The 115343-nt window shown below is 37.6% G+C and carries 98 protein-coding genes (2 of these 98 cut by a window edge); 60 read left to right on the forward strand and 38 right to left on the reverse strand.

From position 1 onward, the window contains the following. Nucleotides 1-487, reverse strand: the 5' end (the start) of a protein-coding gene (locus ACYT6F_RS03980) for a heavy metal translocating P-type ATPase (protein WP_472599971.1). Its footprint begins 1472 nt before the window's first position; only the first 487 of its 1959 coding nucleotides appear in the window; its start codon is at nucleotides 485-487; its stop codon lies beyond the left edge, outside the window. Nucleotides 488-532: 45 nt separating this feature from the next. Next, nucleotides 533-979: a Fur family transcriptional regulator gene (locus ACYT6F_RS03985; RefSeq protein ID WP_472599972.1), complete on the reverse strand. Its 447-nt coding sequence runs from the start codon at nucleotides 977-979 to the stop codon at nucleotides 533-535. 125 nt (nucleotides 980-1104) lie between these two features. Between ACYT6F_RS03985 and ACYT6F_RS03990 the strand changes: the two genes are divergently transcribed. Next, nucleotides 1105-1512 (forward strand): type II 3-dehydroquinate dehydratase, encoded by a 408-nt coding sequence (locus ACYT6F_RS03990; RefSeq protein WP_472599973.1) that lies wholly within the window; start codon nucleotides 1105-1107, stop codon nucleotides 1510-1512. Between the two features lie 151 nt (nucleotides 1513-1663). Here the strand turns inward: ACYT6F_RS03990 and pckA are convergent, their stop codons facing one another. The 8 genes from pckA to ACYT6F_RS04030 form a co-directional block, all read right to left on the reverse strand. Then, nucleotides 1664-3283: a phosphoenolpyruvate carboxykinase (ATP) gene (pckA, locus tag ACYT6F_RS03995; protein WP_472599974.1), complete on the reverse strand. Its 1620-nt coding sequence runs from the start codon at nucleotides 3281-3283 to the stop codon at nucleotides 1664-1666. A gap of 130 nt (nucleotides 3284-3413) precedes the next feature. Continuing rightward, nucleotides 3414-4316 (reverse strand): GYDIA family GHMP kinase, encoded by a 903-nt coding sequence (locus tag ACYT6F_RS04000; protein ID WP_472599975.1) that lies wholly within the window; start codon nucleotides 4314-4316, stop codon nucleotides 3414-3416. Between the two features lie 15 nt (nucleotides 4317-4331). Beyond that, nucleotides 4332-5207 (reverse strand): ACP S-malonyltransferase, encoded by an 876-nt coding sequence (gene fabD / locus ACYT6F_RS04005; protein WP_472599976.1) that lies wholly within the window; start codon nucleotides 5205-5207, stop codon nucleotides 4332-4334. Between the two features lie 72 nt (nucleotides 5208-5279). Further along, entirely contained in the window at nucleotides 5280-7214 is a 1935-nt protein-coding gene (locus ACYT6F_RS04010; protein WP_472599977.1) for a LysM peptidoglycan-binding domain-containing protein, read from the reverse strand. A gap of 37 nt (nucleotides 7215-7251) precedes the next feature. After that, nucleotides 7252-8838, reverse strand: a complete 1587-nt coding sequence (gene bshC, locus ACYT6F_RS04015; RefSeq protein WP_472599978.1) for a bacillithiol biosynthesis cysteine-adding enzyme BshC — start codon at nucleotides 8836-8838, stop codon at nucleotides 7252-7254. A gap of 12 nt (nucleotides 8839-8850) precedes the next feature. Beyond that, nucleotides 8851-10788 carry a putative porin gene (locus tag ACYT6F_RS04020; RefSeq protein ID WP_472599979.1) on the reverse strand — a complete coding sequence of 646 codons (1938 nt, stop codon included), beginning with the start codon at nucleotides 10786-10788 and terminating at the stop codon, nucleotides 8851-8853. 122 nt (nucleotides 10789-10910) lie between these two features. Further along, entirely contained in the window at nucleotides 10911-12371 is a 1461-nt protein-coding gene (locus tag ACYT6F_RS04025) for a RagB/SusD family nutrient uptake outer membrane protein (protein WP_472599980.1), read from the reverse strand. Nucleotides 12372-12382: 11 nt separating this feature from the next. Then, the gene (locus ACYT6F_RS04030) at nucleotides 12383-15241 is read right to left on the reverse strand and encodes a SusC/RagA family TonB-linked outer membrane protein (RefSeq protein ID WP_472599981.1); all 2859 of its coding nucleotides are present in this window, start codon (nucleotides 15239-15241) and stop codon (nucleotides 12383-12385) included. Between the two features lie 536 nt (nucleotides 15242-15777). Between ACYT6F_RS04030 and ACYT6F_RS04035 the strand changes: the two genes are divergently transcribed. Beyond that, nucleotides 15778-17691: a S8 family serine peptidase gene (locus tag ACYT6F_RS04035; RefSeq protein ID WP_472599982.1), complete on the forward strand. Its 1914-nt coding sequence runs from the start codon at nucleotides 15778-15780 to the stop codon at nucleotides 17689-17691. Between the two features lie 68 nt (nucleotides 17692-17759). On the opposite strand, the gene ACYT6F_RS04040 is transcribed toward ACYT6F_RS04035, so the two are convergent. The 5 genes from ACYT6F_RS04040 to rimP form a co-directional block, all read right to left on the reverse strand. Continuing rightward, complete coding sequence (locus ACYT6F_RS04040; protein ID WP_472599983.1) at nucleotides 17760-19319, reverse strand: RagB/SusD family nutrient uptake outer membrane protein; 1560 nt, start codon at nucleotides 19317-19319, stop codon at nucleotides 17760-17762. A 22-nt stretch (nucleotides 19320-19341) separates the two neighbouring features. Then, complete coding sequence (locus ACYT6F_RS04045; RefSeq protein WP_472599984.1) at nucleotides 19342-22257, reverse strand: SusC/RagA family TonB-linked outer membrane protein; 2916 nt, start codon at nucleotides 22255-22257, stop codon at nucleotides 19342-19344. A 306-nt stretch (nucleotides 22258-22563) separates the two neighbouring features. Further along, a complete protein-coding gene (infB, locus tag ACYT6F_RS04050) occupies nucleotides 22564-25581 on the reverse strand; it encodes a translation initiation factor IF-2 (protein WP_472599985.1) in 3018 nt (1005 codons plus the stop codon). Between the two features lie 78 nt (nucleotides 25582-25659). Further along, on the reverse strand, nucleotides 25660-26895 hold the full coding sequence (nusA, locus tag ACYT6F_RS04055) for a transcription termination factor NusA (RefSeq protein WP_472599986.1): 1236 nt from the start codon (nucleotides 26893-26895) through the stop codon (nucleotides 25660-25662). Between the two features lie 15 nt (nucleotides 26896-26910). Next, nucleotides 26911-27378 (reverse strand): ribosome assembly cofactor RimP, encoded by a 468-nt coding sequence (gene rimP / locus ACYT6F_RS04060; RefSeq protein WP_472599987.1) that lies wholly within the window; start codon nucleotides 27376-27378, stop codon nucleotides 26911-26913. A gap of 211 nt (nucleotides 27379-27589) precedes the next feature. On the opposite strand from rimP, the gene ACYT6F_RS04065 reads away from it, so the two are divergent. The 12 genes from ACYT6F_RS04065 to ACYT6F_RS04120 all read left to right on the forward strand — a co-directional run bounded on the left by ACYT6F_RS04065 (nucleotide 27590) and on the right by ACYT6F_RS04120 (nucleotide 39452). Further along, nucleotides 27590-28900: a UDP-glucose dehydrogenase family protein gene (locus ACYT6F_RS04065; RefSeq protein WP_472599988.1), complete on the forward strand. Its 1311-nt coding sequence runs from the start codon at nucleotides 27590-27592 to the stop codon at nucleotides 28898-28900. A gap of 64 nt (nucleotides 28901-28964) precedes the next feature. Beyond that, entirely contained in the window at nucleotides 28965-30044 is a 1080-nt protein-coding gene (gene rfbB, locus ACYT6F_RS04070; protein ID WP_472599989.1) for a dTDP-glucose 4,6-dehydratase, read from the forward strand. Between the two features lie 10 nt (nucleotides 30045-30054). Beyond that, a complete protein-coding gene (rfbA, locus tag ACYT6F_RS04075; protein ID WP_472599990.1) occupies nucleotides 30055-30918 on the forward strand; it encodes a glucose-1-phosphate thymidylyltransferase RfbA in 864 nt (287 codons plus the stop codon). 172 nt (nucleotides 30919-31090) lie between these two features. Next, nucleotides 31091-31939, forward strand: a complete 849-nt coding sequence (locus ACYT6F_RS04080) for an ABC transporter permease (RefSeq protein WP_472599991.1) — start codon at nucleotides 31091-31093, stop codon at nucleotides 31937-31939. Nucleotides 31940-31968: 29 nt separating this feature from the next. Beyond that, the gene (locus tag ACYT6F_RS04085) at nucleotides 31969-33219 is read left to right on the forward strand and encodes an ABC transporter ATP-binding protein (RefSeq protein ID WP_472599992.1); all 1251 of its coding nucleotides are present in this window, start codon (nucleotides 31969-31971) and stop codon (nucleotides 33217-33219) included. Nucleotides 33220-33232: 13 nt separating this feature from the next. After that, nucleotides 33233-34015: an FkbM family methyltransferase gene (locus ACYT6F_RS04090; protein ID WP_472599993.1), complete on the forward strand. Its 783-nt coding sequence runs from the start codon at nucleotides 33233-33235 to the stop codon at nucleotides 34013-34015. Next, on the forward strand, nucleotides 34012-35094 hold the full coding sequence (locus ACYT6F_RS04095; protein WP_472599994.1) for a DegT/DnrJ/EryC1/StrS family aminotransferase: 1083 nt from the start codon (nucleotides 34012-34014) through the stop codon (nucleotides 35092-35094). Before ACYT6F_RS04090 ends, ACYT6F_RS04095 begins: the two co-directional genes overlap by 4 nt. A gap of 1 nt (nucleotide 35095) precedes the next feature. Beyond that, on the forward strand, nucleotides 35096-35728 hold the full coding sequence (locus tag ACYT6F_RS04100) for an acetyltransferase (RefSeq protein WP_472599995.1): 633 nt from the start codon (nucleotides 35096-35098) through the stop codon (nucleotides 35726-35728). Then, a complete protein-coding gene (locus ACYT6F_RS04105; RefSeq protein ID WP_472599996.1) occupies nucleotides 35725-36612 on the forward strand; it encodes a glycosyltransferase family 2 protein in 888 nt (295 codons plus the stop codon). Before ACYT6F_RS04100 ends, ACYT6F_RS04105 begins: the two co-directional genes overlap by 4 nt. Continuing rightward, a complete protein-coding gene (locus ACYT6F_RS04110; RefSeq protein WP_472599997.1) occupies nucleotides 36609-37511 on the forward strand; it encodes a glycosyltransferase family 2 protein in 903 nt (300 codons plus the stop codon). The genes ACYT6F_RS04105 and ACYT6F_RS04110 overlap by 4 nt, the downstream gene beginning before the upstream one ends. Further along, nucleotides 37499-38410 (forward strand): glycosyltransferase family 2 protein, encoded by a 912-nt coding sequence (locus ACYT6F_RS04115; protein WP_472599998.1) that lies wholly within the window; start codon nucleotides 37499-37501, stop codon nucleotides 38408-38410. The genes ACYT6F_RS04110 and ACYT6F_RS04115 overlap by 13 nt, the downstream gene beginning before the upstream one ends. Before the next feature lie 103 nt (nucleotides 38411-38513). Then, on the forward strand, nucleotides 38514-39452 hold the full coding sequence (locus ACYT6F_RS04120; protein WP_472599999.1) for a glycosyltransferase family 2 protein: 939 nt from the start codon (nucleotides 38514-38516) through the stop codon (nucleotides 39450-39452). A gap of 44 nt (nucleotides 39453-39496) precedes the next feature. Here ACYT6F_RS04120 and ACYT6F_RS04125 read toward each other — a convergent pair whose 3' ends face one another. Further along, on the reverse strand, nucleotides 39497-40531 hold the full coding sequence (locus ACYT6F_RS04125) for an acyltransferase family protein (protein ID WP_472600000.1): 1035 nt from the start codon (nucleotides 40529-40531) through the stop codon (nucleotides 39497-39499). A gap of 158 nt (nucleotides 40532-40689) precedes the next feature. On the opposite strand from ACYT6F_RS04125, the gene ACYT6F_RS04130 reads away from it, so the two are divergent. Genes ACYT6F_RS04130 through ACYT6F_RS04140 form a run of 3 tightly spaced genes read left to right on the forward strand, consistent with a single transcriptional unit; the run spans nucleotide 40690 to nucleotide 43225 of the window. Beyond that, nucleotides 40690-41235, forward strand: a complete 546-nt coding sequence (locus ACYT6F_RS04130; protein WP_472600001.1) for an acyltransferase — start codon at nucleotides 40690-40692, stop codon at nucleotides 41233-41235. Continuing rightward, on the forward strand, nucleotides 41232-42071 hold the full coding sequence (locus ACYT6F_RS04135) for a glycosyltransferase family 2 protein (protein WP_472600002.1): 840 nt from the start codon (nucleotides 41232-41234) through the stop codon (nucleotides 42069-42071). The genes ACYT6F_RS04130 and ACYT6F_RS04135 overlap by 4 nt, the downstream gene beginning before the upstream one ends. Further along, nucleotides 42071-43225, forward strand: coding sequence for a glycosyltransferase (locus tag ACYT6F_RS04140; RefSeq protein WP_472600003.1), 1155 nt, complete (start codon nucleotides 42071-42073; stop codon nucleotides 43223-43225). Before ACYT6F_RS04135 ends, ACYT6F_RS04140 begins: the two co-directional genes overlap by 1 nt. Here ACYT6F_RS04140 and ACYT6F_RS04145 read toward each other — a convergent pair whose 3' ends face one another. Genes ACYT6F_RS04145 through ACYT6F_RS04155 form a run of 3 tightly spaced genes read right to left on the reverse strand, consistent with a single transcriptional unit; the run spans nucleotide 43226 to nucleotide 45217 of the window. Continuing rightward, nucleotides 43226-43984 (reverse strand): SDR family NAD(P)-dependent oxidoreductase, encoded by a 759-nt coding sequence (locus ACYT6F_RS04145; RefSeq protein ID WP_472600004.1) that lies wholly within the window; start codon nucleotides 43982-43984, stop codon nucleotides 43226-43228. After that, nucleotides 43984-44217, reverse strand: a complete 234-nt coding sequence (locus ACYT6F_RS04150) for a phosphopantetheine-binding protein (protein ID WP_169231401.1) — start codon at nucleotides 44215-44217, stop codon at nucleotides 43984-43986. Before ACYT6F_RS04150 ends, ACYT6F_RS04145 begins: the two co-directional genes overlap by 1 nt. Before the next feature lie 25 nt (nucleotides 44218-44242). After that, entirely contained in the window at nucleotides 44243-45217 is a 975-nt protein-coding gene (locus ACYT6F_RS04155) for a 3-oxoacyl-ACP synthase III family protein (RefSeq protein ID WP_472600005.1), read from the reverse strand. A 52-nt stretch (nucleotides 45218-45269) separates the two neighbouring features. On the opposite strand from ACYT6F_RS04155, the gene ACYT6F_RS04160 reads away from it, so the two are divergent. The 9 genes from ACYT6F_RS04160 to ACYT6F_RS04200 all read left to right on the forward strand — a co-directional run bounded on the left by ACYT6F_RS04160 (nucleotide 45270) and on the right by ACYT6F_RS04200 (nucleotide 53531). After that, nucleotides 45270-45839, forward strand: a complete 570-nt coding sequence (locus ACYT6F_RS04160; protein ID WP_472600006.1) for an acyltransferase — start codon at nucleotides 45270-45272, stop codon at nucleotides 45837-45839. A gap of 37 nt (nucleotides 45840-45876) precedes the next feature. Beyond that, nucleotides 45877-47025 carry a glycosyltransferase gene (locus tag ACYT6F_RS04165; protein ID WP_472600007.1) on the forward strand — a complete coding sequence of 383 codons (1149 nt, stop codon included), beginning with the start codon at nucleotides 45877-45879 and terminating at the stop codon, nucleotides 47023-47025. Nucleotides 47026-47036: 11 nt separating this feature from the next. Next, entirely contained in the window at nucleotides 47037-47591 is a 555-nt protein-coding gene (locus tag ACYT6F_RS04170; protein WP_472600008.1) for a serine O-acetyltransferase, read from the forward strand. A gap of 36 nt (nucleotides 47592-47627) precedes the next feature. Continuing rightward, nucleotides 47628-49121: a phosphoethanolamine transferase gene (locus ACYT6F_RS04175; RefSeq protein ID WP_472600009.1), complete on the forward strand. Its 1494-nt coding sequence runs from the start codon at nucleotides 47628-47630 to the stop codon at nucleotides 49119-49121. Between the two features lie 337 nt (nucleotides 49122-49458). Next, nucleotides 49459-50127, forward strand: a complete 669-nt coding sequence (locus tag ACYT6F_RS04180; RefSeq protein ID WP_472600010.1) for a carbonic anhydrase — start codon at nucleotides 49459-49461, stop codon at nucleotides 50125-50127. Nucleotides 50128-50147: 20 nt separating this feature from the next. Continuing rightward, complete coding sequence (locus tag ACYT6F_RS04185) at nucleotides 50148-50447, forward strand: hypothetical protein (protein WP_472600011.1); 300 nt, start codon at nucleotides 50148-50150, stop codon at nucleotides 50445-50447. Nucleotides 50448-50592: 145 nt separating this feature from the next. Then, nucleotides 50593-52185, forward strand: coding sequence for a SulP family inorganic anion transporter (locus ACYT6F_RS04190; protein WP_472600012.1), 1593 nt, complete (start codon nucleotides 50593-50595; stop codon nucleotides 52183-52185). A 49-nt stretch (nucleotides 52186-52234) separates the two neighbouring features. Next, nucleotides 52235-52870 (forward strand): carbonic anhydrase family protein, encoded by a 636-nt coding sequence (locus ACYT6F_RS04195; protein WP_472600013.1) that lies wholly within the window; start codon nucleotides 52235-52237, stop codon nucleotides 52868-52870. A gap of 220 nt (nucleotides 52871-53090) precedes the next feature. Further along, nucleotides 53091-53531, forward strand: coding sequence for a hypothetical protein (locus ACYT6F_RS04200; protein WP_472600014.1), 441 nt, complete (start codon nucleotides 53091-53093; stop codon nucleotides 53529-53531). Between the two features lie 6 nt (nucleotides 53532-53537). On the opposite strand, the gene pth is transcribed toward ACYT6F_RS04200, so the two are convergent. The 4 genes from pth to mfd all read right to left on the reverse strand — a co-directional run bounded on the left by pth (nucleotide 53538) and on the right by mfd (nucleotide 59589). Then, on the reverse strand, nucleotides 53538-54101 hold the full coding sequence (gene pth / locus ACYT6F_RS04205; RefSeq protein ID WP_472600015.1) for an aminoacyl-tRNA hydrolase: 564 nt from the start codon (nucleotides 54099-54101) through the stop codon (nucleotides 53538-53540). Between the two features lie 87 nt (nucleotides 54102-54188). Further along, entirely contained in the window at nucleotides 54189-55121 is a 933-nt protein-coding gene (locus ACYT6F_RS04210) for a hypothetical protein (RefSeq protein ID WP_472600016.1), read from the reverse strand. Between the two features lie 102 nt (nucleotides 55122-55223). After that, nucleotides 55224-56078, reverse strand: coding sequence for a hypothetical protein (locus tag ACYT6F_RS04215; protein WP_472600017.1), 855 nt, complete (start codon nucleotides 56076-56078; stop codon nucleotides 55224-55226). Nucleotides 56079-56220: 142 nt separating this feature from the next. Further along, the gene (mfd, locus tag ACYT6F_RS04220) at nucleotides 56221-59589 is read right to left on the reverse strand and encodes a transcription-repair coupling factor (RefSeq protein ID WP_472600018.1); all 3369 of its coding nucleotides are present in this window, start codon (nucleotides 59587-59589) and stop codon (nucleotides 56221-56223) included. Between the two features lie 241 nt (nucleotides 59590-59830). Between mfd and ACYT6F_RS04225 the strand changes: the two genes are divergently transcribed. The 19 genes from ACYT6F_RS04225 (at nucleotide 59831) to ACYT6F_RS04315 (ending at nucleotide 85629) form a co-directional block, all read left to right on the forward strand. Further along, complete coding sequence (locus ACYT6F_RS04225) at nucleotides 59831-60223, forward strand: hypothetical protein (protein ID WP_472600019.1); 393 nt, start codon at nucleotides 59831-59833, stop codon at nucleotides 60221-60223. Nucleotides 60224-60635: 412 nt separating this feature from the next. After that, nucleotides 60636-62135 (forward strand): GH3 auxin-responsive promoter family protein, encoded by a 1500-nt coding sequence (locus tag ACYT6F_RS04230; RefSeq protein ID WP_472600020.1) that lies wholly within the window; start codon nucleotides 60636-60638, stop codon nucleotides 62133-62135. 68 nt (nucleotides 62136-62203) lie between these two features. Further along, nucleotides 62204-62569, forward strand: a complete 366-nt coding sequence (locus tag ACYT6F_RS04235) for a hypothetical protein (RefSeq protein ID WP_472600021.1) — start codon at nucleotides 62204-62206, stop codon at nucleotides 62567-62569. Nucleotides 62570-62663: 94 nt separating this feature from the next. Continuing rightward, entirely contained in the window at nucleotides 62664-63899 is a 1236-nt protein-coding gene (locus ACYT6F_RS04240) for an MFS transporter (RefSeq protein WP_472600022.1), read from the forward strand. 89 nt (nucleotides 63900-63988) lie between these two features. Next, nucleotides 63989-64606: a hypothetical protein gene (locus ACYT6F_RS04245; protein WP_472600023.1), complete on the forward strand. Its 618-nt coding sequence runs from the start codon at nucleotides 63989-63991 to the stop codon at nucleotides 64604-64606. Nucleotides 64607-64638: 32 nt separating this feature from the next. After that, the gene (locus ACYT6F_RS04250; RefSeq protein ID WP_472600024.1) at nucleotides 64639-66708 is read left to right on the forward strand and encodes a T9SS type B sorting domain-containing protein; all 2070 of its coding nucleotides are present in this window, start codon (nucleotides 64639-64641) and stop codon (nucleotides 66706-66708) included. An 81-nt stretch (nucleotides 66709-66789) separates the two neighbouring features. After that, nucleotides 66790-69162 carry a T9SS type B sorting domain-containing protein gene (locus ACYT6F_RS04255; RefSeq protein WP_472600025.1) on the forward strand — a complete coding sequence of 791 codons (2373 nt, stop codon included), beginning with the start codon at nucleotides 66790-66792 and terminating at the stop codon, nucleotides 69160-69162. A gap of 166 nt (nucleotides 69163-69328) precedes the next feature. Continuing rightward, nucleotides 69329-70921, forward strand: a complete 1593-nt coding sequence (gene dnaB, locus ACYT6F_RS04260) for a replicative DNA helicase (RefSeq protein ID WP_472600026.1) — start codon at nucleotides 69329-69331, stop codon at nucleotides 70919-70921. A gap of 58 nt (nucleotides 70922-70979) precedes the next feature. Then, entirely contained in the window at nucleotides 70980-71456 is a 477-nt protein-coding gene (rnhA, locus tag ACYT6F_RS04265; protein WP_472600027.1) for a ribonuclease HI, read from the forward strand. 163 nt (nucleotides 71457-71619) lie between these two features. Continuing rightward, complete coding sequence (locus ACYT6F_RS04270) at nucleotides 71620-73869, forward strand: T9SS type B sorting domain-containing protein (protein ID WP_472600028.1); 2250 nt, start codon at nucleotides 71620-71622, stop codon at nucleotides 73867-73869. A gap of 116 nt (nucleotides 73870-73985) precedes the next feature. Next, the gene (locus ACYT6F_RS04275; RefSeq protein ID WP_472600029.1) at nucleotides 73986-76244 is read left to right on the forward strand and encodes a T9SS type B sorting domain-containing protein; all 2259 of its coding nucleotides are present in this window, start codon (nucleotides 73986-73988) and stop codon (nucleotides 76242-76244) included. Between the two features lie 194 nt (nucleotides 76245-76438). Further along, nucleotides 76439-77065 (forward strand): NAD(P)H-dependent oxidoreductase, encoded by a 627-nt coding sequence (locus ACYT6F_RS04280; RefSeq protein ID WP_472600030.1) that lies wholly within the window; start codon nucleotides 76439-76441, stop codon nucleotides 77063-77065. A gap of 34 nt (nucleotides 77066-77099) precedes the next feature. Beyond that, nucleotides 77100-78671: an L-aspartate oxidase gene (nadB, locus tag ACYT6F_RS04285; protein WP_472600031.1), complete on the forward strand. Its 1572-nt coding sequence runs from the start codon at nucleotides 77100-77102 to the stop codon at nucleotides 78669-78671. Between the two features lie 14 nt (nucleotides 78672-78685). Continuing rightward, entirely contained in the window at nucleotides 78686-79330 is a 645-nt protein-coding gene (locus ACYT6F_RS04290) for a hypothetical protein (RefSeq protein ID WP_472600032.1), read from the forward strand. A gap of 10 nt (nucleotides 79331-79340) precedes the next feature. Next, entirely contained in the window at nucleotides 79341-80201 is an 861-nt protein-coding gene (nadC, locus tag ACYT6F_RS04295) for a carboxylating nicotinate-nucleotide diphosphorylase (RefSeq protein ID WP_472600033.1), read from the forward strand. 210 nt (nucleotides 80202-80411) lie between these two features. Continuing rightward, nucleotides 80412-83015 (forward strand): TonB-dependent receptor, encoded by a 2604-nt coding sequence (locus tag ACYT6F_RS04300; protein ID WP_472600034.1) that lies wholly within the window; start codon nucleotides 80412-80414, stop codon nucleotides 83013-83015. A gap of 94 nt (nucleotides 83016-83109) precedes the next feature. Continuing rightward, nucleotides 83110-83550, forward strand: coding sequence for a hypothetical protein (locus ACYT6F_RS04305; protein ID WP_472600035.1), 441 nt, complete (start codon nucleotides 83110-83112; stop codon nucleotides 83548-83550). A gap of 33 nt (nucleotides 83551-83583) precedes the next feature. Next, nucleotides 83584-84576, forward strand: coding sequence for an aspartate-semialdehyde dehydrogenase (locus ACYT6F_RS04310; protein WP_472600036.1), 993 nt, complete (start codon nucleotides 83584-83586; stop codon nucleotides 84574-84576). Nucleotides 84577-84630: 54 nt separating this feature from the next. Beyond that, on the forward strand, nucleotides 84631-85629 hold the full coding sequence (locus ACYT6F_RS04315) for a cation diffusion facilitator family transporter (protein WP_472600037.1): 999 nt from the start codon (nucleotides 84631-84633) through the stop codon (nucleotides 85627-85629). 95 nt (nucleotides 85630-85724) lie between these two features. Here the strand turns inward: ACYT6F_RS04315 and ACYT6F_RS04320 are convergent, their stop codons facing one another. Continuing rightward, the gene (locus ACYT6F_RS04320; RefSeq protein WP_288244822.1) at nucleotides 85725-86162 is read right to left on the reverse strand and encodes an exosortase F system-associated membrane protein; all 438 of its coding nucleotides are present in this window, start codon (nucleotides 86160-86162) and stop codon (nucleotides 85725-85727) included. Next, nucleotides 86149-86679, reverse strand: coding sequence for an exosortase family protein XrtF (gene xrtF / locus ACYT6F_RS04325; RefSeq protein ID WP_472600038.1), 531 nt, complete (start codon nucleotides 86677-86679; stop codon nucleotides 86149-86151). Before xrtF ends, ACYT6F_RS04320 begins: the two co-directional genes overlap by 14 nt. 48 nt (nucleotides 86680-86727) lie before the next feature. On the opposite strand from xrtF, the gene ACYT6F_RS04330 reads away from it, so the two are divergent. From ACYT6F_RS04330 to ACYT6F_RS04355, 6 genes are all read left to right on the forward strand, one after another. After that, nucleotides 86728-87741 carry an aminoglycoside phosphotransferase family protein gene (locus ACYT6F_RS04330; protein ID WP_472600039.1) on the forward strand — a complete coding sequence of 338 codons (1014 nt, stop codon included), beginning with the start codon at nucleotides 86728-86730 and terminating at the stop codon, nucleotides 87739-87741. Nucleotides 87742-87904: 163 nt separating this feature from the next. Next, on the forward strand, nucleotides 87905-88312 hold the full coding sequence (locus ACYT6F_RS04335; protein ID WP_029298034.1) for a RapZ C-terminal domain-containing protein: 408 nt from the start codon (nucleotides 87905-87907) through the stop codon (nucleotides 88310-88312). An 81-nt stretch (nucleotides 88313-88393) separates the two neighbouring features. Then, nucleotides 88394-89107, forward strand: a complete 714-nt coding sequence (locus tag ACYT6F_RS04340; protein ID WP_472600040.1) for a nucleotidyltransferase family protein — start codon at nucleotides 88394-88396, stop codon at nucleotides 89105-89107. A gap of 6 nt (nucleotides 89108-89113) precedes the next feature. Then, entirely contained in the window at nucleotides 89114-89866 is a 753-nt protein-coding gene (locus ACYT6F_RS04345; RefSeq protein WP_051686432.1) for an LOG family protein, read from the forward strand. Nucleotides 89867-89924: 58 nt separating this feature from the next. Then, nucleotides 89925-90395, forward strand: a complete 471-nt coding sequence (locus ACYT6F_RS04350) for a DUF6702 family protein (RefSeq protein WP_029298039.1) — start codon at nucleotides 89925-89927, stop codon at nucleotides 90393-90395. Between the two features lie 279 nt (nucleotides 90396-90674). Beyond that, a complete protein-coding gene (locus ACYT6F_RS04355; RefSeq protein WP_029298041.1) occupies nucleotides 90675-91223 on the forward strand; it encodes an inclusion body family protein in 549 nt (182 codons plus the stop codon). A 93-nt stretch (nucleotides 91224-91316) separates the two neighbouring features. On the opposite strand, the gene ACYT6F_RS04360 is transcribed toward ACYT6F_RS04355, so the two are convergent. Beyond that, nucleotides 91317-92714, reverse strand: coding sequence for a M949_1556 family lipoprotein (locus tag ACYT6F_RS04360; RefSeq protein WP_472600041.1), 1398 nt, complete (start codon nucleotides 92712-92714; stop codon nucleotides 91317-91319). A 16-nt stretch (nucleotides 92715-92730) separates the two neighbouring features. Continuing rightward, nucleotides 92731-95610, reverse strand: a complete 2880-nt coding sequence (locus ACYT6F_RS04365) for a carboxypeptidase regulatory-like domain-containing protein (RefSeq protein ID WP_472600042.1) — start codon at nucleotides 95608-95610, stop codon at nucleotides 92731-92733. Between the two features lie 252 nt (nucleotides 95611-95862). Between ACYT6F_RS04365 and ACYT6F_RS04370 the strand changes: the two genes are divergently transcribed. The 3 genes from ACYT6F_RS04370 to ACYT6F_RS04380 all read left to right on the forward strand — a co-directional run bounded on the left by ACYT6F_RS04370 (nucleotide 95863) and on the right by ACYT6F_RS04380 (nucleotide 99047). Beyond that, nucleotides 95863-97053, forward strand: a complete 1191-nt coding sequence (locus ACYT6F_RS04370; RefSeq protein WP_472600043.1) for an endonuclease/exonuclease/phosphatase family protein — start codon at nucleotides 95863-95865, stop codon at nucleotides 97051-97053. A gap of 102 nt (nucleotides 97054-97155) precedes the next feature. Further along, nucleotides 97156-98493, forward strand: a complete 1338-nt coding sequence (locus ACYT6F_RS04375; RefSeq protein WP_472597713.1) for an IS1182 family transposase — start codon at nucleotides 97156-97158, stop codon at nucleotides 98491-98493. A 131-nt stretch (nucleotides 98494-98624) separates the two neighbouring features. Further along, nucleotides 98625-99047: a DUF6146 family protein gene (locus ACYT6F_RS04380; protein WP_472600044.1), complete on the forward strand. Its 423-nt coding sequence runs from the start codon at nucleotides 98625-98627 to the stop codon at nucleotides 99045-99047. 52 nt (nucleotides 99048-99099) lie between these two features. On the opposite strand, the gene ACYT6F_RS04385 is transcribed toward ACYT6F_RS04380, so the two are convergent. Beyond that, nucleotides 99100-99696 (reverse strand): superoxide dismutase, encoded by a 597-nt coding sequence (locus tag ACYT6F_RS04385; protein ID WP_472600045.1) that lies wholly within the window; start codon nucleotides 99694-99696, stop codon nucleotides 99100-99102. A gap of 315 nt (nucleotides 99697-100011) precedes the next feature. Further along, on the reverse strand, nucleotides 100012-101832 hold the full coding sequence (gene rho, locus ACYT6F_RS04390; RefSeq protein ID WP_472600046.1) for a transcription termination factor Rho: 1821 nt from the start codon (nucleotides 101830-101832) through the stop codon (nucleotides 100012-100014). 145 nt (nucleotides 101833-101977) lie between these two features. Here rho and ACYT6F_RS04395 point away from each other — a divergent pair, with 145 nt between their 5' ends. From ACYT6F_RS04395 to ACYT6F_RS04410, 4 genes are all read left to right on the forward strand, one after another. After that, nucleotides 101978-102367, forward strand: a complete 390-nt coding sequence (locus ACYT6F_RS04395) for a DUF4293 family protein (protein WP_472600047.1) — start codon at nucleotides 101978-101980, stop codon at nucleotides 102365-102367. Nucleotides 102368-102538: 171 nt separating this feature from the next. Further along, nucleotides 102539-103459, forward strand: a complete 921-nt coding sequence (locus tag ACYT6F_RS04400; protein ID WP_472600048.1) for a M28 family metallopeptidase — start codon at nucleotides 102539-102541, stop codon at nucleotides 103457-103459. 152 nt (nucleotides 103460-103611) lie between these two features. After that, nucleotides 103612-105450 carry an ABC transporter ATP-binding protein gene (locus ACYT6F_RS04405; RefSeq protein WP_472600049.1) on the forward strand — a complete coding sequence of 613 codons (1839 nt, stop codon included), beginning with the start codon at nucleotides 103612-103614 and terminating at the stop codon, nucleotides 105448-105450. Between the two features lie 15 nt (nucleotides 105451-105465). Then, the gene (locus tag ACYT6F_RS04410) at nucleotides 105466-105810 is read left to right on the forward strand and encodes a DUF1801 domain-containing protein (RefSeq protein ID WP_472600050.1); all 345 of its coding nucleotides are present in this window, start codon (nucleotides 105466-105468) and stop codon (nucleotides 105808-105810) included. A 164-nt stretch (nucleotides 105811-105974) separates the two neighbouring features. Here the strand turns inward: ACYT6F_RS04410 and ACYT6F_RS04415 are convergent, their stop codons facing one another. The 5 genes from ACYT6F_RS04415 to rsfS form a co-directional block, all read right to left on the reverse strand. Next, nucleotides 105975-106628 (reverse strand): phosphatidylserine decarboxylase family protein, encoded by a 654-nt coding sequence (locus tag ACYT6F_RS04415; protein WP_472600051.1) that lies wholly within the window; start codon nucleotides 106626-106628, stop codon nucleotides 105975-105977. A gap of 4 nt (nucleotides 106629-106632) precedes the next feature. Further along, complete coding sequence (locus tag ACYT6F_RS04420; protein ID WP_472600052.1) at nucleotides 106633-107505, reverse strand: phosphatidate cytidylyltransferase; 873 nt, start codon at nucleotides 107503-107505, stop codon at nucleotides 106633-106635. A gap of 26 nt (nucleotides 107506-107531) precedes the next feature. Further along, nucleotides 107532-108113, reverse strand: coding sequence for an LUD domain-containing protein (locus ACYT6F_RS04425; RefSeq protein WP_472600053.1), 582 nt, complete (start codon nucleotides 108111-108113; stop codon nucleotides 107532-107534). Between the two features lie 134 nt (nucleotides 108114-108247). Then, nucleotides 108248-110260, reverse strand: coding sequence for an ATP-dependent zinc metalloprotease FtsH (ftsH, locus tag ACYT6F_RS04430; RefSeq protein ID WP_472600054.1), 2013 nt, complete (start codon nucleotides 110258-110260; stop codon nucleotides 108248-108250). Nucleotides 110261-110275: 15 nt separating this feature from the next. Next, nucleotides 110276-110644, reverse strand: coding sequence for a ribosome silencing factor (rsfS, locus tag ACYT6F_RS04435; protein ID WP_029298073.1), 369 nt, complete (start codon nucleotides 110642-110644; stop codon nucleotides 110276-110278). A gap of 86 nt (nucleotides 110645-110730) precedes the next feature. Here rsfS and ACYT6F_RS04440 point away from each other — a divergent pair, with 86 nt between their 5' ends. Further along, nucleotides 110731-111447, forward strand: coding sequence for a biotin--[acetyl-CoA-carboxylase] ligase (locus ACYT6F_RS04440; RefSeq protein WP_472600055.1), 717 nt, complete (start codon nucleotides 110731-110733; stop codon nucleotides 111445-111447). Here ACYT6F_RS04440 and ACYT6F_RS04445 read toward each other — a convergent pair. The 4 genes from ACYT6F_RS04445 to ACYT6F_RS04460 form a co-directional block, all read right to left on the reverse strand. Continuing rightward, on the reverse strand, nucleotides 111441-112550 hold the full coding sequence (locus ACYT6F_RS04445; protein ID WP_472601097.1) for an LptF/LptG family permease: 1110 nt from the start codon (nucleotides 112548-112550) through the stop codon (nucleotides 111441-111443). The genes ACYT6F_RS04440 and ACYT6F_RS04445 overlap by 7 nt on opposite strands. A gap of 104 nt (nucleotides 112551-112654) precedes the next feature. After that, nucleotides 112655-113788, reverse strand: a complete 1134-nt coding sequence (gene tgt, locus ACYT6F_RS04450; RefSeq protein WP_472600057.1) for a tRNA guanosine(34) transglycosylase Tgt — start codon at nucleotides 113786-113788, stop codon at nucleotides 112655-112657. Nucleotides 113789-113795: 7 nt separating this feature from the next. Beyond that, on the reverse strand, nucleotides 113796-114173 hold the full coding sequence (locus ACYT6F_RS04455) for a DUF4296 domain-containing protein (RefSeq protein ID WP_472600058.1): 378 nt from the start codon (nucleotides 114171-114173) through the stop codon (nucleotides 113796-113798). 66 nt (nucleotides 114174-114239) lie between these two features. Next, nucleotides 114240-114956 (reverse strand): polyprenol monophosphomannose synthase, encoded by a 717-nt coding sequence (locus tag ACYT6F_RS04460; protein ID WP_472600059.1) that lies wholly within the window; start codon nucleotides 114954-114956, stop codon nucleotides 114240-114242. A 176-nt stretch (nucleotides 114957-115132) separates the two neighbouring features. On the opposite strand from ACYT6F_RS04460, the gene ACYT6F_RS04465 reads away from it, so the two are divergent. After that, nucleotides 115133-115343, forward strand: partial view of a DUF4271 domain-containing protein gene (locus tag ACYT6F_RS04465; RefSeq protein WP_472600060.1) — the beginning only. It continues 359 nt past the right edge of the window; 211 of the gene's 570 nt are visible here — the first part of the coding sequence; its start codon is at nucleotides 115133-115135; its stop codon lies beyond the right edge, outside the window.

Genomic DNA, 115343 nt, shown 5'->3' on the forward strand with positions numbered 1-115343 from the left:
TTCCTTCCTTTAAAACAGTCACCTCATCGGGACGCTGGTCGAGTAAAGATTTAATATTGCTTTTGGCCCTCGTGACGGCCATTGCCTGGAATACTTCACCAACAGAATAGAAGAGCATTACCGCAACACCTTCGGGATATTCGCCAATTCCAAAAGCCCCTACAGTTGCGATTCCCATTAGAAAGAATTCCGAGAATACATCTCCGCTTTTTATACTTTCGAAAGCTTCCTTTAAAACGGGTAATCCAACAGGAATATATGCAGCTAAATACCATATAATACGAATGATCCCTGCAAACCATTCCGGTTTTATCATATGATCTAAAGCAATTCCTATGAGTAACAGTGCGAAAGAAACGATTGCAGGAATGAACATCCTGAATACTGATTTATTTTCAGTATCATGGGAATGTTCGTGGTCGTGATCATGACCTTTATGTTCGTGTTTGTTTTCCTGCTTCGGTTTTGTACTGCAACATTCTTCCATAATTCTTCAATTTTATTCAAATGTACAGACAAAATACATGCAATACTATTGCAAACCTTCCAGACAGGTCTCGCAGATTCCTTTGGCAAAAAGTCTTATTTCGTCAATTCTGAAGTCGGATTTAATATTTTCGGGGAAAGAAATATCTTCTCTGCAGGTAGTCTGCTTACAGATCTTGCAGTAAAAGTGAAGATGCCAGTCTTTATGGGTATTTTCGTTACATCCGTCGTGGCAGAGTTTGTATCTGGTTGTTGTATTTTCCTGAATACTGTGAACAATTCCCTTTTCTTCGAATGTTTTTAAAGTACGGTAAATAGTGGTACGGTCTGCATTTTCAAAATGATTTTCGATTTCTGATAATGACAAAGCAGCCTCCTGGGAACTCAGAAAATCATACACCAAAATCCTCATACTTGTAGGCTTTGTGTTTTTATCTATTAATTTGTTTTCGATGTCTTTTTTCATAGTCGTTTTGAAGAATTGCTTTTTCAAAGTTAAAGGTTTTAAAATAGATGGAGCTGACGGTTCAAATAGCTTCTTAGAAGTTTGTAGTGTATATTTTATTAAAAATTAATCCAATCCACTACATTATAATGAAAAACCATTAATTTTATACCATGAAAATTTTAATTGTAAACGGACCCAACCTTAATCTCCTGGGAACGCGTGAACCGGAAATTTACGGAACCACTTCAATGGAAGATTATTTGGAGAATTTGGAGTCCGAATTTCCTTCCCATGAAATACAATATTATCAATCCAATATTGAAGGAGAAATCATCAACAGACTTCAGGAAGATGATTTTGATGCTTTGGTAATTAATCCGGGAGCATTTACGCACTATTCTTATGCTATTGCGGATTGCCTGAAAAATATTTCAAAACCGAAAGTGGAGGTTCACATCAGCAATATTTACAAAAGAGAAGAATTCCGGCAAAAATCTGTAACGGCGGCAAATACAGATGCGGTACTCTCCGGTTTCGGAATGGACGGATATAGACTGGCAATTTTAAGCTTAAAATGATTTAAAAAAAATAAAGATGCTTTGACAGGCTCAGCATACCAGACTCTAATACTAAATGTTTTATTTAATAGAAGTTTTAACGCAGTTATGGTGAGCAGACCTAAGCATTTTACAATAAAAAATCCTCATCGCTTGATGAGGATTTTTACATTTATTTAATTGTCTGTGCCTGCAGTTGAGGACCTGAAGCGACTAATTTTTTAGCTTCTTCAGAATTGCAGTACTGTTCAAAGTTTTTGATGTATTTTGCTGCAAGATCTTTTGCTTTTTCTTCCCACTCTTCAACATTGCTGTAAGTATCTCTCGGATCAAGGATTCCTTCAGAAACATTTGGCAGTGATGTAGGTACTTCAAGATTCATAATCGGGATTCTTGTCTTCGGAGCATTTTCTATAGATCCGTCGATAATGGCATCAATAATTGCTCTTGTATCTTTTAAAGAAATTCTTTTTCCGGTTCCGTTCCATCCTGTATTTACAAGGTATGCTTTTGCTCCGTGTTCTTTCATTTTCCCGATCAGCGTTTTAGAGTACATGGTAGGATGTAATGTTAGGAATGCTTCTCCAAATGCCGGTGAGAAAGATGGTTCAGGTTCTGTAATTCCTCTTTCTGTTCCTGCTAATTTTGAAGTGTATCCGCAAAGGAAATGGTATTGTGCCTGATCTTCATCCAAAACAGAAACCGGAGGCAATACTCCGAAAGCATCTGCGGAAAGATAGACGATTTTCTTCGCATGTCCCGCTTTTGAAGGCAATACAATCTTATTAATATGATAAATAGGATACGATACTCTGGTGTTTTCCGTGATGGAATTATCTTTATAATCGGAAATCCCGTTGTTTACTACTACGTTCTCCAGAAGAGCATCTCTTCTGATCGCTCCGAAAATATCCGGTTCTTTTTCTGCTGAAAGGTCGATTACTTTTGCATAACACCCTCCTTCATAGTTGAAAACGCCATTGTTGTCCCAGCCGTGCTCATCATCTCCGATCAGGTATCTTTTCGGATCTGCAGACAAAGTAGTTTTTCCTGTACCTGAAAGTCCGAAGAAAAGTGCAACATCACCTTCTTCTCCTACATTTGCAGAACAGTGCATAGAAGCCATTCCTTTTAACGGAAGGTAATAATTCATCATGGCAAACATTCCTTTTTTCATTTCTCCTCCATACCATGTTCCTCCAATGATCTGAAGCTTTTCGGTAAGGTTAAACATGATAAAGTTTTCAGAATGTAATCCCTGCTCTTCCCAGTTCGGGTTTGTAGTTTTAGATCCGTTGATTACTGTGAAATCCGGCTCACCAAAGTTTTCCAGTTCATAATGAGAAGGACGGATGAACATATTCGTAACGAAATGAGCCTGCCATGCTACTTCTACAATGAATCGCACTTTAAGTCTGGTATCTGCATTCGTTCCGCAAAAAGCATCCACAACATAGATTTTTTTTGAGGTCGAAAGCTGATCCAGCACAAGCTCCTTACAAGACTGGAAAATTTCCGGTGTTGTAGGCAGGTTTACTTTACCGTCCCAGAAAATCGTATCTTTCGTAACATCATCCTGAACAATATATCTGTCTTTAGGTGAACGACCTGTGAAAATTCCTGTTTTTACTGATACTGCACCAGATTCCGTAAGCTCAGCTTTTTCAAAGCCCTGATTTTCAGGAGAAACTTCAGCCTGATACAATTCTTCATAAGAAGGATTATAAACGACTTCATAGTTTCCTTTAATCCCTAATTTTTCTAAATCCTGGATGATTTTAGCGTTTTTCATTTTACTTATATTTTCTATTTCTTTTTTGGAGTTAACAAAATTAATATTAATTAATTGTTAAAAGTGGTTTAAATATAATGATATAAGTCAAAATGGCAAATAAAAAAACAACTTTATAACCTTTTGGTTATTAGTCTATTATATCCGACCATTCAAAAATAGTGTTAAAATCTTTCCCCCAAAAATAGTCCTTAAAGCCGTCAAATTTTGAGCTCATGACAAAATCTCCGCCCCATGCACCCAAACTTTTAACAAAAACAGGGCAATCTGCGAAAAAACGGGCTTTAACTGTAGGAATTTCAAGAAAATCTGCTATTTTTTGTTCATGAATCAACATTAAGTCGGAAAAATTTTCCAATTCTCTGCATAACAAAATATTTCTTGTAATATCCGAAAATTCATCAACGAGTTTTTGGGACTTATTTTTTGACTTGTATAAATTAATTCCTTCCCGACTATCCTGCTTCTGATTCAGATGGATAAAAATAAGATCATTTTTGAATGAAGGATTGAAATTTACCTTTTCATATTTTATCTCGGGTTTGCTTTGATAAAGCACTGCAGATTTCTCTTTTGCCACCGCGATATCATAACCGCTTCCGCCCAGACTTATCGTATTCAGATAAAAAGGATCAATGGCTGCCCATTCGGCAAGATTGTTCATTAGGCTAGAACTGCTTCCTAATCCATAGTCTGCAGGAAACTGAAGATTGGTCGTAAGGTAATAGGTAAAATTGCTTTTAAATTTAGTCTGTGAAAGCGCCTGAACGTTTTTTAAGGTTTTTAAAATGAATTCAGCACTTTGAGGGATATTGGTTTCTAAAATCTGCCAGTTCTGATAATCAATGACAGCTTTTAACCAAAGTTTATTCTGATGATACGCTTCCCAGAAAATAAGGGATCTTTGATCGTTTTCTTCTTTAAAAGAAAACTCTTGTCCCAGCCTGGTTGGTACCGCTAAGACAAGAGCTCCGTCCATTGCGAAATATTCTGAAGTAAGCATCAGCTTTCCCGGTGAAAATATCTCGCCCATGTTTGTATTGTTTATTTAGATTGCAGACGCTACATCAACAGAACCGTCAATTTTCTTGATCAGTCCCTGTAACGTTTTTCCTGGTCCTACTTCTACGAAGTTATTAGCACCGTCTTTAATCATATTCTGAACCGACTGCGTCCATTTTACAGGACCTGTAAGCTGTGCAATGAGGTTTTTCTTAATTTCATCAGGATCAGAAACTGCCGTTGTGGTAATATTCTGATACACAGGAATTGTTGCTTTTCTGAATTTTGTCTGCTCAATCGCTGCTGCGAGTCTCTCTTGTGCAGGCTGCATCAACGGAGAGTGAAACGCACCATTTACAGGTAATAATAAGGCTCTTTTTGCCCCTGCTTCTTTTAATTGTACACAAGCTTCTTCAACAGCTGCTGTTTCACCTGAGATCACCAATTGTCCGGGACAATTGTAGTTGGCTGGAACAACGATTCCATTGATTTGGGAACAGATTTCTTCTACCTTGGCATCTTCAAGGCCAAGGATTGCAGCCATTGAGCTTGGATTTGCATCACAAGCAGCCTGCATTGCCTTTGCTCTTTCAGAAACCAGCTTCAACCCGTCATCAAAAGATAAAACGCCATTGGCAACCAATGCCGAAAATTCTCCCAGAGAGTGTCCTGCTACCATTTCTGCTCCGAGCCCGTTCACTGCTTTCAGGGCAGCAACCGAATGTATAAAAATTGAAGGTTGGGTAACTTCGGTTTTTTTAAGATCATCATCCGTTCCGCTGAACATGATAGAAAGGATATCGAATCCTAAAATTTCGTTGGCAGATTCCATCAGATCCTTGATGTCTTTTCTAGAATCATACAATTCTTTTCCCATTCCTACGAACTGAGAACCCTGCCCAGGAAACACAAGTGCTTTCATGTATTAATTTAAAATATTTTTGCAAATATAAATATAATGTTAATAATATTCTTCAGAAGTTAATCAGATGATTTACGGAACCAGTCTGATTACCCGATAGCCCGTATTGACGTAGGCTCCGTTTGCTTTTGCTTTTACAAACTCAAATTTTGTTGCCAGCTGCGTCTGAACTTTATTTATTTGTTTAAAGATCTCTCCTTTCTTGTTTTCACGGGTAAGCATATCGTTTACTACATCAAAACCGATAATAGCATATTTTGGAGGTGTTTTACAGTATTTGCTTTTATAGGCAGCCAGAATTTCTTTTTCGAAACTTCCGTCTGTATTGATCTTTCTATCCATGAGATATACCAGGTTTGCCAAAGCAAGATCGTCCACTTTTTTCTCGAAAGCCGGAACATAATGCATGCTGAATGCTTTTACGCCCTGAACTTCTTTAGACAATGCGATCACCTTATTGGCAAAAGCTTCACCGGTTGCATCGTTATCACTTGCAAGAATCGCTATAACAGGCGCTGATTGGCCGGTCATCATATTCTGGTCAAGCTGGAGATCTGAAGCCGAATTAACAATTGTCACGTTCGGATTTTTCAAGATTTTCTCAAGACCTGCCTTGATGTAGGTGGCGTTTTCTTTTTTAGCGTCGGCAAGAATATATATTTTCTGGTCAGAATAGGCCGATTTTACTTCTTCTACAATTTTATCCGCATAGGTCTGATCGTTTGTTTCAACGATGATAAGATTGCTGTAGCTATACAATTCCGGAGAATTGGCAAAAGGCGCCACAATCGGGATTTTCTGATTTTTTGTAAAATCCAGAACGTCTACCACATTCGATTTAAAGAACGGGCCGATGATAAGATCGGTGTTATCCGGATTTATCTGTGTTAAAGAATTTCGGAAAGAAGCCTCATTTCCGGAATCAACAATTTTTATGTCTAATTTTTGTCCGTTTCTCGCATTTCTTTCAATAGCCAGCTTTGCTCCTGTAAGGAAATCAAGGGCCATTGTTCTGTACTGCGTTTCTCCTGTACTATAACCGAAAGGCAGCATTACCACTACACTTAATGCATCGCCATTTTTCTTTACATAGGCAGGATCAAGCTTTTTGATCTTTAAAACCATTCCTGCTTTTAATCCTCTGGATAATTCCGGGTTTAATGCAATTAGTTCATCAATAGAGATTCCGAATTTATTGACAATGGAAAATACGGTGTCTCCCTGCTGAACAGTGTATGTAACATAATCGTCAGCAGCGACAGCATTGCTGCTTTTAGAAGAGTTTTCGTTTCCGGAATCTACTTTTGCTTTTGAATTTTTGGTTTCTTCAAAAACATCCGCACCGGATGCATTTTCGTTTCCGGATTTCTTCACTGAAATTTTATCGCCGGGTTTTAGCCCTTTCTCTTCAAGTCCGGGATTTAAAGCGAAAAGTTCTTCCCTGGTAAGATTGAACTGTTTTGAAATTTTATAATAATTATCTTTCTGCTGAACAATATATTCTCCTTCCGAAACCGTAACAGCAGAGGTGTCTACGATCTTTTCTTCAGGTTTTACTGTTGAAACGGCAGCTTGTTGCCCGGCTCCGTATTTTTTGATGCTTTCAAGAGGCAGGGTAATTTCATCACCGATCTTCATGTGAGAGTCAAGGTCAGGATTGAGTTTTCTGAGATCAGTTTCTGAGATCCTGTATTGCTTCGTAATTCCGTAAATGGTCTGTTTCGGCTGAAGTACAATTTTACCCAACTGTGCATTCCCTACAGGTTTTGTGGAAAAAGACACTTTAGCCGCCGATCCCGCTTTATCATTTTTTACGGTTAAAACTTCCCCGATTGCCAGCTTTCCATCTTTTACGGATGGGTTAAGCTTCAGCAGTTCATCTACAGTAAGCCCATATTTTTTAGCAATATTATAAGGAGTATCGCCTTTTACAACGGTGTGCGATTTCTGAGCAGACACCCCCAAAACCATGCATAAACTGGACAGAATAAAAAACCTCTTTATCATATTGGATCATTATATTTACAAAAATACTTCTTTAAAATTAAATGGCAAGAATTATTAGTTTGGACTCGTCAATTTGCATTTCTTCTAAACAAGTCTCAAGCCATGCAGTACCATGATCTGCAAAAAAAACACTGAAATTGTATACTCTTTCCTGCCAGTTTTTGGATGGATGTACCTCCAGAAACAGATTTTCAAGTCTTTCAAGCAGTTCTTTCTGCTTAATTTTTTCGGCGTGAAGCAATCTTTTTTTGAATCTTTCAAAGGATTTCATCTGCCGCACTTCTTCTGCTTTCACCATATTTCCGAAAGATTTCTCAGTAGTTTCGGAGACTCTTTTTAATTCTGAAAACTGCTGCTGCAGGATGTTTTCTTTTTCCTCAAGCAACTGCAGAATTTCATGATTGTCCAAGATCTTATTATTGGTAATAGCTGTGAAGTTCTTAAAGAAATCTTCAATATTTAATTGCAGTTTTTCAATTTTACCTAAAGTCTTTTTGTTTAGAAACAACATTGAGTTTCTTGGAATCAGAATCGGGAAAGGTAGTTTTATTTTCGTGAAATAATCCTTCAGTTCCAGCCAGTACATTATTTCGGCGTTTCCACCAATATAGGCGAGGTTAGGCAATATCGTCTCCTGATATACGGGGCGCATCAATGCATTCGGGCTGAATTTCTCAGGGTGATTTTCCAGCTCCTGCAGAATTTCATCTTGTGTAAATTGTATGTCTTTATCAACAATTACATATTCTTTCCCGTTAAAATCAATTCGGTCTCTGGTTTCCGTGAGGTAAAAAAGATTGATTTCCCGTGGGTTTACCTGTACTTTTCCGTACTTTTCCGTTAAAAGATTTACTTTTTCTTTTGAGGTTTCATACAGGTTAAAGTTCAGAAGTTCATCTCTGAACGTCTGTTTCATTTGCGTTTTCAGCTCCTTGGAATCTCCGTCAAGAATCAGGAGGCCAAAGTCTGAAAACAGACGATTGACCAATATCTGAACAGCCTGCGTTAAAGTATTGCCCGCTTTGTAGGCTTCTTTCAGCATTAAAATCAATTCGGTGCCGAAAACAAAGTCTTTAAATTCTTTTTCGAATTCTGAAATGAAAAATGTATCACTCACAGGAATTCTTCCCACTGCTCCACCAGACTTTTCATTGATTTCGTAATAATTATTCTCTGTTTTAAAATGGTTGATTTCGGCAAAATCATGATCTTCCGACGCCATCCAATATACCGGAACAAAATTGAATTCCGGGAAGTTATCTTTTAAATAAGAACATGTTTTGATGGTCTGCAGGATTTTATAAACAAAGAAAACCGGACCGGAAAAAAGGTTCAGCTGATGACCTGTCGTGATCGTAAATGTATTTTCGAGCTTTATATCCTGTAAGTTTTGTTTTTGCTTTGCTGAAAGCATGAGATCCGAAAGCTGATCTTCCAATACTGCGGCAAGACTTTCCCTTTGCTGTCTGGTGAAGGTGTTTTGCTTTTGGTGGATTTTATTTTTAAAGTGATCTAAAGAAAAGGTATTTTCTTCGAAACCTTCAATTTTCTGATTTAAAAAATCTTTTACCAATTGAGGTATGCTGTCTATATCCTGAAAAGATATTTTATTAATTGTTTTCAACCTGTTATAATTTTAGTTGAACAAATACCATACAATCCCGATATTCAGTCTGAAGTCATAGACCGGATAACTTGGGAATGCATACGCTTTATTATGAGAAATAACGGTACCGATCTGCTGGCCTTCAATAAAGAAGAACATTTTTTTGACTTTCATATTAAAGTAAATATCAGCAATCGGCTGCCCGCCAATTGAGAAAGAATCGGCGCCCGGCAGAATGTATTCGTTAAGAATAGGGAAATATTGTCTTGATGCAAATTTTGAGAAATAGTACACTTTTATACCGGCCTGTATTTCGGCAGCATTTTTAAATGCTTTTGACTGGTAAAAGAAATTCGCACGCCCGATAAATCCCGGTAACGGCAGAAGATCTTTGTTTGTCAGCACGTTCTGAAACTGCAATCTTGTATTTAAATGGAAATTTCCATAACTGAATGTGGCATCACCCCCGATCTGCGAGATGTTCACTGAACTTTCACTTTGTTTCGGCATAGCCGCCACATCAAAATAGGTGTAATTTTCAATTCTGAAATAATTGGCAAACAATTCGGTTTTGAACCATTTAAGGTTAAGGCTTCCCCCAGCTTCCATTACCGTCTGATTCTTTGCATTCTGAAAATAGTAGTTGTAATTGTTGTAAACTGAAGTATTCAGAAGGTAATTGAATGACGGATAGGCCGTCTGAAAATTCAGTTTTGCATTAACAAAATAGTCTTTCACAGGTTCAAATTTCAGATTATTCGCCGTTCTGAGGTAACTTCCGAACTGGTTTCCGTTCGAGAATTCCAAAAATGAATTAAGCTGAAACTTGTCAAATAATCTAATCTGAAGATTTCCTACAGCTCCTATCCTGTTTTCTTTGATCTCTGTCGGGATTTCAAGCAACGGTAAAATGACCTGGCTGGACCCTAATTTAAGCATCTGATAGCGGACTCCGGCATCGAGTTTAAACTTTTCATTATCCCAAACCAGACTGACGGTGTTGCTAAAATTGTCTGAATATTTTTTTGAAGATAAAGGACCGTCCGGTACAAGCTGTTGTGGAGCTTCATACCAAAATGCTTCCGGCGCGTTTTGGGTATAGTAATATTTGTTTCCCTGATGGGAGATGGTATGTCTTATTTTAAAAGGGATCTTCTCTGAATTGAATGGAGCAAACTGATGCGTCAGATAGTATCTGCGATACGAAAACTGAGAGCTTGAAGACGACAGATTCACCTGCATATTCTGCCTGTTTCGGGAATTACTGTCTCCGTTTTGGAAGAGGCTATCTACCGCAATTCCACCGTTTTCCTGGTTATTCACATTCTGATGGAGATAGTGGGCAAATAATTCATAGTTTCCGCTTTTGGAAACGTAATGTCCGGAAAATAAGGTGTTGTTATTGGAAGCTAATGAATTTCTGTACATCCCCTGAGATCTTAATCCGCTGTACTCCAAGGCAAAGTTGAATCTCTTACCGATATTCTGGGTATACGTAGATCTAAGTGCTGCCCCATTTTTCATGGCATTATGGTAAATGAACGTGGCGGTTGGAGTCTTTACATCATAATAATGAATATCATTAACACTAAGTATACCATACGATTTATTGGTAGGCAACAGTTCCAGATTCTGTTCTGGATTTAATTCATAAGAAAGAGGGTTAAATCCTGCCCCAATATTCGCTATCTGTATTCTGCCAAAATTGTCCCTGTTATTGTATTGTGAAAAGATATACGTTTTATCAAATGTCATTACGGTATCAAATACTTTCTTTTCCGCAAATTGTGTCTGATATAAATAATCGTTGATGGTAGGCTTAAAGATTTTAAGGGAATCTTTTTTCCCGGAATCTATGACCAGGGTATCTTCATCATTCTTAGGAAGCTGATTTGAATCGGTCTTGTTTCTGACCTGAGCATTTACCGTAAGGCTGAAGAAGAGTATTATTGAAAGTATATACTTCATGTGTCGATTTTTATACAAAAATGCAAGTGCAGATTTCGTAAGGCAAAAATAAGAAATAATGGGGAATAAAAAACCCGTACTTTTAGGTACGGGGTTTTAAAAGAATAATCGGTTAATCAATCTTAGTAGCCTGGGTTTTGTTTCATATTTGGATTTAAATTTATTTCAGATTGAGGAATAGGTAGCTGCCATCTGTTATCCGAAGCTTGTAGTGTAGTAATACTTGTTGCAGGACCCGTTCCTGAACCGTCTACATTTGGCCCAAATGCAGATCTACTAACAGGTAATCCTAATCGTTTTAATGTCCAGAATCTATCATTTTCAAAAGCAAGTTCCAATCTTCTTTCTGAATAAATAGCGTTTAACAATGCTGCGCCAGACTCTGTTCCAGGTGTAAAAGGTAAATATCTTTGTTGTCTTAAGGTATTCAATAACTGTAGTGCCCGTGTATTATTTGGTGTTGAAGACTTCATATATGCTTCTGATGTATTTAGGTAAACTTCTGCAGTTCTTACAAATTTAACGTTTACAACTTGAGCTGTTGAAGAGCTTGCCCTTGTTCTATACTTTATGATATGATTATAAGGTGTACCAGCATAATTTGCTGTAAGCAGATATCCCGTCCTTCTTATATCTGAAATTCCAGTTAGAGAATATTTTAAGAATAAATCATAATTAACATTATATTCAGACCTAATACCAGATGCATTTTGGTTATAACAAACACCAACTGTAGTGTTATCTGTGTTTACGTTACCATTAAGTAAAGAAAGTAACACTCCATCTGTACTGGCATCTGTCCAGATCCCAGCAAAATTTGCCCTTGCCCCCACTGAAGGTGAGCTTGTTATAACAAATTCACCGTATGTAATAGCATTTGCATAATCTCCCATATAAAGGTACACCCTATTCAGCAAAGCTGCTACGGATGTCTTGTTAAATCTACCAATACTGCCATTAGCTGTATTGATATTATTATAGGCGAATAGCAAATCAGCAATAACTTTATTATAAGATTCCGTAACAGATGCATCTCTGCTGGGTTTTTGAAAAGGATCAAATACGGTGACGTAAGGTATTCCCATAGAAGCTGCTGCTCCTGCATCCTGGGTAGGAATTTTACTATATGCCCGTAATACTTCAAAGTGCATAGCCCCTCTTATTGCCCTTGCTTCAGCCTCTATATTTCTCATAAAAGCAGTATAGGGTAATTTATTTAAATTATCAAGGACAAAGTTTGCTCTTGAAATTGCAAAATACGAATCACTAAAGAGAACAGTTGCCCCTCCAGTTGTACCATTATAACTCCATTGATATTGACTGGTATTTGTTAATCTTCCTTGAGGATTTAAAACTAAATTATCGGCTAAAACATCGGCTAAAATTAATGCATTGCCATTATCACCATCAAAAATAGTTTTCATAGCATCATAAGCGCCATCAGTAAGTGATCTGAATGATGACTCTGACTGCGTAACAGAAGCCGGATTGTCTAAATTAGTTGGTTTTACATCAAAATGTTCTTCATTACATGATACAAACAACAAAGATGAAAGAATACCTATTTTAAATATATTTCTCATTTTATAATTTTTTAAAATTCTACATCAATTCCGAATAAAAATGTTTTTACCTGAGGATAACTATATAAAGCAAAAGCTCCACTTATGAAGGTCTGTCCGGCACCAGTTTGAGCCTCTGCAGATCCAACTGACACTTCAGGATCTCCTTCAAACTTAGTCCAGGTTGCTAGATTTTGTCCCGTAACTGACAGCCTTAATTTTTTTAGAGGATTATTTTCGCCCAAGAATTTTCTATCGAAAGTATATCCTATGGTTAAGTTTCTGAACCTGATATATGAGCCGTCCTGCAAAAATCTATCTGATGATTGAAGTCCTGTCAAACCATTAGGAGCAGCTCCCGGTTTTGGTAAATTAGCACCTGTGTTTTGCGGAGTCCAGAAATCAATTGCATCAGTTCTAAGATTACTGTTAGCTCCATTGTCTGAATCCAGCATATTCAAAGCCATATAATTATATATGTAATTTCCGTATTTGAAATTAAAATCTGCATTAATATCGAAGTTTTTATATCTGAATGTTGTTCCAAATCCTCCATATCCTTTAGGTAAAGGCGATTTTCCAGAAAGAGCAACCTGGTCGGCTGGGCTATAGTTCTCCGTTATATTCCCATTTATATCATAATATTGCTCATTTCCGTTCAAAGGATTAACTCCTGCACTTCTCACAAGGTAAAAAACAAAAGGTTCTTCTCCTTCTTTTAGCATATTGATTGTCCCTACAACTCTCTGACTTTCAAGATCACCTCTTAGCTTATTGAGTTTGTAATCCAAGAAAGAAATATTCGCGCGTAAAGACCAATTAAAGTCGGCTGTTTTAATTACATCACCATTTAATGAGAATTCCCAACCTCTGTTTCTCATATCTCCAGCATTAATAGAAGTTGCATATCCTCCACCTGTATCTCCTACATTAGGTATAGATAATATAAAATCCTTTTTATTATCTATAAAATAATCAACAGTTCCGCTTATTCTGTTTTTTAGTATTGAAAATTCAGCACCATAGTTTTGTGATTTTGTTACCTCCCACCTTAGATCCGGGTTTCCCTGTGTTGCAGATGGTGACAACGTTGTAAAATTATTTGGTGTATTTAATCCTCCGTATGCACTTCCTGCTATCAAGGGTTGGTTTATGAAAAGAGGAATATTATTATAACCTCTTGTTCCCCAAGAAGCTCTTAATTTGAAGTTATTGATATAGCTATTATCTTTTAAAAAGTTTTCCTTCGTAATATTCCAGGCAACACTTGCAGACCAAAACACATCTGACCATACATTATTTGCCCCAAACCTAGAATCAGCATCTCTTCTTGCTGAACCTGTGACAATATATTTTTTCATATAATCATAACTGGCCAATATACCATACCCGAATAATCTTCTTTCACTACTAAAACCTGTTGTTGTAAAAGGGGTTGAGGTATTTGAAACTTCTGATAAAATAGGTGATGAAAAACCTCTACCAGTTGCTAGTACCTGCTCTTGCTTAAACTTAACGTATTCCGCAAGTGCAGTAACATCTACGCTATGTTCTCCAAAAGTTTTATTAAATGTTAATAAGTTTGTAAATGTATAATTAAATGAATTCACAAACTGTTTACTTGCAGTTCCATTAATTCCTAATATTTGATCTAAAAATGATCCTCTTAAGATCCTGTAATCATATGTATATGAATTGAAAACACCAGAACCTTGTATTTTATAAGTCAGATATGGAAGTATTTTATATTGAGCAAAGATATTAGCATCAACAATAACATCAGAATTATACTCCGGGTTATTCTTCAAAGCTTCTAATATAGGAAATCCTTGAAGAGTTTCATTAAAGCTGCCATCTGCATTATACACCGGTTCATACGGGTTATAATCATACATTGCTCTAAAGGGGTTTTGAGCATTATTTCTATCCCTTGGATCCTGCGTTCTTCTGTAAGAAGCTCCAACCCCAACACCGAAGTCAAGTTTTTCATTTACCTGCCCATTATATTTAAACCTACCCGAATATCTTCTGAAAGCATTTAATTGCTCCACTATTCCGTTATCATTATCGTAAGTTAATAGTAACGAGTAATTGCTTTTATCGTCCCCCCCCCTAATACCAAGATTGTGACTTTCAATAAATGATCTTCTAAGGATATCTTTTTGCCAATCATGATCTTGACTCAGAGCTTCATTAATTTCCTGTTGATCAGGCCAATTATAATATCCGGCAACGGTTCCTAACGCCGCAACTTTTTGCTCATAAGCAATTTTTTCTGCAGCATTCATCATTGTAAAGTTTATGTCTTTGATTTTCTCTGAAAATCCGAATTGAGCAGAGTATGTAACTTTAGTTCTGCCTTTACCGTTTTTCGTAGTAACCACTATAACCCCATTCGCACCCTGGGACCCGTAGATTGCAGCAGAAGCAGCATCTTTAAGTATCGTAACATCTTCAACATCTCCCGGCGGAATGGAATTTAAAAGGAACTGTGCCGTATTATTGTTTCCAACGACATTTCCATCAATCACAATTAGTGGCGAACTTGCACCAGATGTTGTCGTTACGTTTCCCAATCCCCTAATATTAATATTAGCTCCAGCTCCCGGTTTCCCCGACAAAGCAGTAATATCAACACCTGGACTTGTACCTTGCAATATATTCGTTATTGTCGTAATTGGAGAAAATCGTTCCAACGTCTCGGACTTAACACTTGAAACAGAAGAAGTATTAACGTCCTTACTCTTCTTAGTATACCCTACAACAACAACCTCTTCAATGTCTTTAACCTGAGTTGCCGTATCGTTTCTTTGTTTAGTTTTTTGCGCTAACACTTGTCCTCCTATAAAGAACAGAACACCTGCGCTTAATACACGTAATTTCACATTCATATTAACAAATTTTAATATTTAATGGGACAAATATGTTAATAAATATTAAAATCACCAAACTAAAATATATTGCAACATATTGAAATACAGTATTTTAAATTTCATTAAAGACGGAATTTAACTAATAATATTAATCCATAATAATTTTTAAAAAAAATATTTTTTTAAAAAATTTATTATGAACGAATTATATTTGATACAATAATATTATTTAGATCTATTCTAAATTTATAAAATGCAGTTAATCAGCAAAATATAATATTTAAATTTTTCGCTAATTCTATGAATTGTGATTGTGAACTTAACTTTATTATATTTTTGATTTTCTACAAATGCCCTATCTAAAGGCAAAACTTCAAATGCTTACAAATAACAATTATTAACAGTTCATTTTAAATACAAAAAATACTTTCTCAATAGCAATAATCTACTGATATGAAATGTTAAAGAAAAATTAAGATATCAATTTTTCCATCAACATTATTTCTATAAAGTTTATGATTTTTCTATTTTTATTACTTAGCAAACACATTCACATGAAAAATAAAAAAATATTACTATTTACTGCAGTTTCATCATTTTTTATGCTACATGGCCAAAGTGCAGAAGAGCGAAAGGCAATTTCATTATATTCTAACAAATCCGCTAATATTATTTTACAAAAAAGATTATATGATGAAAAGATCCAGCGTGATATGAGATTATCCGTATTCTTAAATAAGAATACGGAATATTCCAAGAGAGTCAGCCTACCAAATTTCGGAACTAAAGAACTTATTGATGTATTGCCAAACGGGGAATTCATTTATGCACAAACTGATAATGAAGGGGCTGCTATTACAGCAAGATCCAACAGACTGTATAGCAGCGGCGGCCTAAGCTTAAACATACAGGGACAAAATATGGTAACAGGTGTTTGGGACGGCGGAAGCGCCCGAACTACCCATCAGGAGTTTATGGTAGGCGGAAGTTCTAAGCTTACCAATATGGATGGCTCACTTATGGATGATCATGCTACTCATGTAACTGGAACTATTTGCGCACAAGGAACTGTTTCCACAGTTAGAGGTATTGCTTTTAATGCATCAGCACTTAATTATGATTGGAACGATGATCTCTCTGAAATACTGTCACAAGCCAGTGCAGGATTATTAACTTCCAATCATTCATATGGCTTTGGTGCATTGAGTAGTCTTTGGTTTTTTGGCGCCTATGACTCCCGTGCACAATCATTTGACGAGATTTGTTATAATAATCCATATTATTTACCTGTTGTTTCAGCAGGAAATAGCAGAAACAACACTACAACCCCCCCAGCTTCTACCCAAATCCCGAATAAAGGTGGCTATGATCTGATATACGGCCATGCGAATGCAAAAAATGTAATGACTGTAGCTGCTGTCAATGAAGTTTTAAATTACATAGACAGATCAAGCGTAACTATGTCCTCCTTTAGCAGTTGGGGACCATCCGATGACGGCAGAATAAAGCCTGATATTTCTACGAAGGGGGTAAGTGTACGATCTACATTAAGTACGTCAAATGCTGCTACCGGTCTTTCGTCCGGAACATCTATGGCCTCCCCAGGAATTACCGGAGTAGTTTTATTATTGCAGCAATATTATAAGCAGCTATATTCCAACTATATGAGGTCAGCTACTGTAAAAGGTTTAATCTTGCATACTGCAGATGAAGCTGGCTTCTGGCAAGGACCAGATTACGAATACGGATGGGGATTAGTTAATGCAGAAAGAGCCGCTATTGCCGTACGTGATAAAAATTCTACAACGCCTTCAAGAAGCATTATTGATGAGCTTTCTTTGAACAACGGTGCTACTTACACAAAAACAATTACTGCAAGTGGGACAAGTCCTTTAAAGGTTTCAATTTCCTGGACAGATCCTCAGTCTCCATTTTTTAATTCCGGTACGGTAGACCCAACTACAAAATATCTGGTAAATGACCTGGATATAAAAATCACAAAGGACGGAGTAACTTATTATCCATGGAAAATGCAGGGCATGTCTTTACCATCTGAGAATGCAACTAACACAAGTACTAATGACGTTGATAATTTTGAAAGAATAGATATTAACAATCCATCTGGGACATATACCATAACTGTTACGCATAAAGGGATACTCTCCGGAGGCAGTCAAAATTTTTCTTTAATTGCAACCGCAGGTTCTCTCAGTACTTTGAGTGTTGGAGAAATTACTCAAAAAGAAATGCCCCAAGTTTACCCAAATCCTGCCAAAGATTATATTTATATCAATGAAACTGAAAGTAATTTAAGAGTTACAGTTTATGATATTTCCGGAAAGATGGTTTTAAAATCATCATTGACTAACAGTAGACTTGATATCAGAAGTTTAGAAAAAGGGAATTATGTTGTAAGCTATATAAGTAAAAAGGGAATAAAAAAGAATTTCAAATTTATTAAAGAATAGATATTTTTAGTCATCCCAATATAAAAAACCGCCTCAAATGAGACGGTTTTTTATCGGCTAAACTGATATTAATAACCAGGATTTTGCTTAATAACCAAGTTCGCATTTATCTCTTCAAAAGGAATTGGCAATGTGAATCGGTAATCATTAGGCGCAATTGTCTTCTCAGGCATATTTTCAGTATCTCTAATATTTCTGTCAACCTGCTCACCCGCTAGGGCACCAAGACGTTTAATATCAAGATATCTATGGCCTTCAAAAGCAAGTTCTACTCTTCTTTCTTTTAAAATATCTTTCCAAGCGGCCTGAGCATTTGCGTATACAGGTAAAGCTACTGGAGCAATATAGTTTCTGGCATCTCTTATCGCCTTAATTTGAGCTGCAGCTCCTGCTAGATCATTTGCCGCTACTCTTGCTTCAGCCTTAATTAAATACATTTCAGAAAGTCTGAACACTTTCAAGTCATTATTTAAAGGTGCACCACTTGGTTTTCCAGGATATTTATCAATACATAAAACGTCATCCATTTTATAATTTGGATTCGTAAGATAAGTTGGATCCACTTTAGTTGTTGGATCAAGGTAAGCTCTTCTTCTGATATCTCCCGGAGTGTTATCTAATATATTGAATAGATTTCTTCCCATTTCCATAAATGGACCACCTGTAAGGTTAGTTTGATTGAAATAATAAATATTTCCAATAGTTCCTTTACCAACAGATCTATCCAATGCAAAAATTACTTCTCCCTGATCAAGATCAGCCCACATTCTCCTATAAGGATTTGTTGTAGAAGATGAATAATATTGCGTATTCCATGCATTAGAACCTACGGTACCCCCTGGAATAGGAGTAGCAGGAGTTAAAACTAAGCCTGAGGTACTGATCACTTTATTAGCATATAATTCTGCATCTGCATATTTCCCTCTGTATGCATTCATTCTGGCTCTTAAAGCATTAATCATATTAACACTTATATACTTCCATTTTGATAAACTCATTGCAGGAGTACCTAAATTAGTTTCTGCGTAATCTAGGTCTGCGTTAATTTGCGCAAAAACTTCTCCTACAGAGTTTCTTGGTCTAGAATCATTTACGTCATCCGGAACGTCTGTTAACAAGATCACACCAGGTGCGCTATCATTTTTTAAGTCAGTAGCAAAAAATGATAATAACTGAAAATGACAGAATGCTCTGATTGCTCTAGCTTGAGCTAATATTGAATTATATTTAGCCTGATCCGTAACATCAGTCGGAGTAATAGACTTAGCCCCTCTTATGAGTCTATTTGCATAGTTGATAGACTGATAATGTGAAAGCCACATACTTGCAACACTACTTCCTTCTGCTGAAGTTGTAGGGTTAATGATAAATCGGTACAATCCATTGTTTTGCCCGCCATTCTGGGACCCTAATGATGTTTCGTCAGTTAAAAGACCTGTGAACTCAATTTCACCTACACCATTGATTTTATCATATGTTTCATTAAGAAATAACTGCATATCCGTTGTAGTTTTGAAAGTCGCAGCTTCCGAAAACTCACCGGCTTGTTGTATATCGTAAGCATCCTTACATGAATTAACAACGGGTAATATTGACAGTAACGATATTGTTAAGAGTATTTTTTTCATAACTTAAATAATTTTAATTTTTTTAGAATTCAGCTTCAACACCAAATGAAATAATTTTCGGAGTCGGGTATCCACCATATGTACTAGTTGAATAAGCCTCAGCATCAAAACCTCTCCATTTAGTCCAAGTATACATATTCTCAGCTGTAGCAAACACCTTCAATGATTTTATTGGGGTTGTTTTTAAGAGATCTTTAGAAACATTATAACCAACTGCAATATTTCTAAGTCTTATATACGACGCGTCTCTTAAAAATCTATCAGAAAAGTCTTCCGACTGAGTATAGTTACTAGCATCAATTGCAGGAACATCACTGTTAGTGTTTGTTGGAGACCATGCATATAGAAGATCTCTTGTAACAGGGAATGCACCTAAATTAGCCTGCGGGTTAGAAAGTCCTTGTAAATCTGCATCCACTCTCCATACATCTGCTGCAAAAGTAAATAACACATCAACATAGAAGCCTTTGTATGAAGTTTCCAGACCAAAACCTCCCTGATATTTCGGAATTGGTGATTTTCCGGTGAATCTTCTATCCAAATCTGTTGGGTTTTCTGTAGTATTTCCGAATCTGTCCAGGAATAACATATTCCCGTTTTCTTTGTTTACCCCTACATAAGGTACCATGAAATATTCATATGCCAAGTGTCCTTCCGCATAGATTACGCCGTCTGAAGGTCTTCTGTAATTCATTGTTAAGAATGGATTACCCTCACCTGTTAACATCGTGTATGGCATCTTAGTAATTTTATTGTTATTATAAGACCCATTAGCAAAAACTGTTAAGTTAAAGTCTTTTCCTCTAAATGGGCTATATCTTACTAATGCTTCAATACCATCATTCTTCATATCCCCTAAATTTCCAGTAAGGGTATACTGTCCATTGATAGCTGATATATTAATAGTATTGAACATATCTGTTGTCTTTTTTCTATAAACATCAACAGATCCGGTAATCAATGAGTTTTTATAATCAAAATCTACCCCGATATTTGCCTGAGAAATTTTCTCCCAACTGAAGTTCCTGTTTGCAATGGTAGAGACACCAATTGATGACAAACCACCGTACCCTGACTGAGAGGAGTTAAGATCCCTAACAACCTGATTACCGGTATACAGTAAATTGGCTCCTGCTGTTGAGCTACCTAGGTTGGCATTTCCTTGAGTACCGTAAGACCCTCTAAGTTTTAACAAATTAAATGATGAGTTTGCTAAAAAACTTTCTTTATTAAGATTCCATCTTGCACCCGCAGACCAGAATGTTCCCCATCGGTTGTCATCAATAAATTTATAAGAAGCATCTCTTCTGATCATACCACTCACTCCATATTTACCATCATAATCATAATCTGCTGTGGCAAAATACGAGAACAAGCCTGCATCCTGCTGTAAAGCACTTACTGTCGGACGATAAAGGTTGGGTGTTGCCGCTGACCATGGAACATATCCTGTACCAGCACCTGGAGACCATGTTCTAGGATCCAAACCACTTTGTTGCATAGCCTGAACTCTTCTGTGAGCTTTAATATATTCTGAATATACTCCTACGTCAATCGTATGTTTATCACCAATGGTCTTGTTATAGTTTACTTTAGCAACGGAATTGAATCCAAAATCCTGATCAACAGACTGCAATTCAATACCTCCAAAAGCAGCACCTGCACTAACTTGTGATGTAATAGCTAAGTAAGACCAAGGAGCTCTTGCAAAGACTCTCTTATTTTCAGTAAAATCCACACCAGAAGTTATAGATGCGCTCAATTCATCGGTGAACTGATATTTTGCTGAAGTATTTGCCAATAATTTCAACTCGTTATATCTGTTTGGAACATTCCCCGGTTTCAAATAATCCATTAGCATATAAGGAACGATCTGGAAACTTGGAGCTCCGAAATCATTAAATAACTGTTGGCCATTTTGATACAAATTAGGATCGATATAAGGTGCAGAAGTTAAAAGCCCTTGTAACGGGTTTTGTAGTACGTTACCATCGATATCAGTTCTTGTTTCCTGCTCTAATTGATTTCTTTTTGAATAATTCGCACTGATACCAACACTGTAGGTAAATTTGTTATTATCTGATCTACCATCAATATTTTGTCTAAGGGTAAATCTTTTAAAGTCTGTAGTCGGAACGATACCTTCCTGCTCTAAATAACCTACCGAAGTATAAGACGATAAATTTTTCGAACCTGCAGTAACTGCAACGTTATGCGATTGTGAAAAACCTTTTCTAAAGAAGTATTTTTCCCAGTCTGTATCAATTGCATAATTGTCAATTTCAGCATCCGTCAAAGTAGCGCCTAATCCTGTTGCCCACTCCTTTTCTAACCTTAAGGTTTCTTTAGAGTTTGCAATATTGTATCTGTGTTTCTGTAATTCAGTAAACCCGGTATTACCAGAATATCTAACACTAATTTTATTATTGAATCTTCCTTTTTTTGTGGTAATTACAATAACACCATTAGCACCTCTGTTACCGTAAATTGAAGTTGCTTGAGCATCTTTCAAAATAGAAAAACTCTCAACGTCTTCAGGATTAAGTGATCTGAAAACTGACGAATTAACAGGAATACCATCAATTACATAAAGAGGATCAGTACTTCCACTTAAAGAAGATATACCTCTGATTAATACATTAATCTTAGCAGAACCCGGAGAACCTGAATTAGCAGAAATTTGCATCCCCGGTGCAGTACCCTGTAAGGAAGTTACCATGGAAATATTAGGTCTGTTTTCAATCTGTTCCGCTAAAACTGTTGTTTGAGCTGTGGTTGTTAAAGATTTAACAATTTTGTTATTATAACCCAAAACAACTACCTCCTCAATCTTTTGTTCTTTTAACTGTTTAGTACTAGTTGTATCTTCTTGAGCAAAAACTGCCTGCCCTGTAAAAAATAATACACCAGCTGTCAGTACACGTAATTTAACATTCATATTAACAAATTTTAATATATTTTAGCGCAAATATGTTAATAAATTTTAACACACGCAAATTTTTAATATTCAATCTTTTTTAAGATTATTTTTACGTATATATCAATAATAACATCTTTATACTGTAAATTATAATAATACATAATTGATTACCAATTAAAAATAAATAAACATCATTATTATAAAATTTAACATATATCATTTAACATAATCATAATTATTTAGAATCATTACAAATTATATTTCGCATATAAAAAGGCCCGCTTTATTTAAAAGCGGGCCTTTTTTATCTCCGGTGAGTGATTTTTATTTTAGCTTCTTTTTAACAGCTACTTCCTCGTAAACTTCCAGAATATCACCAACTTCTATGTCGTTATATCCTTTCAGATTCAATCCACACTCGTAGCCTTTGGTGACTTCTTTTACGTCATCTTTGAAACGTTTCAAACTTTCAAGTTCGCCGTCGAATTTCACGATGCCGTCTCTAAGCAAACGTACTTTGGACTGTCTTGTAACTTTTCCTGTAAGAACCATACAACCTGCAATAGTTCCCACTTTAGAAATCTTGAATACTTCACGGATTTCAACATTACCAATCACCTGCTCCTGAATTTCAGGAGAAAGCATTCCTTCCATCGCTTCTTTTACCTCATCAATAGCTTTATAGATTACAGAATAGGTTCTGATTTCAATTTCTTCACGGTCTGCAAGATCTTTGGCATTTGCACCGGCTCTTACGTTAAATCCGATAATAATCGCATCAGACGCTGCCGCTAAGTTGATATCAGATTCAGTGATCTGCCCCACACCTGAGTGAAGGATTTTCACACTGATCTCTTCTGTAGATAATCTCTGTAACTGATCAGAAAGTGCTTCTACTGAACCGTCCACATCACCTTTAAGGATAATATTCAATTCTTTAAACTCTCCTAAAGCAATACGTCTACCCAATTCTTCAAGTGTTGTATGCTTTTTAGTTCTGATAGAAAGTTCTCTCTGAAGCTGTTCTCTCTTGTTGGCAATCGCTTTACCTTCACTTTCGTCAGCGTAAACTCTGAATTTATCACCTGCTGTAGGCGCTCCATCCAGACCTAAAATGGTGGCCGGAATTGAAGGACCTGCTTCAGAAAGATTTTTACCTCTTTCATCAAGCAAAGCTTTTACTTTACCATGATTTTTACCTGCTACTACGTAGTCTCCAACTCTTAAAGTTCCGGTTTGTACTAGCATTGTAGCAACGTAACCTCTACCTTTATCTAATGAAGCTTCAATAACAACACCCTGTGCACTTCTGTCCGGATTAGCTTTCAGCTCAAGCATTTCTGCCTGAAGCAATACTTTTTCCAGTAAAGTATCTACATTATTACCGAATTTCGCAGAAATTTCCTGTGCCTGAACGTTTCCACCCCATTCTTCTACCAAAATATTCATTCCGGAAAGCTGTTGTCGGATATTATCAGGATTCGCATTCGGTTTATCAACTTTATTGATGGCAATAATCATCGGTACACCTGCAGCCTGCGCGTGAGAGATTGCTTCTTTTGTTTGAGGCATTACATCATCATCGGCAGCAATTACGATAATTGCAATATCGGTAACCTGTGCACCTCTTGCTCTCATCGCCGTAAAGGCTTCGTGACCCGGTGTATCTAAGAATGTAATTCTTTGTCCGTTTTCCAGTTTAACATTATAAGCACCAATGTGCTGAGTAATACCTCCTGATTCACCGGCAATTACGTTTGTTTTTCTGATGTAATCCAGCAATGAGGTCTTACCGTGGTCTACGTGACCCATTACCGTTACAATCGGAGCTCTTGGAAGGAGATCTTCTTCGTTATCAATTTCATCTTCAGAATCTGAATCTTCAAGATCCGCATCCGAGAATTCAATTTTATACCCGAATTCATCTGCCACCAATAATAAGGTGTCCGCTTCAAGTCTCTGGTTCATTGTAACCATTACTCCTAATGAGAAACATGCAGAAATTACTTCTGTAGGAGAAACATTCATTAAACTTGCCAATTCACCAACCGTGATGAATTCAGTTACTTTTAATGTTCTGTCTGCCGCATCAATTTCCTGCTGACGCTCGTCCTGTTCTCTACGGAAGTTCCTCTTATCTTTTCTGTGTTTAGCAGATTTCGATTTACCTCCTTTATTGGTTAATTTTTCAAGGGTTTCCTTGATCTGGTTTTTAACTTGTTCATCCGTCAATTCAACAGGCATTGTTCTTTGACCAGGTCTGTTTCCGCCTTGTCCGCCTCTGTTGAATCCTCCTCTGTTTCCACCTTGACCTCCTTGTCCTTGAGGACGATTTCCTTGTCCGGCCTGGTTGTTTCCAAAACGGTTTCCGCCTTGACCTCCCTGTCCTGGAGGACGGTTACCCAGTCCACCTTGACCCTGAGGACGGTTTCCTTGTCCGCCCTGATTATTTCCAAAACGATTTCCACCCTGGCCTCCCTGTCCTTGAGGACGGTTCCCTTGTCCCTGGTTATTACCTCCTTGTTGGTTATTGTTTCCACCTTGCTGATTTCCTCCGCCCGGTTTCTCAATTCTTTTTCTTTTCTTTTTAGCTCCTGCTCCCTGTTTAGGGGCAAACTGAGTTAAATCGATTTTTTCTCCAACAATTTTAGGACCGTCAAGTTTTTGATAAACGGTTTCAATTTTTTGTGGTTCCTGAGATCCCTCCTCTGCTTTTGCAGGTTCTGCTGCTTTTTCTTCAACCGGTTTTGCAACGGGTTTTTCGGCAACAGGTTGCGGAGTCTCTTTTACAGGTTCTACAGGTTTGGTTGCAGGTTTTTCCTCTTCTTTTTTATCTTCTGTTTTCGATTTGTCTTTTTTCACGGGTCTGTTTCGGGACTCGATCTGAGACAAATCTATTTTATCCAGAACTTTGAATTCCTGTTTTTCAGGAGTTGCTTTCACTTCAGGAGCAGGTGCAACTTCCTCTTTTTTCTCTTCCGCCACAGGTTCCGGCTTCGGAGCAGGAGTTTCTTCCACTTCAGGTTTTTTAGGCTCTAAGTCTATTTTCCCTAAAATTTTAGTTTCCGGTTTATTAGCTTTAGCTCTTATTACTTCAGGGGTTTTCTTTTCTTCAATTTCCAGTTTTTCTTCCGGAACTTTTGTGATCACCACCTCATGGGAAGCTTTTCGCTGTTCGCCGTCCTTGGCAAACTCAGCCTCCAATGCAGAATATGCCGCTTCTTCTAATTGAGCGTTAGGATTGCTTTCAACCTCAATGCCCTTTGACTGTAAAAATTCTACTAATCTGGACATGGAAATGTTGAATTCCTTAACCGCTTTATTTAATCTAATTTTTGGCATCTATATTATTTACTGTTTTTTAATTCTTAAAATTAAAGTATTTCTTTTTTACTGTTTATTAAAATTTATTTATAAATCTTAATCTTCGAATTCTTCTCTCAGAATACGTTTCACATCTTCAATGGTTTCCTCTTCAAGATCTACCATGTTCAATAAACTTTCAGTTTCTTTATCCAAAACCGATTTTGCTGTGGTAAGCCCTACTTTTTTAAATTCATCCAGAATCCACTGATCGATATCGTCATTGAATTCTTTCAATTCAACGTCGTCATCTTCGCTGGCTTCTCTATGTACATCAATTTCATAACCTGTCAACCAAGAAGCAAGTCTGATATTCTGACCTTGTTTTCCGATAACTTTGGAAATCTCTTCAACGGGCGTATATACTAATGCATATTGCTGATCCTCGTTGATGTCAATTTTATTGATGGTAACATTTCCTAAAGCTCTTTTCACTAAAATTTCAGGGTTTTTAGACCACTGGATCACATCGATGTTTTCATTTCTCAGTTCTCTTACCACACCGTGAATTCTTGATCCTTTCACTCCCACACAAGCTCCTACAGGATCGATTCTGTCGTCGTAAGCATCTACTGCAATTTTCGCCTTCTCACCAGGAATTCTTACCACTTTCTTCAGCATAATCGTTCCGTCCTGGATCTCAGGAATTTCCAGCTCCAATAATTTCTCAAGGAATTTAGGTGCAGTCCTGGAAATAATAATCTGCGGTTTTGAACCTTTGAAATCTACTGTTTCTACAATAGCCCTGATATTTTCTCCTTTTTTAAAGAAATCGGATGGGATTTGATTTTCTTTAGGCAAAATAAATTCGTTTCCTTCATCATCAAGCAGAATTACATGCTTATGACGGATATGGTGAATTTCTCCTACTACGATCTCCCCGATTCTGTCTTTAAACTGCTCATATAACATGGCATTGTTGTGCTCCTGCAATTTCGTAGCCAAAATCTGCTTCAGGGTAAGAATATTTCTTCTTCCCAGCTGTGCAACAGGAATTTCCATTGTGAAATCTTCACCTACTTCAAAAGTAGGATCAATTTTTTTAGCTTCGGAAATTTCGATTTCAAGATCATCATCTTCAGACATTTCGTCTTCTACAATGGTTTTATTTAAAAAGATCTGAAAATCGCCTTTATCAGGGTTTACAATCACATCGAAATGGTCATCCGAATCATATCTCTTTCTTAAAAGAGTTTTCAGTGAATCTTCAATAATCGCCATAAGATCAATCTTACTGATCCCCTTTTCGTCTTTAAAATCACCAAAGGATTCAATCAACGCTATATTGTCCATGTATTCTTTTTTCTTTTAAAATTTAATTGTTACTAATGCTTTTTTAATCTCAGAGTACGGAATTTCTTTTTCCTCCTCCACATCTACTTTACCTTTCCCAATATCCTTCGGCTTTCGGTAACGCAGAATAAGGGTAATCTTTTCTTCATCTATTTTTGCCAGCTCACCTTCAATTTTCGAAGAGTCGTTCAGCAAAACTTCGATCTCTCTTCCGATGTTTTTAGCAAACTGTCTCGGGGTCGCCAAAGGTTCGCTTAAACCGGCAGACATTACCTGCAGGCTAAAATCATGCTCCTCACGGTCCATATTGAATTCTATAGCACGGCTTGCATCCAGGCAATCTTGTAGAGAAACCCCGTTATCACCATCTAAAATCACTGTAATATCATCTCCGGCAGAAATTTTCAGATCTATAAGAAATAAATCCTTTCTGGTTTCCAGAAAATCATTTAATAATTCTTCAATTCTTTTTCTAAACTCCATATGTTATTTAAAATGCTGATTTACCCGTACGAAAAAAGGCTTTCTTCCGAAGGCCTTCCCATGTTTTTCCGTAAATCCACTGCAAATATACGAATTTTTATCAAAAAAGCAAAATATCTTATTATCAATACAATAAGTTAATTATTATTTAAAATATAATCATGATTGTATTTTTATTACTTTTGTACTAATTTTAAAAAATACATTTACTTTGAATATTACTATTGTAGGAACAGGTTATGTAGGATTAGTCACAGGAACGACTTTAGCAGAACTTGGAAATTCAGTATACTGTGTAGATATTGATGAAAAAAAAGTTGAGGGAATGAAAAACGGCGTAGTTCCCATTTATGAGCCAAATCTTGAGGAGATGTTTTTAAGAAATATCCAGTCCGAGAGATTATTTTTCACGACCGATTTAAAAGAAGCATTAGACAAAAGCGAAGTTATTTATTTAGCCTTGCCCACTCCGCCGGGAGAAGACGGATCAGCTGACCTTTCTTATGTACTGAAGGTAGCTTCCGATATCGGGGAAATGATGACCGATTACAAAGTCATTGTCAACAAAAGTACTGTACCTGTAGGTACTGCCGATAAAGTAAGGGAAGTAATTGAATCAAAAACAACAATTCCTTTTGATGTTGTATCCAATCCGGAATTTTTGAGAGAAGGTTTTGCCGTTGAAGATTCCATGAATCCTTCAAGAGTAGTAGTGGGATCAAGCTCGGAAAAAGCAAAGGATATTATGGCAATGATCTATCAGCCTTTTACCAATACGGGAGTTCCTATTATATTTATGGATGAAAAATCATCTGAACTTACAAAATATGCTGCCAATTCATTTCTTGCCGTAAAAATTACCTTCATGAATGAAATTGCCAACTATTGTGAAAAGGTGGGAGCAGATGTAGATAAAGTTCGTCTTGGAATGGGAAGTGACGACAGAATAGGTCACAGATTCCTGTTTCCGGGAATCGGGTACGGCGGAAGCTGTTTCCCTAAAGATGTAAAAGCTTTGATAAAATCAGGAAAAAATGAAGAGTTTGATTTTCAGATTCTGGAAGCTACAGAAAAAGTGAATGCAGCACAAAAAGTAATCCTGGTTGGAGAAATTGAGAAATATTTCGGCGGGAATATCGAAGGAAAAACAATTGCAATGTGGGGACTGGCTTTTAAAGCGAATACCGATGACATCCGCGAGGCATCTTCACTTGATAATATTTCCATTTTATTGGAAAAAGGCGCAAAAATTGTTGCGTATGATTCCGTTGCAGAAAATAATGTAAAAAAACTTCTTGGGAATAAAATTCATTTTGCCAAAACCATGTATGAAGCCTTGGAAAATGCAGATGCCTTATTCATCGCAACAGAATGGCCCGAATTCAAAAATCCTAATTTTGAACTCATGGCAAAAAAAATGAAAAACAAAGCTGTTTTTGACGGAAGAAATATGTATCCATTGGAAATTCCCGAGCAAAACGGATTCTATTATAAAAGTATAGGCCGCAAAACCATCCGGTAAGACCCAAGTTAAAGTAAATCAATAATGCCAAAAGCCAAAAGCCGCGGCCAATAACACAAAAAACATGAAAAATATAATCATTACAGGTGGCGCCGGATTCATCGGCTCGCATGTTGTAAGAGAATTTGTAAAAAATAACCCGGATATTACCATTATCAATCTGGATGCCCTTACTTATGCCGGAAACCTTGAGAACCTAAAGGATATTGAGAACGAATCCAATTATGTTTTCGAGAAAGCAGACATAACAAAACCCGAAGAATTAAGACCTATTTTTGAAAAATATAACCCTGATGCCGTAGTACATTTAGCTGCAGAAAGCCATGTAGACAGAAGCATCACGGACCCGATGGCATTCATCAATACCAACGTAAACGGTACGGCGAATCTTTTAAATCTATGTAAAGAATTCTGGACGCTAAATCCCGATCATACTCATGGAAGACTCCCTGATGAAAAAAGAAAAAACCTTTTCTATCATATTTCTACCGATGAAGTCTATGGAAGCCTGGGTGAAACAGGATTTTTTTTAGAAACCACACCATACGATCCGCAGTCTCCATACTCTGCTTCAAAAGCAGCCTCTGATCACTTGGTAAGAGCTTACGGAAATACGTACGGAATGCCTTTTATCGTATCAAACTGTTCAAACAATTATGGTCCGAATCATTTCCCTGAAAAATTAATTCCACTTTGTATATCTAATATTATCAATGAGAAACCTTTGCCGATTTACGGTGATGGCAAATATACGAGAGACTGGCTTTTTGTCATTGATCACGCAAAAGCAATCCACCAGATTTTCAATGATGCTAAAACAGGGGAAACCTACAATATCGGAGGATTCAACGAATGGCAGAATATTGATCTGGTAAAAGAACTTATCCGACAAATGGATGCAAAACTGAACCAACCTGAAGGCTACTCTGAAAAACTGATTACTTTTGTAAAAGACAGACCGGGACACGACAAACGCTATGCTATTGATGCTACAAAGCTAAATAAAGATTTAGGATGGAAGCCATCGGTAACTTTTGAAGAAGGATTGGCCAAAACCATCGACTGGTATCTGGAAAATAAAGAGTGGCTGGAAAATGTAACAAGCGGAGACTATCAGAAATACTACGAAAAACAATATCACTAAGCACAATACAATGAAAGGTATTATTTTAGCCGGGGGCTCAGGGACAAGGCTCTATCCCCTTACCATTGCAGTCAGTAAACAGCTGATGCCGATTTATGACAAACCGATGATTTATTATCCGCTGTCAACTTTACTATTGGCAGGAATCAAAGATATTCTTATTATCACAACACCTCATGACCAGGAAGGTTTTATCAAGCTTTTGGGTGATGGATCACAGATTGGCTGCAATATTCAGTATGTGGTACAGCCAAGTCCCGACGGATTGGCACAGGCATTTATTCTGGGAGATGACTTTATTGGAGGTGATGCTGCAGCACTGGTTTTAGGTGATAATATTTTCTACGGTTCCGAAATGGGAACTTTACTTAAAAATAAAACTAATCCTGAAGGGGGAGTTGTTTTTGCGTATCACGTTTCAGACCCCGAAAGATATGGCGTTGTAGAGTTTGATGATGATTTCAAAGCGGTTTCCATTGAAGAAAAACCACTGAAACCGAAGTCTAATTACGCGGTTCCGGGATTATACTTTTATGATAATGAGGTCGTTGAAATTGCAAAGAATATCCAGCCCTCTGCGAGAGGAGAACTTGAGATCACGGACGTAAATAACGTTTATCTGAGCAAAGGGAAACTTGAAGTAGGCGTTCTGGACAGAGGTACTGCGTGGCTTGATACCGGAACTTTCGATTCTCTGAATGATGCTTCGGAATTTGTACGGGTGATTGAAAAAAGACAAGGATTCAAAATCGGATGTATTGAAGAAATTGCTTTCAGAAATAAATTCATTAATGAAGAAAAGCTTTTGCAAACTGCAGTAAAATATGGTAAAAGCGGCTATGGTGAATATTTAAAGCAGCTTGTTATTAAATAAATACAGGTCTTCAAATCATACCATCAAACTATTGACATAAATATCGTATTTCACAATAAATATTACTATATAAGCTATAGCTTATAATTTTTTTAACTGAATAATAATTTTTTAAGAATAAAATATACGAGATATAAGAAAATAATATAAATTTGCATTAAACTCTACACAAATGAATGAACCACAAAAAAAGTGGACCGAAATAATTGAAGCCAGGCATTCCCTGTTTGACTTAAAATTAAAAGAGGTATGGAATTATAAAGATCTCGTTTACATGTTTGTTAAACGAGACTTCATATCAAGTTTTAAGCAGACAATCTTAGGTCCCATCTGGTTTTTTATAAACCCGATCTTCACTACACTTACTTTCCTCATTGTTTTTGGCAAAATTGCCGGTTTACCCACAGCTGGCGCACCGCCTTTGTTGTTTTATCTTTCAGGGGTTACCCTCTGGAATTATTTTTCTTCGTGCCTTCTGAGCACCTCTTCCACATTTACAGGAAATGCCGGTATTTTCGGAAAGGTATATTTCCCAAGACTTGTGACACCTATTTCTATTGTCATTTCAAACCTGATGCGCTTCGGCGTGCAGTTCCTGCTATTCCTGTGCATCTGGGTATATTACCTGGCAAAAGGAGAAATTCAGCCTAATGTTTGGGTATTGGCAACGCCATTCCTTATTGTTCTTATGGCTCTCTTTGCGTTAGGAACGGGAATGATATTCTCCTCACTCACAACAAAATACAAAGACCTGAGCATGCTGATGGTTTTTGGAGTAAACTTATACATGTATGCGACTCCCGTTATTTATCCTACTTCAGCTTTACCTGGTCATTTCAGAGAGCTGGCTTTTTATAATCCGTTGACGGGAATTTTTGAGTGTTTTAAATATGCATGGCTCGGCACAGGGGATTTTTCTCCTGTAGTGCTTATGGTAAGTACATTGATCATTCTTTTACTTTTGACGGCAGGTACCCTTATATTTAATAAGGTGGAAAAAACTTTCATGGATACCGTTTAAAAATTATTAACATTCCCAATTCTACAATTATGCTGGCTTTAAAAGCAGAAAATATATCAAAGCAATACCGATTAGGACAGGTAGGCACCGGAACGCTATCCCATGACCTCAACCGTATATGGTACAGAATCAAGGGGAAAGAAGATCCTTATCTGAAGATCGGCGAAGCAAATGACAGAGCTGTAAAAGGAGCGTCTGAATATGTCTGGTCTCTGCAGGATATCAATTTCGAAATCGAGCAGGGTGATGCTGTTGGTATTATCGGCAGAAATGGCGCGGGCAAATCTACCCTTTTAAAACTATTAAGCAAGGTTACCAAACCTACTACCGGGAAAATATATACCCGGGGAAGAATTGCATCCCTATTAGAAGTCGGTACAGGTTTCCACCCTGAAATGACCGGCAGGGAAAATGTATTCCTTAATGGCGCTATTCTCGGAATGACCAGAAAAGAAATCAATAGAAAATTCGACGAAATCGTAGATTTTTCAGGAGTGGAAAGATATATTGATACGCCTGTAAAAAGATATTCTTCCGGAATGTATGTGCGTCTGGCTTTTGCCGTTGCAGCTCACTTAGAATCTGAAATCCTTATTGTTGATGAGGTTCTTGCAGTGGGCGATGCCGAGTTTCAAAAAAAATGCCTTGGCAAGATGGGAGATGTCACGAAGGGAGAAGGAAGAACTGTACTTTTTGTAAGTCACAGTATGGCTGCAGTAAAAACACTCTGTAACAATGGAATTTTACTTGAAAAAGGAATGGTAAAATATTCCGGAAATATAGATAATTGTGTAAGCTATTATCTCGGAAATTCTAAAGAAAATGAGTATATCAAATCTTTAGATATTGGGACAGACAATGTACGAATCAGAAGAATCGAAGTTAAAAATTCCGGCGCCGATGATTCTAAAAATCTTTATGAAAATCAGGGAATAGAATTAATAACAGACATTAATGTTTTAGCAGAAAATCCCAACAGGTATCATTTAACTTATGTTTTAAATAACGAACAAGGTGAACCTCTTTTTACTATTTCTCATTATGAACAATTTGGACTTCAATCCGGATCTAATACGTTAAAATGCAGCTTCCCGGCAAAATACTTTCAGTCGGGGAACTATTATTTAAGTTTATATATCATTGAAGATCGTTTGAGATCAGATTTTATCGAGCCTGATATATTTACATTCATTGTTGAAGATGCACCAAGAGAAATGGGCGACTGGACAGGACGAGAGCCAGGATATATTCGTCCGACATTTAAATGGAACTTATATTAAAAAAAATACACAGATGAAAAATTTATTACAGAAAATAGCCAAAAATGCAGGGTATACTATCATAAAAAATAAGAATTATGATGAGATTACCCGAAAAGCTAAAAATCCCGCTCCCGAAAATGAAAAAAATAATCTGTTGGGTAAGTTTTACACAACACTAAGAGCAATAAATTTCAGCCCCAATTTTATTGTTGATATAGGTGCAAATACCGGAACATGGACAAGAGAAGCCTTAAAACATTTTCCCGACTCGTCCTATCTTCTTATAGAACCACAGGAAAGACTTTCAGTACAATTTACAGACTTGTTGCAAAGTCCTAAAATAAAATATTTACCGGTAGGCGTTGGTGATAAAAATGATATATTAAAATTTACCCTCGTTGATAGGGATGATAGTTGCTCCTTTATTTACTCTGAAGAAGAAGCAGCTAAAATGGGATATGACCAAATTGAAGTTCCCATCAAAACCCTTAATTCTATTATTAAGGAAAATCACCTAAGCTATCCGGATATAGTAAAAATAGACGCCGAAGGTCTGGATCTTGAAGTAATTGACGGAGCATCAAATTTATTCGGAAAAACAGAAGTTTTTATTGTAGAAGCTGGCATTCAAAATAAACTTTACAAAAACTCTTTATTAAGACTTGTCAGCAAAATGGATGAAGCGGGATACGAACTGTATGATATTACCGATTTAAACAGGCCATTGCAGATTCCGGTTTTATGGCTTGTAGAACTTGTGTTTGTAAAAAAAGGAGGTAAGCTCACTCAATTTTCTGTAAATCTAAAGCTATGATTCCCGTAACACAACCCTTCCTGCCTCCTCAGGAAGAATATCAGAAATATTTAACCGGTATCTGGAAAAGAAACTGGCTCACCAACATGGGGCCTTTAGCCAGTCAGCTGGAAATGGAGTTAAAAGAATATCTCAGAATTAATCATTTATTATTTGTCACCAACGGAACTGTTGCCATACAAATGGCAATTAAAGCTTTAGGTATACAGGGAGAAATCATTACAACCCCATTCTCTTTTGTTGCAACAACCTCTTCTATAGTATGGGAAAACTGCACTCCGGTTTTTGTGGACATTGATCCTAAATCTTTGAATATAGACGTTCATAAAATAGAAGCGGCAATCACAGGAAAAACCTCCGCTATTCTGGCAACCCACGTTTACGGAAACCCTTGTGACGTTGAAGCTATAGAAAAAATTGCAAAAAAACATGATCTAAAAGTAATATATGATGCTGCACATGCTTTTGGTGTGGAAATCAATGGAAAATCTGTCTTTGAATATGGTGATATCTCAACATGTTCTTTACATGCGACTAAATTATATCACTCCATAGAAGGAGGTTTGCTGGTGACAAAAAATCCTGATTTACTAAAGAAACTAGCAGTAATGCGGAATTTTGGGATTTCGGGATTTGACAGCTTTTCGGACCTGGGAATCAATGGAAAGAACTCGGAATTTCATGCGGCTATGGGATTGGCTAATCTAAAATATATCCATAAGATACATGAAAAAAGGAAAGCTCTCTCCTCATTGTATGATAAAAAACTAGCCGGTTTAAGAGCTGAAAAACCTGTATGGCATCCACAGTCTGAAAATAATTTTGCTTACTATCCTATTATTTTAGAAAGTGAAGAATTACTTCTGAAGCTCAAGCAGCATATGGATCGCTTTGAGGTTTTTACAAGAAGATATTTTTACCCGAGTTTAGCGTCGTCGCTGCCGTATTTACCAAAAGTAAAAATGCCAATTACTGATGATATTGCCCGAAGAGTAATGTGTCTGCCTTTTTATTATGATTTAACATTCGAAGAGGTGGAATTAATTACAAGGTTAATGCTGAGAATTCAAAATAACTAATATGCTTATCGTTGGGGCTAGAGGTTTTGCAAAAGAGGTGCTTGAAATTTGCCATCAAAAAAAAGAGCTGGGAAATCTCGTATTTTATGATGATGTAAATGAATGTCCTGATCTGCTTTATGAAAGATTTCCTATTCTTAAAAATACAGATTGTGCAAAAGAATATTTCAGAAGTACTGATCACAGATTCACGTTAGGGCTTGGAAATCCGAGTCTGAGAAAAATACTGGCAGATAAGTTTCTAAATATTGGCGGACATCTTGTGTCAACAATAAGTCCGAATGCAGATATTGGATCTTACGGAGTGGAAATTGGAGACGGCTCCAATATATTGGCCGGGGTAAAAATTTCTAATGATGTTATTACTGGCATGGCTTCGCTTATCTATTATGATTCAATTATAACCCATGATGTAACCATAGGAGATTTTACTGAAATATCTCCTGGTGTAAAGATATTAGGAAGAGCAACTATTGGATCTTTTTGCCAATTGGGTACGGGTACTATTATTCTTCCCGATATTAAAATAGGAAACCATGTTATTACCGGTGCCGGAACAATCGTCACAAAAAACCTTCCTGATAACTGTACCGCTGTAGGTATTCCTGCAAAAATTATAAAACACAATAAATGATCAATCCATTAGTAAGTGTAGTAATGACCACCTATGGTCAGGAAAGTTATATCGAAGAAAGCATTAAAGGGGTTTTGTCTCAGTTTTTTAATAGAGACATCGAACTCATTATTTCTGATGACTGCTCTCCCGATAATACTGAAGCAATTGTTCAGAAAATTATTCACACACATCCGAATGGATCATGGATAAAATATATAAGACATGCTGAAAATAAAGGCGCTATTCCCAACTTTGCATGGTCAATATCTCAGGCAAAAGGAAAATACATTGCCATTTGTGAAGGAGACGATTACTGGACAGACCCTCTAAAACTTCAAAAACAGATTGATTTTTTAGAAAACAATAAAGACTACAGCATTATATATCATAAAGTAAAAGAAATAAATACATCATGCAATCAGGCAGATACGATTCTTACCAGCCCGGATAAAGAACAGACCTACGAATTGAAACACTTGGCCGCCAAAAACTTCATACATACTCCATCAGTAGTATTCAGAAAAAATTTTAATGAATTACCACCTTGGATTGCATATTCACCGCTAGGTGACTATCCGTTACATATACTCAATGCACAATATGGCCTTATAAAATATCTGCCGGAAGAGATGGCCGTGTATCGTGTTGGAAACGGAATCTGGAGCAGCCAAAGCCGAATTCATCAGATTGTTAATACGATGTTTACCGTTAAACTTTTAACCTTACATTTTCAGGATAACAAAGAAATTTCCCATCTTCTGTCTAATCAATATAAACTGTTACTTAAAAGCTTAACAAATTACCAGAATAACTATTTATCTCCGGAAACAGCTGCTTACAATCTGCCTATTAAGAAATTACTTATCATTCTCATCAGAAAAATCAAACACATAATATTGTGAACAATCAATTGGTATCTATATGCATTCCCACCTATAATGGCGAAAAGTTCTTACAGGAAAGTTTAGACTCTGTAAATGCTCAGTCCTATAAAAATATTGAAATCATTATATCAGACGATGGTTCCACGGACAAAACATTGAACCTTTGTAAAAAGTTTAAAGAAAACACTCAATTTCCTGTTAATATTTACACGCATCAGCCTCAGGGCATAGGTGCAAACTGGAATCATTGTATTGAAAAAGCAAATGGTACATACATTAAATTTTTATTTCAGGATGATATTTTGTACGATACCTGCATTGAAGAAATGGTTGAGATGTATGTAAAGTATCCTGATATTGGGTTGGTTGCATCTAAAAGAGACTTTATTATCGATACCGGCATGAAGTCGGAACAGATAGAAAAGTGGATTGAAAAATATAAAAATCTACAAATAGATTATGAATTATTTAATGACTCCATTTACTATTTAACTCACCGTATTTTTAGCGAGAAATCATTTTTAGCTTCTCCTCTAAATAAAATAGGTGAACCAAGCTGTGTGATGTTCCGAAAGGATATTATCAAAAAAACAGGGCTATTTGATGTACAGCTTAAGCAAATCTTAGATTATGAATACTGGTATAGAATTCTGAAAAATTATCCGGTTATCGTTATCGATAAATCTTTAGTAGCATTCAGAATTCATGAAAATCAGGCTACTAATGTCAATAGAAAAACGGAAATTAATGACTATAACATATACCATAAAATATTATATACAGAGTACTATGATTATTTACATGATTCACTAAAAAAATCATTGGATCATGAATTTTCTAAAAAAAATATTCTAAAGAAATATATTATAGGAAAATATAAATCTCTTAAATCAATGATTAAAAAATGGTTAAGATAATTATTGTAAACTATAACTCTGAAAAATGGATTGATCGCTGTTTATCATCTATTGATCAGGCGGGATTAATAGAACACACTATTATTGTTGATAATGCTTCTACCGATAATAGTATTCTTATTATTGAGCAAAAATTTCCATTGGCAGAGCTTATTAAACTTCCTGTCAATTCAGGTTTTGGACAGGCAAATAACATAGGTATTAAAAAAGCAGATGAGCAAGGCGCAGATTATATTTTTTTAATGAATCAGGATGTCTATATAGAACCCAATACTATTGATTGTTTGATTTCATCGGCACAATTAAATCCTGATTTCGGTATAGTAAGTCCGATGCACCTCAACGGAAATGGTTCTGAACTGGATTTCGGCTTTTCAAATTATATCGCTCCTTCACAATGTAGAAAATTATATTCGGATATATTTTTACAAAAATTAGCCTCTCTCTATGAATTGCCTTTTGTAAACGCTGCAGCCTGGTTAGTGACTAGAAAATGTATTGAAAAAATAGGAGGATTCAATCCTTCATTTTACCATTATGGAGAAGATAATAATTATTGTCAAAGGGTATTGTACCACGGTCTGAAAATAGGTGTTGCTCCGGAAGCTGTAATATATCACGACAGGGGAAACAGAACTGAAAACCAATACTTTGACAACAAGCTTTTGCTTTATAAAAGAAGACTGATGATGATCTCTTCAGATCCGTTCAATAGTAAACAATCCTCAAGACAAATAGTGATAAGTTCTTATAAAATGATGATAAAATCCTTACTTACATTAAGATTAAAGTCTTTTAAAGAACACTACAGTAAAATCAGGATCTATCATTCGCTGGATTGGAAAATGATTTTCCACAACAAAAATCAATCTCTCAGGCAAGGAAAAAATTTTTTGTGACAATCAGCTCTAAAAATAACCGTAATACGTAGGCTGACATAGTTAAATAATATTAACAACCAGGTTTTTATCATCATATTTAAATTTTAAAACACACTCCCAGATGAAAATTTCAGTTATAATCCCCGTTTACAATGCCGAAAAATATGTTTCCCAGGCAGTAGAATCAGCACTTCAGTTTGAAGAAGTGTATGAAGTCATATTGGTAGAAGACAATTCTCCCGATAACGCTCTTCAGGTCTGCCGGCGGCTCACAGAAAAATACAGCAGGGTAAAACTTTATCAGCATTACGACAAAGGAAATCATGGCGCAGGAGCTACAAGAAACTTAGGAATAGCAATGGCAGACGGCGAATTTATTGCCTTTCTCGATGCCGATGATTACTATCTTTCCAATCGTTTTGATGCCGAAAAAGAGTTGTTTAAAGATCCAAAAGTAGAAGGTGTTTACGGAGCTTTAGGTACCCGTTATTATTCTGAAAAAGCAAGAAGCGATTACTTTAAATTATTTGCAGACCGGCTAAGTACTGTACACGACAAGCATCATCCTAAAGATGTATTTGCCGGACAGCTTGGCATGAAAGGCAGCTTCGGCCTTATGCACCTTGATACTCTTACGATCAGAAAAGATGCTTTACAAAAAGTAGGATCATTTTTTAAAAAAGAATTAAGGCTGCATCAGGATACGGAATTTTTGTTCCGGCTTTCCTTTTATGCTGATCTTTATCCCGGGATAATAGATAGAGCCATTGCCATTAGGGGTATTCATGAGAATAACCGGATTACGCAAGTAGACAGCAGAAAAATAAATCCTGCAACAACCAGGGTTTTGCTGTGGAAAGAAATAAATGACTGGGCACAGAATGAAAATACTATTCCCCAGGAAATGAAACTACACATCAGAAGAATGCACAGAAGCTACGAAATAGCTCTCGCACCAACATTAAAAAAATGGGCAATGATCACAAAATATCTCTTTACAGATTACAGAAGCATTCGTTCAGGTCTATATAATATTAACTTTAGGAAAGACCTTTTCTGAAATTATCTTAACTAAAATATAAACTAAATGTATCGGTATACATTTCATCGTCTCGAAAAGCTGATTTTTTTGATGTAATCCCGCATCGGTTTTTCAATAAAGTGGTAAAAAATTGCTGAAATAGCCATCAGAACCAAAATGTAAATCCAAAATACCGTATTGCTGTGGAAAACCTGGAAGTAATCCCACAAGACCGATCTCAGAATGTACAGTAAAGGAATATGAATAATATAGATTGCATAACTAATTTCTCCAAGAAACTCCAGCGGTTTTAGTGAAAATATTTTGGTCAGAAATCCCGTATTACAGGAAATAAAATAAATTACCGGAACAAACAGAACAGCCATTAAGCCATTATGGAAATTCAGCGGAATAAAAATCAAAGACAGCATTATTCCCGCAAAAAGTAAAATAACGGCAAGATCATAGTTTTTTTCTGTATGCTTTTTTACAAAAAATAGCCCTGCAAGGTTTCCTATTAAAAACTCATTAATGTGCCAAAGCGGAAAATAATGAATGAATTCATGACTGTCTGTATGCGGTCCTTTATAGGAAAGCGAATTGATATACAAATTGGAGAAAACCTGGGTCCCGATCCAGATCAGAACCGCTATAATCCAGATGCTTTTGTTTCCTCTTGAATATAGATAATTGTACAGCAAAGGAAACACAAGATAAAACAGAAACTCGACGGAAATAGACCAGCCGGGAAAATTAAGAATAAGGGCTTTTCCCGGTATCCAGCTCTGAACACCGGAAAGATATAAAAAGGCGTTGTAGAAAGTGAAATCAGAATATCGTGTTACAAGATAAAGCAGCAGCCCCATCACATATAGAGGATAGATTCTGGCGACCCGGTTTCGGTAAAAATCCAGATAGCCTATGGTAGCCTTTTTATGATATGCAACAATCATGATAAAACCGGAAAGAATAAAGAAATAGCTTACCCCTACGTTAGCCCTGAGCAAAATATCCGAAACAAAACTGATCTTATATAAAAATAAATCTTTATTAAAATGGGAAATAACAATCGCCATCGCAGCGACAAAACGGGTAAATGTAATCTGACTAATTTTCACAGAATCGCAACATGCTTTACTCTATCAATCCAATACTCCGGCTCCGGAGATTTTTTGATATAAAGTATTAATTTTAAGGCACAAAAATAAGATTTATTCTTAATTATTACATAAAAACCAATTATATTTGTAGATACAAATGAGAAAAAAAAATTATTATGCTTTATGAAATTTTAGCAAAGCTCCAGCGAAGAAATCAGATTTCTCTTCTGAAAAGACACCCCAATGTTTCTTTCAAAGAAATCAGGCTTGGCATCAGTAACGAACTTGTACTGCATAAACATGCGAAGAAAATAACGATAGGAAATGCTGCCAGCTTCAGAAATTATGTCCATATTCTTGTTGAAAAGGATGCCACGTTAGAAATCGGAGAACATTTTTTCATGAATAATTTCTGTTCCATTAACTGCCTGGAAAGTATTTTTATCGGTGATCATACATTATTCGGAGAGAATGTAAAGCTGTACGACCACAACCATGCCTACAGCACCCAGCCGGATTTTCAACTGTCTCATTCGGAATTTACCAAAGCTCCAATCAGAATTGGCAGCAACTGCTGGCTTGGCAGTAATGTTACCGTATTGAAAGGTGTCACGATCGGCGACAACTGTATCATCGGTGCCGGATGCGTCATTTTCAAAGATATTCCCGCCAATACAACCGTAGTCAATCGTCAGGATCTAATGCTAAAAGAACAGTCATGAAGTTTTCCATCCTCATTGCGCATTACAACAATGCCCGCTTCTTCCGGGATTGTTACGAAAGTATTCTGCAGCAGACGTATACAGACTGGGAAGCAATTGTATTGGATGATGCTTCCGCTGAATCCGAAAAGAATAAAATTAGGGAACTGATTGCAGGTGATCAAAGATTTAAATTTTTTCAAAACAACAGAAATTCCGGTGTTGGCGTTACCAAAAGCCGGCTGATAGAACTGGCCGAAGGAGAAATCTGCGGTTTCGTAGATCCTGACGATGCCATAACTCCCACCGCTATCCAAAGATGCGTGGAAGTATTTACCTCGAAAAAAAATACCGTCCTTACCTACTCCAGATTTATGACATGTGATCATAATCTTGTTCCTATTGCGCCATTCAGGTCTGCCAGGCAGGTTCCTAACGGAAATCCTTATTTTTTTAACTTCCCCATACAGATTGCTCATTTTGTAGCATTTAGAAAAGATATTTATGAGAAAACAGAAAAAATAAACCCGGAATTTAAAATCGGTGAAGATCAGGATCTCTACCTTAAAATGTATGAAAAAGGAAAAGTAAGATTTATCAATGAAGTCAACTATCTGTACAGGACACATGCGGGAGGTATTTCACAGAATGAAAACAAAAAAAGATCTTATGAATATTTTGCGCAGGTAATTTTTAATACCATGAAACGAAGAGGCCTCAAGGAGATCAACGGGGAAAAGATTCCTGACCGTTATACCGATGCCAATGAGATATTTGATCTTCTTCAATACCAGCATCAAATGTCTTTTCGCCTCAGAAAAAAAATGCAGATTACCTTACAATCAATTTTTGGATAATGTTAGAAAAAAAAATAAAAATTTTGTTCAGGCACCGGTCCATGGAAATGGGAGGTGTAGAAAAAGTACTGCTGAGCTTACTCAACAACCTTAGTCCTGATAAATTTGAAATGACCATTTGCCTTACTCTCAACCAGGGAGAACTTCGTGATGAAATCCCCCGGCATGTAAGGAAAATATACCTTACCGACGGAAAAGAAGATTTTTCCGGCAATCCTTTACTGAAGAAAATCCAACTCGCAGGAAGAAGATTAAAACTGAAAAGATTTAAGAACAATCCTGCCATCGCCGATCGTCTCATCAATGACGTTTTCGATGTGGAAATCGCTATGGATTACAGAGATTATGATGCCATTCTTAATTCTACCAACAAAAATTCAAAAAAAATAGGATGGTTTCATTCTGAAATCAATGTCCCGAAATTCCAGCCTTTGGTACCCGCAATTTTAAAAAGTTTCCCACGGTTTGATCATATGGTGTACTGCTCCCATAAGATCAAAGACATGATGCACCATTATTATCCGGACCTTCATTATCCGGAAGAAAGTGTCATTATCAACCCTATTCCGGTTGATGAAATCAAAAAAAAGGCACAGAAAGAACCTGACTACTTTCCGGAAGGACCCGTTTTCGTTTCCATCGGAAGACTTCACTCAAGAAAAGGCTACCATAAGCTTATTGAAGCTCATAAAAGACTCATGGATGAAGGATTTTACCACAGCATTATCATTATTGGTGACGGCGATGAAATGAAGAATCTGGCTTCTCAATCCGAAAAATACAAAGTAGGAAATACTTTTATTTTAAAAGGAAATCAGATGAATCCTTATCCTTACCTCAGAAAAGCAGATTACTTTATTCTTCCTTCAGAATCTGAAGCATGGCCTCTGGTAATTGCAGAAGCTTTACTTCTTCAAAAGCCCATCATTGCTACCGATGTAGGAGATGTGGGACTCATGATCGAAGACCGTAAAACCGGTTACCTCATTAGCTATGAAGTTGATGAAATGTATTCGGCAATGAAGACTTTTCTTACCAATCACTTACTTCTTGCTCACATCAGGGGAAATCTTAAAGATATTGAAAGTCAGTTTGATAATCAAAAAATATTTAACCGTATTGAAGAAATGATTATAGCAGCCTGCAAAAAATAATTATTGTGCAGAGTATCCTCCGTCAATCACCAGATTGGTTCCGGTTACCCATCTTGAAGCATCGGAAAGCAGGAAGATACAGGCATTGGCAACATCTTCAGGATTTCCTATTCCCAACGGGTGTTTCCTGATAATTTCAGATGAGGCCTCTTCGCCAATATCTTCAAACATCTTCTCTAAAATAGGGGTATTTACCATCGCCGGGCTTATACTGTTTACGCGGACATTGCTTCTGGCGAGCTCCATCGCCAAAGTTCTTGCTCCGGAAATGACAGCTCCTTTACTTGCAGAGTAGGCCGTTTTCCCGGGCTCTCCGACCATTCCTGCAACGGAAGAAATAAATACAAAGCTGGACGTTTCATCTTTATATTTCTTTAAGGATAAAATTTTGGCAATTTCAAATCCGGCTATAACATTTACAGCAAATATATCGCGATAGAGTGCGGGACTATGCTTTTTTAACGGCAGTGTTTTTTCGATTCCTGCACAATGTATAAAGCCTGATATTTTACCTAATACCAGAACTTTGTCTGCTATAATACTTTCCAGATTTTCATTTTGTGTAATATCCTCTGCAATGACTTCAACTTTACTTTCGGGATTTAGCAGGGATACGGTTTTCATCAGTTCATCACGGTTTCTTCCTACAAGAATGAGATCGGCACCTCTTTTACTACACTCTACACAACAGCTTCTTCCAATCCCGGAAGAAGCTCCTGTAATGAGAATAACCTTATTTTGCAGGGAAAAAGAATCCATTACTCTTCAAAATTTTCTTTCCCGATCACATTCATAAGATCTGAAACCGTTTCTATATCCTTAAAATGCTTGGTATCGATCTTCTTACTGAAATGTTCGTCTACAAATGCAATAACGGCAAGCAGGCTTATTGAATCATAGCTTTCTAAAGATTTCAGGTTGGTTTCAGGGGTCAGGATTTCATCTTCTTCAAGTTCTTCCTGAAGCTTTTCTAAAAAAACGGATGTTTTCATTTGGTATAATTTTAAAGTTTGTGTTTTACATTTCCATGATGGTGGCGCCCCAGGAATAACCCACGCCAAAACCGGCCATTAATACTTTATCTCCCGTTTTCAGCATTCCTTTATCCATCATATTCTTCAAAGCAATGGGAATGGTTGCAGATACGGTATTTCCCGTTTTCTCCATGTCAATATAGAATTTATCTGCCGGAATTTTTGTTTTCTTTCTCAGATAATTCAGCATAAAAGAATTCGCCTGATGGAATACAAAATGATCAATATCATCCATTTGCATTTCATTGATTTCCAGCGTCTCTCTCACGAGGCCAGGGATATTTCCAATTGTAAAATTAAAAATTTCCGGGCCATTCATGTATATATTTTCGGGGCTGAACTCGTGTTCGGGGTTAAGTTTAAAATCTTTTTTGAAGGCACCTTTTTTCACGATAAGATTTTCTGCTCCGCTTCCGTCGGTACCAAGGCAGAACTGGTACTCACGGGAATTTTCTGCTTTTTCAACAATAGCGGATGCAGAAGCATCCCCAAATATGCTCCGGTTTCCTTTGTCATCCGGGTGAATATGTTTGGTATAGGTTTCTGAGGTAACGAGAAGAATACTTTTGGCGATTCCTGCCGCGATCAGGCCTTTAGCGAAAGCCAGCCCGTAAACAAATCCTGAGCACCCCAGGTTGAAATCAATAGCTCCGATATTTTTCCTCAGTTTCAGGCGGTCCTGCAAAAGACATGCAGTTGTAGGCAGAAAGTAATCCGGGCTTTGGGTACAGAATAAAATAAAATCTACTTTACTGCGGTCGTAGCTCTCAAAAATTTTTTCTGAAGACTTTACGGCCATATCCAGCACCGTTTCATTATCAGAAGAAATATGGCGTTGCGAAATTCCTACTTTTTCATGGATTCTTTCGGAACTCCATTCGGGGAACAATTTTTCAAGATCTTCATTAGTCAGCACAGACTGAGGAAGATAATATTCTATTTTCGAAATTTTCATCATGTTAATAAATTTTCTTTCTTTGCAAAAGTAACAAAACAAATGTACACTTGTGATGATTTTTTTATTTAGAATTTTAATAAAAATGCATGCGCTCTATCATTCCCTTTTAAACAGAGCCAGCCTTGAAGCTGCAAAATACAGAGGCATGAAAGTAGGTAGTAATTTCAATATGCCTGATAAAGTATTCTTCGGAACAGAACCCTATCTTATCGAAATAGGAGACAACGTCAATATTGCCGCCGGCGTAAGGTTTGTGAATCACGGCGGAACAACAACCTTACTGAGAAAGCTTCCCGGATATGAAGATGCCAGAATTATGGGAAGGATAAAAATAGGAAATAACTGCACCATCGGTCTTAACTGTGTCATCATGCAGGATGTACAGATCGGAAACAACTGTATTCTGGGAGCCAATTCCGTATTGTCGCAATCTATGCCAGATAATACCGTATTTATCGGAAATCCGGCACACTTTCTCTGCACAATAGAAGATTACGGAGATATTGTTTTAAAAAACAATCCCGAATATCCCCGCGAGCTGGAAAAGGACCGAAAAAAACTTGATGCCTATATCAAAGAAAATCTTCCCCATAAATACAAAAAAGCGAGAAAAATTAAATAACTTAGTTCTCGCAAATACACAAACGAAAAAAAACAAATTGAAAAAGAAAAAAATCCTCATTCGAATAGGCTCGCTGCGACACGGCGGCGCAGAGAAAGTATTGGTTAATTTTCTGAAAAACCTTCCCCCGGATAAATACGAAATTGATCTTCTGGTGAATCTGTATTCCGGGATGTACCTTAAAGAAGTGCCTTCATGGATAAATTTGCGTTATCTTATAAAAGGAGAAATGATCACCACCAACAGGCCGAAAGATATTCCCATAAAAGCTTTCAGGGTTCTTTATGAAAAAATGTTCCTTTGGTTCCCGTTCCTGCTCTATCGTTTTATTTTACAAAATAAAAAATACGATGTGGAAATTGCGGCTATTCATGCCATGTATAAAGAAATACTCTCGAGTCCGCAAAAGAATTCAAAAAAAATCATCTGGGTTCATAATGATATTTTTAGCATAAAAGGCTATACTACCAAAGTGATTCGTGAATTTTTCAGGTTTGACAGGATTTTGGTGATTTCCAATAAAATCCGAGACGGAATGTATGAACTTGCAGACAGCGATGACGAAAAAGCAGCTATCATTAAAATATTTAATCCTATCGACAGGGAAGATACACTGAGAAAATCAGATGCTGAGATTCAGGATTATCCTTTTACCGAAAATCTTCCTACGTTTGTCTCTATAGGTACGGTATTTCCTCAAAAAGGCTATGACCGGCTGCTGAATGTTCATAAAAAACTGATTGATGAAGGATTGAAACATCAGCTGCTCATCATTGGTGACGGCTACGACTTTAATACTATTCAGAATCAGCTCAACAAATTCGGTCTTCAGGAAACGGCTAAAATGTTAGGTTTCACCAGCAATCCTTATCCTTACCTTAAAAGAGCAGATTTTTATGTCATGTCTTCGAGGTATGAAGGTTTTCCTACGGTGATTGCGGAAGCGCTTATCTTCCAAAAACCTATTTCTGCAACTGACATTTCAGGAATAAGAGATCTCTTGCAGGACGGCAGGTTGGGAAATATCACACCCAACTCTGAAGAAGGAATTTATGAGGGAATGAAAAAATTTCTCACCGATAAAGATCTTACTGAAGAATATAAAAAAGAAATCGCACAGACCGAGCTTCCGTTTGTTTTAGAAAAATCGGTGGAGCACCTTCAAAAAATCATTGACGAAGTTTAAAAACAAGCATTATGGCAGATCATTCCATCATTCAGAAAGATTTTTACCGGGAAAGCGGAAAATGGCTCTCCAAGTTCGAGATCTGGAAGAAATGCATCAATCCCAATCTTCACTTTGTTTACATTTTGAGAATGGCTCAAAAATACCAGAAAAAAACTATTCTTAATATATTTTGGAGAATAATTCTTCGGCATTACCAGATCAAATACGGCTTCCAGATTTACCCTGAAACAAAAATTGGAGAAGGTTTTTATCTTGGCCACTGGGGAAGCCTGGTCATCAATCCGGGAACGATCATTGGAAAAAACTGCAATATTGCCCAGGGCGTGACCATCGGGCAGCAGAATCGTGGTAAAAATGAAGGTTCTCCCGTTATAGGTGATGAAGTATGGATCGGTACTAATGCGGTTATCGTAGGAGCGGTTACTATTGGGAATAATGTCCTGATTGTGCCTAATTCTTACGTAAATTTTGATGTTCCGCCCAATTCTGTTGTTTTGGGGAATCCTGCCAAAATTATTCCGACTGATAATGCTACAGAAGGTTATATCAACCGGAAGGTGTAGCCTTTTACAAAATTATTTCGTTAAAAAACACACATCATGCTAAAAAAAACAATTCCTATACTCATTATTTTATTATACCTCACAGGTTTTTTGCTATCCTTTCCTTATATTTTTCAAAAGCTTTTTGGTAAAGAATGGTTTGAAAGCATCCGGAATATCCTGGAATACGGAGTCATGTTCTGCTCTTTTCTTGTTTTTAACGCTCTTCTTTTCAAAAATAAGTATACTGCTGCAATCGCCGTGATATTGTGCTTAGTACTCAGTGTAAACTTTCTGATCTCGGTATCATGCTTTTTCGTGTACCATTCCGGCTTTAATGTAGGAATGGCGATCAGTATTCTGGAAACGAATATAAATGAGGCATACAGTATGTCTTATATGTTTATTCTGCCCACCGTCCTTTTCTTAATTTTTTTCGGAATGATGCTGTATTCTGTCAATTATCTGAAAAACAATATCGTAACATTCAATATCAAATACATTCTTATAGCAGTTCTGTGGGTTGTTATGCCGTATACTTATTACCTTAAACATCGGTATATAAGCAATAAAGGTGGCGGAAAAATGATTAAAAATGTATATTACCATCTGTCCGACTTCACTACGGCGATGAAAATTCAGGATGACATCAATACCATTAAAAAAAATGTTCCTGTTTTTAGCATCAAAAAAATACAGCCCGGAATAGAAAATGTTATTCTGATCATCGGAGAATCTGAAAGAAAACAAAACATGTCATTATACGGCTATGGAAAAAAAACTACGCCTTATGCAGATCAGCAGGCCGAAAATATGATGATCTTCGATAATGCAGTCTCCCCGGCAGGAATCACGAACCTGAGTGTTCCGCTGATGCTGTCAAGCATTCATCCGGAAGAGTACAAATACCGCTACGACAAGCTTTCTTACAATGTTATTAATCTCGCTAACCAGATCGGATACAATTCTTTCTGGCTCAGTACACAGGCCAGCGCAAGAGGAATAACGGCTCTGGCCTCTTTGTCGAAAAATAAGAACTGGATTAACGGATACGATGAGGTGATCATTCCTGAGCTTAAGAACGCTATTCTCGGCACTGAAGAAAAATTTATAGTACTGCATATCATGGGCAGTCATCCGAATCCCTGCAACAGGCTGCCTTCCAACTGGAATTCCGCAGGGATGGATTGCTATGACAGCTCCGTTAAGTATACAGATTATGTTCTCGGAGGCATTTTCGCCATTTTAAAAAATACAAATTCTGTTGTTATTTATGTTTCCGATCATGGGCTGAAGGTCCAGGGAGATAAGCTGCTTCATGTAGATTCTAAAGAATCTACTCAGGTGCCTTTTTTTGTCTGGTTTGGTGATAAAGTCCCATCTTCCTACAAAGTTACAGGCCGGGAGCCCCTGCAGACCCAGACCACGTACATCTATCCTCTGATTATGAAATACATGGGTCTTGAACCACCGGCACATTATAAAAGTGAAGAAAAAAAATATCTGAATCTGGAAATGGAGAGCATAGATTACAAAACATTGCCGAATTAATTAATCAATATCAGTATGTATATACCTTGATTTCGTGTTCTTAGCAATAAGAAGCGGCAGCTTATTTTGTAAACTTTTTACTTTAAAATTGAGAAAATTTTAATTTCATTTCAATATTATATTTATCCTTTGTAATTTTATTCATTATTTTTTCACCAAAATTATATTTAATTAATTTTTTTCGTTACTGCAGATGATTTTAAGCATATTTTAATATTAAACTTTGTTAAAAGTATCTGCTTTTTCAACAAATATTCTATTTTTGCAATATTATTGATTTGGTCTATTGATTTTAAAAATAATTTACACGAAATAAATAATTATAATAAAGCAAATTATGTCACAATCGTACAAGATTATTTTTGAAAACAATAAAAGATGGGTAGAGTCTAAATTAGCAGACAATCCGGAATTCTTTCACGATCTTGCCAAGACGCAGAACCCAGATTATCTGTACATTGGCTGTTCAGACAGCAGGGCAACAGCGGAAGAGTTAATGGGAGCAAAACCCGGCGAAGTTTTTGTCCACAGAAATATTGCCAATATTGTTAATACACTTGATATGAGTTCTACAGCCGTTATTCAATATGCAGTAGAACATCTGAAAGTGAAACATATTATTGTCTGCGGCCATTATAACTGTGGCGGTGTAAAAGCTGCCATGACGCCTGAAGATCTCGGACTGCTGAATCCATGGCTTAGAAATATCCGTGATGTGTACAGACTTCATCAGAGTGAGCTGGATTCTATTGAAGATGAAAGCTTACGTTATGACAGGCTGGTTGAGCTTAATGTTCAGGAGCAGTGTATTAACGTCATCAAGATGGCCTGTGTACAGGAAAGATACATCCTGGAGGAACTTCCTGTTGTTCACGGCTGGGTATTTGACCTCAGAACAGGTAAGATTATAGATCTGGAAATTGATTTTGAAAAAATTCTTAAAGACATCCAGAAAATCTACAACCTTACGGGTTCTAACTGGGTAATGAGCAGAAAGACCAAATAGTTTTTCTTAAAAAAAGTGAAATGAAACTCTGGAGTATTATTACATTACTGTTTTTTATAAACTTCACGGCTTTACCGGGTATTGCTTCGGTATTGGGCTGGGATCTTACGAGAACAAATGTTGTAATCAACGAAGAAGAACCGCACTCGCACCCGTCATCTTTTATTGTTTATGAAAAGACACTTCCAAAAACACTGGATGTATTCGATTTTCTTAAGTTTTTCGAAACTTCCCTGGAAGAAAAATCTTTTGTGCCGGTAGATGATTCCTTTCATCTGTCGCCTTTACTTTCCATATTTTCCCCGCCTCCGGAAGCTTAATTTTTATCATTAGATTTTTTTGATCCTGTTCATATCATATTTGGTATAGGACACTCATGTACTATTGTAAAATTTAATTTCCAATCTTTTGTAACTGATTTATTAAAAGCAGAATGATCAGTTCTATTCACAGCAGTTTGACATCATGAAAAAAACATCATTAATAGGAGGAATAAAGGAGAATTTCCCTTCAGGACTCGTTGTATTTTTAGTAGCACTTCCCCTTTGTTTAGGAATTGCGCTTGCTTCAGGCGCACCGCCATTATCCGGAGTTATTGCGGGAATTGTGGGAGGTCTCGTAATTGGGGCTATCAGCAATTCGAATATTTCCGTATCAGGCCCGGCAGCCGGATTAACCGCTATCGTACTGACAGCAATAACAGATCTCGGCGCATTCAATATTTTCCTTTGTGCCGGTCTTATTGCCGGAGTTATCCAGTTGGTTTTAGGATTCATACGGGCAGGAAGCATTTCCAATTACTTTCCCAATAATGTTATTGAAGGAATGCTTGCCGCCATCGGGATCATTATTATTTTAAAACAGATTCCACACGCCCTGGGATTTGATAAAGATTATGAAGGACACCAGTCGATCTTTGATAACGGGCTGAATTTCGGATATTTTTCTGAATTATTCGGAGCCATTCATCCGGGAGCAATTATCGTGACCATAGTTTCAATATCCATATTAATCATTTGGGACAAAGTTCACGTTTTAAAAAGAATAAAAATGCTTCCAGGCGCCTTGGTCGCCGTAGTAGCAGGTATCATTCTGAATGAAATATTTAAAATGACTGGCAGCTCGCTGGCGATACAGACCCAGCATCTGGTTTCTCTTCCCGTACCACAGTCACTGGACGATTTTAAGAACCTTATCACGACTCCTGATTTTAACGGATTTATGAATCCGAAGGTGTGGATCGCGGGAGCAACAATCGCTATTGTAGCATCTATTGAAACACTGCTTTGTATTGAAGCTTCAGACAGACTGGATGTACAGCGAAGAATAACAGATACGAATCTTGAATTAAAAGCACAGGGAATAGGAAACCTGGTAAGCTCATTAATTGGCGGACTTCCAATGACTTCCGTGGTAGTTCGAAGCTCTGCGAATGCCAATGCAGGAGCAACATCGAAAACCTCAACAATTATCCACGGTATTCTCCTGTTAATTTGTGTTTTATCAATTCCGGTTATTTTAAATCTTATTCCTCTCTCTACGCTGGCTGCAGTATTGATTCTGGTTGGATATAAGCTGGCAAAACCGGCTACTTTTAAACATTTCTGGCAACTGGGAAAATTCCAGTTCATCCCATTTGTGGCAACTGTAATTGCTGTTGTTGCTACAGATTTGCTGAAAGGCGTGGGGATAGGACTTGCGATCTCTGTTTTCTATATCCTGCAGGGAAACATGAAAAGAGCCTACTACCTGAGCAGGGAAAAGCTTAATGATGCAGATGAAATAACAATCAAACTCGCTGAGGAAGTTTCATTCCTGAATAAAGCTGCCATTAAAAAAACACTAAAAAATATAAAGCCGAACTCTACCGTTACCATTGACGCCAGAGGAACCTCTTATATTGCCACCGATGTTTTGGAGATGATTCAGGATTTTGCCAATATAAGGGCTAAAGAAGAAGACATTAATGTAGAACTCTTAGGGTTCAAAACCTCATACAAAGACTACGAAAGAGATGAAGATTCTCATATTGTAGTTACTCACAAAAGAGCAATGTAAGTTCATTGTTTAATAATTTTTTTAACTTTAAAAAATATAAATAGATTATATGAAAGCACACACTCACGAAACTCAGTCTACCATAACCCCTGAAAGAGCATTAGACTTTTTGAAGGAAGGAAACCAGAGATTTGTAAATAACCTTAAAGCCAACAGAGACCTTCTGGAGCAGGTAAATGCTACCCGTGAAGGGCAGTGGCCGTTTGCCGTGGTTCTGAGCTGCATAGACAGCCGTACTTCAGCAGAGCTTATTTTCGATCAGGGTCTTGGAGATATTTTCAGCATCAGAATTGCCGGAAATTTTGTGAATCAGGATATTCTGGGCTCTATGGAGTTCGGATGTAATGTGGCAGGGTCCAAGCTGGTAGTAGTTTTGGGACACACCAAATGCGGAGCACTGAAAGGCGGGCTGGATGCCGCACAGATCGAAGGACTGGGAATGGATAACCTGAACCACCTTATCAACCATTTTGACCCGATCATTAAACAGGTCATTGAAGAAGGAGAAGAGCGCTCTTCAAAAAACAGTTCACTTTTGGAAAGACTCAATCATCAGAATGTAAAAAGTGCTATTGAAGATATCCGCAAACAAAGCTCGACACTCAGAAAACTTGAGGAAGAAGGCAAGATAAAAATTGTAGGAGCCAATTACGACGTAGAAACAGGGGCTGTAAGCTGGCTGTAAGCAATCTCCTATCTCTCTGGCCGACAGACTGGAAAAATCAGTACCATATATTATCGTTGGATAGATTGGAATTAATTTTAAAGTACATCATAGGACCATCAATTCTGATGGTCTTTTTTATTGACAGACATTTTTCAATTTTATAATTATAAAAGCGTCTCTCTAAATGTATTTTACCTTAAAATTCTTACTTTTGAATGGTAAAAATTCTGAGATTAATATGGCTGCACCACTAAAACTACTCCTTTTCGTATTTCTTTTTTTTCTGAACGGTTTTATCAAGTCTCAGGAAGTTTCCGGTAAAAAAACCGTAACAGACACGCTGGCTTATGCAAAAAGATTTGAAATCAATAAAGAAAAATACATTGGGAAGCCTTTCTCACTCCTTCTGAAAGACATGTCCCAGATGCAGCCTAAACAAGCCAAATCCGAATTCAGGGAAGATACCAGTAATCCTCTTCCGAGTACTGCATTTGCATTTTCTGACAGGGATATAAATTCCGGAAACACTGTAATGATGATCATCAGATGGAAGCCTGATGACACTGCAACTACCCCTTTAGAATTTTTTGAACAGGAACACAATTACCGTTTTACACCCAATGAAAAGAATTTCCTGGAGAAAAAAATAGTCCGGGACCTTACCGTCTATAAACGATAACCCTGATTATTTCCCGTTAAAAGCAGACATCGTATTATTAATTCCGGCAAATACGAATGACAGGCTCGCTTTCGAGAACTTTTCTATTCTTTCCGGAAGGGCTGCATTTTCTTCTTCATTCCATGTTCCGAGAACATAATCTACCTGCCTCCCTTCGGAAAAGTCTGCTGAAATCCCGAACCTTAACCGCGCATAATTTTGAGTTTGGAGAACTTCGTTGATATTTTTCAGACCATTATGCCCGGCGTCAGATCCTTTTCCCTTCATTCTTAATGTCCCGAAAGGAAGTACAAGATCATCCGTAATGATCAGTACATTTTCCAGCGGAATATTTTCTTTCTGCATCCAGTATTTTACGGCATTCCCGGAGAGGTTCATATAGGTATCCGGTTTCAACACCAATACTCTTCTTCCCTTATATTTCCCGTCTGCCATCCATCCGAAGTTGGTACTGTTGAAAGGAACTTCCAGCGTTTCCGCGATTTTATCTGCTACTTTAAAACCTATATTGTGACGTGTATTTTCGTATTCTGAGCCTTTATTTCCAAGACCTACTATCAAATATTTCATTGAGAAATTTTTTGCAAAATTAAGGTATTAAAACAAAAAACTCAACCTGTAAAAGATTGAGTTTAGTAATATTTTAAAAGATTAATCTTATAATGGTTTGTAAATGTAGTTTACGCCATATCCTTTTCTCATATAAGTCTGCGCATCATAATTGTAGTTTGTAGAAACAACGACTGGCGTCGGTATCGGCTGCGTCAGATCAGCAACAGATTTTCTTTTAGGACTGTTTGGCGACAGGATCCAGCTATCCAGGTCATTTGCTTCTGTTGATAACAATCTGGAAATTTTATAGGCCATTGGCAGCAAAGTAAACGGATTAATCTGCGCATCATAATCGGCGAACTCATAACCGTATTTGGATGTTGCAGTACCGAATACTCCACCTGCAATTGGTCCGTAATTTCTGATTACTTTTGTTACATTATCTCCCGAATATTCGTACGTAGTTTCCGAATAATTGCTGTACGCAAAAGGGCTTCCTATTACCTCGTTACCTGTCTGCATAACAATTTTAGCCAGTTTTGATGTGGTAGAACTGTAGGTAAGATTATAGAGTGTTTTTGATTTTCTAAGGATTACCCATGGTCCCGGCGTTGTGGAAGGCGGCACAGGAGGCGTTCTCTGATATACAGAACGGGTTTCGGAAATAATATCCAATCTTCCTGTATTACCATACGTAAACTGCTGTTCGTACGAAGTACTGTCTGTATCCAGAGTTCCGTTATTGTCAGAATCCAGAAACCCTTTAAAGGTTACTCTGCTGATTTTATCACCACTATACTGTACATCTGTCACTGAGGCTTTCCTTGTAATCACTTTAGATACCTGAAGGCCGTTGTAATAATAGGTAGCCAGTGTATCTGCATCTGTAATTTCTCTGTACAATGCACGTGCACCGATAAGTCCGGTATTGTTGTTGATATCAAGCAGCGGATTTCCGTCTTCATCTGCCAAATCTTTACAAGAATGAACTGCAGAAATACCTACTAAAAGCAAAACAAAATAAAAAAGTCTTTTCATTCCAAGGTGGGATTATTTATTTTTCCACAAATATAGTTTTTTTTTGAATAAAAATCATGTTTTTATTCCTTTTGAAATAAAACCAATAAAGATAAAATATACTTACAAGGGTTTATATATATATTTCACGATCTGTCCGGGATCCGATACAGGATAATTCTGAGAATCATACAGGTAAGTTTTCGGAACGCCTATTTGCGGGGCTCCGGGGCTGATTAAAGTAATTTTCCCGGTATTATTAGAAGACAGTGCATTAAAATTGATCGGGAATAAAGTACCTGTCACCATGAAATATTCTTTCGGTAAGGTTGTATAAGGATTTATTTTAGAATCATAATTATCATATGCATAGGACATGGTAGTAGATGTTGAAGGATCAGGATTATCTCCGTTCATGAGCATCGTCGTATAATCGAGCTTTGCCACATTGCCTGCTGCAAAGGTGAATTTATTTTCAACGTAATGAGTATAGCTGGTACTTCCTCCCATTTTTTTCTTTTCCACAATTCTGTAAAGCTGGCCGTTGGCATCATAAAAAACGGTAAAATCACTATGGTTAGTTGTAGATAACACCGTTTGATCCATGGTTATGGCAGATAATTTTCCCGCTGTATAGGTGAGATTGTAAAGATTATCTATAACATGCGGATTAACATTATCCAGATATCTTATTTTAGAAATCTTGTCACCGGAATACGTAACAGTGGCAGTGATGGTATTGTTGCTTCCTGCATCTCTGATGAACGCCTGGGAAAGAACACCCATATTGGTAATATATTCTTCCTGATCCGTAGTTCCGCTGGTAATCTTGCTCAGAATCCTTGGTCCTGTAATGGTCTGGCCGGCAGAGCTGTTGTTGTTATTCTGATTTGGCGGATCTTCTGTGGTATTGTCGCAGGAAACAGAGAAACTCAACGCCAGAACGGCAAGAGATGAAATGAAGTACTTCTTTATCATACGTTATTAATTTTTCAGGTCTCAAATATAATTTATTTTCTTTGATGAGAAAATCTAAATTTGCTACAATAACAAAAAATCTAAAGACACTGGGTCTCTAGATTTCTGTATTAACTTATTTTTTTGAATTTAACATATTTAATCAGTCTGTTTTCAGCATCGACTTCAGAAGAGAATTTACCTCATCTACATTGCCTACCTTATCTTTCCGCATCATCAGCTGATTGCCCTCTTTCCCGGTTTTTTCTTTAAGCTGTGCCTGCGCCGGATTTTGGGTAAGATAAGTAATAATATGCCTGAACTTATCTGTCTGATAAAACTTATCCTGAGGATTGCCCGGGAAATATCCCAGAAAAACTCCATTTTTCATAACAATTTTTTCAAAACCGATTTCTGAGGCGAGCCATTTTAAGCTTACGCTTTTCAATAAATTCACAGCTTCCTCCGGCAGGCTTCCGAAACGGTCTTCCAGTTCAGATTCAAACTTCGCAAGGTCTTTCTCATTATCAATTTCAGCAAGCTTCTGGTAGAGCAGTAATCTTTCCTCCGTATTCGAGATATACGAATCCGGCAGCATCAGTTCAAGATCCGTATCGATATTGATATCTTTTGTTGTTTTAAAAAGCTTGTTTCTTTCTTCCTCATTTTCAAATAAATTTTCAAACTCCTGGTCATCTTTCAGTTCTTCCAGCGCTTCCTGCATCAGTTTCTGATAGGTCTCAAAACCCATTTCATTAATAAAACCGCTCTGTTCTGCTCCCAGCAAATCTCCGGCACCACGAATTTCAAGGTCTTTCATGGCAATCTGGAAACCGCTTCCCAGATCAGAAAACTGCTCAATAGCTTCCAGTCGCTTTCTCGCATCGGAAGTCATCATATCATAAGGCGGTGTAATCAGGTAACAGAACGCTTTCCTGTTGCTGCGCCCTACCCTTCCTCTCATCTGGTGAAGATCTGCCATTCCGAAGCGCTGTGCATCATTAATGAAGATGGTATTGGCATTAGGAACATCCACACCACTTTCAACGATAGTAGTAGAAACCAATACATCGTACTTTCCTTCCATAAAATCAAGGACATTTTTCTCCAGCTGCTTCCCTTCCATCTGTCCATGTCCGGTGATGACTCTCGCATCCGGCACAAGACGCTGTATTAACCCGGCAATATCTTTCAGATTCTCAACCCTGTTGTTGATAAAATACACCTGACCGTCACGCTGAAGTTCGTACGAAACGGCATCACGGATTATTTCTTCATTAAAACCCACCAACTGTGTATCTACCGGCTGTCTGTTCGGTGGTGGCGTTTTGATTACCGAAAGATCTCTCGCAGCCATTAATGAAAACTGTAACGTTCTCGGAATCGGCGTTGCAGTAAGCGTAAGCGTATCAACATTACTTTTTATGGTTTTTAATTTATCTTTTACAGAAACTCCGAATTTATGCTCTTCATCAATAATCAATAAGCCAAGATCTTTGAATTTAACTGAGCTTCCCGCCAGCTGATGGGTTCCGATAACGATATCAACTTTACCATTTTTTAAGGCTTCCATCGTTTCAGATTTTTGCTTGGCTGTTCGGAAACGGTTGATGTATGAAACATTTACCGGAAAATCTTTAAGCCTTTCTTTAAAACTTCTGTAATGCTGAAAAGCCAGAATTGTAGTAGGAACAAGCACGGCCACCTGCTTGCCGTCGGTTGCCGCTTTAAAAGCAGCCCTGATCGCCACTTCGGTCTTCCCGAAACCAACATCTCCGCAAACCAGCCTGTCCATCACCGTATCGGCTTCCATATCTTTTTTTACATCAATAGTTGCTTTCTCCTGATCCGGTGTATCTTCATACAGGAAGCTTGCTTCCAGCTCGTTTTGTAAATAAGAATCCGGACTGTACGCAAAACCTTTTGCCGTTTTTCTTTGAGCATACAGTTTTATAAGGTCAAAGGCAATCTGTTTTACTTTTGCTTTTGTTTTCTGTTTTAAAGACTTCCATGTTGGTGATCCTAGTTTGCTTAAAACTACTTCCCGACCTTCCGGGCCGTTGTATTTTGAAATTTTATGAAGTGAGTGAATGCTTACATACAGTAGATCTCCGTTTTTATAGGTAAGTTTAAAACATTCCTGAATTTTACCGTCGTTATTTACCTTCACCAGTCCCATGAATTTCCCGATACCATGATCGATATGGGCGATGTAATCCCCGATTTTTAGAGACATCAGATCTTTCAGCGTAAGCTGTTCGGATTTGGCAAATGTATTTTTTGTCTTGTAGCGCTGATAGCGGTCAAAAATCTGGTGGTCTGTATAAACAAGTAATTTATGGTCATGGTCTACAAACCCTTCGTGAAGTTCAGATTTAAAACTCTTAAAAGGAAGTTCATGTTCAAGTTCTTCAAATATAGATTCCAGTCTTTCTTTTTGCTTTTCTCCCGAAAAAGAGATCCAGGTATCAAAACCATTGTTCTGTTTTTCCTCCAGGTCTTCGATCAGCAGTTCAAAGTTTTTATGAAAAGATGGCTGGGGAATCTGGTCTGTTTTGACTTCCTGAAGCTCAATAAGACCTTCAATGGGAACACTTCCGAAGTCTATGGTCTTAAACTTTTTATAATCGAACAAAAATTCCTGATCGGAAATGAAAAGTTCCTGTGGAGTTCTGTGGGAAATGTCCTTGTTTAAAGTATCATATTTTTCCAGGGCCTTTTCATAAAACGTTTTCAGTTTCTGCATGCCAATAATTCCGTTTTTAGAAACAACCAGGCTTTCCTTCGGCAAGAGCTGAAGAAGAGAGACCCGGCTTCCGGTAACGGTGAAATTCATATTTGAAACCAACTGAAAATCATTCACCTTATCTATAGAAAGCTGCGATTCGATATCGAAGGTTTTTATGCTTTCGATCTCATTACCAAAAAAAGTAATACGATAAGGCTTTTCGTTGGAGAATGAAAAAACATCCACAATTCCTCCTCTTACGGAAAACTCTCCGGGTTCAGAAACAAAATCAGCCTGCTGAAAGTTATAATGGTTGAGGAGCTCATCTACAAAATCAAAATCAAGCTGATCGCCCACTTTAATGTGGTGGGAGATTGCCTTAAAATCTTCCTTTTTCAAAACCTTTTCAGATAGTGCGCCTGCGTAAGCAACGATCACTTTCGGAGATTTTCCCGAGGTGAGCTTATTAATGGCTTCCGTTCTTAAAACCAGATTGGCATTTTGGGTTTTTTCCACCTGATATGGCTCCAGATGAGTTGCGGGAAAGTACAATACCTTATCTTTCCCCAAAAGATCTTCCATTTCGGTATTGGCATACAGTGCGTCTTCTTTATCATCAATAATATAAAGAATATGCTTTTTGCGGGTAAGAAAAAGTTCCGCTACAAAAATAGAAACGGCCGACCCCGCACTTCCTTTTACGGATATATGTTGATGGTTTTCCAGCTGAAAAAAAATATCTTTTCCGAATTCTTTTTGAAGCAAGTCCGGAAGAAACTTCTCACTAATGGTTTTTAACTGCATATAATTCTGTATAAACGACAAAAGCGATTTCGGGAGTTTTCCGAAACCGTTTGTTCCTTACAAAGGTACTACTAATTTTCATTCCAAAACCACTTCATTTTTTTATAAAAAACCATAAAAGCTACCGGTAATCTTAATTTTTTACTAAAAAGTTAAATAAAAAGTTAAAAAAAACCTCCATTTTTTAAATGGCACATTGTTTGAAAATTTTAGACTACCAAAAATTAAAGAAATTATTATTATGAAAAAAGCAATCAGAATTTTAGGAATGTTCGCTTTACTATTTTTTGTAGTCACGACAATCACATCGTGCAGCGACGACGATGACCCTGCCAACAACGATTTTTTTGCAGGAACATACAGAGGTAGTGTAGGCTATACAGACGGAGACAACAACATCAACTCTAATGACGGGAGTGTATTCGTAACAAAGATCGCAAGCGGAACAAAGTACAATTTCGCCTTCTCAAACGGAATTCCCGATCTTAATGGCGTTGAATTTAATCAGCAGGGAGACAATACCTTGGTAATGGTAGGATCTACTGCTACATCTTATATCAGAATCGATAATAATGAACTTAGAATTTTATATCTAAAGGACGGTAAATCGTGGAGGGCAAACTGTACGCGATAACCAACTTTTCATATACATTATGTTAGGACCTGCTTTTCTTTATAAGGAAAGCAGGTTTTGTTTTACAGAGGTTTTTTATGTGAATGTTTAATCTTTTTTTAAGCTGTGATAAACTTTAGTTAAGTTTCAGAAATACGATTTCTCTGCCCGAAATTTGTTTACCTTTGATTCAACAAACAATAAAAAGACACGAAAAATTATTATCCGTTATGACTATTATTCCTGAGGTAAAACGAAACTGAAAAAGACAGTATTCAGGATAAAAGTTATACGAAAACAAGTAATACTCAACAATAGTTGTTATTTTCATAATCAAATTTCGAGAACCGATGACCACTCATTCATCGGTTTTTTTTGTTGGATATTGCCAATAAAGTTTCTAAGATTCTTCAGTTATTTATAAATTTGAAGAATGTTACACTTTCTCAAGAAAAAAATAGCATTGCTCTGGGCAAAAAAATATGTCCGCAACGCCGAACAATTCAAAAAAAATGCTGAAAACAATCAGGAGAAACTGTTGCTTTCTCTTGTGGATACCGCTAAAAAAACACTTTTCGGAAGAGAACATGATTTTGAAAATATTAAATCTGTAAAAGATTTTCAGAATAAGGTGAAAATCTCAGACTACGAAGATCTTAAACCTTATATTGAAAGGGTCAAAAAAGGTCAGGCCAATATTCTCTGGACCGATATTCCTGAATATTTTGCAAAAACATCAGGAACAACCTCAGGATCAAAATACATCCCCATTTCAAAGGAAGGGATGCCTTTTCAGGTAAAAGGTGCACAAAGCGCACTCTTTCATTATATCGCAAAAAAAAATAATGCCGATTTTGTAAACGGCAAAATGATCTTTCTTCAGGGAAGCCCGGAGCTTGAAGAGGTTTTCGGGATCAATACCGGCCGCCTTTCGGGCATTGTAGCCCACCACATTCCAAAATATCTACAAAAAAACAGGCTTCCAAGCTGGGAGACCAATATTATGGGGGATTGGGAAGCTAAGGTGGATAAAATCGTAGAAGAAACAGAAAAAGAAAACATGACCCTTATTTCCGGAATCCCGCCATGGCTGATTATGTATTTTGAAAAGCTCGTTGAAAAGCAGGGTAAAAAAATTACTCAGATATTTCCTAATCTTCAGCTTATTGTAACAGGAGGCGTCAATTATGAACCTTATCGCGACAAAATGGAAGAACTCATGGGTGGAAAGGTGGATATTGTACAGACTTTTCCTGCATCGGAAGGCTTTTTTGCATTTCAGGATGATTATACAAAAGAAGGCCTGTTATTGTTGACGAACCACGGGATATTCTACGAATTTGTCCCTCTTGAAGAATACGGAAAACCGGATGCGAAAAGATTAACTTTAAAGGATATTGAACTTAATAAAGATTACGCTTTAATTTTAACCACAAATTCTGGCTTGTGGGCTTATTCGATTGGTGACGTGGTGAGATTTATCGATAAAAATCCTCACAGAATCCTGGTAAGCGGAAGAACCAAACACTACACTTCCGCCTTTGGTGAGCATGTTATAGCCTTTGAAGTGGAAGAAGCCCTGAAGGCTGCCGTAGAAAAACATCCTGCGCAGATTACCGAATTCCATCTGGCTCCACAAGTGAATCCTGAAGAAGGTCTTCCTTATCACGAATGGTTCGTAGAGTTTGAAAAAGAACCTGACAACCTGCCGCTATTCCTCAATGAACTGGACGATCAGCTGAGAAAGCGCAATACCTATTACGATGATCTTATTTCGGGAAATATTCTACAGAAACTTCATATAACACGGTTAAAGAAAAATGCCTTTCAGGAATATGCAAAATCACAGGGAAAACTGGGCGGACAAAATAAAATACCGAGGCTTGCCAATGACAGAAAAATTGCAGATTCATTGAAAATTTACAAACTTTAAGCACATTTTTTCAATTCCGGAAATATATATTCGAAAAAAATTATAAATTTGGAAAACTAAAAAATAATATGAAAGCATCTGTACTTTTAAAATCATCTTTATTGACGTCGTTATTTGTAATTTCATCTTGTGCAACCACAAAATATAGTATGGATACTGCTAAAAATGATTATTCCAATCTGGAAGCAGGCAGAATGTATACTGTGATGATGAGAGATGGTTCTGAAAATCAAAAAATATTATTCCGCAATGTGGAAGGAGATAATATCATAGGCACAGCCGGTAAAAAAGACAGTACAGTTGTAACAATACCAAAAACCAATGTAGCTGCCGTGAGAGACAGCAGAAAGGCTAAAACCGTTATAGGAGCTTCTATTATTGGAGCTGCAGGAGTTGCAGCATTGGTAATAAGTGCCTCCCGCGCTGACAACTAAAATAGATTTTATCTTTTAAACGTCATCTAATTTTTCATTTAAAAAAATATCATATCCATAGCCTTAAATCAATATTTGAGGCTATTTTTGTGAGATGATTTCGTTTACCCCGTTACAGACATTGCAAAATGTTGAGTTCAGGCATCTTCTTACGGGAAGATTTTTTATTGTTTTAGCTTTCAGAATGCTTGCCACTTTGCTTGGATGGTGGGTTTACCAGCTGACAAAAGATCCCTTTTCAATCGGTCTTATTGGCCTCTCGGAAGTTATTCCTGCCGTGAGCTGCGCATTGTACGCCGGCCATGTGATCGATATGAATGAGAAGAAAAGATTATTACTGATCTGCAATTATGCTTATATTTTCCTGATCGGATTACTGCTGATTCCCGCTTTCTTCAATGTAGAAATGCATTTTACGGGGCATCAGATCACGTATTTTATCTATGGAGTAATATTTTTCACAGGTATTGCAAGAGCCTTCATAGGCCCGATTGTTCCGTCAATGATTCCAAAAATTGTAAAAAAAGACAACCTTCCCAATGCCGTTACTTTAAACCAGGCCACATTCCTTATTTCCTCTGTCTGCGGGCATGCGGCGGGCGGATTTCTCATCGGTTATTTTGGGGTAAAATGGACACTAATTGTAATTATTTCACTGATTTTTCTGGCATCTTTATTTTTTTTTCAGTTAAATAAACAACATTCCGAATACAAAAAAGAGAATATTAACGTTATAGAAAGTATGCACGAGGGAATTTCTTATATATTAAAAACAAAAGAAATTCTCGGCGCTCTTTGTCTTGACATGTTTGCTGTTCTTTTCGGGGGTGCCGTGGCAATGATTCCGGTATATGCTACCGATATTCTAAAAGTGGGTGCGGAAGGTTTCGGACTATTGAATGCAGCTTCAGACATTGGGTCTATGTGCATCATTACCGTTCTGTCGATCGTACCGCTGAGAAAGAATCAGGGTAAAATCCTGCTCGCGGTGGTTACAGGATTCGGACTTTGTATTATTGGCTTTGGATTGTCGCGATTATACTGGCTTTCGTTCCTGTTTTTAATGATGAGCGGAATGCTGGATGGCATTTCCGTAGTAATCAGGGGCACTATTGTACAGCTGAAGACTCCGGATAATATCAGAGGCAGAGTCTTGAGCGTCAATTCGATATTCATTATGTCAAGTAATGAAATGGGACAGTTTGAAAGCGGACTTATGGCCAAATTATTGGGCGTTGTACGCTCTGTAATTGTCGGAGGAACCATGACAGTACTGGTTGCGTTAATTGTTGGAGCAACAAACCCGAAATTGAGAAAAATGCAATATTAAGACAGTAAATATCAATTTATTAAATAATATTAAAAACTTTACTTACAAATTAATAATTTTATATATTTGTAATAATAAAATTCCCCTACATGAAAAAAACTCTATTTATTTGTTTTTGTGTAGTAGGCTTTTGCTTACAGGCACAAACTTACAGTGAAAAAGACTTCAAACAGACTGTTGCACAGGTAAACACTGCTAAAACAGAAAGCGACTACGAAACTATTTTCCAAAAATTTTCAACGTTCACCTCATCGAAGCCGTCAGAAAAATGGGATGCGTATTATTATGCTGCGCTTTCTGCGTATCTGAAAGCAGAATTACAGCTTAAGAAAACCCCTTCTGCAGACGTTTCCAACGTGAGCGCCCTTGCCGGGAAATATGCAAAAGGAGGCCTTTCTGATTCTAAGATCAATAACGCCGAGAGTGATATTTTGTTTGGACTAATTGCACTTCAGAAAGCTCAGATTAAGGGAGCAAAAGATGTTAAAACCAACATGGATATTGCTTCGCAGATGATTGCCAAAGCTGAAGCAGTGGCACCAGAAAATCCGAGATTAGCTATTCTTAAGGCTAAATTGGCGGAAATGTCCGGTAATAAAGAAAGTGCTGAAAAGTTGTTTAAAAAGGCATTGACGGGACTTGAAATGAAAAGCACGTCTTCTACTGCACCAAGCTGGGGCAGACAGCTGATTCCATCTATGAATTAATCTTCGGATTAAAAACTTTTAAAACAACTAAAATGAAAAAAGCTCTATACATTTTTCTAATTTTAATTTCCCAGAGCTTTTTCGCACAGTCTAGTTCAGACTGCGGCGGAAACGTACAGGTCTGCGGAAATACTCCGATATCCTTTACGCCTACGGGCCCTGGTAGTGTGATGGAAACCCTTGGCGGTTGCCTTGGCGTTGAACACTTTTCCATCTGGTATACCTTTACTATTGCCACTTCAGGTACATTAACTTTTGTAATTAACCCGAATAATTTTACAGACGATTACGACTGGGCTGTATACGGACCTAACGTGAGTTGTGGGAGTCTAGGAGCGCCTATCCGGTGTAATTATTCTGCTGATGACGGACCAACAGGTCTTAATACTACCGCAACCAATACTTCATCTGGTGCAGGAGGATCAGCATTCTGCTCGAGTATGAATGTTGTTGCAGGGCAAACCTATTATCTTATTGTAGATAACTTTTCATCAAGCGCAAACGGTTTCGTATTGTCATGGGGAGGAACTGCAACATTAGTTTCGCCATTCAACAGTGCGTTTCAGCCGTATCCTTTTATAGAACCGGGAACTCCGGGACCTACAGCTAATTCTCCGAGAGAAGTTGTAGTATGTTCAAATCCTGCGGTTTTTAATTTTACAACCCTTACTGCAGGTATTGTGAACAACAATCCTAACTTTAATGTATCGTATTATTACAACCAAAATGATGCGATCTCAGGAAATAATCCGATCACAACACCTATTACAGTAAATACAACAGACACTTATTATTATGCGATTACCTATACGGAGCCTGGTGCTCCGGCTACCGCAATCAACAGGTGTAGAATTCCCGGAAAATTTAAATTTATACAAAAAGCTATTACAGGTACCAATGCAACATTAACCCAATGTAACAACAACAATCAGGGTACCGCTGTCTTTGACCTTACTACAGCAAATGTCAATCCCGACCCTGCGGTTACCAGAAAATATTATCCTACATTGCAGGATCTTAATGCAGGAACTAATGAAATTACCAATCCTTATCAATATGTTTCTGCAGGAGGTGACGTCTATGTATCGCTGACTTCACCATTTGGATGTAAAGCGACCGCAAAGATTACATTAACTTTCTTCCCGGTAGTAACAGTAACAGAAGCAACGCTAAGATCTTGTTTCATTGAAACGAATCCGGCTACCGCTTCGTTCGACCTTACCGTAGCCCCTGTAACGACACAAACCGGAGTTAAAACATATTACCCTTCTTTGGCTGACGCTGTTGCAGGAACCAACCAGATTGCCAACCCAAGCACATACATTTCTCCAAACGGAGTAGTGTTTATAAAGGTAACAAACGGAAACGGTTGTTATGCTGTTGCTAAAGTAAATCTAATTGTATTACCACCGGTATATTCCAATACGCTTGATGATAAGATCATTTGTATAGAAGACACCACAACGCTGGATGCAGGACCTGGATTCGCAGGATATAAATGGAGTACCGGAGCTACAACACAGACAATTAATAATGTTACTGTGGGTACCTATTGGGTAGAACTTAAAACAGGAGACTGTGTTACGAAACAAACCGTAAAAGTTTATCCTTCCGACCAGCCTGTAATTTCTAATATTGATATTGCCAATAACACCATTACCGTGAATGTAACTGGCGGAACGGCACCTTACAAATATTCTCTTAATGGTATCAACTGGCAGGATTCCAACATTTTCACCAATGTTGCGAGAGGGGATAATTCAATATTCGTAAAAGACGGATACGACTGTGATCCTATCACAATTAGTGTAGTTGTTCCTAATCTTGTTAATGTAATTACCCCGAACGGAGACGGTGTAAATGATGTGATTGATTATTCCGCATTGGCAGGTAAGCAAAACTTAATACTAAGCATCTTCGACAGATATGGTGTAAAAGTAGCACAGGCAGATAAGTCTAACGGATACAAATGGGACGGAACTACAGGAGGTAAAAAAGTATCTACCGGAACCTATTGGTACACCGTAACCTGGAATGAAAACGACAAGAAAAATACACCATTCAAATTCTCAGGATGGGTAATGGTGAAAAATAGAGAATAAAGTAATAAATAATGAAGAAAAACCGCTTTCTCAAGCGGTTTTTTTCACATGTAAATCAATAAAATATAAAAATCATTTCTAATGAAGAAAGTACTATTACTGACTGTTTTATTTTTCTCACAAATGATCTTTTCACAGTCTGACTGTGTTACCGCAATTGCGGTTTGTGGAAATTCAGGGCAGTCATATACCCCAAGCGGACATGGTGCTACACAGGAAAGCCCTCTGGGAGGATGCTTGTCTACTGAACATTTTTCCGTCTGGTACAAATTTACTATTGCAACGGGAGGGACGCTTACTTTTGTTATCGACCCCAATGCAACAGGTACCAGCACAGATTATGACTGGGCTGTATATGGACCTAACGTACAGTGCGGAGCGCTGGGATTACCCGTAAGATGTTCCTTTTCTGCAGGCGGAGGGCCTACAGGACTTAACATGACCTCTCTGGATACATCAGAAGGTGCCGGTACCGACAACTTAGGCAACCCTTCAGACCGTTTTGTAAAATACATGGACGTTCTACCCGGCGAAACGTACTATCTTATTGTAGATAACTTTTCATCAAATACAACAGGTTTTGCTTTACAATGGGGAGGAACCGCAACTCTTGCATCCCCTTTTACCGATCCCAATTTAACACCAAATCCTTTCGTTCCGCCTGGTACACCAAGTGCTACACCAAACGGACCTAACGAAATTGTACAGTGTCAGCTTCCTACAACATTTGATTTCAGTACTCTTAGTACCGGAATCATTAACGGGAATCCGAACTTCCAGGTTACTTATCATTATAATTTAAATGATGCTATTACCGGAGCCAACCCTATCACAACACCAATTACAATAAATGGTACGACTATTTATTATTACAGTATTCATTATCAGGATCCGGCGAACCCGAACAACCCTATCAACAGCTGTACTCAGACCGGCGCAATTAAATTTGTTCCCGGAAATATCGTCACCAATAATGCTACACTTACTACGTGTAATTATAACAATTCAGGTACAGGTATCTTTAATCTGACAACAGCAGTTGTATATGGACCAACAACCGGTGTTACCAAGAAATACTACCCAACGCTGGTGGATATGAATGCAGGAACCAATGAAATTACCAATCCTGCCACATATTCATCTACTGCCCCGAAAACCATTTATGTAAAAATCAGTACAGATCAGGGATGTTATGGAAACGCACAGATCGCACTGCAGTTTTTTGCTCCGCTTCCGGCAGTAAATGTTACACTTAAAGCTTGTAATAACAACAATGCAGGAACAGCTCTTTTTGATCTTACCGCAGCAAACGTATATCCTCCGGGTAACGTGACTAAAAAGTATTATCTTACTCAGGCAGATCTGAATGCAGGCACGAATGAAATTACAAATCCTACAGCTTATACATCTGCTGCTCCTAAAACAATTTATGTACAGGTAAGAAATGCAGATGGATGTACCGGACAATCAGAGATTTCTTTACAATACCTCCCTGTTGTAACAGTAACAGAAGCAACATTAGAATCTTGTTTCATTGAAACAGCAGTGAATACAGCGTCTTTTGATCTTACTCAGGCAAATGTAACTTCCCAGACAGGAATTGTAAAAACCTATTTTAAAACACAGGCTGATGCATTGGCCGGCGTTAACCCGATCGCAAACCCTTCCAATTATATATCAACAACTACGACAGTATACATTAGGGTAACCAACGCAAACGGATGTTTTGCCATTGCTAAAGTGAATCTTAAAGTTTTACCTCCGGTAACATCAAGCGTTCTTAAAGACAAGATCATCTGTATAGAAGATAAGACCACCTTAGATGCAGGGCCTGGTTTTGATGGCTACGAATGGAGCACAGGAGCTACTACACAGTCAATTTCGAATGTAACAGCAGGTGCTTACTGGGTTAAACTAAAAACAGGAAAATGCTGGACATTACAGTTGGTGAAGGTAAATGCTTCCGCACAGCCGGTAATTACCAATATCGAAATCACAAACGATTCATTCACGGTAACTGTAAACGGAGGAAAAGGGCCTTACCAATACTCACTTGACGGCGTTAACTGGCAGGATTCAAATGTATTCACAGGGCTTCCGAGAGGTGAAAACAAAGTATATGTGAAGGATTCCTACGATTGTAATCCGATCAGCGTTCAGGTAACGGTTCCGAATCTACTTAATGCTATCACTCCAAACGGAGACAACAAAAATGATTATATAGACTATTCAGCATTGTCTTATAAGAAAAATGTTGTATTCACAGTATATGACAGATACGGAAACATGCTTTACCGTGCCGATAAGATCAGAAACTATACCTGGGATGGAACTTCCAACGGTAAGAAAATCGTAACCGGAACTTACTGGTACACGATTACATGGACCGAAAACGATAAAAACAATACCGAAACCAAGTACAGCGGATGGGTATTGGTAAAAAATATTGATTAATTAATAAATTAATTTCCAGACACTTAAATCACCTCTGTTAAGGGGTGATTTTTTTATACACATCAACACAAAGCCTCACTCTCATTATATTTTAACAATGTTGTGTTCATAAATTGTTGAATACTATTTTTTAATTGCCTTTCAAAAAAACTATCTTTGCAGAACTATGGCGCAGAAAGAAACATTATCTTCATTGACGAACGGAAACTTTGCAAAAGAACTCTCCATTGCTGACGGAAAAATGCCGCCCAATGCCCTGGATTTCGAAAGGCTGGTGATCGGAACCTTTTTAATTGACAAAAAGGGTCTGGACCATTCTATTGACTTACTGACACCGGAAGTTTTTTATGATCCGAGACATCAGGTAATTTTTTCTACCATTTTAAAACTGTACGAAGGCAACCAGCCGGTGGATTTAATGACGATTATTCAGGATCTGAAGAAGGAAGGGAGATTGAATCTTGCCGGCGGAGACAGCTATATAATTGATCTTACCATGGGGGTCAGCTCATCTGCCCATATTGAATACCACGTTCGTGTTATTCTGGAAAAATATATTTTAAGAAGTTTAATTAATGTATCAGCAAACGTTATCGATGCGGCTTATAAAGAATCGACAGACGTTTTTGAACTTTTGGATAAAGCCGAACAGTCATTCTTCGAGATTACCAACGGAACCATCAAGAAAGGATTTGATACGGCCAATTCATTAGTAAAACAGGCTATTGAAACCATTAAATCTTTAAAAGATAAAGAAGGGCTTTCCGGAGTTCCTTCAGGATTCCGTGATGTGGATAAAGAAACCGGGGGATGGCAGAATTCTGACCTTATCATTATTGCGGCACGTCCGGCCATGGGAAAAACAGCATTCCTTCTTTCCATGGCAAGAAACATTGCGGTAGGCCACAAAATTCCGATGGCCCTGTTCTCTCTCGAGATGGCATCTGTACAGCTTATTACCAGGATGATCGCTTCCGAAACAAGAATTTCTTCCGAAAAATTAAGAAAAGGAACCCTGGATGATGAAGAATGGCAGAGACTTTTCTCCAACGTATCCGAGCTGGAAAATGCTCCTTTGTATATTGATGAAACTCCTTCTCTTTCTATATTCGATTTCCGTGCGAAATGCCGAAGACTGGTAATGCAGCATGGAGTACGCCTCATCATGGTCGATTATCTACAGCTGATGACAGCCGGAGGAGGCGGAAAAGGTACAGGAAACCGTGAGCAGGAAATCTCCATGATCTCAAGATCACTGAAAGCCATTGCAAAAGAACTTAACGTACCGGTAATTGCTCTTTCTCAGCTTTCCCGTAGTGTGGAAACACGTCCCGGAAAAAGACCTCAGCTTTCTGACCTTAGGGAATCCGGAGCGATTGAACAGGATGCGGACATCGTATCATTTATCTTCAGACCGGAATATTATAAAATCACCGTTTGGGATAATGATGAAGAAGGACAGGAAACCTCAACGGAAAATCAGGCAGAGCTTATTATCGCCAAGCACAGAAATGGTGCAACGGCTGATGTACGATTGTCTTTCTTAAAACATTTTGCCAAATTCGGAGACATTGAAGCTGCTTTTGATGGAGGAATGGGCGGCGGATATCCTTCCAATTTCGGACCTTCTGAACCGAGCGGTTTTGATAAAATTAAAACAACCATCCAGCCGGGAGCAGCGTTTGACCTTCCGGGCAATTCTCAGGTTTCAGGATCTTCCATGAATGATTTTGATGATGATGACGATTTTCCTTTTTAAAAAATAAAGCTAAAATTTTTATATCCTTTAATCTAAATTTTAGCCCTAATCTTATTTCATGAAAATAGAAATATACACCGACGGAGCATGTAGCGGAAACCCCGGGAAAGGCGGATATGGAATTCTCATGCGGGTACCCGAAAAAAATTACCAGAAAACGTTTTCGAAAGGATTCAGGAAAACTACCAACAACAGGATGGAACTTCTTGCTGTAATTACGGCTCTGGAAAAACTGAAATCTCCAGAAAACGATATTCATATTTACACCGACAGTAAGTACGTTGCCGACGCTATTAACCAGAACTGGCTGGCCGGATGGATAAAAAGGGGATGGAAAAATGTGAAAAATCCTGATCTCTGGCAAAGATTTGTAGTATTGTATAATCTTCACAAGCCAAAAATGCATTGGATCAAAGGTCATGCAGGACATTTTGAAAACGAACTGTGCGACAAGCTTGCCGTAACTGCCTCATCTTCAGCAGAATTAGCTATTGATACCTATTTTGAAAATCTTGAAAAGAATTCTCTTTTTTAATTTATATTCAAACTAAATACGAATAAAAACCATTCAGCATTTCTCTTCATAACTTATCATTTATTATAAAATAACCATTAGATTTAGCAAAATTAACATTAAATATATATTTATTGCTTAGGATTTAATATCTTTGACACGTCTAAATCTAAGTGTCTAATAAATGAGTAAAAAAATCTACCTCTTTTTATTGGTAAATCTGTTGCTTCTTTTTCCGCAATATGCTTTATCTCAAACTTATCAGCTAACAGGAAGCCCTGTAAATACCACGGGATGGTCGATGGTAGCTCCCACTGTAGTCAATACAGATTTCGTACAGCTGACTCCCGACACCAACAACCAATCCGGCTCAATTCGGCTGAACGATCCTATCAACCTTAAATATTGCGATAAATGGAGAGTGGAATTCGATTTCCGAATGGATTCTAATCAAACCGCAAACGGAGACGGCATTGCATTCTGGTATCTTGCCAACCCACCGGTGGCCAGCGTACTGGGATCAGGTCTTGGAGTTTCACAAAATGCCGTTGGATTTATTGTAGGATTAGATACCTACAACAATACGACTACTGCCGTAATGAGCAAAGTGCATGTTGCCTACGGACAAGTTGCCAATACTACGGATAACAACAATGTAGAATTCTTCAATGTTGCCGGAAGCTCATTTCACTCACCGGATATGAATACTACCCTTCCTTTCCAGGGAACAACTTTCAAGCATGTAGAAGTAACCGCACAGGTAGATCCTGCGGCTCCTGCCAACTGGATTGTGAAAATCACCATCGACGGAAACTTAATCTGTAACCAGTCTTTTGCTCCATCCGGCACGGCAGCTTCAATGACTGTTGGTTATTTCGGATTCTCAGCTTCCACAGGAGGAAACAGATCAAGACATTCTATTAAAAACGTAAAGGTTTATATTGATAAAGTTGCCCTTAATCAGACAACAGTAACCGATACTTTTTGTCCGAATCCGACTACGGGACAGGGAACGGTAAATTTAACGAGTTACCAGAATCAGTTTGTAGCTAACCCTTCAAACTATACTTTCTCGTACAGTGTATCAGGGACACCCATTACAAACCCTACGAATTACCAGTTCAGTGCCAATACCACTGTTTCGGTATTGGTTAAAGATAATTCAGGATTATTGTGTGACAACCCGGATGGCAAGATCCAGCTCAATCTGTCACCATTTTCTGCAACTCCGGCCACGCTTACTGCATGTAACAACAACAACGCTGGAAGCGCAACCTTTAACCTCACTTTAGCGAACGTTAACGAACCCGCAGGTTCCACAAAAAAATATTACAAAACATTAGCAGACATGAATGCAGGGATTGAAATTCCAAACCCTGCAAATTATGTTTCGGCAGCGGGTACTGTATACGTAAAAGTAACCACGCCATTAGGATGCGTGGGATCTGCTCCTATTACACTGGCATTTTTCCCACCAATCGTATCAAATGATGCCACGATAGAATCATGCTTTATAGAAAATGCTCCTACAACAGCATCATTCGATCTTACACAGGCAAATGTAACTTCAGCATCGGGTATTACGAAGAAATATTTCAAAACGGAAGCAGACGCCCTTGCGGGAACTAATGAAATTCTGAATCCTACGAATTATATTGCAACATCATCTACAGCATATGTTAAAATTACCAATCTTGCAGGCTGTTTCGTTGTTGTTAAAATAACGCTTAAAGTTTTACCTCCTGTTTATTCTTCAGTACTGAAAGACCAAACCATCTGTATTGATGATAAAACGACATTGGACGCAGGCCCGGGATTTGACGCCTATTTATGGAGCACAGGAGCTACCACCCAGTCTGTTCAGAATATTACACCCGGCCTGTATTGGGTAAAGCTAAAGACAGGAAGATGTACGGCTATGCAGATAGTAAAGGTAAATTCTTCACCCCAGCCGGTTATTGCCACTATTGACATTACTAATAATACCATTACCGTAAATGTAAAAGGCGGAAAAGGACCTTACCAATATTCGCTCGATGGGATAAACTGGCAGGATTCGAATGTATTTACCGGACTTGCGAGAGGCGAAGTCAAAGTATTTGTAAAAGACACCTATGACTGCACTCCGATTCAGGTACAGATCACCGTTCCAAATCTTATTAATGCCATTACTCCGAACGGAGATAACGTGAATGATGTTATTGATTATTCTGCACTGGCTTATAAGAAAAACCTTGTTTTCACCATCTTCGATAGATACGGAAACAAGCTCTACCAGGCTGACAAAATAAGAAATTACAAATGGGACGGAACAACAGGCGGTAAAAAAGTAATCACCGGTACCTACTGGTACACCATCATCTGGAATGAAAACGATAAAAACAATACACAGACCACTTACAATGGCTGGGTATTGGTAAAAAACAGAGAATAATAATTTACATTAAGATCACTCCATTATGGGGTGGTCTTTTTTTAACCCTATAAAAACATTCTTCAAAAAAACATAAATGAGCAGTAAAAACATATCATTTAATAACCAATCACCTCATGAAAAACAATCTGCTCTCTTATTTCTTCTTCATTTTTATCTGCTTATCAGGCAAAATTTCTGCGCAGACTTATCAGCTTACCGGTAATCCTGTAAACGTTACAGGCTGGGACCTTGTTTCCAGCGCTGTTATAAACACAGATTTTATACAGCTGACCCAGGATGTCGGCAATCAGTACGGGGCCATCAAACTTCAGGACCCCATTAACCTTAAATATTGTGACAAATGGAAGGTAGAATTCGATTTCAGGATCGACGGAAACGGAACCGCACAGTTTGGAAGAGGCGACGGATTTACCTTTTGGTACCTGGCCAATCCGCCAGCCGGATTTATTTCCGGAGGCGGTCTCGGAATTCCGGCTAACGCTAACGGACTGATGGTGGGATTTGATATTTTCAACAATTCCACAGAAGGCCAGATGAGTAAAGTTCACGTTTTATACGGAACCAATAATGGCTTAAACAACAATATCGAGTATAATAATACGCCGGGAAGCACATTCCATTCGCCGGATCTGAATCCTACGCAACCTTTCGTAGGCTCAACATATAAACATGTTGAAGTAAACGGAGAAACAGATCCTGCCAATCCCGCCAACTGGCTTATTAAAATAAGAATAGACGGCGTCCTGATTGCAGACCAGTCTTTTGCTCCTTCAGGGGGTGCAATCGGTATGACAACAGGGTATTTCGGTTTCTCTGCGGCGACAGGAGGAGCAAGTGCAAGACACTCTATTAAAAATGCAAAAATCTATATTGATAAAGTTCCGATATTAACCAATACAATCAATCCTTTTGTTTGTGTAAATCCTGCCACAGGAAACGGATCGGTAGATTTAACTTCCTTCCAGAACCAGTTTGTAACCAATCCTTCAAACTATGTGTTCTCATATTTCGGGCCGGGCGGAACACCGATTACCAACCCGTCCGATTATCAGTATTCTGCAGGAACGACTACGATTACCGTTGTGGTAAAAGACCCTTCCTCCACGCTGTGCGACAATGGAGACGGAACTATTGTGCTTACGCCAAGTCCTTTTGCAGCTAATGATGTGACGCTTACCGGATGTAATAACAATAATACGGGAGGAGCCGTATTTGATCTTACCTCAGCCGCATTATCATCAGTTCCCGGCAGTACGTCTGTATTTTACAATACCATGTATGACCTTACCAATAATAATAATCCCATCACCAATCCTTCTGCTTTTCTTTCCCCGGCAGCAACAATTTATGCACAGGTGACTACGCCACAGGGATGTACAGATGTAGCACAAATCACATTAGCACTATTTCCAGTTGTTGAAGTTCAGGAAGCAACATTAAGAACATGCTCCATCGAAACCAATCCTTCAACAGGATTATTTAATCTTACCATAGCTCCCGTAACGACTCAAAGCGGAACCACAAAACAGTACTATCCGTCCTTAACAGATGCACAAAACGGAACTAACGAAATCGCAAACCCTTCATCGTATATCTCTCCAAACGGAGTCGTTTATATTAAAGTTTTGAACGGAAACGGATGTTATGCCATCGCTAAAGTTAACCTTATCGTGATTCCTCCGGTGTTCTCAACTACGCTTGATGATAAGATCATTTGTATGGAAGATACTACAACCTTGGATGCGGGACCCGGCTTTACGGGCTACGAATGGAGCACAGGCGCAACAACTCAGTCGATTTCAAATGTCGGAGTGGGTACCTATTGGGTGAAACTGAAGACAGGAGACTGCGTCGTTACCCAAGCAGTAAAGGTCTATGCTTCAGAACAGCCTGTCATTTCGAGCGTTGATATTGCGAATACAACGGTTAACGTATATGTAAACGGAGGCGCCGCGCCCTATAAATATTCTACCGATGGAATTAACTGGCAGGACTCTAACGAATTCACAAATATACCACGGGGGGATTTAAAGGTTTACGTAAAAGATGCTTACGACTGTCAGCCGATCGACATCACAGTTGTCGTACCAAATATCATTAACGTGATTACCCCTAATGGAGATGGTGTGAATGATGGAATTGATTATTCAGCACTTGCAGGAAAGCAAAATCTTGTGTTTAATGTTTTCGACCGATACGGAGCGTTGATTCATAAAGCAGACAAAACCAACCGTTACCGATGGGACGGAACCATGGGGGGAAGAAAAGTTCCTACGGGAAGTTACTGGTATTCTGTTTCATGGAATGAAAATGACAAGAAAAACACTCCTGTTAAATATTCAGGCTGGATACTTGTAAAAAACAGAGATTAACCTGTAAACAATATTATTTGTAAAAGTTTCGGCGGCCTTTCAGGCCGCCGAAACTTTATATCAACACGGGGCCAAACCTTCAAGGTTTAAAAACTTTGAAGGTTCCATAACACCCATAATAATTATGCTGTAATAATTTAGCATATTTCGTATTAAAACCGAATTTATTCATGTCCAATCCTTAAATTTGTCTTATGAATTATTTGGAAGCTTTAAGCAGAAGATATTCTGTAAAAAAATTTAACAATGAAATTATCCCCCGGGAAGCATTGCATAATATTCTGGAGTCCGGAAAATTATCGGCCAGTTCCCTGGGCCTTCAGCCTTATAAAATCCTTGTTGTGGAAAGTAAGGAAATGAAGGAAAAACTGATTCCGGTATTTTACAATCCGTCCCAGATCTCCACATGTTCCCATCTGATTGTCATTGTATCGAAGAAATCCTTGGACGAAAGTTATGTCAACGGATATTTCAGACATATTTCAGAAGTGAGAGAAACTCCGCCGGAGAAGCTTGATCTTTTCAGAAACAACATCAATCAGCATATTAATCAAAAAACTCAGGACGAAATTTTCAACTGGGCAGAAAAACAATCTTATATCGTACTCGCAAACCTTATGTATGCTGCTGCGATGGAAAGTATAGACACTTGTCCTATGGAGGGTTTCCGTCCGGATCTTATCGAAGAAATTTTAGAAATAAATCCTGAGACTGAAAAAGTAACCGTTACCCTCGCTTTAGGCTACCGATCGGAAGAAGATCATTTTCAGCACATGAAAAAAGTACGAAAACCAAACGAAAAATTGTTTAAATTTATTTAATTATTTATTTAGACAATTGTCTTAAACTAAGGATATGATAAAAGCGGATGTATTAGTAATCGGTTCCGGGATCTCGGGGCTTTCCTATGCCATAAAAGTTTCTGAGCAGCTTCCTGATGCCAAAATAATTATTGTAACAAAATCCGATGAGGATGAGAGCAATACCAAATATGCACAAGGCGGTCTTGCGGTGGTTACAGACTCTAAAAACGATAATTTCGACAAACATATTGAAGATACCATGCGGGCCGGAGACGGTGAAAACAAACGTGATGTCGTAAAAATGGTGGTAACGGAGGCTCCTGCAAGATTCAATGAAATCGTGGAATGGGGTGCCAATTTCGATATGAAAAACGGAGAATTCGCGTTAGGAAGAGAAGGCGGACATACGGAAAACAGAATCGTACACCATAAAGATATTACGGGTTTTGAGATCGAAAGAGCCCTGCTGGAAACAGCTAACAAAAGCAGTAATATTGAAATCCTGGATCATCATTATGTTATTGATATCATTACCCAGCATCACGTTCCGGGAAAAGAACTGAATGAAGGAGACATCCACTGCTACGGCGCTTATATTTTAGATGAAAAGTCTAAAAAAATAAAAAAAATCACCTCAAAAATAACTTTAGTAGCAACAGGAGGAGCAGGGCATGTTTACAAAAATACCACCAATCCCACGATTGCTACCGGAGACGGGATCGCTTTTGTAGCCAGAGCAAAAGGAAAAGTTTCCAATATGCAGTATTATCAGTTTCATCCTACCGCACTATATAGTAAAATTGACGGAATGCTTTTTCTGATTTCCGAAGCCGTTCGTGGTGACGGAGCAAAACTAAGAACAAAAAGAGGTGAAAAATTCATGCATAAATATGATGAGCGTGAAGAACTGGCCTCTCGCGATATCGTAGCAAGAGCTATTGATGCCGAAATGAAAATTACCGGCGATGAATATGTAGGACTGGACTGCCGTGAAATGAGCCATGAAAAATTCCTTGAACACTTTCCCAATATTTACAAGAAATGCAAAGAGGAAGGAATTGATCCTTTCAAACAGCTGATCCCTGTAGTTCCTGCCTGCCATTACCTGATGGGTGGAATTGAAGTAGACAAGGACGGTCAGTCTTCCATCAGAAACCTTTTTGCAGTAGGAGAATGTACCAATTCAGGACTTCACGGCGCCAACAGACTGGCATCCAACTCATTGCTCGAAGGTTTAGTCTTCGGACATAATGCTGCCATTAAGACAGTTGAACTTTTAAATGAAAACCATTTTAATTTCGATGATCTCAAGGCTGTACCGGAATGGAACGAGGAAGGAATGAAAATCATGGATGAAATGGTGATTGTTTCCTACCTCAGGAAACAGCTTCAGGAAATGATGAGCGATCTTGTAGGTATTGTACGAAGCAACCGCCGCCTCAATATGGCGCTTCAGAAACACCAGGAAATTGCCGCCGCCGTGGACGAGATCTATCACTACTCTATTTTATCCCCACAGCTTTCGGAACTGAGAAATTTAACGACGGTCGCTCACCTCATTATTACACAATCTATGGAAATGAGAGAGAACAAGGGTGCATTTTATAATAAAGATCTGGTATAGAGATCAGACAGAATATGGAAATATTCAGATTACGAATTCTAACCATCATTAATATTTTATATTTTTTAAGAATATTATTGATTTTTATAGTTTTTACAGTACTCATATTTCTCATTTTAGGAAGCAGGCCTCATGACGAAGTATATTTTCTTGGATGGATGTTCGTCTTAGCTTCCGTATCATTTGGGAGCCGATTCTTTAATTATTTTAAAAAAAACATTATTTCCAAAGCAAAATATCCGCTTCCGCTGAATTTGTTATGCAATATTCTTAAAATAGGAAAATCCTATTATTTTGGGAATACCCAATTTAATTTGGATGAAATAATATCTGACAACAAACTTCCTTTGACGCTTTATTATATTAACAATCCCCAACATCCGATTTTACAATTTAATAAAGAAAAACTGACTTTTCATAATCAGGTATATGACTGGAAAAATTTACACTGGAAATATTTTCTTTATTCAAAAAATCCTTATCCGGCCGGACGAAGAGATGGTAAGTATGTGATAGAATTCACAGCATCCAATCAAAACAATATCCGTACGAAAAACAAAATAGAGTTTGAAAAAATAAAAGCTAAGGAAAATGAAGTACTTTTGCTTTTTGTGATTCACGATCTGGTGCCCGGAACAAAAGCATCTTACTATTACTAAAATTAAAAATATGAAAAGACCTCCATACGTTACAGATAAAGCTTTAAAACAATTTATAAAAAACGCCCTGGAAGAAGATATCCAGGAAGAAGACCACTCTACCCTTTCCACCATTCCTAAAAACCTGGAACAAAGCGCCAGACTTCTGGTAAAACAGGATTGTATTATTGCGGGAGTAGAATTGGCTAAAATTATATTTAAAACTTTTGACAAGGATCTTAAAATTGACACTTTTGTGAAAGATGGTGATGCCGTAAAATTTGGCGACGTCGCATTCATTGTAACCGGAAGCGCAAGATCGATTCTTTCTACCGAAAGACTGGTTTTAAACTGCATGCAGAGAATGAGCGGCATTGCAACCCTCACCCATGACTGGGACTCCCGTCTTGTCGGCACCAAAACCAAGCTGCTGGATACCCGGAAAACAACTCCCAATTTCAGGATCTGCGAAAAGTGGGCGGTCGCTATCGGCGGCGGAACTAATCACCGGTATGGCTTGTATGACATGATCATGCTGAAAGACAATCATATTGATTATAACGGAAGCATCACCAATGCCGTAAAAATGGCGAAGGATTATATCAAAAAAAATAAGAAAAAACTCAAAATTGAGGTTGAAACCAGAAATCTTGAGGAAGTACGTGAGGCCATCAACGCAAAAGTTGACAGAATCATGCTTGATAATATGGATGTAAAAATGATGAAAGAAGCTGTTAAGATGATTAACGGCTCATGTGAAACCGAAGCATCGGGCGGAATTACCCGGGATCAGCTTAAGGAAATCGCCTCCACAGGCGTTACTTATATTTCTGCAGGGGCTTTAACGCACTCCGCCGAAAATATGGATCTCAGCCTGAAAGCCTTTAAATAAAGATGAATTTTTAATAAAAATAAATATGTTTTGTTAAAAACTCAATAATGTGATTTTTTTCATGTGATATTTCAAATATTATTCAATACATTGTAAATCAGAAATATAGAGCTTATTAAGATTGAGTAAAAATTAACATAAAGTTAATATTAGTTAAATTTTATTTACCGAATTTTGCAGAAAATTTAAATCTAACTATTACTAACGATTATGAAATTAATCAACAAATCAATACTAACTGTAGCGATTACGCTATCTACAGCTAGTGTTTATTACGCTCAACAGGTTCAGGACACTGTAAAAGATACAAGGTCTAAAGATATTGAGGAGGTAATTTTGCAAGGTGTAACCGATATCGCAAAGGATAGAAAGACACCGGTTGCTGCTTCAACGATAAAAGCAGCACAGATTATAGAAAGATTAGGAAATCAAGAAATTACCGAAATCCTAAACACTACACCTTCAGTATACGCTACAAAATCAGGTGGTGGTTTTGGAGATGGAAGTATCACTATGAGAGGTTTCGAATCCAGAAACATCGCTGTAATGGTAAACGGTATGCCGGTAAATGATATGGAAGGTGGTACCGTATACTTTTCTAACTGGACTGGTTTACAAGATGTAACAAGCACTATCCAGACACAAAGAGGTTTAGGTTCATCCAAACTAGCTATCGCATCTGTTGGAGGTACAATTAACTACCTTACTCGTTCTGCTGATATGAAAAAAGGTGGAGTTGTAAGATTAGGAGTTGGAAACAATGACTATTTAAAAACTTCATTTGCTTATAATACAGGAAAATCCGACAAAGGTTGGTCTTCTTCAATTTTAATGAGCAGAATCTCAGGAGGAACATATATTGAAAATACAGATTTTGAGGCGTATGCTTATTATTTTGCACTTGGTTGGGAGCCAAATAAAAAACATAATTTCCAATTTACATTAACTTCCGCACCGCAATGGCATGATCAGAGAACATTTGCTCCAACCATAGGAAACTATATAACATATAATCCTGATAAAGACGGTACTCCATACAGACAGTACAACTCAGATTTCGGATACTATACAGCTCCAAATGGTGAGAGAGTAGCATTAGCAAACAGATCAAATTACTATGCTAAACCTGTAATGATGCTAAACTGGGACTGGACTATGAGTGAAAAGTCAAAATTAAGTACAGTCCTTTATATGTCTAATGGTAGAGGCGGAGGAACAGGTGATCTTGGCAGAGTTGGAGGAAAATCTTTAACGAGCTTCTATGATAACACGGGCCATTTTAACTACGATGCCGTATTTGCTGCCAATGCAGCTGTAAACCCTTATGCAGCAAATGCTGCAAACGGAGGAACTCTTATCAGAAGAGCAAGCATCAATTCTCATAACTGGTATGGTATCTTAGCAAATTTCCAACATAAAATCAATGAAAATTGGAATTTCTCTGTAGGTACAGATGACAGATATTACTATGGTTACCATTATCAAGTAGCATCCGATCTATATGGAGCCACAGGTTATAGAGAAGGAGGAAATGCCAATGTTGCGCCTTACGTGGCAAATAAAGTGTACGATTACAAAAAACTATCTTGGAATCCTTTCGGAGGATCTATTGCTCCATTAAACGAGCAAATAGGCTATAGTAATGACGGAGAGGTTTTATGGTACAGTGGATTTGGTCAGCTTGAATATACAAATGATAAGTTATCTGCATTTGTACAAGGGTCAATATCAAATCAAAGCTATCAAAGAATTGATAATTTTGTAAAAGACGGAAGTACTCTTAAAGGACAAACGGTAAATACAAAGACCGGATTTAAAGATATTATCGGATATAATATCAAAGGGGGTGCAAACTACAATATCAATGAAGTTCATAATGTTTTTGCAAATATTGGGTACTACAGCAGACAGCCGTTCTTAAATGCAGTTTATCCAAATAACCAGCAACTACTTAACCCTAACCTGACTAACGAAAAAGTATTTTCTACGGAAATAGGTTATGGATTCAGATCTCCTAAATTAAGCTTTAATGTCAATTTATACAGAACCGAATGGTCTGACAGATGGCTGAGAAGATCAAACATCCAATTCCAGGTTCCAGATGCAACATCTCCTACAGGTACCAGCATCGTAAACGGTTATACTGAGATTAATGGAATCACACAGCTTCACATGGGAGTGGAATTTGACGGAGTATATAAACCTACTTCCTTCCTTGATATCAACGGGATGATCTCTATAGGCGATTACAAATATAAAGGAAACGCTACAGGTACAAACTTTGATGATAACAACAACCCTATCGACGGAGCAGCAAATACAACATTATATCTTGATGGTGTAAAAGTAGGAGGAAGCAGCAACAACAGTATTCCGCAACTTACTGCATCTTTAGGAGCAACCATCAAACCTGTAAAAGATCTTAATGTGTACGGAACATGGAGATATGTAGGAGAAGTGTACTCTACTATTGATGCACAGACATTCATGAATCAGGCAAATCAGGAAAGAGGGACACTTAAATTACCGGATTTCAACCTTCTTGATGTAGGAGCTTCTTACAAAATCAGATTAAGAAATCAGGATCAGTATTTTACTGTTGGATTTAACATTTACAACTTGTTGGATACGACGTATATTTCTGATGGAGCCACAAACATCTTTGGCAGTGATACCATAACTGCTAATAATGACCCTGATAAAGGTAAAACTTATGAGCAGGCAGGAAGAATGTATAAAGGAATTGCTGACGGAAACAGAGTATTCTTCGGATTTGGCAGAACTTGGGCAGCTAATCTTTCTTTCAACTTCTAATAAATAAAAACATTAGATTTTCTAAATACCAATCCCGGCTTTTCGCCGGGATTTTTGCTATATTTGTGTACTTTAAAAAAGAAAATATTAGGATATGGATTTTTACAAAATTTTCCTTAGCGCCCATAAAGGCTTTGGGTATTTAGAATTAGTTTTAGTAGCTTTATTTACAATTGCCCTTTTAACGGTAATGTTCGGATTCAGCGGTAAAGTGAACAAGTTCTTAAAGAAAACAACGCTTTTTACGATGATTTTCTTTCATGTTCAGTTTCTAATAGGCATTGCCTTGCTGTTAATTTTTTCTCCCGGCTTTAAAGCAGCTTTGGATTCCGGCACTTTGATGAGCGATTCTTATTCAAGGTTTCAGTATGTAGAACATCCGTTTTCTATGCTGATTGCCGCGGTTTTAATGACCATCGTCAATAAAAAAGTAAAAACCAATCCTACCATCTCCTTAGGAGTTGTAATTATGGGACTGATTGCAGTAGGTTTATTTGCATTCGCGTTCCCGTGGACGAGAGTCTTCGGGGCATAAATATATTAACTTAAACAATTTTTAATTAAATCAATGAAAGTAGCTGTAGTAGGTTCAACAGGAATGGTTGGACAAGTTATGCTTAAAGTTCTCGAAGAGAGAAACTTCCCTGTCACAGAATTAATCCCGGTAGCATCCGAAAAATCTGTTGGTAAGAAGGTGAAGTATAAACAGGAAGAATTTACGATTGTAAGCATGAAAGACGCTATAGCTGCCAAACCTGATATTGCCATCTTCTCTGCCGGTGGTGCTACCTCCCTGGAATTTGCTCCGCTTTTTGCCGAAGCAGGAACAACCGTGATCGACAATTCTTCTGCATGGAGAATGGATCCCGATAAAAAACTTGTTGTGCCGGAAATCAATGCGGATGTATTGACAAAAGAAGATAAAATCATTGCCAACCCGAACTGTTCTACCATTCAGCTGGTAATGGTCTTGGGACCTTTAAATAAAAAATATGATCTGAAAAGAGTAATCGTTTCTACATATCAGTCTGTAACCGGTACCGGTAAAGCGGCTGTAGATCAGCTGAATTCTGAGATCAGCGGAGATGAAACCACTGCCAAGGTATATCCTTACCAGATCTTCAAAAATGCTCTTCCTCACTGCGATGTTTTTGCAGATGACGATTACACCAAAGAAGAGATCAAACTGATGAAAGAACCTAAGAAAATTTTAGGGGATGATACTTTCAATCTTACAGCTACTGCAGTGCGTGTTCCTGTTCAGGGAGGCCACTCGGAAAGTGTGAACATTGAGTTTGAAAATGAGTTTGACCTTGATGAAGTAAGAAAAATCTTATCTGAAACACCGGGTGTTGTGGTGGTAGATAATGTTAAGAATAACGAATATCCCATGCCGCTGTATTCCGAAGGAAAAGACGAAGTTTTCGTCGGAAGGATAAGACGGGATCTCTCACAGCCCAAAACCCTGAATCTCTGGATTGTGGCAGACAACCTGCGGAAAGGCGCTGCAACCAACGCAGTACAGATCGCAGAATATCTTGCAGCCAACAACTTAGTATAAACTAACAAACATAAAAAGAGTCTCAGAATTGAGATTCTTTTTTTTATCAAACCTATGAACGTTCAGAAAAATAATAATAAAGATAAATTAGCCTTTCAGAAGCTTATTGCTGTTTTTGGGATTATTCTTTTTATCGGGAAAATAATAGCCTGGAAGCTCACCAGTTCAGACGCCGTCTTTTCCGATGCCATGGAAAGTATCGTAAACGTCATCAGTGCATTTATGGGCCTATATTCCCTTTATCTGGCAGCAAAACCTAAAGATGAAGACCATCCCTACGGGCATGGAAAAGTAGAGTTCGTAACATCAGGAATAGAAGGTGCCCTGATCGCCATTGCCGGCATAATGATTATCTATGAAGGAATCAACAGCCTTATTACCGGGAAAATCCTTGAGAAACTCGACTGGGGAATTGCCATCATCACAGCAACAGCCATTATCAATTATCTTTTAGGCTATATTTCTATCAAGAAAGGTAAGCACGAGAATTCGCACGTTCTGATCTCGTCCGGAAAACACCTTCAGTCGGATACCATTACAACCTTAGGTGTGGTAATAAGCTTAATTGTAGTGTATTTTACCAAAATCTATTGGCTCGATTCCGTTGTGGCACTTATTTTTGGATTTTATATCATCTTTATAGGCTATAAAATTATCCGGAAATCGTTAAGCGGCATTATGGATGAACAGGACCCCGATCTTTTGAATCAGATCATTAAAGTACTGGAAGAAAACCGCCGCACAGAATGGATCGATGTTCACAACATGAAAATCCAGCAGTTTGGAGCTAATCTTCATATTGACGCCCACATTACGCTACCCTGGTATTACAGTCTCCGCGACGCACACAATGAAATGGAGAAGATGATCATTCTCCTTGCTCAAAACACCAATAGAAGTATAGAGTTTAATTTTCATATGGACGACTGTAAACCGATCTCATGCCCTATCTGCCAGATCGCAGACTGTCCCGTACGCGAACAGGACTTTGTAAAAAGGGTGATCTGGACGCCGGAAAATGTAACCTGCGCCGATAAACACACAGTCGGCTAATATTTTTCAGTTAATACAAATATTAGAATTTCCTGATTCTCGTGAATGAAAATATTCATAAAGCCTTTAATTGAATAACCATTAAACCTATCAGATTACTTATTTTGCTCAGCTATCCGTTTGCGGTAATAAAACATAGGAATGATGAGTAATAAGATCAAAGGCTGTATAACAAACCTTCTCATGTAGAAGGAAAAAAGAAGTCCCGTTTCGAACCTGTCGGAAATACAGTACAGGTAAATCGGAAAAGTGATTGCAAAAATGATAATGATTAAAATTGCTCCCTGGATGGTCCACTGTTTATTTTTAAACCAAAACTGAATGATTAAGCAGGAAAAAAACAAATTTAAAAAAAACCTGAAAAGATGACCTGCAATTAATTTTCCCCATTCAAAATCCGGAAAGTGCTGGCTTTTATCGACTTCATGAAAGTATTTTAGGAAAGGGTCATAAAAGATCCTGTCTTCAAAAACCCGCACGCTTATCAGGCCAAGAATGCCCAAAGCAACTATAAACCAGCTAAGAATTTTCATTTTTTAAAGCAAAGAATTTTATCCAAATCAACCACAGAAGAACCACCGTTCCATAAATCACCGTCGGAAAGACAAAATCATGAAAAGTCTTTCCGTATTGCTTATAATCGGTCATTACCATATTCAAACCCACAATTCTGAACACATTCATTATGTGAATGAGAATAAGCCCTGCCAGCATAAAAATAAAAGTTTTAGGACCTTTATAAAAGGCAAAGACAAATGCTACAAAAAGAATCATGATCGATATTGCATTACATCCTTCCACCATTCTGGTAGGATAAAAATTTCTTACATAAAAATATACCTGTTCACCCTTTACGTCATTATAAAGCTGCGTAGGATATCCCAGATAATTCTGAATGCTGCGCACCTGCTCCGCAATGAAACGCGAAAAAGGATCAAGGCCTTCATGCCGGAAGATATTCAGATAATACTGATACATCAGCAGTAACACCACATACACAATGATGAAGCGTAAAAGAATGCTTAATACCGGTTTAAAATCCTTTAACATATCACAAAGATAAAAATTAGGCTGTAATTTACTATATTTGTTTTGTCTATGATTTCCGAATTTGCACAACAGTTTTTTGAAAATTATACTGGAGAAAAAACTTCTGAGTTTATCACATTAGCTCAAAGCGGCTCTGCGAGAGTAAATTTTTTCGCTAAAACCAATAAAAGATACATTATTACCTATAACGAAAATATAGCAGAAAATGAAAGTTTTTTGTATTATTCGAGCATATTTTCGGATTTAAAGCTCAATACACCTGCTATTTTTGCTGTTTCTGATGACCGGAAAATATACATTCAGGAGTATCTGGGAGAAAAAACACTTTCCGAGATCATCACAAAAGAAGGTTTGTCTGAAAATGTAAAATCCTTAGTAAAGCAGACTTTAGAAAAGCTTTATCAGTTACAGATTCTTACACAGGATAAAATCGATTTTAAAAAAGCTTTTGAATACGAAAACTACGATGAGCTTCCCGTAATTCATGATCTTTATTACTTTAAAAATTTTGTAGCCGATGTTCTGGAGCTGGAATATCACAAATCTTCCTTACTGAAAGAATTCAAAAAAATAGCCGCATTAATAGAAAGCCTGGAACCGAAAGGCCTTATGATCCGGGATTTTCAGTCCAGGAACATTATGGTAAACGAATTTAATCAGGTGTTATTCATTGATTATCAGTCTGCCATGAAAGGCCCACTTATGTATGATGTGATTTCCTTCTTATTTCAGGCGAAAGCCAATTTCCCCGAAGATTTCCAAAATGAAATGCTGGATTTTTACATCAACCAATTTGACAACGAACCAACAAAACTTCAGCTGAAACAATCGGTACAACCCCTTCAGCTTATGCGATTCCTTCAGGTATTGGGAGCATACGGATTCAGAGGCCTGATCCAAAGAAAACCGCATTTCATTGCGAGCATCGAAAAAGGAATTGAAAACATTACCACATTTGCAGACAGTTGGGGAAATATGAAAAATTATCCCGAATTGAAAAAACTGATCGGTCAGCTAAGCCTGCCGGAAACACGGTTGAAAATTGAGGAGCTATTGAATTAAAATAGTCTTCAACAATCTCAGATTGACATTAATTGAAATTATTGACGGTGTCATCCTGAGCGCGAAGCAGTCTAAGGATCTTTTAAAGCAGAACTAAGATTCCTACGGAATGACAAAACAAATGAAAACAAAACCTTAAATGGTTAAATAAAAATAAATAAAAATGCTACACATCGACATACACAGTTTTTCGTATAAAAAAGGAGGAATTCCGACAGACACAACAGGTAACGGAGGCGGATTTACATTTGATTGCCGTGGTATCCTGAATCCGGGAAGAATTGAAGAATATAAAATCCAGACCGGAAATGATATCGGCGTTCAGGAATTTCTGGAAACAAAAACCGAAATGCCGAAATTTCTTGACCTCATCAAAAGCCTCGTTTCTATCAATATAGACAACTACCTGGACAGAGGCTTTGAGAACCTTCAGATTAACTTCGGGTGTACCGGAGGACAGCACAGGTCTGTATATTCTGCCATAAAAATTGCACATTTTATTGAAGAAAAATATGGTGATAAAGTAGAAATCAGCCTTCATCATGACGAACAGCATCAACTTAATTCATAAATGATAAGCGATAATTTATAAATGATTTTTAACCCTGTTTATAGATATCAATCATCATTCATCACTTATCAATTATAAATAATGAAAGCTTTAATTTTTGCTGCCGGCAAAGGCACCAGACTAAAACCGTTTACCGAACATCATCCCAAAGCTTTGGCAAAGGTCAACGATATCCCGCTTTTGGAAAGAAATATTAAATATTTAAAAAATTTTGGGATCAATGACTTTGTGATCAATATACATCATTTTGGAAATCAAATAGTTGATTTTTTAAACCAGAATGATAATTTCGGGTGTAAAATTGAAATATCAGATGAATCTGAAGAACTGCTGGAAACAGGAGGCGGCTTAATTTTTGCAAGAAGATTCCTCGATCATGGAGAAGATTTTATCATCATGAATGCCGATATTCTTACTGATATGAATATTACAGAATTTGTAGAATATCATAAAAAGATAAAAGATTTTGCTACATTAGCCGTTTCGGAGAGGGAAAGTTCCAGAAAACTGCTATTCAATGACGAGATGATTTTAAGAGGCTGGCTTAATGTACAGACCGGTGAACAAAGGCTTGCAGAATTCAACAAAGGATTTAAAGCATTGGCTTTCAGCGGCATTCACTGCATCAACCCTCTTATGTTTGAGAAAATAAAAAGAACAGGCAAGTTTTCTGTTATGGAAGAATATCTGGATCTGATGCAGACGGAACAAATTCACGGATTTGTACACAACAGCCTCCTTATAGATGTTGGAAGACCAGAATCGATAACAGTGGCCGAAAAATATTTTAAATAATTTGAAATGGGAATTGAAGGAACCAGAGACGAAAGTTTGGTAAATCCTGAACTTGATATCAATGAAACAAAGCTCCAGAACAGCCTGCGCCAGAAAACGTGGGATGAAACCATCACCAAAGACAGCTGGATGGTTTTTAAGGTAATGGCTGAGTTTGTAGATGGCTATGAGAAACTGGCCAAAATAGGTCCGTGTGTCTCTATTTTTGGTTCTGCAAGATTGAAACCACAGAGCAAATATTATAAAATGGCCGTGGAAATTGCAGAAAAAATCACAAAATTAGGTTTCGGGATTATTACCGGAGGCGGACCCGGCATTATGGAAGCAGGAAATAAGGGTGCTTTCAATACCCAGGGAAAATCTATCGGACTTAATATTGATCTTCCTTTTGAGCAGCATTTCAATCCTTACATCAACAAATCATACTCCATGAATTTTGATTATTTCTTTGTACGAAAAGTAATGTTCGTGAAGTATTCTCAGGGATTTGTTGTAATGCCCGGAGGTTTTGGAACACTGGATGAGCTTACGGAAGCTTTAACTTTAATTCAGACCAATAAAATCGGAAAATTCCCTATCGTTTTAGTAGGCTCCGAATTCTGGAGCGGTTTGCTTGACTGGTTTAAAGAAACTTTACTCAAAGAAAAAATGATCAACGAGGCAGATCTTGATCTTTACCGTGTGGTAGACAATGCCGATGAAGCAGTAGCCCACATTAAAGCATTTTATGACAAGTATTCTGTAAATGTGAACTTTTAATTGGCATGTTATTTGTCAACTTTAATAAACAATCATGATTGTAAATCTATTATTTAAGATGAAAAATTATTTTTATGTATCAGCAATTTTAACACTTTTTGTGTTAATGAGTTTCATGAATGTAGACTTTTTCTCTTCAATGACAAAAGTGGACTATATCGAGGGAAGCAAAACCTTAAAGTTCACCACAAAAATGAATACTAACCATATTTCCGACGCTATTAAAATAAACCCTAATACGGCAGCATTTGAGGCAGAAGTAAAAAAATATGTAAACAATAATTTTGATGTGTATGTCAATGGCTCTCCAAAAACGATAACTTTTACAGGAAGCCAGGTAAGTGGAGAAACAGTATGGGTATACTTTGAAACAGGAGGAGTTTCAGACATTAATACCTTAAGGATTAAAAATACCATACTCCTCAGTGCTTTTCCGAAGCAGATAAACCTTGTGAATATTGCGTACAAAGGCAGTCAGAAGACGATGAATTTCCAGCGGGGGAAAGAAGTGAATGAGGTTTCTTTTTAATTTTAAAACATAATATTATATTGCCACTGCAGATGCAGTGGCTTTTTATTTTCATTTAAGCATTAATTATCCAAAAAAATATCACACTCAAGAGACTTATTACGTATAATCACTCATCTTGAAATTTCAGCATTTATACTCTATCTTTCTCATAATCAAACATGTAAATTTGCTATGTAATATTACAAAACCAAAGGTGGAGTTCAGAAACCACTGTAAATAACGAGGCGACTTCCGAAAAGCCAAAAGAGTAGGAAAACCAAAAACAAAATTAATACAATGGACTTAGAATTAAACTCATCGAGCCAAGAAATTGATGTCTTGGTAGTTATTGACACCGACTATGTAAAGTCGAATTATCCAAATCCAAGTCAGGATCCCAACAACCCAACAGGAATTGATCACAACAGTCAGCATATGATTGTATCCAACTCAAATGCAATTTCAGGACAGGGTACGGCAGACCTAAACTTCAGTGCCAAAGCAGGAGATGAAGTGTCTTTCAGAAGTACTTCAATATCTCAAAATTCTGATGATGCAGTAATTATATACAATATTAAATACTGGTCTGGTGATCAGGTTTTCAACACATTTGTATATGATGCTGTAACAAGACAACAGGCGGTGGTTCCCAATTATAATTCAGCAAATGGGCTACCCGCAAATACTGCCAATATTACATTCTCAAGCTTTGATTCTAAAATAAAAAGCACCGGAACCGAGAATTTCTATGTACAATTTGCACTCTATCAATTAGATCCTAATGACAGTAATAAGCAGGTATTATTTGGTTATTATTACTGGGATCCAACGATTACAGTGAAATAAACAAATTCAGATCCTTCAATGAATTAAAAATTCATTGAAATAAAAAAGACTGCCTTTTTTAAGGCAGTCTTTATAATATTTAAATTTAAGATCTTACTGAACCTGAATATTATCCAATTGGATAGTAGTAGTAACACCACTTCCGTTTCCGGAATATTCGAATAAGACAAATCCGTTACCTGTTAATGTAGTAGGGAAAGTATATGTTCCGGCCGGGGTTAATGTTCCGTAACCACTTGTAGGAAGTACCGGAATAGTAAACGCAGAGGTAATATCTGTTTTAGTTGCCTGCGTAATATCTCCTAGCGCAGTATAGTTGGTTGTATAGTATACTTTTAACGCATTTCCGTTAAAGAATCCTACATTCACATCAAATTTCAGGGTATTGGCTGCTGTAAAATCAACAGGCACTGCAAAATACGTTACGTAAGGTCCTGAACCTGAGTTCGCTCCAAGCTGAATATATTTGTTGTTACTGAAGGTTTTCAGCTGCCAGTATCTGTTTCCTAAAACAGGATCGTTTACATATTTAGGATATACTTCAAGATTGGTAGGATTAGTAGGATAGCTTTCAAAATTTTCAAGGAAAGATCCTGAATACGTAATAGCAGTACCTCCTTTAGGCGGCGTAGCATCCACTCTTGTTCCAGTAAATTTAATGTCAGAAATACTTCTGATAAGCATTTGCCATGTTGAGTTATAACGGCTTACCACGAAAGTAATATTTCCGTTTCCTGTAGGAAGAAGCTCCCCTCCTGTTTTAAAGAAACCTGAATTTCTGATCACCGCAGAGTTTCCTAATTTATCCTCAATATTTCTGTCGGTATCCAATCCCTGTCCTCCTGCATCGTAATCAATATATTTTTTCACAGTAGGATAAATTTCAGCAATATTAAACTGAACATCCGGTACAGTAACCAAAGTATTGATTAAGACAGGGTTTTTAGCTTCAGCCAACGATGCAAGCTGCTTAGGAACAATCGTCTGGATATCCAGTCCGTTTCCGTTACAAACGCCGGACATATATCTTCCGACAAGAGCCTGAGGAACTCTTCCGATTGCATATACAGGATCTTCAGAACCTAATTTGATAGCGCCTCGGTCTGTACCCAGACGTAATCCTTTAGCATTAATTCTGATGTGTGCTCCCACCGGGAAATCTGCAAAATTACTTGACTTATCTACTTCAATCTGTAGCCCAACAGTAGGGTTTGAAGTTTTATCCTGAAAGGAAATGGTTTTATAGAAATTTCCCTGCTCATCGGATGAAACGATGTAACCGTCGAAAATTTGATCAGTAGTAATCAATTTATATCCTGAAGAAGGAGTTTGAGCAACAAAGTCAGCCATAGAAATAGTAGGCTCCGGAAACTTATTTGAACACTCGATAGGTGGTGTTTCCCACTCGTCGTTCTTCACGCAAGAAGACACTGCAGACAATACTCCTACTGCCAGAAATGTCGTTTTTAAAAAATTAGCGATATTATTCATAATTGTTTTATTTTTATTAGAATCTGAATTGTAAGTTAACAAAATAGGAACGTCCCTGATTGTACCAATATCTTGGTGCGAAAGATGGGGACGGACTAAGATAATCTGTTGCAAAGTCGATAGCCTTTGTTTCTCTTGTCTGCTCAAATCCTCCGGTAATGTATTTTTTGTTATCTAAAATATTGTTGACAGATGCCGTGATTAAAAGATAATACTTACCAAATACGAAAGATTTTCCTACATTGGCATTTAAGAAGAATGCGGAAGGGAGTTTTACCGGTTTCAGTAAATCTCTTACATCATCCTCCGTAAGACCGAGATATGGTGTGCTGGAATATGCATTCTGGATAAAATTATTTGTTCTTAATGCAGGAGCCGGATCCAGATAATTATCATCAAGATAGTTCCAGTTTGCGCCTATCCACCAGTATTTCGGATTGTTGTAACGGAAACCTAAAGAGAATGCCTGCTGAGGCGTACCTCCCTGTTTATAGTTTTTAATGTAAGCTTTTCCGAATGAAGTAACGCTGCTTCCGGAAGCATCAGATACCAGATATACATCCGGATTATTTCTGTATACAAACTGTCCGTAGCTTGCCAACCCTTGTAAAGATAATGTTGGTAAAACTTTAACATCAACTCCCAATTCGGCTCCCATATTTCTTTTCTCAACATTGGACATCACCTGCGTTACAAAAGCACTCTGAACCTGGGAAACAGTTCCGTCCGGGTTCGTATTATTCAGCTGAATACCATCAGCGAAGAATCGCTGCACATTAGTTTCATTTTGAGTATCAACCAAATATCCGGTAGCTCTTACTTTCAGGAAAGGAGTACTTATCACATAACTTAAATCGTTTGCTGTATATACTGTACTTCTGATATTTGGATTTACCAGAGCATTAATTCTAGGATTGATAAACAAATCTTCAAGGAACGGTGCCTGATTATACATAGCTCCGTTGTATACAAGGAAGTTTCTACCGTTGATTCTGTAAACGACCTGGCCCTTCAGACCAAAATTCCAGAAATTATAGTCCTTGCTTTTTCCATAAGAATTCTCATATAAATAATGTTTAAACAGCCCTTCTCTGTTTGAAGAAGAGTAACCTGCAAGCGCAGATACGAAAACATCAAAATTACCTGTTGAGAATTTTAATCCCGGATTTACTTTTGCCTCCTGTCTTCTGAGAATATAGTTGTACATCATACGGTCTCCAACCTTCACCTCAACATTAGAATCCAGCGTATTGTAGAATCCTGTAGATCCCGGTTTTGCCGTTTCTTTAAACGGATCTACGTTAATCGCATAATCTCCTCCTAAAAGGTCCTTCACTTCACGGTAAAGTTCAGATCTGTAGTTTTGATAAGAAACGTTTAAAATAAATTTCGTACGGTCATTGAAGTTGTAGGTATAGTGCGTTCCGGCATTAAATATTTTGTCGTCACTTACATCATCAACCAGATATATCTTTGAACGCTTGCCATTTAATCCGTAAAGTCGGGACATTTCAGCCTGATCAACCACATCATTTTTCAGGTTATTTTTATAAATTCGGTCCCAATTGATCTGTGTAACTTCCGGATCTCCGTTTACCCAGCTATTTAAACTTGTATTATACCCATCAATTAAAGAAGTAAACTGACTTGGAGTGAACTGTGAATTATTGGTTGCATTGTAAATAATGCTGTTGATATAATAACTCGGTAAGTTTCTATAATAAGTAGGAGACGGGTTGGATACTCCGTTCCAATCTAATCGGGAACCTCTATCTTTACCTAACTGATAGGAAACGGTAGTCCAGAGACTTGAATTTTTATTGATTTTCCAGAAATCCTGTAACTGGAATATAGGCTGGAAACCTTTTCTTACCCTTTCACTTCTTTTTTCTCCATCCTGCCATCCCCAGTAAGAATTGTAATGTACACCTCTGTAATCATAAACTTCCTGAGTACTTGGGCTTGCAGTAGATCTTCTGTATGGAGAGCCGATGAAATTGAAAGTCATCGTATGTTTATCGCTGAATTTTTTTTCAACTCCAAGATAAGTTCCGTAGGCATCGTAGAATGTTCCTTCCTGGATTCCTTCTTCAGCCCATCTTCTTGCTCCCATTAAAGTAAACGCCCATCCGCTTTTGCTCATTCCTGAGCTGTATCGCAATGATGTTCTGTTTCTGTAATTACGGTTGGTTAAAGACTGCGTAAACTGAAAACCTTTTCTATATTCACTGGCTTTCGTATTTTTATAAATAACCCCACTGTTTCCTCCAAATGCATACTCTGATGGTGAATGATTGGGTGAAATCTCCGGATATCTTGTTATCTCGTTAAGACCTCCCCAGTTGCTGAAATCCACATTTCCATTGTCTGATTTTACCATGGAAACACCATTCATCATTGTTTCTCCTGATCTACCATCAATCCCTCTCGGGCGGAACCAATAAAAACCTAAATCAAACGCGGCAATTCTGTTGAAAACATCCTGCGAAGACTGCAGTAAACCTACTGTGGAAACCTGATTGCTGCTTTCATCGCTATCGTCATCATTATCAATAATTGCTAAACCCTGATCCGCGTTTGTAAGTGTAGAATAGAGAGTGATTACTCCCAGATCCTTTTTCTTCTCATTGTCCATCACATCAAACTCCATTACTTTGGTTTCGTAATTCGGTTTGGTAATCACAATTTGATAATGTCCCGGCATAAGATCTACAAACTGGAAATATCCGATTTTGTCTGCCGTTACATCATTGTCCTTCCCTTTAAGATCTACTTCTGCCCTTTCAACAGGCTTTCCATCGCCATCCTTCAGATACGCAGAAACAGTAGTCTGCGCAAAATAGTATGAAGCTGGAAGCAGAGTAAATAAAGAGACTAATGATAGTTTTTTAATCATGAGTATATTTATTTTTTTAAATACTTTACTTGTTAATTTTCAACAGTTTAAAAGTTGGGGCGACAAATTTAATCAAAATTTACAATCTAAAATGTTTTTCACTTTATTTTTTCTTAACATTGCAATCTTTTAAGAACCATTATAAATAAATAATGTGAATTAACGTGTTAAATTTACAAATATTTAAAATGTGATGTATTAAAAAAAAGTAAATTTGCAGATTAAATAATAATTAATAATAACTCTAAGATAATGAAGAGATTTTCGAGTTTCCTGGCCATCATTATTTCAATAATGGCATTCTCTCAACAGCAGGGAAAACTGAGAAAAGTTGCAACAGTAGGATTTCTGAATGTGGAAAACCTTTGGGACACGATACGCTCAGCAGATTATATTGATGGGACTAAGGATATTAAAAACCCGGCGTTCCACAGAAGTATCCCTATGGATTCCATCAAATTCCTGGAAGCCGAGAAGTATGACGGCGTATGGAGCGACGGTGCGCTGGCAGGTAAAAAAGCGGTAAGATATCAAAGCGGCTCGGAAGAATTTACACCACAAAGCCCTAAGAATTACAATACCAAAATTTATAAGGCCAAGCTTGCTAATGAAGCGAAGGTAATTTCCGAAATGGGCGCCCAATATACGAAAACAGCACCTGCAGTAGTAGGACTGATTGAGGTAGAAAACAGACAGGTGATTGAAGATCTTATTAAAGAACCTGCCTTAAAGAAATACGATTACGGTATCATCCATTACAATTCTTATGATTACAGAGGAATTGATGTGGCACTGATCTATCAGAAGAGAAGATTCACACCCACCAATTCATTAAAAAAAGAACTGAAAATATTCGGTGACAGCGGAAAGAGAGAATACACAAGAGATATACTTGTCGTTACCGGCTTTCTTGATAATGAAAAAGTTGCCTTTTTTATGAACCACTGGCCTTCAAGAAGAGGCGGTGAGGCAGCTTCTCTTCCTAAAAGAAACGCAGCGGCAGCTTTACTGAAGCAGCAAATGGACAGCGTACGAGCAGCAGATCCTTCTACAAAGCTTTTCGCAATGGGTGATTTTAATGACGATCCGGTAAGTTCAAGCTTAAAGAATTATCTGAAAGCTCAGCCAAGCCCGAAAGACCTTTCTGAAACAACACCTTATCTGAATCTGATGTATCCTTTATATAAAAAAGGAGTAGCTTCATTGGCTTACCAGGATGCTCCCAACTTATTTGATCAGATTATTGTTTCTAAAAACCTGATTTCGGATGAGGTTACGAAGGAATATTCGGTATATAAAGCAGAAATTTTCGCACCTCCTTATCTGGTAAATAAAGAAGGGAATTACAAAGGTTATCCTTTCAGGTCCTGGAACGGTGATCAGTTTACAGGAGGATACAGCGACCACTTTCCGGCGTTTGTAGTTCTCCAGAAAGAACCATAAAACTAAGAGGCTGTCTCAAAAGTGAGACAGTCTTTTTTATTGATCATAAAAAAAGGAAAGTCTGAGACTTTCCTAATTGCAGCAATTTTCATAAATTGCTGTATGCATAGTAGATCAAAGGTAATCTTTAAAGATTATAATCCCAAACAAAACTTTTTGTTTCCGCCCAATTTATTAGATTTTATAGAAGAGAATCATCCGGTACGGTTGGTTTCTGAGGTTATAGACCGATTGGATATCCGCAACCTGATTAACGAATATAAATCAGGGGGAAGTTCCAGCTATCATCCTAAAATGCTTCTGAAGGTTCTGATTTTTGGATATCTCAATAATATTTATTCGAGCAGAAAACTGGAACAGGCATTAAAGGAAAATGTCTACTTCATGTGGCTTTCAGCAATGCAGAGACCTGACCATAACACGCTTAACCGCTTTAGGAGCGATAAACTCAAAGGTCAGATCAGGGATATTTTTACTCAGATTGTGATGCTGCTTCATAAAGAAGGACACGTTAGTTTAAAAACAACCTTTGTAGACGGAACCAAGATAGAAGCCAATGCAAACCGCTATACTTTTGTCTGGGGAAGAGCTTTGAAGAAAAGCAGGGAAAGAATAGAACACCAGCTGGAAGAATTATGGAATTATACGCAGCAGATTGCTCAGGAAGAACTTAGAGATACCGAACCTGTTATTTTTAAATCTATTGATAAAGAAAAAGTAAGTAAGGTCATTCAAACCATAGATTCTGTTTTAAAGAAAAAGAAGATTTCCTCAAAAGTTCGCCAGAAGATTGGTTATGCCCGTAAAAACTGGCGTAACAATCTGGAGAAATATGAAGCATATGAAAAGATTCTGGCCGGAAGAAACAGCTTTAGTAAAACGGATCATGATGCTACTTTTATGAGGATGAAGGAAGACCATATGCGAAACGGACAGCTCAAACCCGCTTATAATCTGCAGCTTTCTACCGAGAATCAGTTTATTGTTCATTATACCCTCCATCCTAATCCTACTGATACCCAGACCCTGGCCTTGCATATAGAAAGCTTTGAAGAAAATTATGGACACCCACCTGGTGAAGTTGTTGCAGATGCAGGATACGGAAGCTATGAGAACTATGAATTTCTAAGACAGAAAAAAGTAAAAGCATATGTAAAATACAATTACTTTAATAAAGACCAAAAATCAAAACAAGTTACCCAGTCTGCATCAAATCCCAAACTTGCAAAACATAGGAACAGGATTTTCAGGCTTCTCAATACCAAACGGGGAATTGCCTTAAGAAAGCAACGATGTTACGACGTAGAACCTGTTTTCGCCCAAATCAAGCACAATAAAAGTTTTAAACGCTTTTTCTTACGAGGAAAGGTGAAAGTAGAAATTGAAACCGGTCTTCTCGCCATCGCCCATAACCTTAAAAAACTACAAAAAGCAGCATAAAACAACTGCTTTTTGTAGTTTTTTATAAAACATAGAAAATGTCCCGCTTTTTATAAACTTCAAAACTAAATAAAAAAAACAAAAGAGACTGCCTTTTGAGACAGCCTCTTTTTTTACGTACCTTTATTTGTATGAAAAATCTAATTCTCATCCTCCTTATCTCTCTTTTGCCATTCAGCTGTTCGGCGCAGGCCAATTCAAAAAGCGACAAAGAGAAATCCGAAATGAAACCTTCGAAAAATGACGACGGTGAGTGGGATCTCACGGTAATTGACACCCAGTTTGATTATTTTATGAGTGCCGTAGCGAAGCCAATCAGTCAATATTCAGAATCTTATCTAAAAACAAAGAACACACTTTTAGTAAGCGAGTGGAATTCTTATTATTTTTCAGGAAGATACAGAAACGTTATAGAATCCTCCATCGATTACGATCCTAAAGAAAATTACGGGATAAAATTTCAGTATAAATTATATCAGGTTTTTGCCTATGTAAACTGGAAATACGGATTGAGGATGAATGGGCTTTCGGGAAGTGATACTACGAGATACTAAAAAAGGTTCAGAGTAATTCTGAACCTTTTCTTTTTTTATGAATAGTTTTAAATTATTTGTTGAATAATTCCTCAACCTTATCCCAGTTTACCACATCGAAGAATGCAGCTACATAGTCTGGTCTTCTGTTTTGGTAGTTCAGGTAATATGCATGCTCCCAAACGTCAAGACCTAAAACAGGAGTTCCTTTTACGTCTGCAACAGGCATCAAAGGGTTATCCTGATTTGGTGTAGAAGTTACCGCAACGGAACCGTCAGTATTTTTCACCAACCAGGCCCATCCTGAACCAAATCTTGTTTTAGCCGCATCAGAAAAATCTGTTTTAAATTTTTCAAAACCACCGTACGTTTCGATAGCAGCTTTTACATTACCTACCGGTTCTTTGCTACCTCCGGGAGTTAAGATTTCCCAGAATAAGGTATGATTAAAATGTCCTCCTCCGTTGTTTCTTACAGCAGGCTTATCAGTTCCTGTCTGGCAGATCTCTTCGATTGACTTTCCTTCAAGATCAGTTCCTTTAATAGCATTGTTAAGGTTATCAATATAGGCCTGATGATGTTTTGTATGGTGGATTTCCATTGTTTTTGCATCAATTGTCGGCTCTAATGCGTCGTAAGCATATCCTAGTTTTGGTAATTCAAATGACATATTTTTATTTTTAATGTTATTAACCCAAATTTAACCATAAATACACCGATATTCAAAAAACAGGCATTACTTTAATAAATCTTTAACATTGACATATTGATTTAGAATGAATTAAATTTTGAATTAATAAAATGAAGGATTGAAGATGGGAAGTTTAAGCGTGAAAATATTCATTTTTAAAAGCTATTTATTTATAATTAAAATTTAATGATAAAAAATTAAGGTAACATTAAAACTTCCAGCTTACACTTTTCAACCAAAAAAAACACGAACTAATAAGTCCGTGCTTTCTATTTAACAAAATAAATTAATTTATTATTTATTCATCGACATCAGGAATTCCTCATTATTAATGGTTCCTTTGATGTTTTTGTCAACAAATTCCATAGCTTCCACAGGATTCATTTCAGAAAGATATTTTCTTAAAATCCACATTCTCTGTGAAGTAACCTCATCAAGAAGCAAATCGTCTCTACGGGTACTCGAAGCCACAAGATCAATGGCAGGATAAATTCTTCTGTTGGCAATTTTTCTGTCCAGCTGAAGTTCCATGTTTCCTGTTCCTTTGAATTCTTCAAAGATCACCTCATCCATTTTGGAACCCGTATCGATAAGTGCAGTGGCAATAATCGTTAAAGATCCGCCGCCTTCAATTTTTCTTGCTGCCCCGAAGAATCTTTTCGGTTTGTGAAGTGCATTGGCATCTACCCCTCCGGAAAGCACTTTTCCTGAAGCAGGTGTTACTGTATTGTATGCTCTGGCCAATCTTGTAATAGAGTCTAATAGAATTACAACATCATGTCCGCATTCTACCATTCTCTGTGCTTTTGCCAGAACAAGGTTAGCTACTTTTACGTGCTTTTCTGCCGCCTCGTCAAATGTTGATGCGATAACTTCCGCATTTACACTTCTTTCCATATCCGTTACCTCTTCAGGGCGTTCGTCGATAAGAAGCACCATCATATAAACTTCAGGATGATTTGCTGCAATAGAATTGGCAATATCTTTCAGAAGCATGGTTTTACCGGTTTTCGGCTGGGCAACAATCATTGCTCTCTGCCCTTTTCCGATAGGAGCGAACAAATCGACCACTCTTGTAGAAATGGTAGAACCTTTTCCTGCGAGATTAAATTTCTCTTCCGGAAAAAGCGGAGTTAAATATTCAAAAGCAACGCGGTCTTTGATGAATGCTAAATCACGTCCGTTAACTTCTGTTGGTTTTAATAAAGAAAAATACTTTTCACCTTCTTTCGGCAACCTCACGATACCTTTTACGGTATCCCCTGTTTTTAACCCGAAATTTCTGATCTGAGCCGTAGAAACGTACACATCATCCGGTGATGAAATATAACTGAAATCTGATGAACGAAGGAAACCGTAGTTATCCGGTAAAATTTCCAGAACGCCTTCAATGCTCACCATTCCGTCGAAACTGAACTCCCTTTTCTGTTCCTGGTGTTCATCGTTTCTTTCAGAATGTTGCTGCTGATGCTGCTTATTCTGGCTTTGGTTTTGATTATTGTTCTGGTTTTGGTTTTTATTCTGATTTCCGTTGTTGTGCGGATTGTTGTGTTGTCCTTTTGGGGATCTGGCCTGGGCTTGAGGGTTGCTTGGCCTTTCTTCTGCTGGAGCAGGTTCTGGGGATTCTGTGTTTTTAGGAGCTTCCGGTTTCTCTTGCGGTGTTTCTGTAGCAGCTGCATTTGGTGTGGAAACCCTTTTTCTTTTTTTCTTTGCCGCCGGTGTTGCATTTTCCTCTGCCATTTCTGCCGGTTCGGCTTTTATTTCTTCCTGAATCGGTTCCTGTGAAGGTATTTCTTCAGTTTCTATTTTTTCTTCAGCCTTTGGTTTTTGCTCTGCCTGTGCCTCTGTTTTAGGTTTGGCAGCCGTTTTCTTCGGGGCCGCTTTTCTGGCAGGTGCTTTCGCAGGTTTTTCCGTGGCTTGCTCTTCAGTATTTATACTGCTTTCTGTGGCGCTGAAATATTCTTTTGCCACTTTGGGATTCGAAGCCTGAAAGTCAAGAATTGCAAAGATTTTGTCATTTTCAGTGCTGTTTCTTGCAACTTTAACGCCCAAATCCTTTAAGATTTTAGTCAGCTCCGTTACGGATTTTGACCTTAACGTTTCAATGTTAAACATATTTAATGTAAAAAATGTAATTAATTGTGAGTAAGAAAAGTAAGTCCGGTGACTTTTGTTTTCAAGTACATTTGTATAATGCAAATCTACACTTATTTTTGAATTGTGCAAAATTTATGCTACTTTTGCAGGGAATTTAATTGTCATGATACAAAGAATACAGACGATATGGACATTTCTGGCAGTTTTAGCTGCTGTGTTTCTGTTCATTACTGGTCAGGACGTAATCATTTCCGAGAGTTTACCTGTGCTGAATGTCTTGTGTGTAATCCTTGTTTTAACAGGATTATTAAGTGTATTCAGTTATAAAAACAGAAAAAGACAAATTTTGCTGAATAATATCAGCATCATTATAAACGTTTTGTTGGTTGGTATATTGATTTACTGGTTACTCAACTTATCCGGAGGAATTCAGATTCCTGAGAAGGGTATTGAGCCAATATTTCCATTAATTGCGATTGTATGCTTGTTTCTCGCAAACATATCCATCAAAAAAGATGAGAGGCTCGTAAAATCTGTAGACAGACTTCGATAACCGTACAACGATTTTTTGAGTGAGACAGCTTCTTTTCAGGAGCTGTTTTTTTTTGTTTTTAAATTACTTTTTTACACAAAGTACGCTTCTACTTTGCAGTAAAATTTAATTCTGTAATTAAATGCAACATTTACCTTTAACCTGCGACAGATTATTTATAAATTTTATTACATGAAAAAACTAACCTATCTTACCTTTTCACTGTTTTCAATATTTTCCTTTGCCCAGGAAGTCTCCAAAGAAAGAATTCAGACTGTTCTTTCAACACTGGCATCAGATGAAATGAAAGGACGTGAAATCGGAACTCAGGAAAATGAAAACGCAGCGAACTATATTGCCAAGCTTTTCAAAGAAAATAATCTAGAGTACTGCACAGGAAATTCCTTTCTGATTTCTTTCACCTACAAAGGCAAAACAGCGTATAATGTTTGTGGAATTAAAAAAGGGAAAACAGATAAGTATTTAGGCTTTTCCGGGCACTTTGACCATATCGGAACCAGCAATAATCCAAAAGATAATATTTATAACGGAGCCGATGATGATGCCAGCGGAATCACAACACTTGTAGGAATTGCTGATTATTTTAAAAACAAAAAACCTGAATTTTCAATGGTCTTTATGGCATTCAATGGCGAAGAAAAGGGAATGCTCGGATCGAAGGCGATTTCGACGGATAAAAACCTGGACAATATCTATAATAATCTCACAGCTCTTTTTAATTTTGAAATGGTGGCAACAGAATCTGCATTCGGGAAAAACGCCCTCTTCATGACCGGTGATGAATTTTCTGACCTGGATGAGCTGTTTAATCAAAATGCCGTAAACGGCCTTAAAATCAATCCCGATCCTTATGCTACTCAACAGCTGTTTTACCGCTCAGACAATGTGAGTTTTGTAAAAAAGAAAATTATTGCCCATTCTTTTTCCACGGTCGATATGACAAAAGCCTCTCACTATCATAATGAAAGCGATGACATCAACGTTGTAGATTTTGACAATCTTACCCAGATCATCAATAATTTCGGAAAAACGCTTGAAAAACTGTCTCCTAAGAATTTCAGTCCGAAATACAACAATACCGTAAAATTCTGATTCTAATACAGCCACCCGAACGAGGTGGTTTTTATTTTATAAAATGTTGTAACAAAAACTGCAGAAATAAAACATATTATAAAAAGTAAAAGACCTTTAAAAACGTCTTATCATTTAAATTATGTAATTTTGCTATCCAATTTTTTCATTGAATGAATCAATATATTAAAATACTTAAGTTCGCAAAACCTCATCAAAAATACATTTACGGAAGTTTGTTCTTCAATCTTATGTATTCTGTATTTCAGATTGCTTCCTTAGGGACTATTCTGCCGGTTTTGGGAATGCTTTTCGGAACCATAGAAGCTAAAAAATACAAAACAGCACCGGTATATTCGGGTGAAATCCTCGATTTTTTTTCCTACGCAAAAGAATACGCCAATTATTATGTTCAAAGTCTGGTAACCCAATATGGAGCTCTTAATGTTTTGGCATGGCTTTGTGTAATCACAGCCTTCATGTTCCTGTTAAGAAATCTTTTCAGGTATCTGGGATCTTTTTTACTTATCAATTACAGAGTAGGTGTTACTAAAGATCTTCGGGGAGCCATGTACAGGAAAATACTTTCTCTGCCTGTAGCCTTTTTTACGGAAAGCAGAAAGGGTGATCTTATGTCCCGAATGTCCAACGACGTGGGAGAAGTAGAAGGAAACATTCTTGGGAGTCTTGTAGAACTTATTAACGCTCCTTTCATGCTGATCAGTACACTGATAACATTATTCTTTTTAAGCACGGAAATGACGCTTTTCTCGCTTCTTGTTTTACCGGTGATGGGAACAATGATTGCCCTGATCGGAAAGAGCCTTAAAAAGGACTCTCATGAAGCGCAGAACGAAATGGGAAATATTTTCTCAATTGTAGATGAAACGCTGAAATCTACGAAAGTTATTAAAATTTTCAGTGCGGAAAAAATAATGGACAGCCGGTTTATGCAGTCTATGCAGCGATGGATCAACAGTTCGATACGATTGGGAAGAAAAAAAGAGCTGGCCTCGCCGATGAGTGAATTTTTAGGTTCTGTCACCTTTTTAATTATCGCATGGTACGGAGGAAAACAGATTATCGTAGAACAGAGTATTTCTCCTGCAGATTTTCTTGTGTTCTTAGGCATTTTCTTTCAGATATTGCCTCCGGTGAAGAGTTTATCCCAGTCTATTTCCAATGTTCAGAAAGGAGAAGCTTCTCTGGAAAGAGTTCTTGAAATCCTTGATGCTGACGTGAAAATTGATGAAGCTCCGAATCCGGTAAGTATTTCTACCCTTAATCAATCCATCGAATTTAATAATATTGGTTTTTATTATGATAAAGACCACACCATCCTTAAAAATTTCTCACTGAGCATTCCAAAAGGAAAAACAGTAGCCTTAGTAGGCCAGAGCGGAAGTGGGAAAACGACTATTGCCAATCTTTTAGCGCGGTTTTATGATGTTTCCGAAGGGGAAATTTTAATTGACGGGGTTAATATCAAAAATTTAAAGCTAAAGGAATATCGGAAACTTTTAGGAATGGTTACCCAGGAATCGGTTTTGTTTAATGATTCTGTTTACAATAATATCCTGATGGGCAAACCCGATGCTACGAGAGAAGAAGTAATTGCTGCCGCAAAAATAGCCAATGCAGACACATTCATTTCGCAGCTTCCTGATGGATATGATTCTAATATCGGGGATGATGGAGGAAAGCTTTCCGGAGGTCAGAAACAGAGGGTTTCGATAGCAAGGGCTGTACTGAAAAACCCTCCGATCATGATTCTTGATGAAGCAACTTCGGCTCTGGATACGGAATCTGAAAGATTTGTACAGGATGCTCTGGAAAAAATGATGGAAAACAGAACTTCTCTTGTTATTGCACACCGTCTTTCAACCATTCAGAAAGCCGACTGGATTGTGGTAATGGAAAGGGGAGATATTGTAGAACAGGGAACGCACCATGATCTTATCGCCAAAAAAGGGATGTACAACAAGCTGGTAGAACTGCAAAATTTCGATTAAATTTAATTTTAACACATGAATCCTATACAAGAGTATTTCTACAGACTTCATGAGCCTGCAAGAAGTACTCTTCTGTTTTTGCGGAAAAAAATTCTGGAATCTGACGCGGAAAACATTACGGAAACGTTCAGTTTTAGGTTACCTTTTTTCAAATACAAAAAGAAAATGCTGTGTTATTTTAATTTCAGCAAAAAGTACAAATGTCATTACATCAGTTTTTATCACGGCGACAGACTCGATCATCCGCAATTACTCCGGGAAGGCAGGAAAAAATTTAAGATACTGCTGATTGATCTAAATGAAGATTTACCTTTGGATGTGATTCTGAACTTAATAGATGAAATTAAAAAGTTTTATTAACGGTTTTTTCAGCTTATCCTTTCTTAAATTTAGGCTAAAGCCGATTGAATGATATTTTAATTGTAGACGGGCTAAAGCCCGTCCCTATTGATGCAAATTCTTCATTCATTTAAACCAAATAAAAAGGCTGCTTCTACCGAAACAGCCTTTATATATAAGTAATATTATTCTTTCATTCTTGCAATCACATCCAGACCTCCTTTTGTGATATCGCCTATTTTACAGATAATTTCCGTATCCAGCGGTAAGAAAACATCCATCCTTGACCCGAATTTTATAAACCCGAATTCATGGCCTGCTTTAGCATCATCTCCCTCATTACAGTAGAAAACAATTCTTCTGGCTACATATCCCGCAATCTGGCGAAATACCACCTTGTGATTGGTAAGACTTTCTACAGCAACCGTAGTTCTTTCATTTTCTGTAGAAGATTTCTCATGCCAGGCTACAAGATATTTTCCCGGATGATATTTTTTATAGATTACCTTTCCCGAAACAGGATATCTGCAGATATGGACATTAAGCGGAGACATGAATATGGAAACCTGAATTGCTTTTCCTTTTATAAATTCATCTTCTTCCACTTCCTTTATCATCACCACCTTTCCGTCTACCGGGGCAATTACATTTTCCCTGTGTTCCTGGATGTCCCGGTCCGGAACCCTGAAGAACCAAAATACGAGACTGTAAACGACCAATAAAGGCAGAATGATCACCAATGACCACATTTCAAGAAAATAAATGGCCAGTGCACTCAAAATGATAAACAATAAGGAGGCAACGGTGATGGTTCCTTTTGATTCTCTGTGTAATTTCATGAGATTATATAAATTTTGCTAATATAAAGTACAAATATACGACAGGAACGCAGATTAAAAAACTATCAAGCCGATCTAATACTCCGCCATGTCCCGGAATGATGTTTCCACTGTCTTTTACTCCAAAGTTTCTCTTCAGCTGACTTTCTACAAGATCTCCTACAGGAGCGAAGGCTGCCACCAGAAATCCTACGACCATCCAGTTTCCCCGGAGATCAGGATAATAATGCTCAATAAAGTAGGATAATACCAATGTAAGCACAACCCCGCCTATATATCCTTCCCAGGTTTTTTTAGGCGAAATTTTAGGAGCCATTTTATGTTTTCCGAAGAATTTCCCTGTTAAATAAGCAAAGGTATCACTGCTCCATATTAATACGAACAGGAAAAGGACTTCAAGGGTAAACCGGTCATCAAATCTTGAAAATTTCGGGAGGCCTAATGCAAAACTAAACGGCAGAGCCACATAAATGACCATAAAAATAAGTTTCCCGCTGTCATAATACAATTCGTTCGGATATTTAAATAGAGTGACCACAGCAATGACTATTAAAAGCAGGGCCAGAATTTCACTGAACCTGAAATCAAAAAAGAAATCGAAGTGGAAATATCTTTTGGAAAAAATGTAAAAAACGAAGGTAATAAGAGGGAGAACCACCCATCTTTCGTAGCCGTTCCCGAACTTCATGATTTTAAAACATTCCCAGGAGCCTGCTCCCAGAAGAAACGTGATGAGTCCGTAATAGAGATATTCCTGCTTTACAAGATCGGGACTTACGCCGTTAATCAGCTTTGCGCCTAAAGGCGTTGTGCAAAGAATGATAATTGCTACATATACAATTCCTGATACCGTTCTTTGAATGAGATTTTTGTCCAAGATTTTAAAATTTATAACGTTGATGCTTAATCTTCAAGCAACAATAAAAACAGTTTGGTATTGCTGTTGGAAGAAGTATCCAGTTTTGACTGTGCTCCGCTGATGGAAGTGAGGTTTTTGATATTGCCGTTTCTTTTGATCTTTCCCATGGCGTCATTAAGATTACTCACGATCTGTGAAACATTGGCCATCACAATAATTTTACTAGGCAGCCGTGATGAATGGTAGTGAAGGATATTATTGTGAGAAAGCATTATTCTTCCGTCATAGGCAATAAGATATTCACAGGTGATGAAACTTGCATCATTATCGCTCTGCAGTTCCGGAGTATAGGATGTTTTTACAACATTTAAGAAATTCTGAAGATCTTTATCCCAGCAGAATACATTGCTGATGCCTTCTATTTTGATAATCTGATGTAGAGTCTGTAATGCCTCTGCTTCATCTGCGCAGTAATTGAAAAATCCTCCTGAATGCGTAAACAATTGGGCAAATTTATAGTCAAGATCCGCATTTTTAAGCGAGTCTCCTAGTTTTTCCAGACTTGGTTTTTCTTCTTCTTCCGGCTGGTTGGTAAGTTTGCTTACAATCCTTTTGAACAAATTCAATTTAATTTTTTTTTTAGACGCTTTATACAAAAATATAAAATTATCATATAGAAATCTAAAAACGTGCCGATAAATATGAAAAAACCTGACAAATCAGAGACTGTCAGGTTTTCTTAATCTAATTAAAAAGCTTTTTAGATTTGGGTAGGACTTTCAGGTGCCTGAATTTCACTATCTTCCTCTTTATCTTTAATGATAATTTCCTCGCTTGGCTGCTGTGATGCCGGGATGGTATTTGTAACAGGTTTTTCTGTCAGTTCCGGATCCCATGCTCTTTTCCCAAACACTTCTTCAAGATCTTCTCTGAAAATCACCTCTTTTTCAAGAAGTTTGTTGGCAAGCGCATCGAGTTTATCTTTATTTTCTGTCAGAATCTGAACAGCACGGTCATATTGAGTTTCAATAATTCCTTTGATTTCAATATCAATTTTTTTCGCTGTTTCTTCGGAATAAGGTTTTCCGAAATTGTATTCAGACTGGCCTGAACTGTCGTAATAAGATATATTACCGATATTCGGGCTTAATCCGTAGATCGTAACCATTGCCTGTGCTCTCTTCGTTACACTTTCCAAATCAGAAAGGGCTCCTGTCGAAATATTATTGAAGATAACCTGCTCTGCAGCTCTACCCCCTAAGGTTGCACACATTTCATCAAGCATCTGCTCTGTAGTTGTAAGCTGTCTTTCTTCAGGTAAATACCATGCTGCCCCTAAAGATCGCCCTCTCGGAACAATAGTTACTTTTAACAGTGGTGATGCGTGCTCTACCAACCAGGAGATGGTAGCGTGTCCTGCTTCATGATAAGCCACTCTTTTCTTTTCAGATGGTTTGATGGCTTTGTTTTTCTTTTCAAGACCACCGATGATACGGTCTACCGCATCAAGGAAATCCTGTTTTGTAACTGAAGTATGGTTGTTTCTTGCTGCAATTAATGCTGCTTCATTACATACGTTAGCAATATCCGCCCCACTGAATCCCGGAGTCTGTTTTGCTAAAAACTCTCTGTCTACACTGTCATCAAGCTTGATTTTCTTTAAATGCACATCAAAGATCTGTCTTCTTTCATGCAACTCAGGAAGATCAACATAGATAGAACGGTCGAAACGACCGGCTCTCATTAATGCTTTATCAAGAATATCTGCCCGGTTGGTTGCAGCCATTACAATAACGTTGGTATCTGTTCCGAAACCATCCATTTCCGTAAGAAGCTGGTTCAGTGTGTTTTCTCTTTCGTCGTTTCCGCCTGAGAAGTTATTCTTTCCTCTTGCACGCCCGATGGCATCTATCTCATCAATGAAAATAATTGCCGGTGATTTTGCTTTAGCCTGAGCAAATAAATCTCTTACTCTGGATGCACCTACTCCTACAAACATTTCTACGAAATCGGATCCTGAAAGTGAGAAGAAAGGCACTTTGGCTTCTCCCGCTACAGCCTTTGCCAATAGCGTTTTACCTGTTCCCGGAGGCCCTACCAAAAGTACACCTTTAGGAATTTTACCTCCCAGCTTCGTATATTTTTCTGAGTTTTTAAGGAAATCCACGACTTCCTGAACCTCTTCTTTGGCTCCTTCTAATCCAGCTACGTCTTTGAAGGTCACCTGGATTCTTTCTTTTTCGTCAAAAAGCTTGGCTTTGGATTTCCCGATAGAGAAAATCTGACCTCCGGGGCCGCCTCCGCTTCCCATTCTTCTGAAAAGAAGGAAATAGAATAATCCTAAAATGGTGATCCAGATTAATGCCTGAATAAGAATGCTCATCAACGGGCTTTCGCCTTCAGCATAATCCTTAGATGTAGCAATCTGTGGGTTTTGCTGTTTTAAAGCATCAAATTTTTCAAGGAATAATCTAAGGTCTCCGTATTTAAGCGTATAATCTGCTTTCGGAGCCATTGAAAGACCTGAAAAAGGGTTTGCTTTATCGTCTTTTTTTACGGTAGCTGTCTTAGCAGCCTGTGTTAGAAACACGTCAGCCTTCTGGGCTTGTTTATCTATTAAAACTCTCTGGATTTTTCCTGCCTGCATTTCTTTAAAGAAACCGTCCTCATCAATAGTTTTTGCACTGTTATCACCTAAAAAATTAGGAATAAAAAATAACAAAAGAGCTATGATCGCAATCGGAAAAAACCAGTTAAATCCTTTATTGTTCATTTATACTTTTTAAAATTAAAATTCATTTTCGATTCTGGTAATGACCGCATCACCCCAGAGTTCCTCTATATCGTAGTACTCACGTACCTGTTTCTGGAAAATATGTACCACTACGGAAACGTAGTCTACCAGCACCCACATTGCATTTTCCGTTCCTTCTACGTGCCAAGGTCTTTCTTTAAGCTCATTTCTCACTTTCTTTTCAACACTACCTGCCAGTGCGGCTACCTGTGTATTTGAGTTTCCGCTGCATATCACAAAGGTCTCTGCGACAGAGTTTTCAATGTTTGAAAGATCGAAGATCATAATGTCTTCTCCTTTTACATCCTGAATTGCCTCAACGATTTTATCTAATAATTCTTGTTTTTCTGCTGTTTTATTCATTAAAAAATACTATAATCTGCAAATTTATTGTTTTTCTTTCACTTTAGCCTTACTTTTAACCCCCGAAAGTCTTAAAGTTTTCTTAAATGAGTCAACTATTCTACCTGAAAGAATGTTCTTCTACTAATGACGAAATTTCAAAGTTTTTACTTTATGAAAATTCTGATTTTATTGCGCTTCATACATTTCATCAAACGAAAGGCCGTGGCCAGTACGGAAATACATGGTCAGCTGCTGCTGAAAAAAATTTAGCCTATACTCTTGCGGTAAAGACGGAAAATTTTCCGGTGTCTGATTTCTTGTTCAATTATTATACCGCAATCATAATCCGCGATTTCCTTGCCAATTTGACTGATAACAGCGTGAAAATAAAGTGGCCTAATGATATTATTCTTAAAAATAAAAAAATCGTAGGAATTTTGATTGAAAAGAAAAAAATTTATCAGAATAATTATTTTATTATCGGAGCCGGGTTTAATATTCTCCAGGAAAAATTTGACGAAATATCGAATGCAGGATCTATCTTAACACAGACAGGAAAGCATTTTAACCTTAATGAATTCACCATTTCGCTTCATGATTTTATGGTTGAAAAATTAAATGCAATTCCTTCTGAAGATGAAATAATGAGCTGTTTTAACGCCGGTTTATTCAGAAAAGATGAGATTTCTGTTTTTGAACTTAATGAAAAGAGACAAAATGGCATCATTAAAAATGCTGACACAAACGGTAATCTGTGGATTGATCTTGAAAATGACGGGCTACGTTCCTTTTTTCATAAGGAAATAAAACTCCTTTATTGATTGGCCCTTTTCAGGTACAGGAACAAAGCGAGGGGTGAAAACACGATGTTAGGAAACCACATAGCGAGAGCCGGCGACATGCTCTTATTTTCTGAAACTACTTTAAGTGCTTCAAATGAGAATACAAAGACAAACGCCAGAGAAATCCCTACAGCCAGATTAATTCCCAATCCGCCCCGTTTTTTCTGCGAAGAAAGAGAAAGAGCCAGAAAGGTAAGGATCACAATTGAAACAGGCATAGATGTCCTTTGATAAAGTTCGTTCAGGTGGGCATTCAGGTTGCTGTTTCCTTTTTCTGTTTCTCTTTGAATGAATTTCATGAGTTCAGGGGTTGTTTTGTTCTGCCCCAGCAATTCATTGGGAAAAAGTTCCTCCGGATCGTGTCCAAAACTTTTCTTTAAATCGAAGCCATTTGATAATTTTTCGGTATCGTCCTTATTAATGGCTTTTTCGGTGTATGAGTTCAGAACAAAAACTTTTTTATCCTTATCCCAGGAAGCATCCGAAGCTTTAAGCTCGTACACCATTTTCCTGTTTTTATCAAACTTCTGGTAAGCAAATCCTGACCCTCTTTTTTCACGTTTGTTCCACGAGTTGATAAAAATATATTCCGTTTTGCTGAGCTGTGCTGAAACAGGAGCCGTACCCAAAACTTTTTCTTTGTTGGCAGCGTTGTAAGTATAAGCTTCCAGCTGATTTTTCTGGATATTTGCCCAAGGCAACACAAAATGGTTGATTCCCAGGGAAATCACCGCAATAAAAAGTGAGGTCAGCAAATAAGGTCTTGCAAACCTGTGGAAGCTTGCTCCACTGCTGATGATGGCGACAATTTCCGTATTGTTTGCCATTCTTGATGTGAAATAAATCACAGAAATAAACACCAAGATGGACAGGAATGTCATCACAAGGTTGACGATCCAGAATGGATAAAAGTGCACCAAAAAATACGTAAGGTTCAGCTTCGGATCAATCGCGGTCGCATTTTCGATCCTGGGGATTTTCTGCTGGACATCAATTACCAAAACAACAATAGACAGCAAAATCAGCATGAAACTGAAAGTCCCAAGGTATTTTTTTACGATGTATCTGTCTATAATTTTCAGCATTATTTATTTTTTAATGCGTTATTAATTTGTTTTATACATAATTTGAAAGGATTTGCATCCTATTCTTCTTTAGGTCGTCCTTTCAGGACTCCCATTTTGAACTATAATCGTTGACGGAGAACCGGAACAACGGAATTTTTCCATTGATAAAAATCTCCTGCTAAGATATGTTCTCTTGCGACTTTTACCAAATCCAGATAAAATGCCAGGTTATGAATAGATGCAATCTGTTTCGCGAGATATTCTTTAGAAACAAACAAATGCCTCACATATGCTTTTGAATACTCTCTGTCTACGAAACTTGTTCCAAACTCATCCAGCGGCGAAAAGTTTTTTTTCCACTTTTCGTTTTTCATATTCATCACTCCTTTCCAGGTGAAAAGCATGGCATTTCTGGCATTTCTTGTCGGCATTACACAGTCCATCATGTCGATTCCCAGGCCTATTGATTCCAGAATATTCCACGGAGTTCCCACTCCCATTAGATATCTTGGTTTTTCTTTTGGTAAAATATCGGTAACCTCATCGGTTATTCTGTACATTTCTTCTTCGGGTTCGCCTACGGAAAGTCCGCCGATGGCATTTCCTTCTGCACCGGCTTCTGCAATTACCTGTGCTGATATTTTCCTCAGGTCGGAATAGGTAGATCCCTGAACAATAGGGAAAAGCCTTTGTTTGTGTCCGTATAATTCGGGATTATTTTCCGTCCATTCAATGCATCTTTTCAGCCAACGGTGAGTAAGCTCCATGGATGATTTAGCCTGATTGTATTCGCACGGATACGCCACACATTCGTCAAAAGCCATGAAAATATCAGCTCCGATCTGTCTTTGGATTTCCATAGACTTTTCCGGGGAAAACATGTGGTAACTTCCGTCGATGTGAGATTTGAATCTTGCTCCTTCTTCAGACATTTTTCGGCTGCTTGCCAGTGAAAATACCTGAAAGCCTCCTGAATCGGTAAGAATAGGAAGGTCCCAGTTCATGAATTGATGAAGCCCTCCCGCTTCCTGCATGGTATCCATTCCGGGACGAAGGTATAAATGATAGGTATTTCCCAAAATAATCTGGGCCTTTATGTCTTCTTTTAATTCTCTTTGGTGAACGGTTTTTACACTCGCTACTGTTCCAACAGGCATAAAAATCGGTGTCTGAATCTTACCGTGGTCTGTGGTAAGCTCCCCGGCTCTTGCTTTGCCCTCAGAGGTTTTTTCTATTGTAAAAAACTTTTGCATCTTATAATTATCTTGATAAAGGAGGAAGATTTTCAGTGTTTTCTGTCTTGCTCATTTTATCTTTTACATATTTTTCTGCTTTCGGATCTTTTTTTAATAATATTTCCTGTGCATCTTCAACGATTCCGTTCATTTTTTCCTTTACCACATAATATTTAAAGCTTTCTATATAGTCGGCTGATTTTACATTATGTGTTTTAAGAACATACCTTGTTCCTGCCTCCAGGTTTGAATTTGGGTACATAAAAGTTGCCTGATCATTAATGGCCAGATCTGCCATGATTTCAGCCATTTTATCTTCTGGTAAAAGATTTTTGGGCTTATCAATGTAATCTCCGCAGGAAAGCAAAGATATCAGTACGAAAAAGAAGATCAATTTTTTCATCAGTTAATTTTTATCTGTTTTGATGAAAGCTGCCATATTTCCGAATGAAGTTTACAGCATATCATGTTATAATCTGTTGATGATTGATTTCCACTTTAAATTTAAAACTCCGAAAACCGCTTCATGAATGATTCCGCCATTCATTTTGCTTTCTCCAAGGATTCTGTTGGTAAAAATAATCGGTACTTCTACAATTTTGAATCCTTTTTTAAAAGTCCTGAATTTCATTTCAATCTGAAATCCGTATCCTTTTAATTTCACATTATCCAGCCCGATTTCTTCCAGCACTTTTCTTGAAAAACAGACAAAGCCTGCAGTAGTATCGTGAATCGGCAATCCCAAAACGAATCTTACATATTTTGACGCAAAATAAGAGAGCAATACTCTTCCCATTGGCCAGTTGACTACATTTACCCCTTTGGAATATCTTGATCCGATAGCCATATCGGCATTTTGACATGCATCAAAAAGTCTTGGCAGATCAGCAGGATTGTGCGAAAAATCCGCATCCATTTCAAAAATATAATCGTAATTATTTTCGATGGCCCATTTAAACCCATGGATGTAGGCTTTTCCCAATCCGTCTTTTACTCTTCTTACCGATAAATGCAGAAAATGAGGATGTTCTTTCTGCAATTCTTTTACCAGCTCTGCTGTACCATCGGGAGATGAATCGTCTACTACCAGAATATGAAAATCATCTTCCAATGCAAAAACTGCGGAAATAATTTTTTCAATATTTTCCTTTTCGTTATACGTGGGAATGATGACCAGTTTTTTCATTTCAGTTTGCAAAGATAGTTTATTTAACCTTTTTATTTTATACAAAATAATCTATAATTTTGCAAAAAAATACTCCTTTGCCGTTATCACAACATTTTATAAATCATATAAGAATACCTGAGAACAACGATTGGGTGATCTTTATATTGTTGGGTTGCATCTTTTTATACCTTTTTATGATGAACATCATTGAAAGGGAAGCAAATCTCAAAGACTTTCTGCTGCAGAAATATTTTGATGCAAGCAACAATTTTCCGAGCTGGGTCATCACTTCATGTGTAACGGCCCTCACCTTGACCGTGCTGGTATCACAGTACATTCCTACCGTCCCGAAATACATTGCAGATCTTCAGGTGCTGGGATATCAGCTGAACAAATTCGGATTCT

Source organism: Chryseobacterium sp. NG-CE01 (assembly GCF_055695505.1).

Bases quoted from the DNA above. Each gene is read 5' to 3' on its own strand.
- ACYT6F_RS03990 (WP_472599973.1), top strand. From the start codon at position 1,105: ATGAAAATTTTAATTGTAAACGGACCCAACCTTAATCTCCTGGGAACG.
- pckA (WP_472599974.1), bottom strand. From the start codon at position 3,283: ATGAAAAACGCTAAAATCATCCAGGATTTAGAAAAATTAGGGATTAAA.
- ACYT6F_RS04000 (WP_472599975.1), bottom strand. From the start codon at position 4,316: ATGGGCGAGATATTTTCACCGGGAAAGCTGATGCTTACTTCAGAATAT.
- fabD (WP_472599976.1), bottom strand. From the start codon at position 5,207: ATGAAAGCACTTGTGTTTCCTGGGCAGGGTTCTCAGTTCGTAGGAATG.
- ACYT6F_RS04010 (WP_472599977.1), bottom strand. From the start codon at position 7,214: ATGATAAAGAGGTTTTTTATTCTGTCCAGTTTATGCATGGTTTTGGGG.
- ACYT6F_RS04020 (WP_472599979.1), bottom strand. From the start codon at position 10,788: ATGAAGTATATACTTTCAATAATACTCTTCTTCAGCCTTACGGTAAAT.
- ACYT6F_RS04025 (WP_472599980.1), bottom strand. From the start codon at position 12,371: ATGAGAAATATATTTAAAATAGGTATTCTTTCATCTTTGTTGTTTGTA.
- ACYT6F_RS04030 (WP_472599981.1), bottom strand. From the start codon at position 15,241: ATGAATGTGAAATTACGTGTATTAAGCGCAGGTGTTCTGTTCTTTATA.
- ACYT6F_RS04035 (WP_472599982.1), top strand. From the start codon at position 15,778: ATGAAAAATAAAAAAATATTACTATTTACTGCAGTTTCATCATTTTTT.
- ACYT6F_RS04040 (WP_472599983.1), bottom strand. From the start codon at position 19,319: ATGAAAAAAATACTCTTAACAATATCGTTACTGTCAATATTACCCGTT.
- ACYT6F_RS04045 (WP_472599984.1), bottom strand. From the start codon at position 22,257: ATGAATGTTAAATTACGTGTACTGACAGCTGGTGTATTATTTTTTACA.
- infB (WP_472599985.1), bottom strand. From the start codon at position 25,581: ATGCCAAAAATTAGATTAAATAAAGCGGTTAAGGAATTCAACATTTCC.
- nusA (WP_472599986.1), bottom strand. From the start codon at position 26,895: ATGGACAATATAGCGTTGATTGAATCCTTTGGTGATTTTAAAGACGAA.
- rimP (WP_472599987.1), bottom strand. From the start codon at position 27,378: ATGGAGTTTAGAAAAAGAATTGAAGAATTATTAAATGATTTTCTGGAA.
- rfbB (WP_472599989.1), top strand. From the start codon at position 28,965: ATGAAAAATATAATCATTACAGGTGGCGCCGGATTCATCGGCTCGCAT.
- rfbA (WP_472599990.1), top strand. From the start codon at position 30,055: ATGAAAGGTATTATTTTAGCCGGGGGCTCAGGGACAAGGCTCTATCCC.
- ACYT6F_RS04080 (WP_472599991.1), top strand. From the start codon at position 31,091: ATGAATGAACCACAAAAAAAGTGGACCGAAATAATTGAAGCCAGGCAT.
- ACYT6F_RS04085 (WP_472599992.1), top strand. From the start codon at position 31,969: ATGCTGGCTTTAAAAGCAGAAAATATATCAAAGCAATACCGATTAGGA.
- ACYT6F_RS04090 (WP_472599993.1), top strand. From the start codon at position 33,233: ATGAAAAATTTATTACAGAAAATAGCCAAAAATGCAGGGTATACTATC.
- ACYT6F_RS04095 (WP_472599994.1), top strand. From the start codon at position 34,012: ATGATTCCCGTAACACAACCCTTCCTGCCTCCTCAGGAAGAATATCAG.
- ACYT6F_RS04100 (WP_472599995.1), top strand. From the start codon at position 35,096: ATGCTTATCGTTGGGGCTAGAGGTTTTGCAAAAGAGGTGCTTGAAATT.
- ACYT6F_RS04105 (WP_472599996.1), top strand. From the start codon at position 35,725: ATGATCAATCCATTAGTAAGTGTAGTAATGACCACCTATGGTCAGGAA.
- ACYT6F_RS04115 (WP_472599998.1), top strand. From the start codon at position 37,499: ATGGTTAAGATAATTATTGTAAACTATAACTCTGAAAAATGGATTGAT.
- ACYT6F_RS04120 (WP_472599999.1), top strand. From the start codon at position 38,514: ATGAAAATTTCAGTTATAATCCCCGTTTACAATGCCGAAAAATATGTT.
- ACYT6F_RS04130 (WP_472600001.1), top strand. From the start codon at position 40,690: ATGCTTTATGAAATTTTAGCAAAGCTCCAGCGAAGAAATCAGATTTCT.
- ACYT6F_RS04135 (WP_472600002.1), top strand. From the start codon at position 41,232: ATGAAGTTTTCCATCCTCATTGCGCATTACAACAATGCCCGCTTCTTC.
- ACYT6F_RS04140 (WP_472600003.1), top strand. From the start codon at position 42,071: ATGTTAGAAAAAAAAATAAAAATTTTGTTCAGGCACCGGTCCATGGAA.
- ACYT6F_RS04145 (WP_472600004.1), bottom strand. From the start codon at position 43,984: ATGGATTCTTTTTCCCTGCAAAATAAGGTTATTCTCATTACAGGAGCT.
- ACYT6F_RS04150 (WP_169231401.1), bottom strand. From the start codon at position 44,217: ATGAAAACATCCGTTTTTTTAGAAAAGCTTCAGGAAGAACTTGAAGAA.
- ACYT6F_RS04155 (WP_472600005.1), bottom strand. From the start codon at position 45,217: ATGATGAAAATTTCGAAAATAGAATATTATCTTCCTCAGTCTGTGCTG.
- ACYT6F_RS04160 (WP_472600006.1), top strand. From the start codon at position 45,270: ATGATTTTTTTATTTAGAATTTTAATAAAAATGCATGCGCTCTATCAT.
- ACYT6F_RS04170 (WP_472600008.1), top strand. From the start codon at position 47,037: ATGGCAGATCATTCCATCATTCAGAAAGATTTTTACCGGGAAAGCGGA.
- ACYT6F_RS04175 (WP_472600009.1), top strand. From the start codon at position 47,628: ATGCTAAAAAAAACAATTCCTATACTCATTATTTTATTATACCTCACA.
- ACYT6F_RS04180 (WP_472600010.1), top strand. From the start codon at position 49,459: ATGTCACAATCGTACAAGATTATTTTTGAAAACAATAAAAGATGGGTA.
- ACYT6F_RS04185 (WP_472600011.1), top strand. From the start codon at position 50,148: ATGAAACTCTGGAGTATTATTACATTACTGTTTTTTATAAACTTCACG.
- ACYT6F_RS04190 (WP_472600012.1), top strand. From the start codon at position 50,593: ATGAAAAAAACATCATTAATAGGAGGAATAAAGGAGAATTTCCCTTCA.
- ACYT6F_RS04195 (WP_472600013.1), top strand. From the start codon at position 52,235: ATGAAAGCACACACTCACGAAACTCAGTCTACCATAACCCCTGAAAGA.
- ACYT6F_RS04200 (WP_472600014.1), top strand. From the start codon at position 53,091: ATGGCTGCACCACTAAAACTACTCCTTTTCGTATTTCTTTTTTTTCTG.
- pth (WP_472600015.1), bottom strand. From the start codon at position 54,101: ATGAAATATTTGATAGTAGGTCTTGGAAATAAAGGCTCAGAATACGAA.
- ACYT6F_RS04210 (WP_472600016.1), bottom strand. From the start codon at position 55,121: ATGAAAAGACTTTTTTATTTTGTTTTGCTTTTAGTAGGTATTTCTGCA.
- ACYT6F_RS04215 (WP_472600017.1), bottom strand. From the start codon at position 56,078: ATGATAAAGAAGTACTTCATTTCATCTCTTGCCGTTCTGGCGTTGAGT.
- mfd (WP_472600018.1), bottom strand. From the start codon at position 59,589: ATGCAGTTAAAAACCATTAGTGAGAAGTTTCTTCCGGACTTGCTTCAA.
- ACYT6F_RS04225 (WP_472600019.1), top strand. From the start codon at position 59,831: ATGAAAAAAGCAATCAGAATTTTAGGAATGTTCGCTTTACTATTTTTT.
- ACYT6F_RS04230 (WP_472600020.1), top strand. From the start codon at position 60,636: ATGTTACACTTTCTCAAGAAAAAAATAGCATTGCTCTGGGCAAAAAAA.
- ACYT6F_RS04235 (WP_472600021.1), top strand. From the start codon at position 62,204: ATGAAAGCATCTGTACTTTTAAAATCATCTTTATTGACGTCGTTATTT.
- ACYT6F_RS04240 (WP_472600022.1), top strand. From the start codon at position 62,664: ATGATTTCGTTTACCCCGTTACAGACATTGCAAAATGTTGAGTTCAGG.
- ACYT6F_RS04245 (WP_472600023.1), top strand. From the start codon at position 63,989: ATGAAAAAAACTCTATTTATTTGTTTTTGTGTAGTAGGCTTTTGCTTA.
- ACYT6F_RS04250 (WP_472600024.1), top strand. From the start codon at position 64,639: ATGAAAAAAGCTCTATACATTTTTCTAATTTTAATTTCCCAGAGCTTT.
- ACYT6F_RS04255 (WP_472600025.1), top strand. From the start codon at position 66,790: ATGAAGAAAGTACTATTACTGACTGTTTTATTTTTCTCACAAATGATC.
- dnaB (WP_472600026.1), top strand. From the start codon at position 69,329: ATGGCGCAGAAAGAAACATTATCTTCATTGACGAACGGAAACTTTGCA.
- rnhA (WP_472600027.1), top strand. From the start codon at position 70,980: ATGAAAATAGAAATATACACCGACGGAGCATGTAGCGGAAACCCCGGG.
- ACYT6F_RS04270 (WP_472600028.1), top strand. From the start codon at position 71,620: ATGAGTAAAAAAATCTACCTCTTTTTATTGGTAAATCTGTTGCTTCTT.
- ACYT6F_RS04275 (WP_472600029.1), top strand. From the start codon at position 73,986: ATGAAAAACAATCTGCTCTCTTATTTCTTCTTCATTTTTATCTGCTTA.
- ACYT6F_RS04280 (WP_472600030.1), top strand. From the start codon at position 76,439: ATGAATTATTTGGAAGCTTTAAGCAGAAGATATTCTGTAAAAAAATTT.
- nadB (WP_472600031.1), top strand. From the start codon at position 77,100: ATGATAAAAGCGGATGTATTAGTAATCGGTTCCGGGATCTCGGGGCTT.
- ACYT6F_RS04290 (WP_472600032.1), top strand. From the start codon at position 78,686: ATGGAAATATTCAGATTACGAATTCTAACCATCATTAATATTTTATAT.
- nadC (WP_472600033.1), top strand. From the start codon at position 79,341: ATGAAAAGACCTCCATACGTTACAGATAAAGCTTTAAAACAATTTATA.
- ACYT6F_RS04300 (WP_472600034.1), top strand. From the start codon at position 80,412: ATGAAATTAATCAACAAATCAATACTAACTGTAGCGATTACGCTATCT.
- ACYT6F_RS04305 (WP_472600035.1), top strand. From the start codon at position 83,110: ATGGATTTTTACAAAATTTTCCTTAGCGCCCATAAAGGCTTTGGGTAT.
- ACYT6F_RS04310 (WP_472600036.1), top strand. From the start codon at position 83,584: ATGAAAGTAGCTGTAGTAGGTTCAACAGGAATGGTTGGACAAGTTATG.
- ACYT6F_RS04315 (WP_472600037.1), top strand. From the start codon at position 84,631: ATGAACGTTCAGAAAAATAATAATAAAGATAAATTAGCCTTTCAGAAG.
- ACYT6F_RS04320 (WP_288244822.1), bottom strand. From the start codon at position 86,162: ATGAAAATTCTTAGCTGGTTTATAGTTGCTTTGGGCATTCTTGGCCTG.
- xrtF (WP_472600038.1), bottom strand. From the start codon at position 86,679: ATGTTAAAGGATTTTAAACCGGTATTAAGCATTCTTTTACGCTTCATC.
- ACYT6F_RS04330 (WP_472600039.1), top strand. From the start codon at position 86,728: ATGATTTCCGAATTTGCACAACAGTTTTTTGAAAATTATACTGGAGAA.
- ACYT6F_RS04335 (WP_029298034.1), top strand. From the start codon at position 87,905: ATGCTACACATCGACATACACAGTTTTTCGTATAAAAAAGGAGGAATT.
- ACYT6F_RS04340 (WP_472600040.1), top strand. From the start codon at position 88,394: ATGAAAGCTTTAATTTTTGCTGCCGGCAAAGGCACCAGACTAAAACCG.
- ACYT6F_RS04345 (WP_051686432.1), top strand. From the start codon at position 89,114: ATGGGAATTGAAGGAACCAGAGACGAAAGTTTGGTAAATCCTGAACTT.
- ACYT6F_RS04350 (WP_029298039.1), top strand. From the start codon at position 89,925: ATGAAAAATTATTTTTATGTATCAGCAATTTTAACACTTTTTGTGTTA.
- ACYT6F_RS04355 (WP_029298041.1), top strand. From the start codon at position 90,675: ATGGACTTAGAATTAAACTCATCGAGCCAAGAAATTGATGTCTTGGTA.
- ACYT6F_RS04360 (WP_472600041.1), bottom strand. From the start codon at position 92,714: ATGAATAATATCGCTAATTTTTTAAAAACGACATTTCTGGCAGTAGGA.
- ACYT6F_RS04365 (WP_472600042.1), bottom strand. From the start codon at position 95,610: ATGATTAAAAAACTATCATTAGTCTCTTTATTTACTCTGCTTCCAGCT.
- ACYT6F_RS04370 (WP_472600043.1), top strand. From the start codon at position 95,863: ATGAAGAGATTTTCGAGTTTCCTGGCCATCATTATTTCAATAATGGCA.
- ACYT6F_RS04375 (WP_472597713.1), top strand. From the start codon at position 97,156: ATGCATAGTAGATCAAAGGTAATCTTTAAAGATTATAATCCCAAACAA.
- ACYT6F_RS04380 (WP_472600044.1), top strand. From the start codon at position 98,625: ATGAAAAATCTAATTCTCATCCTCCTTATCTCTCTTTTGCCATTCAGC.
- ACYT6F_RS04385 (WP_472600045.1), bottom strand. From the start codon at position 99,696: ATGTCATTTGAATTACCAAAACTAGGATATGCTTACGACGCATTAGAG.
- rho (WP_472600046.1), bottom strand. From the start codon at position 101,832: ATGTTTAACATTGAAACGTTAAGGTCAAAATCCGTAACGGAGCTGACT.
- ACYT6F_RS04395 (WP_472600047.1), top strand. From the start codon at position 101,978: ATGATACAAAGAATACAGACGATATGGACATTTCTGGCAGTTTTAGCT.
- ACYT6F_RS04400 (WP_472600048.1), top strand. From the start codon at position 102,539: ATGAAAAAACTAACCTATCTTACCTTTTCACTGTTTTCAATATTTTCC.
- ACYT6F_RS04405 (WP_472600049.1), top strand. From the start codon at position 103,612: ATGAATCAATATATTAAAATACTTAAGTTCGCAAAACCTCATCAAAAA.
- ACYT6F_RS04410 (WP_472600050.1), top strand. From the start codon at position 105,466: ATGAATCCTATACAAGAGTATTTCTACAGACTTCATGAGCCTGCAAGA.
- ACYT6F_RS04415 (WP_472600051.1), bottom strand. From the start codon at position 106,628: ATGAAATTACACAGAGAATCAAAAGGAACCATCACCGTTGCCTCCTTA.
- ftsH (WP_472600054.1), bottom strand. From the start codon at position 110,260: ATGAACAATAAAGGATTTAACTGGTTTTTTCCGATTGCGATCATAGCT.
- rsfS (WP_029298073.1), bottom strand. From the start codon at position 110,644: ATGAATAAAACAGCAGAAAAACAAGAATTATTAGATAAAATCGTTGAG.
- ACYT6F_RS04440 (WP_472600055.1), top strand. From the start codon at position 110,731: ATGAGTCAACTATTCTACCTGAAAGAATGTTCTTCTACTAATGACGAA.
- tgt (WP_472600057.1), bottom strand. From the start codon at position 113,788: ATGCAAAAGTTTTTTACAATAGAAAAAACCTCTGAGGGCAAAGCAAGA.
- ACYT6F_RS04455 (WP_472600058.1), bottom strand. From the start codon at position 114,173: ATGAAAAAATTGATCTTCTTTTTCGTACTGATATCTTTGCTTTCCTGC.
- ACYT6F_RS04460 (WP_472600059.1), bottom strand. From the start codon at position 114,956: ATGAAAAAACTGGTCATCATTCCCACGTATAACGAAAAGGAAAATATT.